This window comes from Aeromonas sp. s7(2024) (genome assembly GCF_040907825.1).
Taxonomy (GTDB): domain Bacteria; phylum Pseudomonadota; class Gammaproteobacteria; order Enterobacterales; family Aeromonadaceae; genus Aeromonas; species Aeromonas veronii.
This window is the reverse complement of record NZ_JBFOCM010000027.1, coordinates 57,672-155,954: the sequence shown is the minus strand read 5'-3', so window position 1 is coordinate 155,954 and position 98,283 is coordinate 57,672. Positions and strand designations below refer to the sequence as shown.

The following is a 98,283-nucleotide window of genomic DNA, read 5'->3' as shown; positions in this document are numbered from 1 at the left end:
CCAGACATTGAAAATCAAAAATTGTTTTTGATGCTCGATGCTGTGAGTGCCCACACAGATTGCTTGATTCAAATTGTTAAAGAGCGACGCAACAGTGTGTTGCTGCGGGAGTGGAATTCTACTCAACCGCCTTCTCGAGTCAAGCCTTATTTTCAAAGGCTTTTCGAGGTTACCGACGAGGTTGTTTGCGTTGCCGCTTGCCCTGTCGATGGAGGCGCATTATAGGGAGTGAATTCTTTCTGGCAACCCCTCATCGGCAATAAAATTGCAAAAAAGGCCACTTTTTTAGTTATTCATCTCCAACCACAGCTTTTATACAAACTTATCCACAGAAACAGCCTCCAGGTTGCTAGAATGGCCGAAAACAAGGAGGCCGAGATGGACTTGCGACTGAGACCCTACAAGGGAAAACGCCCACAACTGGGCAAACGGGTGTATGTAGACCCCTGTGCAACACTGGTGGGAGATATCGAACTGGCCGACGACGTTCGAATGAAATGAGCAGACAATTCACCATTTCGCCAGGTTCAGGAACAACTCTTACTTTCTATATCTATATAGAAGAAGTCGAATAATGAGTTGAGGCAGTTGAGGCAGTTGAGGCAGTTGAGGCAGTTGAGGCACTTGAGGCAGTTGAGGCAGTTGAGGCAGTTGAGGCAGTTGAGGCAGTTGAGGCAGTTGAGGCAGTATCAGAATTCATTAAAAGAAAAGCCGGGACAAGCCCGGCTTTTTCTTTATCACTCAGCAGCTGCTTCAGCAGCGGCCGGGCGGTCTACCAGCTCAATATAAGCCATAGGGGCGTTGTCGCCTGCACGGAAACCGCATTTCAGAATGCGAGTATAACCGCCGGCGCGCTCCAGGTAGCGCGGGCCCAGTTCATTGAACAGCTTAGCCACGATCGCGTTATCGCGAGTACGGGCAAATGCCAGGCGACGATTAGCAACGCTATCAGTCTTGGCAAGGGTGATCAGCGGTTCAACTACACGACGCAGCTCTTTTGCCTTAGGCAGAGTCGTCTTGATGATCTCATGACGAACCAGGGAGCTGGCCATGTTGCGGAACATAGCCTGACGATGGCTGCTGTTCCGGTTCAGTTGACGACCACTCAAACGATGGCGCATGACCTTATCCTTCTAACTAAATCTGTGAAACCCGTAATCTGGATTACTCGTCAGCGATGCTGGCGGGCGGCCAGTTCTCAAGGCGCATGCCAAGAGACAGACCACGGGAGGCCAACACGTCCTTGATCTCAGTCAGGGACTTCTTACCGAGGTTAGGAGTCTTAAGCAACTCAACTTCGGTACGCTGTACCAGATCACCAATATAGTGGATAGCTTCTGCCTTCAGACAGTTCGCAGAACGAACTGTCAGCTCCAAATCATCGACAGGACGTAGCAGAATCGGATCAAACTCGGGTTTCTCTTCTTTCTTCTCGGGCACGCTGACATCGCGCAGATCCACGAAGGCTTCCAGTTGCTCGGCCAAGATAGTGGCAGAACGACGGATGGCTTCTTCAGGATCCAGGGTACCATTGGTCTCCATGTCGATGACCAGCTTGTCCAAGTCGGTACGCTGTTCCACACGTGCTGCCTCAACATTGTAGGCAATACGAACGATGGGGCTGAACGCGGAGTCCAGCAGCAGGCGACCAATAGGACGCTCTTCGTCATCGTTGTGAACACGAGCAGAAGCAGGCACATAACCACGACCGCGCTGAACTTTCAGGCGCATGCTGATTTCAGCATTGGCACCAGTCAGATGGCAGATTACGTGCTCCGGGTTTACGATCTCGACTTCATCACCGTGAGTGATATCACCAGCGGTAACGGGGCCTGTTCCAGACTTGGTCAGGGACAGAGTTACCTCGTCCTTGCCTTCCAGCTTCACAGCGATACCTTTCAGGTTGAGCAGGATTTCAAGAATGTCTTCCTGTACACCTTCTTTGCTGCTGTACTCATGCAGTACCCCGTCAATTTCGACTTCAGTAACTGCACAACCGGGCATAGATGACAGCAAAATACGACGCAGGGCGTTGCCCAGCGTGTGACCAAAGCCACGCTCGAGTGGCTCAAGAGTCACTTTCGCATGAGTCGGGCTAACTTGCTCGATGTCAACTAGCCGCGGTTTAAGAAAATCTGTTACAGAACCCAGCATTGTGTCCTCTCTTTAGAAGCTAGCTTTACTTGGAGTAAAGCTCGACGATCAGCTGTTCGTTAATGTCGGCAGACAGGTCGGAACGCTCTGGCAGACGCTTGAAAGCACCTTCCATTTTAGCGGCGTCAACCTCTACCCAAGTCGGCTTCTCACGCTGACCAGCAACTTCCAGGGAAGCTTTGATACGCGCTTGCTTCTTAGCCTTCTCACGAACGCAGATCACGTCCTCAGGGGAAACCTGGAAAGAAGGAATGTTCACAACGCGACCGTTAACCATGATGGCCTTGTGGCTCACCAGCTGACGAGATTCAGCACGGGTAGCGCCGAAGCCCATACGGTAAACAACGTTGTCCAAACGACCTTCCAGCAGCTGCAACAGGTTTTCACCGGTGTTACCCTTTTGACGGGCAGCGTCGCGGTAGTAGTTGCGGAACTGTTTTTCCAATACGCCGTAGATACGACGAACTTTTTGTTTCTCGCGCAGCTGAACACCGTAGTCGGACAGACGCGCTTTACGCGCACCGTGCTGACCAGGGGCGGTGTCAATCTTGCACTTAGAATCAATCGCACGAACACCTGACTTCAGGAAGAGGTCGGTGCCCTCACGACGGCTAAGCTTAAGCTTAGGACCGATATATCTTGCCATCTTCTTTCTCCAACAATCCTAGACCAAGTAGCTACAGCGTTATACGCGGCGCTTCTTGGGAGGACGACAACCGTTGTGCGGGATCGGAGTCACATCAGTAATGTTAGTGATGCGGAAACCAGCCGCGTTCAGGGCGCGGATGGAAGACTCACGACCGGGACCCGGACCTTTGACCATGACTTCCAGGTTCTTGACGCCATATTCTTTGGCCATCTCACCAGCGCGCTCGGCAGCTACCTGAGCAGCGAACGGGGTGGACTTACGAGAACCACGGAAACCGGAACCACCAGAAGTAGCCCAAGACAGAGCATTGCCCTGACGGTCAGTAATGGTCACGATTGTGTTGTTGAAAGATGCATGAACGTGCGCAATACCGTCGCTCACTTGCTTTTTAACGCGCTTGCGAGCACGAGTCGGAGTTTTAGCCATTTTCTACCTTCCCGTTACTTCTTGATAGCCTTGCGCGGACCCTTACGGGTACGAGCGTTGGTCTTGGTACGTTGACCACGAACAGGCAGGCTACGACGGTGACGCAAACCACGGTAGCAACCCAGATCCATCAATCGCTTGATGTTCATGGAAATCTGACGACGCAGGTCACCTTCAACGGTGAATTTACCTACTTGTTCACGCAGACTCTCGATCTGAGCTTCGTCCAGGTCTTTAATTTTCACATTCTCAGCGATACCGGCTGCGGCACAGATGGCCTTGGAGCGGGTACGACCGACGCCATAAATAGCAGTCAAAGCGATGACTGCATGCTTATGGTCAGGAATGTTAATGCCAGCGATACGGGCCACTATTCACTCCTACATATAGTAGATTACGACCACCACAAAGCCCGTGAGCGGATACGTGGCGGTCAACCAATACACAACAAAAGTTGGCTGGCTATATTAGCCAGCACAACTATTTGTTGCAAGTACTAACCGTAAAAAATTAGCCTTGGCGCTGTTTATGCTTTGGCTCGCTGCAAATCACACGCACCACACCGTGACGCTTGATGATTTTGCAGTTACGGCAGATTGCCTTAACGGAAGCACGAACTTTCATTGCTTAACTCCGTAACTACGCCGACCTTTAGCGGCCGTAGCCCTTCAGGTTGGCCTTCCTCAGGACGTCGCCATATTGATGAGACATCATATGGGTTTGTACCTGAGCCATGAAGTCCATGATAACTACCACGATAATCAGCAGCGAAGTGCCACCGAAGTAGAACTGTACGTTCCAGGCAGTCATCAAGAACTGGGGTACCAGACAGATAAAGGTTATATAGAGCGCACCTGCCAATGTCAGGCGAGTCATAACCTTATCGATGTAACGTGCTGTCTGCTCGCCCGGGCGAATCCCCGGGATAAAGGCTCCACTCTTCTTCAGATTATCTGCTGTCTCGCGGGGGTTGAACACCAGCGCGGTATAGAAGAAGCAGAAGAAGATAATGGCTGCTGCATACAGCATTTCGTAAAGCGGTTGACCCGGCTGCAGGACCATAGAGACCTGTTGCAGGATATCAGCTACTTTACCCTCGCCCTGACCAAACCAAGAGGTAATGGTCCCTGGGAAGAGGATGATACTGGATGCGAAAATCGCAGGAATCACACCAGCCATATTCACTTTCAACGGCAGGTGTGTGCTTTGCGCGGCAAATACCTGGCGGCCTTGTTGACGCTTGGCATAGTTAACGACGATACGACGCTGACCACGCTCCACGAACACCACAAAGTAAGTCACTGCGAAAACAATCAAGCCCAGCAACAACAACAGCAGGATGTGCAATTCCCCTTGACGTGCCTGTTCGGCCGTAGCGCCAATGGCATGCGGCAGACCAGCAACGATACCTGTGAAAATAATCAACGAGATACCATTACCAATCCCACGCTCGGTAATCTGTTCACCCAACCACATCAAAAACATGGTACCGGTGACCAGACTCACAACCGCTGTGAAATAGAAGCCTAGACCCGGATTAGTCACGAGTCCATGCATCATATTCGGCAGACCGGTTGCAATACCAATGGCCTGGAAAGTTCCCAAAACCAGCGTGCCCCAACGGGTATATTGGCTAATCTTGCGACGGCCGGATTCACCTTCTTTCTTGAGTTCAGCAAGAGCGGGGTGAACCACTGTCAGCAGCTGGATAATGATCGACGCCGAAATGTACGGCATGATCCCCAACGCAAGAATAGAAGCACGCGAGAGTGCACCACCACTGAACATGTTGAACATCTCAATGATGGTGCCCTTCTGTTGCTGGAACAACTCGGCCAGTACGGCGGCGTCAATACCAGGAATCGGCACATAAGAGCCTGCACGGAAAACGATAATCGCCCCGAGAACGAAGAGCAGACGGCTCTTCAGTTCACTCAGACCACCCTGTGCTTTAACATCCAATCCTGGTTTCTTAGCCATTGTACTGATTATTCCTCGATTTTACCGCCAGCGGCCTCGATGGCTGCGCGTGCACCTTTGGTGACGGACAGACCACGAACGGTCACAGCACGGTCAATGTTGCCTGACAGAACAACTTTAGCGAACACGATGTTCTTAGTAACAACACCGGCTTGCTTCAGAGTGCTCAGGTCGACCACATCACCTTCTACCAGGGCGATTTCGTTCAGACGCACTTCGGCAGAAACCAAAGATTTGCGAGAGAAGAAACCGAACTTCGGCAGACGGATTTTCAAAGGCATCTGGCCACCTTCGAAACCGTTGCGAACTTTGCCGCCACCGGAACGAGAGGTTTGGCCTTTAACACCACGACCACCAGTCTTGCCCAGGCCGGAGCCGATACCACGACCACGACGTTGTTTTTCAGGCTTGGAACCAGCGGCCGGAGACAGAGTGTTCAGACGCATGCTTAGCCCTCCACCTTAACCATGTAATAAACCTGGTTGATCATGCCGCGTACGCAAGGAGTATCTTCCAGCTCAACGGTGTGACCAATGCGACGCAGACCCAGACCACGCAGAGTCGCCTTGTGCTTTGGCAGACGGCCGATAGAGCTGCGAGTTTGAGTTACTTTTACAGTGTTAGCCATGTCGCATTACCCCAGAATTTCTTCAACGCGCAGACCACGCTTGGCAGCGATCTGTTCCGGTGATTGACCGTGAACCAGAGCGTCTACAGTAGCGCGAACAACGTTGATTGGGTTGGTGGAACCGTAGGTCTTGGCCAGCACGTTGTGGATACCGGCAACTTCCAGAACAGCACGCATGGCGCCGCCTGCAATGATACCAGTACCTTGGGAGGCCGGCTTCATGAACACGGTGGAGCCAGAGTGAACACCACGCACCGGGTGGTGCAGAGTGCCGTTGTTCAGCTCAACCTTGTTCAGGTTACGCTTAGCCTGTTCCATTGCTTTTTGAATAGCAGCCGGAACTTCACGGGCTTTACCGTAACCGTAACCTACACGGCCGTTACCATCACCCACCACGGTCAACGCGGTGAAGGACATGATACGACCACCTTTAACAGTTTTCGAAACACGGTTTACTGCAATGAGCTTTTCTTGCAGTTCGCCGGCTTGAGATTCGACTTTAGCCATCTTCGACTCCTAGCTTAGAACTGAAGACCAGCGTCACGTGCGGCAGCTGCCAGGGCAGCGATGCGACCGTGATACTTGAAACCGGAACGATCGAAAGATACGTTCTGAACGCCTTTGGCAATAGCACGCTCAGCGATAGCCTTACCTACAGCGGTAGCAGCATCTGCGTTACCGGTGTATTTCAGAGCTTCACTGATGGCTTTCTCTACTGTGGAAGCAGAGGCCAGAACTTCGGAACCGTTGGCTGCAATAACCTGCGCATAGATATGACGCGGGGTACGGTGAACAACCAGACGGGTAGCTCCCAGTTCCTGCATCTTTTTCCGAGCACGAGTAGCACGACGGAGACGAGCTGCTTTCTTGTCCATAGTGTTACCTTACTTCTTCTTAGCTTCTTTAGTACGCACTTGCTCGTTGGCATAGCGTACACCCTTGCCCTTGTAGGGCTCCGGAGCGCGGTAAGCACGGATATCGGCGGCGACTTGGCCAACCAGCTGCTTGTCGACGCCACGCAGAACGATTTCTGTAGCAGTCGGGCACTCAGCGGTCACACCAGCCGGCAGCGCATGCTCTACCGGGTGAGAGAAGCCCAGAGCCAGCGCAACAGCATTGCCCTTGATGGAGGCTTTATAACCTACACCAACCAGCTGCAGCTTGCGCTCGAAGCCTTGGGTAACACCGATTACCATGTTGTTGACCAATGCACGGGCAGTACCGGCCTGAGCGTCAGCACCAGCGATGCTGCCGCGCGGGGCGAACTTCAGTACATTGTCTTCTTTGGTCACTTCTACACCGGCGTGAATAGAGCGAACCAGAGAACCTTTACCACCTTTGATGGTCAGTTCCTGGCCGTTCAGAGTCACCTCTACGCCAGCAGGAATAGTGACGGGTGCCTTAGCAACACGAGACATTTCCTACCTCCTATTAAGCGACGTAGCAGATGATCTCACCGCCCATGCTTGCTTTGCGAGCAGCACGGTCAGTCATCACACCTTTAGACGTGGACACGATAGCAACACCGAGACCGCCCATAACTTTCGGCAGATCAGTAGTGCGCTTGTAAATACGCAGGCCTGGACGGCTTACGCGTTGGATCAGTTCTACAACTGGCTTGCCCTGGAAATATTTCAGTTCAATTTCCAGTTCCGGCTTCACGTCACCAGCTACGGAGTAGCCAGCGATGTAACCTTCTTCTTTCAGCACTTTGGCGATAGCCACTTTCAGCTTGGAAGAAGGCATGGAAACCGCAACTTTGCTCGCCGCCTGACCGTTACGGATGCGGGTCAGCATATCCGCGATCGGATCTTGCATGCTCATAAGTCTAACTCCCGAGATTCGTTACCAAGAAGCCTTCTTCAGGCCCGGAATTTCGCCCTTCATGGCATGCTCACGCACCTTGATGCGAGACAGGCCAAACTTGCGCAGGAAACCGTGCGGACGACCAGTAATATTGCAACGGTTACGCTGGCGGGACGGACTGGAATCACGGGGCAGCTGTTGCAGTTGCAGTACAGCATCCCAACGCGCTTCTTCAGAAGCGTTCATGTCAACGATGATAGCTTTCAGCTCGGCACGCTTGGTCGCGTACTTGGCTACCAGCTTGGCACGCTTTGCTTCGCGCGCTTTCATGGATGTTTTAGCCATAACCCTAACCTTACTTGCGGAATGGGAAGTTAAAGGCAGCCAGCAGAGCACGGCCTTCTTCATCGGTATTCGCGGAAGTGGTGATGGTGATATCCAGACCACGGACGCGATCGACTTTGTCATAGTCGATTTCCGGGAAGATGATCTGCTCACGCACGCCCATGGAGTAGTTACCACGACCGTCGAACGCTTTAGCGTTCAGGCCACGGAAGTCACGGATACGCGGTACGGAGATGCAGATCAGCCGTTCCAGGAACTCCCACATACGCTCGCCACGCAGGGTTACTTTACAACCTATCGGGTAGCCTTCACGAATCTTGAAGCCCGCAACAGATTTGCGAGCTTTGGTGATCAGCGGCTTCTGACCGGAAATGGCAGCCATATCGGCAGCAGCATTTTCCAGCAATTTCTTGTCAGAGATCGCTTCACCAACACCCATGTTCAGGGTGATTTTCTCGATCCGAGGGACTTGCATGATAGTCTTGTAACCGAACTGCTTGGACAGTTCATTTACTACATCGGATTTGTAGTAATCATGCAGTTTCGCCATCGTTAAACTCCAATTACTTCACAAGTTCGCCGGTGGATTTGAAGAAACGGACTTTTTTGCCGTCTTCAATCCGGAAACCAACGCGGTCAGCTTTGCCAGTGGCAGAGTTGAACAGCGCTACGTTTGATACATCGATGGGGGCTTCTTTGGTGACGATACCGCCAGCCTGACCCAGTGCGGGTACCGGCTTCTGGTGTTTCTTCACCTGGTTGATGCCTTCCACGATTACCTTACCTTTTGCAATCAGGACTTGAGTGACTTTGCCACGCTTGCCCTTGTCTTTGCCGGTAAGAACAATCACTTCGTCTTCGCGACGGATTTTAGCTGCCATCGTTCGACTCCTTACAGTACTTCGGGTGCCAGGGACACAATCTTCATGAACTTCTCATTACGCAGTTCACGGGTCACCGGGCCAAAAATACGAGTACCGATTGGCTGTTGGTTGTTGTTAAGCAACACAGCCGCATTGTTGTCGAAACGGATGACAGAGCCGTCCGGACGACGAACGCCTTTACGGGTGCGTACGACCACCGCGTTATACACATCACCTTTCTTCACTTTACCGCGAGGAATGGCTTCCTTGATGGAAACCTTGATGATGTCGCCGATGCCGGCGTAACGGCGGTGCGAGCCACCCAGAACCTTAATACACATTACACTGCGAGCGCCGGAGTTGTCGGCAACACCCAGCATACTTTGCATCTGGATCATCTTAGTGCTCCGCTTTGTTTACTTCTTATCCCTAATGGGATCTGGCTGCCTTCAAAAGGCGCGAAACTATAACACAGGATTTTCAGAAAAGGTAGCCTAAAAAACAAACGGCCCCTGAAAGGGGCCGCTTGGACTACAAAGTACCGATTAGGCCTTTTCTACAACGGCAACCAGGGTCCAGGACTTGGTCTTGGACAGCGGGCGGCATTCGCGGATTTCCACGAGGTCGCCAGCTTTGCACTCGTTGTTTTCGTCATGCACGTGCAGCTTGGTAGTGCGCTTGATGATCTTACCGTAGATCGGGTGCTTTACCTTGCGCTCGATAGCAACAGTGATGGACTTGTCCATCTTGTCGCTGATTACACGACCTTGCAGAGTACGGATCTTGTCAGTCATTACGCACCTGCCTTCTCAGTCAGTACAGTCTTGATACGTGCGACGTCACGACGCACTTGTTTCAGAGTGTGAGTCTGAGCCAGCTGGCCGGTGGACGCTTGCATGCGCATGTTGAATTGCTCACGCAGCAGGCCCAGCAGCTCCTGGTTCAGTTCTTCGACGCTCTTTTGACGCAGATCTTGGGCTTTCATCACATCACCGTCTTAATTACGAAAGTGGTCTGAACAGACAGCTTAGCTGCGGCCAGGGCAAACGCTTCACGCGCCAGAGCCTCAGGTACACCGTCCATCTCGTACAGAACCTTGCCAGGCTGGATCGGGCAAACCCAGTATTCCACGTTACCCTTACCTTTACCCATACGAACTTCGAGGGGCTTTTCGGTGATGGGCTTGTCCGGGAACACACGGATCCAGATCTTACCTTGACGCTTAACGTGACGGGTCATGGCACGACGGGCAGCTTCGATTTGACGAGCAGTCAGTTGACCACGGGATGTCGCCTTCAGGCCAAAGGTACCGAAGGATACTTCGTTACCAGAGGTGGCCAGACCGCGGTTACGACCCTTGTGGGTCTTGCGGAATTTAGTACGCTTAGGTTGCAACATTTACCGAATCTCCTTACTTAGCAGCGCGGCGCTTGTTGTCACGCTTGGGCTTTGCAGGAGCTTGCTCTTGAGCAGCGGCAGCGTTAACAGCAGCCAGACCGCCCAGAACTTCGCCCTTGAAGATCCAAACTTTAACGCCGATCACACCGTAAGTGGTGTGGGCTTCAGAAGTTGCGTAGTCGATGTCGGCACGCAGGGTGTGCAACGGCACACGACCTTCACGGTACCATTCGGTACGCGCGATTTCAGCGCCGCCCAGACGACCGGAAACTTCCACTTTGATGCCCTTGGCACCCAGGCGCATTGCGTTCTGTACGGCGCGCTTCATAGCACGACGGAACATTACACGACGCTCCAGCTGGGAAGTGATGCTGTCGGCAACGAGTTTGCCATCCAGCTCCGGCTTGCGGACTTCGGAAATGTTGATCTGAGCAGGCACGCCAGCAATAGTGGCTACAGCTTTGCGCAGCTTCTCAACGTCTTCGCCTTTCTTACCGATGACAACACCCGGACGAGCGGTGTGAATGGTCACACGGATGCTCTTGGCCGGACGCTCAATGGTGATCTTGGACAAGGACGCGTTTTTCAGTTCCTTGGTCAGGAACTGGCGTACTTGAAAATCGCTGTACAGGTTGTCAGCGAAGTCTTTGGTGTTCGCGAACCAGGTAGAATTCCAAGGCTTGGTAATACCCAGGCGAATGCCATTAGGATGTACTTTCTGACCCATTGCTTATCTCCCAGCCTTAGCGTCGGATACCACTACAGTGATGTGAGCGGTACGCTTGAGGATACGATCCGCACGACCTTTGGCACGCGGACGGATGCGCTTCATGGAGGGACCTTCGTCGACCATGATAGTAGCAACACGCAGCGCGTCGATATCGGCGCCTTCGTTGTGCTCAGCGTTTGCAATGGCAGATTCCAGCACTTTCTTAACCAGCACTGCAGCCTTTTTCGGGCTGAAGGTCAGGATATTCAGAGCCTTGTCTACGGACAGACCACGTACTTGATCGGCTACCAGACGAGCTTTCTGGGCAGAAGTACGGGCATAACGGTGTTTAGCGATAGCTTCCATCATTTATCCCTTAGCGCTTCTTAGCCTTCTTATCAGCAGCATGGCCGCGATAAGTACGAGTCGGTGCGAATTCACCCAGTTTGTGACCGATCATTTCTTCGGTAACGAAAACCGGAACGTGCTGACGACCATTATGGACAGCGATGGTCAAACCGATCATGTTCGGGATGATCATTGAACGACGGGACCAGGTTTTAACCGGCTTTTTATCCCCGCTTTCCACCGCTTTCTCTACCTTCTTCAGCAAGTGCAGGTCAATAAATGGACCCTTCTTGAGAGAACGTGGCATGGTGATTCCTCTATGTTAACAATTACTTGTTACGACGACGTACGATGTACTTGTCGGTACGCTTGTTCTTACGGGTCTTGAAGCCTTTAGCCTTCTGGCCCCATGGGGACACAGGCTGCATGCCCTTGTTACGACCCTCACCACCACCGTGCGGGTGGTCAACCGGGTTCATCGCCATACCGCGAACGGTCGGACGAATACCACGCCAGCGGTTTGCACCGGCTTTACCCAGTTGACGCAACATGTGCTCGGAGTTACCGACTTCACCGATGGTAGCGCGGCACTCGGCCAGAACTTTACGTACTTCGCCGGAACGCAGACGCAGAGTTACATAGTTACCTTCACGAGCCAGGATCTGGATGAAAGTACCAGCGGAACGAGCCAGCTGGGCACCTTTACCAGGCTTCATCTCTACAGCGTGAACGGTAGAACCAACCGGGATGTTGCGCATCGGCAGGGCGTTACCTACCTTGATGGCTGCATCAGCACCAGAAGCGATCGCGTCACCAGCTTTCAGGCCTTTCGGAGCCAGGATGTAACGACGCTCACCGTCTGCATACAACACCAGAGCGATGTTAGCGGTACGGTTCGGATCGTATTCCAGGCGCTCTACTTTAGCCGGGATACCGTCTTTGTCGCGCTTGAAGTCGACGATACGGTAGTGCTGCTTGTGACCACCACCGATATGACGGGTAGTGATACGGCCGTTGTTGTTACGACCACCGGACTTGCTTTTGCTGTCCAGCAGAGCGGCGAAGGGCTTGCCCTTGTACAGCTCTTGATTGACGATCTTGACGACGTGGCGGCGGCCCGGAGAAGTAGGCTTGCACTTAACGATTGCCATTTTTGAGAACTCCTCTTACTCGGCTGCGCCCATGAAGTCGATGTCCTGACCAGCTTTCAGGGTCACATAAGCCTTTTTCCAATCGGAACGACGGCCTACGCGTGCACCTGCGCGCTTGGTCTTACCCTTCATGTTCAGGGTACGGACGGTCTCAACTTCGACCTCGAACAGTTTCGCAACTGCAGCTTTGACTTCCGCCTTGGTAGCATCAACAGCAACTTTGAACACGATAGTGTTCTGCTTTTCTGCAACCATGGTGCTCTTTTCAGAGATGTGCGGAGCCTTCAGAACTTTCAGCAGACGCTCTTCACGGATCATGCCAGCATCTCCTCGATTTGCTTAACTGCGTCAGCAGTCATCAGAACCTTGTCGAAAGCGATCAGGCTGACCGGGTCGATACCGGCAACGTCACGCACGTCAACTTTGTACAGGTTGCGAGCAGCCAGGAACAGGTTCTCATCGACTTCAGCAGTCACGATCAGAACGTCAGTCAGTTCCATTTCTTTCAGCTTGGCGATCAGTTCTTTGGTCTTCGGAGCTTCGATGCCGAACTTCTCAACAACGATCAGGCGCTCTTGACGTACCAGCTCGGACAGAATGCTACGGATAGCGCCGCGGTACATCTTCTTGTTTACTTTCTGGCTGTGATCTTGCGGCTTAGCAGCAAAAGTCACACCACCGGAACGCCAGATGGGCGAACGGATGGAGCCAGCACGGGCACGACCAGTACCCTTCTGACGCCACGGCTTTTTGCCGCCACCAGACACTTCAGAGCGAGTCAGCTGCGCACGAGTACCCTGACGGGCACCAGCGGCATATGCAACGACGACCTGGTGAACCAGAGCTTCGTTGAATTCGCGCCCGAAGGTAGTCTCGGAAACTTCAAGAGCGCTCTTGGCGTCTTTCATTACCAATTCCATTACTATCTCCTCAGACGTTACGCTTTGACGGCAGGTTTGACGATCACGTTGCCGTTGGTTGCACCCGGTACTGCACCTTTGATGAGCAGCAGGTTGCGTTCAGCGTCAACACGAACCAGTTCAAGGTTCTGAGTCGTTACACGCTCAGCACCCATGTGACCAGCCATCTTTTTGCCCTTGAATACACGACCCGGAGTCTGGTTCTGACCGATAGAACCCGGAACGCGGTGAGACAAGGAGTTACCGTGGGTCATATCCTGGGTGCGGAAGTTGTGGCGCTTAACAGTACCAGCAAAGCCCTTACCTTTGGATGTGCCGGTAACGTCTACCAGCTTAACGTCAGCGAGAAGATCTACTTTCAGCTCGCTACCAACAGTGAAAGTTTCACCGTTGTTCAGGCGGAATTCCCACAGACCGCGACCGGCTTCTACACCAGCTTTGGCGAAGTGGCCAGCTTCCGGCTTGGTCACACGGCTGGCTTTCTTGGCGCCAGTGGTAACCTGAATAGCGTTGTAGCCGTCGGTTTCTACAGATTTGACCTGAGTTACACGGTTAGCTTCAACTTCGATAACAGTCACCGGGATAGAAACGCCATCTTCAGTGAAGATGCGAGTCATACCCACTTTGCGACCTACAAGACCGATTGTCATTGTTATCAACCTCTTTCCGTAATTAACCCAGGCTGATCTGGACGTCTACACCAGCTGCCAGATCCAGACGCATCAGGGCGTCTACGGTCTTGTCAGTCGGCTCAACGATGTCTACCAGACGCTTGTGAGTGCGGATCTCGTACTGATCACGCGCATCTTTGTTGACGTGCGGGGAGATCAGGACGGTGAAGCGCTCTTTGCGAGTCGGCAGCGGAATAGGACCGCGAACCTGCGCGCCAGTGCGCTTAGCAGTTTCAACGATTTCCGCAGTGGATTGATCAATCAGGCGATGATCAAAAGCCTTCAGGCGGATACGGATTCTTTGGTTCTGCATTGACAGAGCTCCAATAGATAAAAGAACATAAATCAACACCGCCCGACCGAGATTTCTCCCGCCAGAGGTGTGATTTTTCACGTTTCCCCCCATATCGGGAGGACTGTATGGCTGGCTCCTGTAAACAGGAAACTCAGCAGCAGACATATCGTCTGGCTTACCTCATGGGTAAGCGGAGGGGATTATACGGATTTTTCAAATTTGCGCAAGGGAGAGCGAACAGATTATGCGCAGTTTTATGTGACAGATGGATCTCGCCTGCGGCAACACACTCTGCTGCCAACACCAAGGTAACGACAATGTTACAAGCAGACTGGTAGACTGTGTGCTTGCCTCTGTCAGTGGAACGACATCCCATGCTCAAAGATCAAAAGAAAGCCTATCAGTATGGCCTTTGCGCCGTTGCCCTCTGGTCGACGGTCGCCACAGCCTTCAAGATCTCCCTCGCCTATTTCGAACCTGTGCAACTGTTGCTTGTGGCCGCCTTCACCTCGACTCTCACGCTGACAGCCGTCGTCGCCAAACAGGGCAAACTGCCGCTGCTGGGGAGCTACATCAAGGCCCGCCCTTTCTACTACCTGACTCTGGGCGTGCTGAACCCCTTTCTCTATTACCTGTTGCTGTTCAAAGCCTATGATCTGCTGCCTGCCCAGCAGGCACAGACCCTCAACTACACCTGGGCCATTACCCTCAGTCTGCTGGCCGTCCCCTTCCTCGGCCAGAAGCTGCGTCGGCGCGATGGCGTCGCTATCGTGCTGGGGTATTTTGGCGCGCTGGTGATCGCCACCAGAGGGGATGTATTCGGCCTCCAGTTCGACAGCCCCCTCGGCGTGACGCTGGCGCTGGTCTCGACCCTCATCTGGGCCAGCTACTGGATCCTCAACACCCGCAATCAGGGGGATCCCATCGTCAGCCTGTTGCTCGGCTTTATGATCAGCCTGCCTTTTATCGTCGTGGCGACTTGGTTGCTCTCCGATTTTGCCATGACCGCCTGGCAGGGGTGGGCTGGTGCCATCTATGTGGGACTGTTCGAAATGGGCTTCGGTTTTGTGCTCTGGCTGATGGCACTGCGCCATGCCACCAACACGGCCCCCATCAGCAACCTCATCTTCATCTCGCCGTTTGCCTCACTGGTGCTGCTCAATCTGCTGATCGGCGAAGCCATCCATCCAGCCACCCCAATCGGGTTGGCGCTCATCATTGCCGCCCTGTTGATCCAGCAGCTCAAGTACGGCAAACGCTATCGAGCATCAGTCGAAACCAAGAGCTGACCATGCAGAAGGGCGTATCCACGGATACGCCCTTCTCTCAATCCATCCACTCCTGTGGCTGATGTTTCGGCAGCCGCATCTCGACCAGCAGGCCGCCGAGATCCGAGCTTCCCAACCGGATAGTGCCGTGGTGCTGGGCGACTATCTTGGCCACGATGGCCAACCCCAGCCCACTACCGCCGACGGTCCGCGCCACATTCCCCTGAGTAAACGGCTTGAGCACCCGGGAATAGTCCTGCTCCGGAATGCCGGGGCCATCATCGGAGAGGCGCAAGCGCACCCAGTGCCCATCGTCCTTGAGCTCGGCATGCAAACGGCTCGCCCCATAGCGCTGCGAGTTGCTTGAGAGGTTGTTCAACACCCGCCGGATGCTGACCGGATTGCAGGCCACCCGCACCGCCTCTTGTGGCAGCGCCAGATCAACTTCCAGTCCCTGCTCCGAGTAGATCAGCAAGGTATCGTGCACCAGCTGGGTCAGGTCGATCGGCTCCAGATCCTGGCCTTCATCCGGACGGATGTAATCGATGAACTGATCGATGATGGCATTGGACTCATCGATATCGGCGTTGATGCTCTCCTTGAGGTACTCGTCACCAGAGGACATCATCTCGGTCGCCAGCCGGATGCGGGTCAGCGGGGTACGCAGATCGTGGGAAACCCCCGCCATCATCAGGTTACGCTCTTCGATCAGGCTCTTGATGGAGTGCGACATATGGTTGAAGGTGCGGGTCAGCCGCCGCACCTCCCTTGAGCCCAGCTCCCCCAGCGCCTCGGGGAAATGGCCCCTGGCAACAGCAACGGCACCAGCCTCGAGATCCTCGAGCGGGCGCACCAGCTGCCGGGCAAAGCGCCAGGCCGCAAACAGGGTGATCACCAGCAGCACACTCAGATAGATGATGAGGGGTTCGATATCGTCATCTTCAATCTCGGTCAGCGGGATCCGCACCCAGATTTTGCTGGCCTGCGGCGGCTGGATCCAGATGATGTAGTGATCCTGGATCTCGACCCGCACCTTGGCCGGGCCACCCAGTTCGCGGCTGATGTTCTCCTCCAGATAGGGGTACGGCTTGGCATCGTTGAAGCCATGCTGCACCGCCTCGCTCTGGGTATAGATGTCGGTACCGGTTGTCACATAGACCAGCGCCTCGGCATCTTCACTCAGCGCCAGTTGTTCTGTGTTGACCGGAAAGATCAGCTTGACCTGATTGGCCAGCAAGTGACTGATCTGCTTGACGGTTGGCGCCAGCAGATAGTTGTAGAAGGTGACGTAGGAGACTGCTTGATAGACCACCAGAACGGCAGCCAGAAACCAGAGCATGCGCGAGAACATGCTGCCGACCTTTTTCATGCACCGTCACCATCTGGCACGAACACATACCCCAGACCCCACACTGTCTGCAGGTAGCGGGGCTGGGCCGGATCCTGTTCCAGCAGACGGCGCAGGCGAGAGACCTGCACGTCGATGCTGCGCTCGGTGGCAGTGTATTCGCGGCCACGGGCCAGATTCATCAGCTTGTCGCGAGAGAGCGGCTCGCGCGGATGGCTGACCAGTACCTTGAGCACCGCAAATTCACCGCTGGTGAGCGCCATCGGCTCACCATCCCGGCTCAGCTCGCGGGTCGCCAGATTGAGCTGGAAGGCGCCGAAGTTGACCACTTTCTCTGCAGCAGAGGGTGCCCCCGGCAGCTCGACGGTATGGCGGCGCAGCACGGCACGGATCCGCGCCAGCAGTTCGCGTGGGTTGAACGGCTTGGGCAGATAATCATCGGCCCCCATCTCGAGCCCGACGATGCGATCCACTTCATCCCCCTTGGCGGTGAGCATCAGCACCGGGATCTGGTTACCCGCTTCCCGCAGACGGCGGCAGATGGAGAGCCCATCCTCCCCCGGCAGCATCAGGTCGAGCACCATCAGGCTGAAGTTTTCACGAGTCAGCAAGCGATCGGCCTGCTCGCCATTGGCCACACCGCGCACTACGAAGCCCTGCTCGGTGAGATAGCGCTCCAACAGGGAACGTAATTTCAGGTCATCGTCCACGACCAGGACCTTGTATTGCTGCTGACTCATTGCTTTGCCTCTTCATTCTTTAGCTGCCCCCAATACTAGGGGGGGATATAGCGGGAGCAAAGCACAAATATGTTACCGGTTATTACCCGTCCCGAGAGCGTGACGGCCATCAAGTCACTGCGCTGGCCAGCGACTCCCTGAATGGCGCCAGCCGAGCCATCACGATTTCCCTCGACAGCAAGAGGACAAAAGCTAATATTCCCGAGCAGTTAGCGATGAATACCCCTCTTTGACAGGTCCGCATCACCATGAAGACAAAGCTGATCACCCGCGAAGGCTACAACAAGCTGAAAGAAGAGCTCGATTTCCTCTGGCGCCAGGAGCGCCCCGAGGTCACCAAGAAGGTGGCATGGGCCGCCAGTCTGGGGGATCGCAGCGAAAATGCCGACTACCAGTACAACAAGAAGCGGCTGCGGGAGATCGATCGGCGGGTGCGTTACCTGCGCAAGTGCCTCGAAGAGCTGGGGATCGTCGACTATGCCCCCGCGCAGGAGGGCAAGGTCTTTTTCGGCGCCTGGGTCGAGGTGGAAAACGAAGAGGGCGAGACCAAGCGCTTTCGCATCGTCGGCTATGACGAAATCTTCGAGCGCAAGGATTACATCTCCATCGACTCCCCCATGGCCCGCGCCCTGCTCAAGAAAGAGGTCGGTGATGAGGCCATCGTCCGTACGCCAGTTGGTGACGTCTGCTGGTATATCAACGAGATCAGCTACCCCAAATAGCCGGACTACTGGTGAGCGGCTTGCCACAGGCACATCCTGGGTCACAGGTGCAATGGCAAGATATGCGCTCTCCCCTGCGACTTATCAGTCTGACTGGTGCAGACCCCGGCGCAGGGTGGCATCCCGCAACACGACCCCATATAGTGCTCACACTTGGCGCCTGATGGCGCGGACTCGACCACAGAGGCCCTCAACAACATCATGATGCAAACCATAGAGAGACAGATTGCCGGTGAGCTCAATGCTCGCCCCGAGCAGGTGCAGGCCGCAGTGCGCCTGCTGGATGAAGGCTCGACCGTGCCCTTTATCGCCCGTTACCGTAAAGAGGTGACCGGCGGTCTGGACGACAGCCAGCTACGTAATCTGGAGAGCCGCCTCGGCTATCTGCGTGAACTGGAAGATCGCCGTCAGGTGATCATTCGCTCCATCGAAGAGCAGGGCAAACTGACCCCCGAGCTGATGCGCGAATTGAATGGCGCCGACAGCAAGACCCGACTGGAAGACCTCTACCTCCCCTACAAGCCCAAGCGCCGCACCAAGGGGCAGATGGCGATCGAAGCCGGGTTGGAGCCGCTTGCCAACCTGCTGCTCAGCGACCCGATGCAGGATCCCGAGCAAGCTGCAGCCACCTTCCTCAATCCCGAACAGGGCATTGCCGACAGCAAGGCTGCCCTCGACGGCGCCCGCTATATCCTGATGGAGCGCTTCGCCGAGCAGGCCGACCTGCTGGAGAAGTTGCGCGACTACCTGTGGCAAAATGCCACCCTGCGCGCCCGCGTGGTGGCAGGCAAGGAGCAGGAAGGGGCCAAGTTCAAGGACTATTTCGAACACGACGAACCACTGCACAAGGCCCCCTCCCACCGGGTGCTGGCCATGCTGCGCGGCCGCAATGAGGGGATCCTCAATCTGGCGCTGGTCACCGGTGACGACGAGAGTGCCAGCCCCTGCGAAGGGATCATTGCCCACCACCTCAAGCTCAATCTGCAGAACCGCCCGGCCGACAAATGGCTGCAGGGGGTAGTGAGCTGGACCTGGAAGATCAAGTTGTCGCTTCAGATGGAGACCGAGCTGATCGGTCGCATCCGCGAGTCGGCAGAGGAGGAGGCGATCAAGGTGTTCGCCATGAACCTCAAGGATCTGCTGATGGCGGCCCCGGCCGGCATGCGCTGCACCATGGGGCTGGATCCGGGCATCCGCACCGGGGTCAAGGTTGCCGTGGTGGATGCCACCGGCAAGCTGGTCGATCACGCCACCATCTATCCGTTCGAACCGAAACGCCAGATTGATCAGAGCCTCAAGACCCTGAGCGAGCTGTGCCAGAAACACAAGGTCGAGCTCATCAGCATCGGCAACGGCACCGCCTCGCGAGAGACCGACCGGCTGGTAAGCGATCTGTTCGAGCGCTACCCCGCCGCCAAGGCGCAGAAGATAGTAGTCAGCGAAGCGGGGGCCTCGGTCTACTCCGCCTCCGAGCTCGCCTCCCAGGAATTCCCGGATCTCGATGTCTCGATCCGTGGCGCCGTCTCCATCGCCCGCCGCCTGCAAGACCCGCTGGCCGAGCTGGTCAAGATCGACCCCAAGAGTATCGGGGTGGGCCAGTATCAGCACGACGTCGGCCAGAGCCAGCTGGCCCGCCGACTGGATGCCGTGGTTGAGGATTGCGTGAACGCGGTCGGGGTCGATGTGAACACCGCCTCGGTCGCCCTGCTCAACCGGGTTTCCGGCCTCTCCCAGACGTTGGCCCAGAACATCGTCGCCTATCGGGATGAGCACGGCGCCTTCAAGAGCCGTCAGCAGTTGCTGAAAGTGAGCCGACTCGGCCCCAAAGCCTTCGAACAGTGCGCCGGCTTCCTGCGCATTCGCGGCGGCAGCAATCCCCTCGACAGCTCAGCGGTACACCCGGAGTCCTATCCGGTCGTGGAGCGGATCCTCGCCAAGCTGGAGCAGACCGTGGAGAGCCTGCTCGGCAACAGCAGCCTGCTGCGCAGCCTGAAACCGGCCGATTACACCGATGAGCAATTCGGCGTACCTACCGTCACCGACATCATCGGCGAGCTTGACAAGCCGGGCCGCGACCCGCGCCCCGAGTTCAAAACCGCGACCTTCAAGGAAGGTGTGGAGCAGATCAGCGACCTGGTGCCAGAGATGGTACTGGAAGGTGTAGTCACCAACGTCACCAACTTCGGCGCCTTCGTCGATATCGGTGTTCATCAGGACGGTCTGGTGCACATCTCCTCCCTGACCGACCGTTTCGTCAAGGATCCCCGTGAGGTGGTCAAGGCGGGCGACATTGTGCGGGTCAAGGTGCTGGAAGTGGACGCCCCGCGCAAGCGGATCAGTCTGACCATGCGCCTCGACGAAAAGGCAGGGCAACCCGCCCGCAAGCCGGCTGAAGCGCGCAACAGCAGTGCTGGCAACACCAAACCAAGAAATGAGCCGCGCCAAAGCCCCCCTATGGGTGGTGCCATGGGCAACGCCTTCGCGGCAGCGCTCTCCAAAGCGAAAAAGTAGCGAAACCTTCCAGAAGTCCTCTGAATGCAAAAAGCCCCGCAAGGGGCTTTTTTACACGCGAAGCTCAGGATCACTGCGCCAGGGCAGCAAGAATGCTCTCGGGCTCTCCATGCTGGGCCAGCACCTCCCGCAGTCGGTTGAATGCCTTGCAGGCCTCTTGCGGATACTTGCCGTAAGAGACGACGCCGGTGTGGCTCCAGCCAGCCGCCAGCATCACTTTCTTCTTGAAACTGGTTCCTTCAGTTCCCCCTCCTCCGAGCTGCATCAGAAATTGCTCCATCTGCAGGTGGGGGGGCGGTACACGGGAGAAGGTGGTGAAATCTTCCGCTTTGACTTCATCGAAATGCATGACAGCTCCTGTGAAATTGGAATGGGCCTGATCTTCAGGTTAGTTGCAAAACAGGCAAAGCAGCTGAAAGTTTGGCGAGGGTGATTCAGATATGCAGACTGAGGGACTGGGTAGAGGCCGGGCTGACAGCCTGTTGATAGTGGCCCGCGATGACGCTGTTGCGCTTGTCCATATAGGCACTCAGCACGCCGCCCGATTTTGCGCTCTGCTCGGCCATCAGCTCTTTGCGCGCCTTGGCTTCACTGGCGGCGGCGCCGCGCGCGACGGCCAGATCCTGCGCGGAAGGCTCGGCAGGCGCCAGCGCTGCAGAGCGGATCTGCTGCATCTTGGCGATGGTAGCGGCAGGGTCACCGGGTACGACACTGGTATCGATCTGGACTTCGCCACCCGTCGCATAACGCTTGCCATCCGGCCCTTGCGTAAACTGATAGGTGGGCGATCTGGCGTACTCTCCACCCGCAGACTGGTGCGCCTGCTCGTGAGTGCGCACCTCCTTGTCACGCTCGACAAGATCCTGAACCTGCTGCTCTTGCCGCTGTTGCTGCTCCTGATGTTTGGGATCTTGCTGCTTGCGCTGCCCATCCTCGCCGGTGGCCTCGACAAAGCGATTGTCTGGCAGTGTCGTCGGGGCTAATTGCCCGGTTTCACGGCTGTTCTGGGAGGTCTGATTGCTGGAGGCCTGACCGGCTTTGGATTTCTCTTTTTGGGAGCCGACTTCAGATTCGGCAACGGAGGCTTGGCCCGCCCGGGCCTGCGGGATCAGTTCTGCCCGGCGATTATCCGTCCTCGCCGCTTCCACCTGAGGTTGCAGCTGTGTCGGGATAAGGGGAGGCAGACTGACATTGATGTTCATCTCACACCCGGATGTCGATCAGGGTTCCCATCATCTCGCTGGCGGTCTGCACTACCTTGGCTGAAGCGCCAGCCTGCTGCTCGGCCACCTTGAGATTGACGAGCTCATCGGTCACTTGCACCTGATCCCCGCTGGGGGTGTTGAGGCGGGCGATCTGATTGGATGCCTTGTCGGCAATCTGCTCGGCTCGCTGAAATCCCTGTACCCCGCTGTTGAAAGCAGAATCAATACGCATGGTGTTACTCCTCTGGTCACAGCTTAATTATCCGCCAGACCAGAGGATTAATGAAGCTTGCAGGCTGTTTTTTAGCCAACAAAATCTCGAACGATTTCAATGAATTCGTCAGGATGGGAGATAAAAGGTGCGTGTGAGGCCTTATTAAGGGTCACGCTGCGGCTGGCAGGGTAGAGATCATCCAGCAGGGGAATGGCTGCCTTGGGTACCAATGAATCCAGTCGGCCATAGATCCGCAACCAGGGCAGATCCAGCTCCCGCAGCGGTTCGCGCAGGTCAATCTCGGCCAACAGCGTCAGCCCGGCCTCGAGTGCGGCAAACAGGGGCGCCGGGCGCTCGGCCAGCCAGTGGCGCAACTGACGGATATCGTCCCGGGCATGTTCGCTGCCCATGGCCTGGATCGCCAGAAAGCGCTCTATGGTCTGGCGAAAATCCCCCGCCAGCATCTGGTTGAAGCCGGTCAGCACCTTGGGGGCGATCCCCGGCCACTCGTCGCGGGCCATGAAACAGGGGGAGCTGGCCACGGTGATCAGGGAATGCAACCGCTCGGGATGCGTCAGCGCCAACTGGCTTGCCACCAGACCCCCTAGCGACCAACCAAGCAGATGGCACTTCTGTGGCAAGATAGCGGCCACCTGCTCGGCAAGCCAGGTCAGGCTGTAATCCACCTGGTCTGCCAGCGGGCTGTTGCCAAAACCAGGCAAATCTACCAGATGAACCCGATAGTGGGGCGCCAACTGTTGGGCAATACCATGCCAGACCGCACCGTTCATCCCCCAACCGTGCAACAGCACCAGATCGGGCCCCTGGCCAAACTGCTCTACCGATATGCTCATCTAGACTCAAGATCCCTGTTCATGCTCTTGGGGTCAGCATGTTAAAGCGACTGCTCGCTAAAGCAAGCCCGCTGCTCGGCAACCACGGCGACTGGCAAGGGAGTTGCCTGCTCTGTCATCAGCCTTGTGACAACGAGCCCCTGCTCTGCAGCTGGTGTCGGCAGGCGCTGCACCAGCCACAGCCGAGATGCCGCCTCTGCGCCGCGCCGCTGGCTGACTATATAGAAGAGAGCATACCGGTCTGCGGCCGCTGCCAGCGCAGACCTCCCCCCTGGGAGCGGTTGCAGGTGATCGGCGACTACCAGGCTCCCTACCCCATGCTGATCCCCCGGCTCAAATATTCCGGCCAGATCCTGCTGGCGCCGCTACTGGCACGCCTCTTGGCCGATCATCTGGATGGCCGCGAGCCGCCGGAGGCGATCATTCCAGTTCCCCTGCACTGGTGGCGACAGTGGCGGCGCGGATTCAATCAGGCGGAGGAGATCGCGCAAGCCCTTGGCGAGTTCACCGACATTCCCTGCGACAACACTTTGTTGCAGCGCATCAAGGCGACCCCGCAACAAACAACCCTGAGCGCCGGGCAACGGCGGCGCAATCTGCGCGGGGCATTCCGGATCCGCTCCCACCAATACCATCATGTCGCCCTGCTCGATGACGTTGTGACCACAGGCGCCACCGCCGGTCAGCTCAGCCGTCTGCTCCATGAGAGCGGCATCACAAAGGTGGAAGTGTGGGCGATCTGTCGTACCCTGCGGCACAGCAAGTAGCCATCGGCATGCTACCCAAGCATTAATAACCGCGTTATCATGAATACCCTAGTCGTACACTCAGGTTTATGAGGATAGTGATGATCAGCATTTCCGACGCCGCCCAGGCCCATTTCCGTAAACTGCTGGAAAAACAGCCTGATGGCACCAATATCCGGGTGTTTGTGGTCAATCCGGGAACCCAGAATGCCGAGTGTGGCGTATCGTATTGCCCACCCGATGCCGTGGACCCGGAAGATCAACACCTGCCCTTCAGCGGCTTCGACTGCATGGTTGATCCCCTGAGCGCCCCCTTCCTGGTGGATGCCACCATCGACTTCGTGACCGATCAGATGGGCTCCCAGCTCACCCTGAAAGCACCGAACGCCAAAATGCGTAAAGTGGCCGATGACGCGCCGCTGATCGAGCGCATCGAGTACGTGTTGATGTCCGAAGTGAACCCCATGCTGGCCGGTCACGGTGGCAAGGTCACCCTGGTCGAACTGACCGAAGACAAACTGGCCATCCTGCAGTTTGGCGGCGGTTGCAACGGTTGCTCCATGGTCGATTACACCCTGAAAGAGGGGATCGAAAAGCAACTGCTTGAGAAGTTCCCGGGCGAGCTCAACGGCGTGAAAGACGCCACCGAGCACCAGCGCGGCGATCACTCCTACTACTGATTTGCGGCCCTTGCGCAAAGAAAAGGCCCCGCCATCTGGCGGGGCCTTTTGCATGGGCAATCGGCAGATTACTCGTCCTTCTTGTCTCGCGACAGCAGGGCGATGGCCGCCTCTTTCGGGTTCTTACCCTCGTAGAGCACCTTGAAGATCTGCTCGCAGATGGGCATCTCGACGCCGCAGCGGGCCGCCAGCAGATGTACCTCTTTGGTGTTGCGATACCCCTCCACCACCTGACCGATCTCGGTCATGGCGGTGTTCACATCCTTGCCAGCCCCGAGGGCCAGCCCGAAGCGACGGTTGCGCGACTGGTTGTCGGTACAGGTGAGCACCAGATCCCCGAGCCCCGCCATCCCCATAAAGGTTTTGGCATCGGCACCCAGCGCCGCACCCAGACGCTGCATCTCCACCAGACCCCGGGTGATGAGCGCGGTTCTGGCATTGGCGCCAAACCCGAGCCCGTCGGAGAGACCGGCACCGATAGCGATGACGTTCTTAACCGCCCCACCCAGCTGCAGACCGACGAAATCCGGATTGGTATAGACCCGGAACGAGCGACCACAGTGCAGCAGATGGGAGAGATCGTCGGCGAACTCGTCGTGGGTCGAAGCGACCGAGATGGCGGTCGGCAGACCGGCAGCCAGCTCCTTGGCGAAGGTGGGACCGGAGATCACCGCCAGCGGTATCTCGTCACCCAGCACTTCACGGGCCACGTCCTGCAGCAGACGGCCACTGTCCGGCTCCAGACCCTTGGTGGCCCAGGCGATACGGGTATCGGGGCGCAGGAAGGGTTTGATCCGGGTCAGTACATCACCAAATACATGGCTCGGCACGACCAGCAGCAGCACGGGGGCAGCCTGTACCGCACGTTGCAAATCCGCAGTCAGCTGTAAATCAGCAGGAAAAGGGACATCAGGCAAAAATGCCTTGTTGCAGCGGTCTTGTTCCAGCTCGGCGACATGAGCGGGGTCGTGACCCCACAGCAGGGTCGGATGACCGTTGCGCGCCAGAGAAATGGCAAGGGCGGAGCCATAAGACCCCGCCCCCAAGACCGAGATAGCGATCTGGTCAGCCATTATCAGGCTTCCGCAGTCGCCTGCTGGGCCTGTGCTTGCGCCATGTGTTGGGCAAACAGGGCATCGAAGTTGACCGGTGCCAGGTTCAGCTGCGGGAAGGAACCCTTGCTCACCATGTTGGCCACGGCTTCGCGGGCATACGGGAACAGGATGTTCGGGCAGAAGGCAGCCAGGCAGTGAGCCAGTTGCGGCTCCGGCAGGTTACCGATGGTGAAGATACCAGCTTGCTGTACTTCGCACAGGAAGGCAGTTTCGGTTTCCAGTTTGCAGGTTACGGTCAGGGTCAGGACAACCTCGTACACGTTCTCAGCCAGGATGTTGGTCTTGGTATCCATATCCAGCTTGACGTCCGGCTGCCACTCTTTCTGGAAGATGTGCGGGGTGTTCGGCGCTTCGAAAGAGACATCCTTGGTGTAAACACGCTGGATGTGGAATTCCGGTTGTACTTCCTGGTTGTTGATCTCGTCAGCCATTTCGTTTGATTCCTTGTTATATGGATAAGTGGGCTCAGGCCCTGCTTAAATCAGCGTTTCTTGGTTACCGGCAGATTTTCTGCACGCCAGTGGGCCATGCCACCGCCGAGCACATAAACCTGCTTGAAGCCAGCTTTGCTCAGCTGACGGCCCGCGCCGCCCGCAGTCATTCCCGACTCGCACACCACTATGATGGGGGCATCTTTATGCTTTTCAACCGGGCCCAGATTATTGCTCTGGATCTGGGTCAGCGGCAGGTGCTGGGCACCGGCCAGATGGCCCTTGGCGTACTCTTCCTGACTGCGAATATCCACCACGGTGGCATTCTCGCGGTTGATCAGCAGGGTCGCGGTGTGGTTGTTGACGGTTTTTACCGGGGACAAACGGGCACGCACAGTGGTGTAAACCAGAGTGCCAGCCAGACCCAACCAGGCTGCGGTCAGCAGCGGGTTACGGGCCGCAAAATCCAAATACTCTTGCATCTTCTACTATCCAGGGACCAAGACAAGGGCCCGAGTATACATGGGGGTATTGATAAGATCAGCCATCTTGGCGGCAAAGCGCGAGCAGGCTCCCATCATCATTGGGCAGCGAGCATGGCAGGAAGGGCATGGCTTGCGGGGCCGCGGGAGCGCCCCTTGGCTATCAGGTGACTATTTCGGCAGATGTAGTAATATTACGCTAGTTTCATTTCCCGCATTTTTTCCAATCCGAGAGGACATAGTCTTATGTCAACAGCTAAGAAACCTTTGGTTCTGGTCATCATGGACGGTTGGGGCTACAGCACCAAGCAAGAGCACAACGCCGTCGCTGCAGCCAAGACTCCCAACCTCGATCGTCTGGCCCGTGACTACACCAGCACCCTGATCTCCGGCTCCGGTCTGGACGTCGGTCTGCCGGATGGCCAGATGGGTAACTCCGAAGTAGGCCACGTCAACATCGGTGCCGGTCGCATCGTCTATCAGGAGCTGACCCGCATCTCCAAAGACATCCAGGACGGTGAATTCTTCCAGAACGTCGAGCTGGCCAAGGCTGTTGACGCTGCCGTCACCAACGGCAAAGCCGTTCACATCATGGGCCTGATGTCCCCGGGTGGCGTACACAGCCACGAAGAGCACATCATGGGTATGATCGAAATGGCTGCCAAGCGTGGCGCCGAGAAGATCTACCTGCACGCCTTCCTGGATGGCCGCGACGTTCCGCCGCGCTCCGCCCAGTCCTCCATCGAGCTGTTCGATGCCCTGTTCGCCAAGCTGGGCAAGGGTCGTTTCGCCTCCATGATCGGCCGTTACTTCGCCATGGACCGTGACAACCGCTGGGATCGCGTGCAGCAAGCCTATGACCTGATGACCCAGGGCAAGGGCGAGTTCACCGCCGAGAGCGCCACCGAAGCACTGGCTGCCGCTTATGCTCGCGACGAGAACGACGAGTTCGTCAAAGCCACCCGCATCGGCGAAGCTGCACCGATGGAAGATGGCGATGCGCTGATTTTCATGAACTTCCGTGCCGACCGTGCCCGTGAAATCACCCGCGCCTTCGTTGACACCGACTTCACCGGCTTCGCCCGTGCAGTCGAGCCGAAGCTGAACTTCGTGATGCTGACCGAATACGCGGCCGACATCAAAACCGCCTGTGCCTACCCGCCGACCGCTCTGGTCAACACCCTGGGTGAGTGGCTGGCCAAGCAGGGCAAGACCCAGCTGCGCATCTCCGAAACCGAGAAGTATGCTCACGTTACCTTCTTCTTCAACGGTGGCGAAGAGTCCTGCTTCACCGGCGAAGATCGCGAGATCGTGGCCAGCCCGAAAGTTGCAACTTATGACCTGCAGCCGGAAATGAGCTCCGAAGAGCTGACCGACAAGCTGGTTGCGGCCATCAAGAGCGGCAAGTACGACGTCATCATCTGTAACTACCCGAATGGCGACATGGTTGGTCACACCGGTGTGTTCGATGCCGCCGTCAAAGCGTGTGAAGCCGTTGACCACTGCATCGGTCGCGTGACCGACGCGCTGGCCGAAGTGGGTGGCGAGTGCCTGATCACTGCCGACCACGGTAACGCCGAGAAGATGCTGGACGAAGAGACTGGTCAGGCCCACACCGCCCACACCAATCTGCCGGTTCCGCTCATCTATTTCGGTCGCAAAGCCGAGGTAGTTGAAGGTGGCAAACTGTCCGATCTGGCCCCCACCATGCTGACCCTGATGGGTCTGCCGGTGCCGCCGGAAATGACTGGCAAGCCCCTGATGATTCTGAAATAATCCTTCCCCATGCGGGGATGCGAAGATATTTCACAGAAAACCAGTCGCGTCGGCCTGTTGGCCGGCGCGCTGTTTTTTTGCCTGTCGTTTGGCGCCAGCAAACCGGCTTTGGCCGCCAATCAGCAGCTGGGCACCATGCAGTCCCAGATCAAAGAGCAACAGAAGACCATCAAGCTCAGCAAGCAGGAGCTTGCCAAGCTCAATACCCAGCTCAAGGCTGACGAGCAGGCCATCTCGGCCGCCGCCGCCAAACTCAACCAGACCAGGCAGCAGTTGAAGCAGAACCAGCAGACGCTGGCGACCCTGCAAAAAGACAAGCTGGCGCTGGAAGTTCAAGCCAAACATCAAAAGCAGTTGCTGGCCAAACAGGCGGAGAGCGCCTTTCAGGCGGGCAACCACGACTACCTCAAACTGCTGCTCAATCAGCAGGATCCGGCCAAACTGAGCCGCTCACTCGACTACTACGACTACCTCAACAAGGCCCGCATCGAGGCCATCGACGCCCTGCGTGCCACCCGCGACAAGCTGGCGAAAAACCAGCAAGCCACCAAAGAGACCGAGACCAGACTGCAAACCCTGCTTGCCGAACAGCAGGAGCATCACCAGACCCTGCTGGCCAGCCAGCAGAGCCGGGCCAAGGTGCGCAACCAGTTGCAGCAGTCGGTACAGGATGACGAGCAGAAGCTCACCAAGCTGGTCAAGGCGGAGAAAGCGCTGAAAGCCCGGCTGGAAGAGCTGCGCCGCAAGCGGGAAGAGCAGGAGCGCCGTGAACGGGCCGAGCGGGAACGGCTGGCCAAGCTGAAAGCGGAGCAGGAGCGTCAGCGCAAGCTGGCCGAACAACGCCGCGCCGAGCAACAACGACTCGCCGCCCAGCAGAACAAAACCGTCAAACAGGCAGAACCGGCCGAAGAGGTAGCCAGCAGCAAACCGGAGCGCGGCTCGGGCATCAGCAGTGCCGGTCACTATAGCGGCCTCAAGACCAATGGCAGCCTGCGCTGGCCGGTGCAGGGACCGATCCTCATCTCCTATGGCTCGCCCCGTACCGCCCAGCTCAAGTGGAAAGGCACCCTGATCGGCGCCAGCGAAGGAACCCAGGTCAAGGCGGTTGCACCGGGACAAGTGGTCTACGCCGACTGGCTCGACGGCTTCGGTATGCTGCTGGTGATCGACCACGGTAAAGGCTATATGAGCCTCTACGGTCATAATCAGTCGCTGCTGCGTCAGGTTGGCCAGAACGTGGAACAGGGTGAACCGGTGGCGCTGGTCGGTGACAGTGGCGGTCAGGACAGACCGGGCCTCTACTTCGAAATTCGCTATCAGGGCGAGGCGATCAACCCGACCAAATGGCTGGCCAAGGGTTGAGTCAACCCGGCCGACAAACGCATCACACGCTCAAAACAACAGCCTGCCTCACGCAGGCTTTTGTCGTTTCAGGAGTACAGCAACCCGCTGTCACCCCCATTTGATGAAAAATTACCTAATTTTTCGCTCGGCTCAGGGGAAGACAACCAGACCGATCTGCTCAAGCAAGGTCTGCTGCTGATCCTCGTTAATTTGCACCCCTTGCAGATCGACCCGGCGCAGATCCAGCCCCGGCAGATCGCACTGGCGCAGATCGCAGCCCTGCAGCTTGAAGCTGGTCCAGTCAATCTGGCCAAACTCGGAGCCGCTGAGATCGGAACCCACCAGCGAGGCACCAAACAGGTTGGCCCCCTGCCAACGGTTGCCGGTCAGCTCGCACTTCTCCAGCAGGCAGCCCTCGAAGCTGGCGTAGCTGAAGTTGTTGCCGGTCAGATGGGCCTCGCAGAAGTAGCTTTTCGCGGTGATCTGGTTGGCGAAGCTGGCATGGCTGAAGTTGATGCCGACCGCCTGACAGTCGCGCATCTCCAACCCCAGACACTGGCTGCGGCTGCAATCGGCCATGGTGAGATCACAGCGCAGAAAGCTGGCCTCGCGCAGATCGCAACCCTGCAACAGGCAGCCCCTCTCACTCTCCCGATCGTAGAAGCTGCAGTCGATGAAGCGGCTATCGCTCAGATCCAGCCAGGAGAAGTTGCAGCCGATAAAGCGGCACTCCGAGAACTGCTCCCCCTCCACATCCTGTTGCTCGAACTGGACATCCACAAACTGCTTGCCTCTGATCATCGGAAAACTCCTGCAAAAACGGCTTCATATGCTGACTTTATCCGCCAAAAACGGTAATGTTACATGTAACATCCACCCTGGACACCCCTATGAGCCCCACCCGCAAGCGCCGCCCCACCCTGCAAGATATCGCCGACCAGACCGGCGTGACCAAGATGACTGTCAGCCGCTATCTGCGCGACCCGCAGACCGTAGCGGAGGGGACCCGCGAGCGGATCGCGGCTGTGGTGGAAGAGCTGGGTTATATCCCCAACCGAGCGCCGGACATTCTCTCCAACGCGACCAGCAAGGCGATCGGCATCCTGATCCCCTCCCTCTCCAACCAGGTTTTCTCGGCGGTGATCCACGGCATCGAGTCGGTGACCCGACCGGCCGGTTACCAGACCCTGCTGGCCCACTACGGCTACAGCCCGGAGCGGGAGGAGGAGCAGGTCGCGTCCCTGCTCTCCTACCATGTGGATGGCCTCATCCTCTCCGACAGCCAGCACACAGAGCGCACCCGCAAGATGATCGCCACCGCCGGCATTCCGGTGGTGGAGACCATGGATCTGCCGCAAACCCCCATCGATATGGTGGTCGGTATGGACCATAGAGCCGCCGCCCGGGCCATGGTAACAGAGATGCTGCGCCGGGGCCGACGCAAGGTGGTCTATCTGGGGGCACGGCTCGACGTGCGCACCCAGCTGCGGATGGAGGGTTACTATCAGGCGATGACCGACTTCGGCCTCACCGGCCAGCATCTGCTGACCGAACAATCCTCCAGCTTCACTCTGGGGGGCGAGCTGCTGGATCAGGCGCTGGTACGCTATCCCGACCTCGACGGCCTGTTCTGCACCAACGATGACCTGGCGGTGGGTGCTCTGCTGCAGTGTCAGGCCAAGTGGATCCCGGTGCCCCAGCAGATCGCCATCGCCGGTTGCAACGCTCTCGACATCGGCCACGCCATGACCCCCAAACTGGCCAGTATCGCCACCCCGCGGGAAGCGATCGGTCGGGAGGCGGCCACCATGCTGCTGGCGCGTCTCAACGGCCAATCCCAACCCGACACCCGCAAGGATATCGGCTTCTCCCTCTATGTCGGGGAGAGTCTGGGGTAATCCCTTCCCGCACCCACTGAAGCCACGCTGATAGCAAACAGGCCACCCGAGGGTGGCCTGTTTGGTTTTCTGCACAACTGATGCTTAGCGTTTAACCAGTTCAACCGCTTCGCGGGAGAGGCGGGTTACCTCTTCCCAGTTGCCGCTCTTGACCGCATCAGCCGGCAGCATCCAGGAGCCGCCGACGGTGGCCACGCATTTGAGTGCCAGATAGTCGGCCACGTTTTTCGGGCCGATACCGCCGGTGGGGCAGAACTTCACCTGGGGCAGCGGGGCGGCAATGGCGGAGAGCGCCTTGGTACCGCCGTTCGCTTCGGCCGGGAAGAACTTCAGGTGGTCATAGCCCGCTTCCAGCGCCTGCATCACTTCAGACGGAGTGGCCACGCCCGGGATCAGCGGTGCGGTGCTCTTGGCCGCGTGGTCCAGCAGGGCCGGGGTCATCCCCGGGGAGATGACGAAGCGGGCACCGGCAGAGACGGCTGCGTCAAACTGCTCGCAGTTGAGCACGGTACCGGCACCAACCATGGCATCCGGCATCGCCTTGGCGATGAGGGCGATGGCATCGAGCGCCACCGGGGTGCGCAGGGTGATTTCGAAGACAGAGATGCCGCCGTCGAGCAGCGCCTTGGCCATCGGCAGGGCCTGATCCAGCTCGTTGATAACCATCACGGGTACCAGCGGGGAGGCGGCAAACACCTCGGCCGGGGTCACTTTCCAGTTCTGCATAGCTCTTCCTTAGTCAAAGATGGTAGCGCCACACTCGGCGCTCGATACCGCGCGACGCATCACGCTGAACAGTTCACGGCCCCACCCCTCTTGTTCCAGAGTGAGGTCAATCTCGGCCTGGGTACGGCCACTCAAATCGGTCAGACAGTCGAGGCTGCCGTTTACCGCGTCAACCCGCAGCAGGTCGCCGTCAGCAAGCAGGCCGATGGCCCCGCCGTGCAGCGCTTCCGGAGTGACGTGGATGGCGGCCGGGATCTTGCCGGAGGCGCCGGAGAGACGACCATCGGTGACCAGCGCCACCTTGTAACCCGCCTTCTGCAGGTTGCCGAGCACCGGCATCAGCTTGTGCAGCTCCGGCATGCCGTTGGCGGCCGGGCCATTGTGGCGCACCACGATCACGGCGTCCTGATTGAGATCGCCCGCCTTGTAGGCCGCTTCCACCGCATGCTGGGAGGAGAAGACCCGCGCCGGGGCTTCAATCACCCGATACTCGGGAGCCACGGCGGAGACCTTGACCACGGCGCGGCCCAGATTGCCCGCCAGCAGCTTGGTGCCGCCAGTGGTCTGGAACACGCTGCCGGAAGGTGACAACACGCTCGCATCGCCGCTCTCGCCCACCGGCTGCCATACCAACTGGCCATCGACCAGTGCCGGGCGGCTGAGGTAATCCTGCATCTCGCCAAAGACCGGTGTGGCATCCATGTGGATCAGCCCCTCTTGCGCCAGACGGCGCATCAGGCCGGGCACGCCGCCTGCCTGTTCGAAGGCGTTCACGTCGGCAGGGCCGTTCGGGTACATGCGAACCAAGAGCGGCACCACGTCGGAAAGATCGCTGATGTCATCCCAGGTCAGTACCAGACCGGCCGCGCGGGCCAGCGCCACCATGTGGATGCTGTGGTTGGTGCTGCCGCCGGAGGCGAGCAGGGCCACCAGACCGTTGACCAGCGAGCGCTCATCCAGCACCTCGCTCAGCGGGCGATAGGCCGGGGAGCCCGGGATCATGGCGCTGATGCGGCAGGCCGCTTCGGCGGTCAGGGCGCGGCGCAGCTCGCTATGGGGATGCACAAAAGCGGAGCCCGGCAGCATCAGGCCCATGGCCTCGAATACCAGCTGGTTGGTGTTGGCGGTGCCGTAGAAGGTACAGGTGCCTGCCGCGTGGTAGGCGCCGCACTCCATCTCCAGCAGGGCATCGCGACCCACTTCACCGGCAGCGTACTTCTGACGCACCTTCACCTTCTCGTCATTGCTGATGCCGCTCGCCATCGGGCCAGCAGGAACAAATGCAGTCGGCAGGTGAGCGTGGGAGAGGGCCCCCATGATCTGACCCGGAGCGATCTTGTCGCAGATACCGAGCAGCAGGGTGGCATCAAAGGTGTTGTGAGAGAGCGACAGTGCGGTCGCCTGGGCGATCAGGTCGCGGGAGAAGAGGGACATGTCCATCCCCGGCTGACCCTGAGTCACGCCGTCGCACATGGCGGGCACGCCGCCGGCGACCTGGGCACTGTGGCCCAGCTCGGCCAGCACCGCCTTGATCTGATCCGGATAGCCCTGATAGGGCTGATGGGCGCTCAGCATATCGTTGTAGGCGGTGACGATGCCGACGTTGGCGCGGGTCATATCGAGAATGCGACCCTTCTCGTCACTGCTGCAGGCGGCCACGGCGTGGGCCAGGTTGCCGCAGGCCAGCGCGGCGCGGGTCTTGCCCTGCTCTGCCTGACGCTGGATGCGGGCCAGAAATGCCTGACGACGGGCGACACTGCGCTCGCGGATGCGGGCGGTGACGTCGGAAATTACCTGATGAATCATTGGGCTTGCTCCAATGCTGTGACGGCGCGGTCAACCACCTGTTCGAAGGTGCCGTCTATATCAATGTGGAATACACCGGCTTCGCCATCCGGGCGCTCCAGGGTATCGAACTGACTTTGTACCATGCTTTCACGCATGAAGTGGCCCTTGCGGGCACGCATCCGCTCGAGGATCAGCGGCTGGCTGCCATCGAGGAAGATGAAGCTGACCGACTCGTTGCCTTCGCGGATCTGGTCGCGGTACTTCTTTTTGAGGGCGGAACAGACAATGATGCCGGTCTCGTTCTTCTGCTCGAGACTGTAGGCGGCGTCGCGGATCCGCTCCAGCCAGGGGGCACGATCCTCATCGTTGAGGGGGTTGCCGCCAGCCATCTTCTGGATGTTGGCCTTGGGGTGCAGGTCATCACCATCGATGAACTTGGCGCCCAGCGCTTCGGCCACTTTCAGACCCACGCTGGATTTGCCGCTACCACACACACCCATCACGATAATGCACTTACCCGCCATAATTTGACCTCTGTCCCACTTTTCAAAAAACCAGCTGTTGATGGGTTCTAATCTAACACGTTACCGGTAACATGTTACCGGTAACGATTGAAAATGTGAAGTCTGCCACAGACTGAGCAAACCCATAGTCACCTGGGCATATGATGTTGAGCCCTTGCCATAAATCTAAATAAATCATAAAGATATGGTTTGCCGACGGATCGGCAAGGTGTCACGACTGAACTTGGAAAAAGGAACGCATAACAATGTCTGACCTCTCCCTGATCATGACAGCCGCCGGCTCGATTGTGCTGCTGCTCTTCCTGGTGATGAAGGCCCGGCTCCACGCCGTGGTAGCCCTGATCCTGGTCTCCATGGTGGCGGGTCTTGCTGCTGGCATGAACCCGGCCGATATCGCCAACACCATCCAGAAAGGGATGGGTGGCACCCTCGGTTTCGTCGCGGTAGTGGTGGCGCTGGGCGCCATGTTCGGCAAGGTGATGGAAGTGACCGGTGCCCTCGACCGGGTGGCTCACACTCTGCTCGGCAAGTTTGGCGTCAAGCGCGCCAACTGGGCCATGGCCCTGACCGGCTTTGTCTGCGCCCTGCCGCTCTTCTTTGACGTGGCCGTGGTGCTGCTGATCGGCGTCGCCTTCGCCATCGTCCGTCGTGGCGGCGGCAGCGTTGTGAAGATCGGTATCGCCCTGCTGGCGGGTATCGCCACCTGTCAGGCGTTCCTTATTCCAGCGCCGGGCCCGATCCTGGTGGCTTCCCAGCTGGGTGCCGACTTCGGCTACATGATCCTGTTCGGCCTGATCGCCGCCGTACCGGCGCTGATCCTGGCGGGCCCGCTGTTCGGTGACTTCATCAGCAAGATCGTCGATGTACCGCTGCCTGCCGATGCCCAGAACAGTGTCCACGATGACAGCAAATCCCTGCCCTCCTTTGGGCTGGCCATGGGCCTCATCGGCCTGCCGCTGCTGCTGATCGGCCTCAAGACCATCGTCGGTCGTTTCGTCGAGGCGGGCTCCACCCTGCACAACTGGCTGGAGTTCATCGGTCACCCCTTCACCGCCATCATGGTCGCCTGTCTGGCCGCCTTCTATCTGCTGGGTATTCGCCGCGGCATGTCCCGTGACGAGGTGATGAGCGTCTGCAACAGCGCCATCCAGCCCGCCGGTGTCATCATCCTGGTGACCGGTGCCGGTGGCGTGTTCAAGCAGGTGCTGGTTGATTCCGGTGTGGGCGCCGCGCTTGGCAACATGCTGGCCGACTCCGGTCTGCCTATCGTCGCGCTGGCCTTCATTCTGGCCGCTGCGGTACGGGTGATTCAGGGCTCTGCCACCGTCGCCATGCTGACCGCCTGCGGTCTGGTGCTGCCGATGCTGGAACCCCTAGGTCTGAACGGCGCCCAGCTGGCGGCCGTCACCATCGCCATTGGTGGCGGTGCCATTGTGCTCTCCCACGTCAACGACTCCGGTTTCTGGCTGGCCAACCGCTACCTCGGCCTGACCGAGAAGCAGACCCTGCAGACCTGGACCGTGATGGAAACCATCATCGGCACCACTGGCGGCGTGATGGCGATGATCATCTACAGCTTCCTCTGACAAGGGCGAAATGCTGACAAAAAGGCCTCACTCGTGAGGCCTTTTTCATCTTTCTGATGATTCTTTCTTTGGCTGAGAGGGCGAGATTGCTAGAATCGCCTATTCATCGCTCCGAGTGGAACGCTTAACCCCGTGATTTCAGGTTTATCTATGCATTCATCGGCCCATTATCGACAACTGCTGGCGCGCCTGCCCCAGATCGCCGTCGCAGCGGATCAGTTTGAAGTGCTCTACAGCGCCCAGGATTTCAAACGCCGCATTCTTGCGCTTATCGCCAGTGCCACCCGGCGCATCTATCTGGTCGCGCTCTATCTGCAGGATGACGAAGCAGGCCGGGAGATCCTCGCCGCCCTCTACGCCGCCAAGCAGCGCAATCCGGCCCTCGACATCAAGCTGTTCGTCGACTTCCACCGTGCCCAGCGCGGCCTGATCGGCAAAGGCAAGCAGGGCGGCAACCACCTGATGTATCAGGCCATGGCTGCCGAACACGAGCACCAGATCGAAATCTACGGCGTGCCGGTCAAGGGGCGCGAGCTGCTCGGCGTGCTCCACCTCAAGGGCTTCATCTTTGATGATGTGGTGCTCTACTCCGGTGCCAGCCTCAACGACATCTACCTGCACCAGCAGGATCGCTACCGCTTCGATCGCTATCACCAGATCACCAGCCCGGAGCTGGCCCGCAGCATGGTCAACTATGTGGATGACCTGTTCGTGAAGAGCGACGCGGTGCAGCGACTGGATCACAGCGATATCCCCAGCGCCAAGCAGCTGAAGGGGCCGATCCGCCGCTTCAAGCAGAACCTGCGCCAGAGCCAGTACCGTTTCAGCACCATGCCGGTCAACACCCAGGAGGTGGCCGTCACCCCCATGGTGGGTCTGGGCAAGCGTAACAATCAGCTCAACCTGATGATCCGCAATCTGGTGCGCGCCACCGAGCGGGAGATCTTCATCTGCACCCCTTACTTCAACCCGCCCAAGGAGTTGAGCAAGGATATCGAGGATCTGCTGCAGCGCGGTTGCAAAGTCACCATCGTAGTGGGCGACAAGACCGCCAACGACTTCTTCATTCCGCCGGAAGAGAAGTTCTCCACCATCGGTGGCCTGCCCTATCTCTACGAGACCAACCTGCGCAAGTTTGCCGAGCGCAACCAGCGCCACATCGACGACGGTCGCCTCAACCTGATGCTCTGGTGTTGCGAGCGCAACTCCTACCATCTCAAGGGGATCTTCGTGGATGACGAGTGGGCCCTGCTCACCGGCAACAACCTCAACCCCCGCGCCTGGGCGCTGGATCTGGAGAATGGCCTGCTGGTGCACGATCGTCGCCACCTGCTGCGTCCCCAGTTCAACGCGGAGCGGGAGAACATCCTGACCAACACCAAGCGGATCAGCCACTTCGATCAGGTGGAACAGATTCAGGACTACCCGGAACAGGTGCGCAAGCTGCTGGGACGGATCCATCGGGTCAAGGCCCATTTGCTGCTCAAACGCATCATCTGACCCTGGGCGCCATGCACCCGCACCTTGCCTGTTGGCAACCACACAAAGGCCTCCCGTTTTCGGCAGGCCTTTGTCATATCCGCCGTTTCCCCCGCCTTGGCGGCCCTGCCAGCAGCAACTCGGCTTGCATCGGCCCCTCAACAACCCCTATCATCTGGACATATTTACAGTGTTTTCGGGCATCTAATTGATGAAATTGGATAAAATTCCTCTCGATAGCCTCAAGGGTGTCGGCAGCAAGATGCTGGAGAAGCTCGAGCGACTGGGGCTGGCCACGGTACAGGATCTGCTGTTCCACCTCCCCCTGCGCTACGAGGACCGCACCCAGGTATGGCCCATCGGCGATCTGCCACCCGGGCTGCACGGCGCTGTCGAGGGCGAAATCCAGGACACTCAACTGGTGATGGGGCGCCGCCGCATGATGGTCTGTCGCATCAGCGATGGCACCGGCACCCTCACCCTGCGCTTCTTCAACTTCACCGCCGCCCAGAAAAACAGTCTGGCGGCGGGCCGTCTGATCCGCTGCTTTGGCGAGGTGCGCCCCGGCAAATACGGGCTGGAGATGGCCCACCCCGAGTACAAGCTGCTCGGCGAGGAGCAGGCCGGCCAGACCGAAGAGGCGCTCACCCCCGTCTACCCGACTACCGAAGGGCTGCGCCAGCTCACCCTGCGCAACCTCACCGATCAGGCGCTGGCCCAGCTCGACCTCTATGGCGTGGAGGAGCTACTGCCCGCCGGCCTCTATCCCCATCAGATTGAACTGGCTGCCGCCCTGAAATTGCTGCACCGCCCGCCTCCCTCGGTGGCGCTGCCGCTGCTGGAAAGCGGCCAGCATCCGGCCCAGCAGCGACTGGTACTGGAGGAGCTGCTGGCTCACAACCTCTCGGTACTCAAGGTGCGCGCTCAGGCGCAAACCCAGCTGGCTCGCGCGCTCAAACCGGCGCCCGAGCTGGTTGAACAGCTGCTCGGCGCCCTGCCGTTCAAGCCCACCGGCGCCCAGAGCCGGGTAGTGACCGAGATAAGTAAGGATCTGCAACAGAGCCACCCCATGATGCGGCTGGTGCAGGGTGACGTAGGCTCCGGCAAGACCCTGGTCGCGGCGCTGGCCGCCCTGCAAGCTATCGGCAACGGCTGTCAGGTGGGCTTGATGGCGCCGACCGAGCTGCTGGCGGAACAGCACGCCATCAACTTCGCCAAGTGGCTGGAGCCGCTCGGCATCGGAGTCGGCTGGCTGGCGGGCAAACAGAAAGGCAAGGCGCGGGAAGAGTCGCTGGCCGCGATCAAAGATGGCAGCGTCAAGATGGTGGTGGGCACCCACGCCATCTTTCAGGAGCAGGTGGTGTTCCAGCGCCTCGCCTTGGTCATCATCGATGAACAGCACAGATTCGGGGTGCATCAGCGCCTCGCCCTGCGCGAGAAAGGGGAGCGGGAGGGGGTACATCCCCATCAGCTCATCATGACCGCTACCCCCATCCCCCGCACCCTGGCGATGACAGCCTATGCCGACCTCGACACCTCGATCATCGACGAACTGCCGCCGGGCCGAACCCCTATCACCACGGTGGCGCTGCCCGACAGCCGTCGCGGCGATGTGATCGAGCGGGTCAAGCTCGCCTGCACTGAGGGCAAGCAGGCCTACTGGGTCTGCACCCTGATCGAGGAGTCGGAGGTGCTGGAGTGCCAGGCCGCCGAGGATACCGCCGCCGAGCTGCAGAACCTGCTGCCCGGTCTGCATATCGGGCTGGTGCACGGCCGGATGCGGCCGGTGGAGAAACAGCGGGTGATGGAGGAGTTCAAGGCGGGCATACTGCAACTGCTGGTCGCCACCACCGTCATCGAGGTGGGGGTGGATGTGCCCAACGCCAGCCTGATGATCATCGAGAACCCGGAACGGCTCGGGCTGGCGCAGCTGCACCAGCTGCGCGGCCGGGTTGGCCGGGGCGCGGTGGCCTCTCACTGCGTGCTGCTCTATCATGCCCCCTTGTCCAAGACGGCCCAGAGCCGACTCGGGGTGCTGCGGGAGACCAACGACGGCTTCCTCATCGCCCAGCGCGATCTGGAACTGCGCGGCCCGGGGGAACTGCTCGGCACTCGCCAGACCGGTCTGGCCGATCTCAAGATCGCCGATCTGGTGCGGGATCAGCCGCTTATTCCACAGGTGCAAAAGATGGCGCGCTTCCTCATGGATAGGCACCCAAGCCATGTCGAACCCTTGATTCGCCGTTGGCTCGGTCTGCGAGACCACTACTCAAACGCCTGACAACACATCCCAAAACAGGAGGAAAGCACTTATGAATTCCTGGCTACGCGGCCTGCTCTACACCTTCGCCTTCCTGCTGCTATTTGTCTGGGTTGCCCTCGGCCTGTTCGACGCCGAGCGCGCCAAAGGCCCCATCGCCAGCTGGATCAGCCAGCAGACCGGCGTGCCGGTCACCATAGGGCGACTGGTGTTCAACCCGCTCCACCCCTACACCCTGCTGGCGGAGCAGGTGCGCTACGGCGATGCGGTCTCCCTCGACAAGATCTATCTGGAGATCGAGAGCATCGACTGGCTGAGCCGCGACGTGCGCATTGCCCATCTCGATCTCATTCGTCCCGCCATCAAGCTGCCGCTGCCCAACCAGCTGCCCAGCCTGCCGGTGCACTCCCTCACCATCAGCGACAGCACCATAGACAGGCTCAGTCTGGAGAGCAGCGAGCTGACCCTGCGCGGCCTCAATGCCACCCTGAGCAACTGGGAGCTGATCGATTCGAAACGGCAACCACAGGCCAACCTGAGCCTCAATATCGGCCAGCTGGAGACTCCGCAATTCACCTTCGCCCGTCTCAGCCTGCAAGGACGGCTGGAGGGGGAAGTGCTGCGCAGCGACAAGCTGGTGACCAACCTGTTCGACGGTCTGCTGGAGACCGGCATGGTGCTGGACTGGCCCGCCCGCACCCTGCAACTGCACGATCTCAAGGCGCGCGGCATGAGGGTGGAGCTGGGAGATCTGACACAACAAGGCTTTCCGCAGCGCTTCCCGTTGCAAAGCGTGTCGCTGGATCGCGGTCAGCTGGACGGCGTCAGCCTCAACGACATCAATCAGGAACTCTCCTTCAACAACTTCAGCGGCCAGCTCACCGCCTTCAACTGGCAGGCGGGCAGCCAGCCCACCGGCTATCTGAGCGGCACCCTGGGCGACATGGGCCGCGGCCTGTTCCAGCTGGAGGAGATCAAGGGCAAGCTCGCCTTCTCGCCCCAGCAGATCGACGGCGAACTGCAGGGCAAGGCCTATGAAGGGGCGTTCAATGTCGAGCTCTCCCTCGATACTCAACAACAAAAGCTGACTCTGAAAGACGTGGCGCTGAGCGGCATGGATATCAGCCTGCCGCAAGGGTGGTGGCAGGATTGGCAGAGCTGGCGCCCGCAGCAGGTGGATATCCGCAAGCTGGCGTTCGACAAGCTCAAGGTGCTCTCCTTCGACGATACCCTGCCCCTGTCGCTGACCGGCTGGCAGCTCTATCTGAGCGATCTCGCCCTGCGCGATAACCAACCCGGCCCGCTGCTCGGCCGTGCCCGCATCGAAAGCAAGTGGTTCGAGCTGGTGTGGGATGGCCTCAGCGCCCGCAACGGCGAGCTGGATGGGGAACTGACCCCCAGCTCGTGGCAGTTGGGCAAACTCACCAGCTCGCTGCCGGATGAGGGCACTCTCAGCCTGAGTGGCCAGTGGGGCCGCGAACCAGGCCAGAGCAGCCGCCTGCAGTTGCAGGCAACCAAGCTGGATCTGCAGCAGTGGGGCAAGATACTCCACTCCCCGGTCTCCTTCGCTGGCAAGGCGGACGTGAGCGCCGACCTGCAAGCCGAACACGGCAAGACAGCTGGCGAGTGGCGCCAGACCCTGCAAGGCAGCTTTGCCCTCGATGCCGATGAGCCGTTCTGGGACAAGGTGAAGATAGATCCGCTGCTGGATGAGTGGTTCAAGGGGGCAACCCCACCCACCCTGACGCCGGATCAGCTGTGGCAGGCGATGCAGGAGGGTGACACCCCCTTCTACCGCATCAAGCTGCAAGGCAAGATCGACAAGGGGCAACTGCAGATCGAGCAGGCTGGCGCCTCCACCATCACCCATCTGCTGGCGCTGCAAGGGGGGATCGATCTGGTCAACGAGCAGTGGCAGCTCGATCTGGGGGTGCTCAATGGTAACCGCTGCGCCGAGCTGCTCGGCCAGTGGCGCGGGCCGTTGACAGAACCCACACTGGCCTGGAGCTTCCCGCAGAAGCAGGACGCCTGCGGCTGGGAAGTGGGAGTACGCTATCCGCCGCAAGGCAACAGCGCCCCGCTCTGGCGACCGGCTCCCGCGCCGAAAGCCCAAGCCCAAGTGCAGACCCAAGCCGGACCGACAAGCGACAGCCAGCAAGGGTAAAAACAGACAAGGCCTCATGATGAGGCCTTGTTGTTTGATGGGGAAACGACGCGGTTACTGGCCCGGGCGGCGGGGCGGCTGCACCACATAGTGGCCGCAAAACTCCGCCGCCAGCTTGCTGCCGCTGAACAGCTGGATCTTGAGGCTGAAGGTGGCAGGCTCGCCCCGTTTGAGCGGCTGCAGCACGGCGGGCATCCCCTCGCGGGCCACTCGCGCCTCGGGCTCCTCATCGACCGGGCCATGATATTTGATGGTGCTCTCGGCCAGCACCGGCTCGCCCACCAGCCCCTCCTCTTTAAGCTGCAGCCAGATCAGCCCCCAGCCCGCCAGCACGCACTGGCTGTAGACACTGCCGGCAAACATGCTGCCATGCACGTTGAAGTTGGCCGCCAGATTGGCCTTGAGGTGGAAAGTCTGGCCATCGTAGTGGCTGATGTGCATCCCCATCTTCTCGCTGATGGGTACCCCGCGCGACCAGCGGGTGGTGAGATCCTGACACCACTCCGGCCGGTACTGGATAGTCTGCAACGGGCTCAGGGATTTGATCATCTGGCGATGGGGAATCCGGCCAAAGGAGACGGGGCCGCCCCCCACTTCGAGAAAGCCGCACTTGCGATAGAACTCCACCGCTTCCTGACGGGCGTTCATCACCAGCCGTTTCACCTTCTCGCTGCGGGCCAGCTCCTCGAGATCCTCCACCATTCGGGCGCCCAGCCCCTGACCGCGATATTCCGGACGCAGCGCCATAAAGCGGATCTGCGCCTCGTCACCGCCGATAAAGAGGCGCCCCACCGCGATGGGAGTGCCATCGGGGGCCAACATCAGCCGGTGAATGGCGACGGTGTCGTATTCGTCCCGCTCGGAACCGACGGGCAGATTGAAGGGCTTACGCAGAAGTTCCCAGCGCAACTGGTAGTAGGCATCCAGCTCGGCTGCCGTTTGGGGGGTGACCACCCGGTACATAGATCGATCCTTGAGTTACACTGGTCGGAAACCATCTTGCCGTGCAAATTCATGGACTTCAATCTGCAAGCGTACCAAGCCGATCACTTGTTGCACCTCAGCGTCAAACCCCAGCGCCGCCTCACCGTGCAGGAAAACAACCAGCACCGCTGGCTGGAGATAGACGGCGTGGTGCAATCCGCCATGTCGCTCGCCGACCCCGCGACCCTCTGTCTGCCCCATCAACGGGTCATCGCCTGCCTGCTGCCGGAGCGGGCTGAGCAGATCCTCGAACTGGGTCTGGGTGGCGGCGATCTCACCCGCCACCTGAGTCAGCGCTGGCCCGATGCACGCCACGAGTGCGTCGACCTCGACGAAGAGGTGCTGACCGTTTATCAGCAGTTTTTCCAGCATCAGGAGAGCGATGAACGCGCTGCTCCGGCACTCCATCAGGCCGATGCCCTCGCCTTTCTGGAGCAGAGCGAGCAGCAGTACGACCTCATCCTGCTCGATCTCTTCAGTCAGGATGGCAACCCGCTGCTGCTGTTTCAGGAGCGGCTCTACCGGGCGCTGGCTCCCCGCCTCTGCGGCACTCTGGTCATCAACCTGTTGCCGCGCACCGCACTTGAGCTAACCCACGCCCTGACACTGATAGAACAGTGGATTGGCCCGGCCACCCCCTATCCGGTCGCAGGGCTCATCAACGTGATCGTCCACGTCATACCGCGGGATCAGGCATCCTCAGACCTGTAGCCAGAAGGTAACCGGGCCGTCGTTGACCAGCGCCACCTTCATGTCGGCGGCAAAACGCCCGGTTGCGGTCGGGATGCCGCTGGCAGCAGCCTTCGCCACGAAGTAGTCATAGAGGCGTTCGGCCTCGCTCGGGTGGGCACCGCAGGAGAAGCTGGGGCGCATCCCGCTCTTGGTATCGGCCGCCAGGGTAAACTGGGAGACCACCAGCAGGCTGCCACCGATCTGGCTGACATTGAGGTTCATCTTGCCGTTCTCGTCACTGAAGACCCGATAGCCGCTCACCTTGTGCAGCAGCTTGTCGGCCTTGGCCTCATCATCCCCCTGCTCCACCCCGAGCAGCACCAACAACCCCTGACCGATGGCGCCGGTCACCTCCCCCTCGACGGTCACGCTGGCCTCGGAGACCCGCTGAATCAGTGCAATCACATCCCTCTCCTCTCAAAACAGAACGACCGCCCCGGCTCGATTGCAGGGGCGGTCGTCGATGCTACCAATAAACCGATGGCCAAGGCGATGGCTTAGACAAGCTCCTCGCTCGCCGGCTTCTCGTACTCGCCGAGGCAGGCGGTAGTCTCCGCACCAAGCAGCACCACCAGCCAACTCAAATAGACCCAGACAAACAGGATCGGGATGGTGGCCAGCGCGCCGTAGATGGCCTGATAGGAGGGGAAGCTGGTGATGTAGATGGCAAAGCCGCGCTTGGCCAGCTCGAACAGGGTCGCCGCCACCAGCGCGCCGATAAAGGCGTGTGCCAGCCGCACCTTGCAGTTCGGTACCACGGTATAGACCAGCAGGAAGGTGAGCACCGAGAAGAGGAACGGCAAGCCGCGCAGCAGCAGATAGCCGATGCCAAACAGGCTCTCGGCGCCAAACAGCCGCAGCGAGAAGATGTAGGAGGAGATGGCGATACTGGCCCCGATAAGCACGGGCCCCAGGGTCAGGATCATCCAGTACATGGCAAAGGCCTGCGCCAGCGGGCGGCCCTGGGTCGAACGCCAGATGTAGTTGAGGTTCTTGTCGATGGCGGAGATCAGCATCAGCGCCACCACCACCAGCGCCCCGATCCCCACCGCAGTGGTGTTGGTAGCATTGGCGACGAAGCCATCGATGTACTCCTTGAGCACCTCTCCCGCCGTCGGTACGAAGTTGTGGTAGACGAACTGCTCCATCGCCTGCTTGAGGCTCTGGAACACCGGGAAGGCGGACATCATGCCAAAGACCACGGCAATCATCGGCACCAGCGAAAGCAGGGTGACATAGGCCAGATAGCCGGCGGTAACCGTCAATCTGTCCTGCTGGAAACGGCCCCAGACAAACTGGGCAAAGTGGCGACCATCATGGCGCAAGAAGGAGAGGGCGTGGGCCAAACGGCCGCTGACAGGCTGCTGCATCTTGATTCTCGTTAGCGTCATAGTGGCAATATTGTGTCAGAGGAGAGCGCTGTTTGACCACCTTTGAACCCGATTTGCCCCCATCTCCCCCAACCTGTCACCCGTATGGCGTCTCTGTCTGTCGCCAGAAGCAGAGATAAAAACGGCCCCGATATGGGGCCGTTTGCAACGCCGGATTACAGCATGTAGTCCGCAGCCAGCTCGATGCGGGCGACGCCGGAGGCCACCGCCGCCAGCGCCACGGCGCGGGCTACGCGCGGCAGCAGACGGGCATCCATCGGCTTGGGAATAACGTAATCCTTGCCGAAGGCGAGCTCGCTCACCCCGGCGGCGGTCAGTACCTCGGCCGGCACCGGCTCCTTGGCCAGCGCACGGATCGCCTCGACCGCGGCAATCTTCATGGCATCGTTGATGCGGCTGGCACGGGCATCGAGGGCACCGCGGAAGATGAAGGGGAAACAGAGCACGTTGTTAATCTGGTTCGGGTAATCGGAGCGACCGGTACCCATGATGAGGTCGCTGCGCACCCCGTGGGCCAGCGCCGGCTTGATCTCCGGATCCGGGTTGGAGCAGGCGAAGATCACCGGATTGGGCGCCATCAGGGCGACCGCTTCGGCGGGCAACACGTCTGGGCCGGAAACACCGACAAACACATCCGCCCCTTCGATGACATCCATCAGGGTGCGCAGCGGGGTCTCGTTGGCGAAGCGCTGCTTGTACTTGTTGAGATCGCTGCGGCCGGTGTGGATAACACCCTGACGATCCAGCATGAAGATGTTGTGCGCTCTGGCGCCACACTTGATCAGCAGATCCATGCAGGCGGTGGCGGCAGCCCCAGCCCCCATGCACACAATGCGGCTGTCACTGATCTGCTTGCCTTGCACTTCCAGCGCGTTGAGCAGACCGGCGGCGGTGACGATGGCGGTACCGTGCTGGTCATCATGGAACACCGGAATATCGCAGCGTGCGATCAGCGCCTCTTCAATCTCGAAACACTCAGGTGCCTTGATATCTTCCAGATTGATGCCACCGAAGGTATCGGCGATGGCCGCCACCGTGTCGATGAACTGCTGGCTGGTCTCGTGCTTCACCTCGATGTCGATGGCGTCGATGCCGGCAAAGCGCTTGAACAGCAGGGCCTTGCCCTCCATCACCGGCTTGGAGGCCAGCGGCCCCAGATTACCCAGACCCAGAATGGCGGTGCCGTTGGAGATGACGGCCACCAGATTGCCCTTGCCGGTATAGCGATAGGCATCGGCCGGGTTGGCGGCGATCTCGCGCACCGGCTCGGCAACACCCGGGCTGTAGGCCAGCGCCAGATCACGGGCGGTTTCGGCAGGCTTGGTCAGGGCGATGGCAATTTTGCCCGGTACGGGCAGGGCGTGGTAATCGAGTGCTTCTTGACGCAGATCGGACATGGGGGACCCCGATGTGGTTGGTGCAAATGAGGTGCCGACAGGGGGCACACAGAAGGGCGGGGATCATAAAAGAAAGCGGTGGGCATGCCCAGCAGATCATGCTGCCGCTAGCCAGATCAGACCAGTTATTTCAGCACCTTACCCCACCCACACCTACCACTTTAGTTATAGATTCTGCCGCGTGGGATAAAAATGGAGCAAAAAGGGCGGCAAATTGGCCTTGCCGCCCTTTCTGTCAGTGCTGTAGACCTGACTCAGTTGCCCAGATAGACCGGCAACAGATTTGCCATCGACAGGAAGTGGAACAGCGCGGTCGCCAATCCGAACAGGATCAGCAGCCAGGCCATCAGCTTGCCGCCGGGGGTGACGAAGTGGGGGGTCACTTCGCCCCGCTCGGCCCGCGCCCGGGTGCGCAGCACCAGCAATGCCGGGATGATGCAGGTCCAGATGGTGGCGGCGGCACCGGCATAGCCGATGGCCAGCAGGAAGCCGAACGGGAAGAGCAGGGAGAGCACCAGCGGCGGCAGGAAGGTGACCGCCCAGGTCTTGCTGCGACCGACGCGGCTGTTGTCGAACTTGAACAGATCAGCCAGATAGTCGAACACCCCGAGCCCCACCCCGATAAAGGAGGAGAGAATGGCCGCCATGGAGAAGCCGTTGATGGCGCTGGCCACCTTCTCCGATTCGATCACCCCTGAAAGCGCGGAGAGCAGCACACTCACGTCTCCCCCTTTGGCAATCACAGGGGCAAAATCCTGACGGGGCAGGTTGCCGAAGATCCCCAGCAGCCAGAGCACGTAGAGCGCCAGCGCGATCAGGGTTCCCCCCAGAATGGCCCATCTGGCCTGCTGCTCGTTCTGGTAATAGGCACGCAGGGAGGCAACAGAGTGGTGATAGCCAAACGAGGTGAGCGCCACCGGCAGCATTGCCATGGCATAGGGGGCGTAGCGACTCTCGCTGCCCGCCAGATCGAGCAGGGTCGGCAGCTTGATACTGCCGAGCAGCCCGGCCACACCGAGGGCGAAACTGAGGATCATAAAGGCGATCAGCACCACAGAGATGCGGTCAACGGCGCGAGTCGAGTGCCACACCACCGCAGAGAAGAGCGCCACGAACAGCACGGACGCGAGCTTGCTGTCGATCCCCAGTATCCCCTGCAGGATGGCACCGGAGGAGGTGATATAGGCGTAGAGCAGAATGCCGCCAACAAAGTAGACCGAGAGGTTGTTGAGGAGATTGAGCTTCTCCCCCAGCAGCTCGCGAGTCACGGTATTGAAGGAGACCCGCATATCGTGGTGCTGGAAGGATTCCAGCAACATCCAGCCGGAGAGGGTCATCATCACCATGGTGACGGTCAGCGCCAGCACCGACCAGAGGGTCCAGGCCCCCGCCCCCGAACTCGGCAGACCGAGCATGCCGGCTCCCACGCAGACGCTGGCAATGATGCAGGCGCCCCCCAAAATTGACGGTTTTTTCTTCATAATCCCTTCTTTTTCTGACTGATTATCTATCCGCGGTAAACAAGACCGCGGCATGATGCCAGCCTTTGCCATGAGACGCCTACCACTATCTGCCATTACCGGGCATGGTCGCCGCATAAAAAATGCCCCGAACGGGGCACTCTATCAGCGGGAATGGTGTGAAGAGGGGTTAATCCATCACCGGGATACCTGCCCTCGCTTCGGCCTGACGGGCGATGGCTTCTGTCATCCCCTGAAAAATGAAGAGGTGGAACGGCAGCATGGCGAGCCAGTAGGCCAACCCCCAGGCGCCCTGCGGGTGCCAGTGAGCGGTGACCCGGATGCGGGTCAACCCGGACTCCTCCGGCAGGATGTTGAACTCCAGCCGCCCGACGCCCGGGGCCTTCATGTTGAACAAGAGATCGAGCCTGCGCCCCTCATCCACCCCGAGGATCTGCCAGGAGTCGAGCATATCCCCCTTCACGAAGCGATCGGGATTGGTGCGGCCACGGGTGCGGGCCGGGCCACCGATCAGATGATCCATCCATTCGCGCACCACCCACAGCTGGTTCATGTAGAAGTAGCGCTGCTCACCCCCCAGCTGCTGCAACACCTGCCACACCACCTCGGGAGAGGCGAGGCAGATGGCCTCGCCGCTGGCGGTACGGTCATAGAAACCATATTCGGGATGGCGCCAGCGCAGGCCGAGCGGCGTCTCCTGCCCCTGCTGCTCCGCACCCAGCTTCTGCTCCAGCGCCAGACTCTCCGCCAGCGCCTCGTCGAAGCTGAGCAGGGTCTGCGGCAGCAGGGCACGCAGCGGGCCATCGTCGGCCGGAATATCGTGCTTGAGACCGCCCACCAGCGCCTTGGCCACCGGCTGCGGCACAGAGGTGACAAACTGCAGCCACCAGGCGGAGAGGCGCGGACTCAGAAACGGGATGGGAATGATGGGGCAGCGCTTGCCGATATGGGCAGCGAACTTCTGCAACTGCTGCTGATAGCTGAGCAGCTCGGGGCCGACCGCATTGAAGATGCGCCCATCCACCTCGTCGGCTTCCACCAGCCCACCCAGATAGTGAAGCAGGTTGGACAGCGCAATCGGCGGCGTGCGCGAGCGCACCCATTTGGGCGTCACCATCATCGGCAGGTTGAACACCAGATCCCGCATCACCTCGAACGCCGCTGACCCTGGCCCGATGATGATGCCGGCGCGCAGCTCCACCGTCGGCACACCGGAGTCACGAAACAGCTCGCCGCAATGGCGGCGGGAGTTGAGATGGCGACTGTTGCACTGCTCGGGCTGGATTGCCCCGAGATAGATGATACGGCGCACCCCGGCAGCACGGGCGGCGGCAGCGAAGTTCTTTACCCCCTGCTGCTCCAATCGGTGAAAATCTGCCCCCGCCCCCATGGCATGCACCAGATAGAAGACGGTATCTATGCCCGCCAGCGCAGGCAGCAAGGAGATCGGCTTGAGGCTGTCGGCGAGGCGAAACTCGACCCCCTCAGGCAAGCGGCAGGGACGGCGCGCCCCGGCAATCACCCTGTAGCCCAGCGTTTGCAGGTGAGGCACCAGATAGGAGCCTATATAGCCCGCTGCCCCCATCACCAGACAGTTTCTCATCCTCTCTCCCCTTCCCTTGTCGTCCCGGCTACCGGGCTGGCAACCTGAATGCCCATCATCCAGCCTCACCGTCACTTTGCAACATGGAACTAACAATTCTGCCTGTTAGTCCGATTTGGTGTTAATCCCGGTTCATTTATTGGTCGATAACTGACCAGATGTATAGCCCGAGGGCGAAGATATGCGCATCGATCACTACGACCTCCAGGGGGAGGTGCAATACCGGCAGCAACAGGCACAAGCCCGCAAGGTGCGCAGACTGGGGCCGGTCGCGCCACAGGCCACTGGCGTGAGCGGAACGGCCGCCACACCGCCATCCGACGAGCAGCGAACCACCCTGATGCAGAGCAGTGCCCTGACGCTGCAAGCCAGCAGCCGGAGCAATACCCAGACTCCCCCGCAGACGGCCGCCGCGCCAACCAAGGCGGAGGGGAGCAAAAATCAGGAGGAAAACGGCGTTCCCAACGACGGGCTCGACAACCACCAGCGGCTTATCAAGCTGATGATCGAGGCGATGCTGGGCCACGAGATAGAGCTGCCGGATCCGATCAAACCGACCGACCAGAGCGCGGAGGAGGTGAACTCCCCGACGGGCGACAGCAGTCAACCCGCCGCCGAGCCGGATCAACTGGTGGAAGTAACCGACAGCCTGCTGCAAAAAGAGCAGCTCAACGTGGTGGCGGCGGCGAACTTGCAGACCCAGGATGGCCAGACCCTGCAGCTGGATCTGGGCTTTGTGCTGGACTGGCGCCAGCTCGACATCAGCCAACGTCGCACCACCCTCAATGCCCTCAAGGATCCGCTGGTGCTCAGCCTGGACGGCAAGATAGCCGGCCTGACCGACGCCCGGGTCAATTTCGACCTCGATCAGGATGGCAAGGCGGACAGCCTGCCCGGCCTGAGTGAAGGGAGCGGCTTCGTGGCGCTGGATCGCAACGGCAACGGCACCATAGATGATGGCGGTGAGCTGTTTGGCGCCCGCTCCGGCAACGGGTTTGGCGAGCTGGCGACCCTGGATGAGGATGGCAATGGTGTGCTGGACGAGCGGGACAGCCAGTTCTCGGCGCTGCAGTTCTGGCAGCCGGACCAGTCACCCATCGCCCTGGTGGAGTTGGGGATCGGCGCCATCCTGCTGCACCCCCTCGACACCCCCTTCAACCATCTGGGGGAGAGTGGCAATCAGGGGGTGCTGCGCCAGTCCGGCCTCTATGTGACCGAGCAGGGCAAGGGAGGCTGGGTGCAGCAGGTAGACCTGCGGGTCTGAGCCCTGCGCCCGCATGACAAACCCGGTCGCTGACGCTGCACGTTGGCGACCGCTTCACCGTCAGCGACCAGAATCCGACTCAGTTCAGTTCGGTGGGGTCTATGTCGAGGCTCCAGCGTACCCGCTTGGTCTCGGGCCATCCCTCCAGCTCCTTCACCGCCCAATCCAGCAGCTGGGCCAGTGGCGCCCGGTTCGGCCCCTGTACCAGCAACTGCATGCGAAACTTGCCCGCCTTGCGCTCCATGAAGCCGCTGATGGGCCCCAGCACCTGCACATGTGGGTAGCGGGCGCTGCGCAGGGTGTCGGCGAGGCGGGCGAGGAACAGCTGCACCTCGTCGCGGCCGTTGGCCTCGGCCCGAAACAGCCCCTGATAGCTGAACGGGGGCAGCCCCAGCAGGCGGCGCTCCTTCAGCGCCGTGTCGGCGAAATGGCCGTAGCCATTCTGGGTCAGGTCCTGCAGCAGGGCGTGCTCGGGATGGTGGCTCTGCAGCACTACCAGCCCCGGCTTGCTGGCGCGGCCGGCGCGGCCCGCCACCTGGGTGTAGAGCTGGGCCAGCTTCTCGGCGGCGCGAAAATCGGCGCTGAACAGGGCGCCATCCACATCCAGCAGTCCTACCAATGTCACGTCCGGGAAGTGGTGGCCCTTGGCCAGCATCTGGGTGCCGATCAGGATCTTGTACTTGCCCGCCTTGATGTCGCCGAGGTGGGTCTCCAGCTCCCCCTTGCGACGGGTGTTGTCCCGATCGATGCGCACCACCGGATATTGCGGGAACACGGTGCCGAGCAACTGCTCCAGCTGTTCGGTGCCCACCCCGGAGCCGATCAGTTCGTTGCTACCACACTCGGGGCAGTGGTGGGGCAGCGGACGCACGCTGTCGCAGTGGTGGCAGTGCAGCCGCCGTCCGGCCTGGTGCCAGGTGTACCAGGCGTCGCAGCGCTCGCAGGCGGCACTCCAGCCGCACTGGTGGCAGATCAGGGCCGGCGCATAGCCACGGCGGTTGAGAAACAGCATCACCTGGTTGCCGGCCGCCAGATGCTCTGCCATCAGCTGTTCCAGCTGGGGGGAGAGCCCCGCCTGCAGCCGCACGTTCTTGATGTCCAGGATCACCTGGCGGGCGGTCTGGGCGTTGCCAGCGCGCCGGGTCAGGCTGAGGTGGTGATACTTGCCGCTGCGGGCGTTGTGCAGCGTTTCCAGCGACGGGGTGGCTGAGCCCAGCAGGATGGGAATACCGGCGCGATGGGCCCGCATCACCGCCAGATCCCGCGCGTGGTAGCGAAAGCCATCCTGCTGCTTGAAGGAGCCGTCGTGCTCCTCGTCGATGATGATGATGCCGAGGTCGTGAAACGGGGTGAACACCGCGGAGCGGGTGCCGATCAGGATGGCGGCGCCGCCGTCGCGGCAGGCCAGCCAGGCATCGAGCCGCTCCCGATCGTTCATGGCCGAGTTCATCGCCACCACGGGCACGTTGAAGCGGCGGCGAAAGCGGTTGATGGTCTGCGGGGTGAGGCCTATCTCCGGCACCATCACCAGCGCCTGCTTGCCCGCCTTGAGCAGGGGCTCGAGGATGCTCAGGTAAACCTCGGTCTTGCCGGAGCCGGTGATGCCGTCCAGCAAAAAGGCGCCAAACTTGTCGCTCTGGCTGGTGACAGCAGAAACGGCCAGCGCCTGCTCGCCGTTGAGGCGAAGCCCCTCGCCCGGCTCGAAGCGGGCGGCCCAGTCACCCTCATGGCTTGGCTCCAGCGAGCGCTTCTCCAGCAGCCCCTTCTTCTCCAGTGCGCTGAGTGCTGCACTCTGGATCTCCTCCTGCTTGAGGGCGGAGGGGGTCTGCGGCCCCTTGCGCAGCAAGGCGAGGGCCTGCTGCTGCTTGGCCGCCCGCTTGAGCTCGTTGAGATCGACCGCCATGCCGGCCTCGGTGGCGAACCAGAACTCCAGCTCACGATAGGCGGCGGGCTCCCCCTTGCGCACCAGCACCGGCAGGGCGTGGGGCAGTACCTCCCCCAACGGGTGCTGGTAATAGCTGGCACTCCAGTTCATCAGCGCCAGAATATCTGGCCCCAGCACCGGCGCCGCATCCAACACCCGCTTGATGGGTTTGAGCTTGTTGCGCGGTACCTGGCTGTCGGCCGGGTGATCCACCACCAGTCCGACCAGGGTTTGCGGGCCGAACGGAATCTCGACCCGGCAGCCGGGGGCCGGCAAGGGCAGGGGGGAGAGATAGTCGAAATGACGGCGTAACGGTACCGGCACAGCCACACGAACCAGATCCAGGGTTTGGGAAGAATTCACCAGAGATTGCCTATTTTTTCTGCGAAGCCACTTGCCTGATCTCAGGCATTTCCTATATTATTCGCAGCCTTTGAAACTGTGTTCAACAATCGTGTGGTGTCCGACAGAAGATCGGATGGCGACACGGCCTATTACTTTGAGGTTGTCCATGAAAGCTGGTATCCACCCTGACTACGTAGCCATCACCGCCAAGTGCTCTTGCGGTAACGTCATCAACACTTTCTCTACCGTTGGTAAAGATCTGAACCTGGACGTGTGCTCCGAGTGCCACCCGTTCTACACCGGCAAGCAGAAAGAAGTTTCTAGCGGCGGCCGCGTAGACAAGTTCAACAAGCGTTTCGGTGCGATGACCACCAAGAAGTAATTTTACTTCTGAAGAATTCTGAAAAAGGCGCCCATCGGGCGCCTTTTTTACGATCCCTGTTTTTCATCCTTCATGTTCCCGCAGCCAGACGCACTCTCCCCTACTGGCCAAACCCTTTGGAACGGCGCAAATAGACATACCCCTCACCCGGGCTACCCCAGCGCGGACTCCCTGCGTTATCATAGGCGCGATCCAGCAGTCTGACGCTGTCGGGGCCAATCCAGATATGCTGCACCAGCGTCGTGGCACCACCAAAATCGGTAGAGCAGTGGCCCACCCGGGTGTGGCCGGCATATTCGCCGGAGGGAGTGCGTGTCAGCCAGATCTCGCATCCGTGGCGCAAGGAGAGCTGCTGCGGGGTCAGACTGTCGAGCAGGGCGGGATCATGCCAGGCACCGGCAAAATCGGTGGCACGGGGCATGGTCAGCTCTGCCATCAGGATCCGCCCGTCAGGGGCGGGTGAGAAGCGATAAATACGCTGGCGAAAGGGGCGGATGGAGCGCATGCTCAGATACTGCTCGGCATAGACCCAGCGATAGCCCTGATAGCCGGGCCAGATCTCCATCAGGCGCAGCTCGGCACTGGTAAAGCGGCTGTCGTAACTGGCCTGCTCCCGGCTCGTAAAGGCCCCGTTGAACCAGCTGAGTAGCGGCTCCATACCGGGCTTGAGTGGGGTAGCCTGAGGCGCCGGCCCTGCCAACACCAGACAGGAACAGAGCAGCCCGAATACGGCCACCAGCAACTTTGCCATCGAATCCTTCCGAATCATCATAGTGGCGGCGATTATATGAGCGAATTACCCCAATAACAGCCATTACGATCAAATCATTGCCACTCTGGTGCAAAAACCTCACAAGGATGCCAGTCTGCTCACTAAACCCGATATTTTGCCACCGCCTTGTTGAGCAGCTGGGCCTGCTCGTTGAGGCCCTCGCTGGATCTCGCATTTTCCTCCGCCATGATGCTCGACTCCTGGGCGATGTCGCGGATGTTGTTGACGTTGCGGTTCACCTCGTTGGCCACCAGACTCTGCTGTTCGATGGCTGCCGCAATCTGGGTGCTCATGTCCATGATGTGGGTAACATCCTGAGTGATCTGCCCCAGCAACTCCCCTGCGGTACTGGCCTGATCCGAGCTGCGGTTGCCCTGCTCGCGGCAGGTCGCCATTACCTCGACGATGCTGCCGGTCTGTTTCTGCAGCGAGCTGATGATGCCGGCAATCTCCTGGGTCGATTTCTGGGTACGGATGGCCAGATTGCGCACCTCATCGGCCACCACCGCAAAGCCGCGTCCCTGATCCCCTGCCCTGGCTGCTTCGATGGCTGCGTTGAGGGCCAGCAGGTTGGTCTGCTCGGCAATGCCGCGGATCACGTCGAGCACGGAGCCGATGGTCTCGCTCTCTTTTTGCAGCTGGCTCACCTCGCGGGATGAACTCTCCAGATTGCCCGCCAGCGAGCGGATCTGCTCGACAGTATTCTCGACCGCAGCCCGCCCCTCCATCGCCTTGTTGTTGGTCGCCTGCGCATTGTTGGCCGCCTGCTCGGTGTTGCGGGCGATCTCTTCGATGGTGGAGCCCATCTCTGTGGACGCGGTCGCCACCATGTCGGTTTCCTGCAGCTGGCGCGCGGCCCCTTCACTGGTGCGTTTGACGTTGGCCGAGAGGTGATCCGCCGCTTCGGTCAGGGTGTGCACGCTCTGCTTCACATCACCAATCAGGTTGCGAAACCCGCCCAGCATCACGTCGAGATTGCCTGCCAGCTGGGCCATTTCATCTGCCCCGCGCAGCTCTATCTTCAGGCGCAGGTCATTATCCTGACGAATGCGGTTGACGGTATCATTCACCTGAGTAATGGGACGGTCGATGCTGCGCCCCAGCAACACGCTCATGATGCCGATCAGCACCACAATCACCCCGCCACAGACCAGCATCAGGCTGTTGAGGCGAGCGCTCTGCCGCTCCAGCTCAGCGACAATGTGCTGATCGACGGCGGCAAACCCCTGTTCGGTCTGATGCACCAGATCCCGCATCTGGTTGCGCAGCCCCTCATCCTCTTTCAGCCCCAGTACCTGCATCCCCTGCACCAGCGCCACAAAGTCCTGCCGGTACTGCGTGCTGGCCTGCTCCAACCTGCCGCGATCCCCCTCCGGCAAAGTGGCAAGACTATCCTGAAAACTCTTGTGCAAGGTCTCGAAACGCTCCAGATACTGGATATCGGAGCGAAGCATGAAGTCTTTCTCCGCCCGTCTCAGCTGCAACATGGTGATGAGCAACCTCTGCTGATCCAGCTGCTTGAGCCCATTCTCCACCTCATGCACCGCCGCCCGCAGCTTGCCATAGAGCCCCTCCTCCGGCCCCAGACCAATCTTCTGCTGCTGGGCCACCAGATCGTTGAAGGCTTTGCCATAGCCGCTGATCTGCTGATCCAGTCTGGTCAGCTCCCCCTCGACAGCCGCCAGATTGTCATCGGTCACCAGCTCCCGATTGTGCTGGTGAAAATCTGACAGCCCCTGATTGAAGCGCTCGACGAAGGTCATATCCTTACGGATCAGAAAATCCTTCTCGGCCCGCCGCAGGTTGAGCATGGCGATCTCCAGCTGGTCGATATTGCGCTGGGCTTCAGTCAGGTGACGGTGCACCTGGCTGGAGTAGATAAACAGGCCGCTCAGTACCAGCATGGCAACGGCAACCAGCACGGTATTCAGGATCAACTTATGACGGATAAGCACGATGGACCTCTCGCAAACTGGCAGTGAACTGCATTGAGCTTATGCAGAAAAGCGGCGACAGGTGATCTGTGCAAGGAATATTCATTGAAATGCCACACCCACTCCTTATACTGGTTGCACCTGTTTCCAGCCGTGGATTTGACACTATGGAATACAATACTTCTGAATTGTGCGACATCTATCAGGACATGGTGGATGTGCTTGAACCCATGCTCTGCTCCTTCGGCGGCCGCGCCTCTTTCGGCGGCGTCATCACCACAGTCAAATGCTTCGAATCGAATGGTCTGATCCGTGAACTCGTCAAAGAGAACGGACTGGGACGCGTCTTGCTGATCGATGGCGGTGGCTCCATGCGCCGAGCTCTGATCGACAGCGACATCGCCACAACAGCAGCAGAGAACGATTGGGAAGGGATTGTCTGCTACGGCTGCGTCCGCGAAGTCGATATTCTGGAAGATCTGGATATCGGCATTCAGGCACTGGCAGCCATTCCGGTCGGTGCCGACAGCAAGGATGTAGGGGAGACCGATCTGCCGGTCAACTTCGGTGGGGTGACCTTCCTGCCTGACGACCACCTCTACGCCGATACCACAGGGGTGATCCTCTCCCCCGAGGCACTCGATATCGAGTAAGCCACAGACAGAGTGACGACGGGAGCCTTGGCTCCCGTTTTTTATGCCTGCAACTTGCTGAAAAATGACAAAAAAAGAGGGCCAGATAAACTGGCCCTTAACTGGAAGCAATGTGAGCAATGTCGTGCCTTCACAAGAAGTCCATCACGTTGGAACGAATGAAGTCTTTCCCGGAAAACAAGTTAACAATAATCATTCTCATTTAACTAGGCAAGCGCTATTTGCAGAAAGTGCAAAAAAATTGACCACCGCGAAGGGTGGTCAATCTGGTCAGGCTTGCCGGGTGGCCGTTTGCAGGCTGGATAATCCGGCCTCGCCCACCAGCTTGCGGCTGAGGTAGCGCAACAAGACACCGTAGAGCGGCACGAACAAACCAAGACTTATCAGCAACTTGAATACGTAATCGACGGTTGCGATCTCGACCCAGTGCTCTGCCATGAAAGGATCTGTGGTGCGCCAGAAGGCCACACTGAAGAAAGCGATGGTATCAACCAGATTACCGAACAAGGTGGAGGCCGCTGGCGCAATCCACCACTGCTTGAGCAGACGCAGGCGGTTGAACACCACCACATCCATGAACTGCCCTACCAGATAGGCCATAAAGCTGGCCAGCGCGATACGCGCCACGAACAGGTTGAATTCGGCCAGATGACCAACGCCCTGGAAGCTCCCTTCGAAGAAGAGCACGGAGAGCGCATAGGAAACCGCCAGTGCTGGCAGCATCACGGTCTGGATAATCTTGCGTGCCAGACCGGCACCGAAGATCCGCACCGTCAGGTCGGTCGCCAGGAAGATAAACGGGAAGCTGAACGCACCCCAGGTGGTATGGAAGCCAAACACGGTGATCGGCAGCTGCACCAGATAGTTGCTGCTGGCAATGATCAGGATGTGGAACAACGACAGGCGAACGAGCGCCGTTTGGTACTGCGCAGGGGTCAGATTCATCTTGTGACCTTTTTGGTTAATGGGGTTAGGGAACCCATATCGCCACCATTGGCGATAATCGAGGGGCGAGATTATACGCCCCCAAACCGATAGTTCAATCTTTATGCGATTACGCTTGTCCAGGTTGGCCAGCGGCAGAACAGGCCTTGTGGGCGATAGTCACGCCTTGTGCTGTCTGGCGAGCCAGAGCAGCGCCTCCCGATCTACCGGGCGCACCGCCTCCAGCCAGCAGCCGCTGTAGTGTTCATATTCCAGCCGAAACTGGCTCTCTTCAAACTCCAGCAACCAGCTATGGCGGTCGGCCCCCGCATCCTGCTCGAGCGGCCGTAGCTCCCACTTTCGCAACAAGACCTGCGCCAACAGCGGAAACGAATCCCAGTCGAGAGCCGGACAATCCAGCGTCACCACGCCAGCTTCGTTATCTACCTGTTTGATTTGCCAACTCATTCCCTGTCTCTCAGCTGCTGCAGGAGAGCTCACCACCGCAATACCATGCCGGAGTCGGGGTGGCGAGATCCTCATATTCGGGTTGTTCATCATAGGGGTGCTGCAAGGCGGCGAACAGCCGCTCGAAAGGTCGCATATCCCCTGCGTCGGCGGCGTCTATCACCTGCTGGGCCAGCGCATTACGCAGTACATACTTGGGATTGATGGCATCCATCTGCGCCTTACGCACGGCATCCTCGCTGCCTTCGCGCATTAGCCGCGCCCGATAGCGCTCCAGCCACGCCTGCCAACCCAGTGGTTCAGGCAACAGGGCCAGCAGAGATGCAGGCCACGCCCCCTCTTGCGTCACCCCACCGAGACGGCGAAGGAACAGGTGGTAATCCACCTTGTGGGCCGCCAGCAACCGGAACAACTCGCGAAACAGCGCCGGGTCATCCTCCTCCCACACTGCCAGCCCGAGTTTGGCCCGCATCAGTTCGGAGTAGTGCAGCATCAGCTGCTGCTCGTACTGGGCCAACGCAGCAGCCAGCTCATCACTGTCTACATGGCCAGCCAACGCCTGCGCCAGCTTTTGCAGATTCCAGTAACCGACCGCGGGCTGCTGATCCAGCGCGTAGCGGCCCGCAGGGTCCGAGTGGTTGCAGACAAAGTCCGGCACGTAGGCATCGATAAAGCCGTATGGCCCGTAATCCAGCGTCAAGCCGAGCAGCGACATGTTGTCGGTATTCATTACCCCGTGACAGAAGCCCGCCGCCTGCCATTTGGCAATCAACCGCGCGGTGCGACGCACCACTTCGGCAAACAGTTCGGCACCACTCTCCAGTTCGGGGAAGTGGTGGCGCAGCAGATAGTCGATGAGATGCGGGATCCTCTCTCCCTGCCCGCTCCAGGCGAAATACTCGATATGACCGAAGCGCAGATGGCTGGGGGCGGTGCGCAGCACAGTCGCCCCTGTCTCAACCTGCTCGCGATAAACAGGCTCCTGACTGCCCACCAATACCAGCGCTCGCGTGGTCGGGATGCCGAGAGCATGGAGCGCCTCGGAGGCAAGATATTCGCGAATGCTGGAGCGCAGCACGGCGCGACCGTCACCAAAGCGGGAGAACGGGGTTTTACCCGCCCCCTTCAGGTGCAGATCCCAGCGCTGGCCATCCGGCGCCAGCTGCTCACCCAGCAACAGCGCGCGACCATCACCAAGCCGCGGGCTATAACCCCCGAACTGATGGCCCGCATAGACCTGAGCTACCGGCTGCATACCGGGCAGCACTTTTCCCTCGCCACAACAGGCGATCCAGTCAGCCTCGCTGACGCCTCCCAATCCCAGCTCATCCAGCAAAGTCCGGTTGAGATGAAGCAACCGGGGTTGCTGCAGCGGCTGGGGGACCACCGGTTCACAGGCCCAAGGCAGCTCGGTCGCAAAAGTGTTGATCAACTTCATGGTTGTGCCATTCGTCCCTGCGTATGCTCGTGTCACTCTTTATACTGCCGTCAGCCATGCTTGTGCTCACTGGCAACCATCATTTTTCAATTCAAGGAGAAGAAGATGCAAAAATGGGTATATGCCCTGCCCTTGCTGGCACTGGCGTGGGGTCATCAGGCCAAGGCTGCAGATATCGAGGCAGGCAAGGCCAAGGCGGCGGTCTGTGCCGCCTGTCACGGCGTAGAAGGCAAGGCGATGATCCCCAACTATCCCCATCTGGCGGGTCAGAATGCCGCCTATCTGGTGAAACAGTTGAAAGCGTTCAAGGATGGCTCTCGCAAAGAGCCCTTGATGGACCCCTTCATGGCGCCGCTGACCGATGCGGATATCGACAATCTGGCGGCCTTCTACGCCAGCCTGAAATAACCTCGCGTCTGACCCCAGGTTCTTCCGAGCCGCGCTTACCGTGGTCGATTAGGCTGCCTAATCGACCCTAACGACGGCAGTAGTCGATGATCAGGTCCATAAAGGCTTCGCCAAAACGTTCCAGCTTGCGGTGACCGACACCGTTGATAGCCAGCATCTCGTCTTCGGTCATCGGCATCAGCTGAGCCATCTCAACCAGGGTCGCATCGTTGAACACCACGTAGGGCGGCACCTCTTCATCCTCGGCAATCTGCTTGCGCAGGCCGCGCAGCTCCTTGAACAACCGTTTGTCGTAGTTGGCGTTGTCGAGCAGACCGTTGCGCTTCTCCTTGCGGCTGGAGATGGGCTGCAGGCGGGGTACCGCCAGTTCCAGCTTCACATCGCCACGCAGTACCGGACGGGCCGCTTCGGTCAGCTGCAGCACCAAATTGCGGGTGATGTTCTGAGTCAGCAGCCCCTTGTGGATCAGCTGGCGGATCACGCTCATCCAGTATTCGTGGCTCTGATCCTTGCCGATGCCATAGGTCGACAGCTTGTCATGGCCGTGATCCTTGATGCGCTGGTTCAGCGACCCGCGCAGCACCTCCACCACATAACCCACCCCGAAATTCTGCCCCACCCGCCAGACGCAGGAGAGCGCCTTCTGGGCATCTTCGGTGCCGTCATAGCTCTTGGGCGGATCGAGACAGATATCGCAGTTGCCGCACGGCTTGTCGTTGTACTCGCCAAAGTAGTTGAGCAGCACCTGGCGGCGACAGGTCTGCGCCTCGGCAAAGGCTGCCATCACGTTGAGCTTGTACTGCTCCACCTGCAACTGCTGCGGGTTCTCGATGTTGTCGAGCAGGCGGCGCACTCGGCCGATGTCGGCAGGATCGTAGAGCAGCAGCGCCTCGGCGGGGGTGCCATCGCGCCCGGCGCGACCGGTCTCCTGATAATAGGATTCGATGTTCTTCGGGATGTCGTAGTGCACCACGAAGCGTACGTTGGGCTTGTCGATGCCCATACCGAACGCCACCGTCGCCACCACTATCTCGATGTCATCCTTGAGGAAGGCATCCTGAGTCTGCTGGCGCTGCTCGAGCGGTAGCCCCGCATGATAGGGCGCCGCCTTGCAGCCGTGGCGGGATAGCCGCTCAGCCACCTCCTCCACCCGGTTGCGGCTGGAGCAGTAGACGATGCCACAGTTGCCCTTCTGGCTCTGGACGTAGCGCAGTAGCTGCTCGGCCGCCTTGAACTTCTCCACCAGGCTGTAGCGGATATTGGGGCGATCGAAGCTGGCAGTGTGAATAAAGGGATCGTTGAGTTCCAACCGGTGCAGCATGTCGCTGCGGGTCGCCTCGTCGGCAGTCGCAGTTAGCGCCACCACCGGCACCTGCGGGAACCACTGTTTTAGCCGCCCCAGCGCCGCATACTCAGGCCGGAAATCGTGGCCCCACTGGGAGACGCAGTGCGCCTCGTCGATGGCGAACAGCCCGAGCGGCAGCTCGGCCAGCCGATCCATAAACTCGTGCTGCAACAGTCGCTCGGGGGAGACATAGACCAGCTTGATCTCACCGCGACGCATGGCGGCGAAGTTCTGGATCATCTCCTCCCGGCTCAGGGCCGAGTTGATGTAGACCGCCGCTACACCGTTGGCGCGCAGGCTGTCGACCTGATCCTTCATCAGCGAAATAAGGGGAGAGACCACCACACCGAGCCCGGGCCGCAGCAGTGCCGGGATCTGGTAGCAGAGCGACTTGCCGCCACCGGTGGGCTTGAGCACCAGCGCATCGCGCCCCGCCACGATCTGCTCGATGATCTCGAGCTGACCCGGCCGAAACTGCTGATAGCCGAAGACCGCCTGCAGCAGGGCAAGCGGACTCTCTGGCTGAGGATCTGGCAGGGTTTCGGCAATCGCGGTCATGGGCTCTCCTTTGGGGTCGCCATTCTAAAGCAGCCGCCGCCCACAATAAACCTGCCATTGCGACTGTTAAGGAACTGTTGCAGACTGGCTGGAGTTTTTACTCGGCTTTGATGACAAGGATTGGGATCAGAGAATGAAACAGATGCTCAAGAAGATGGCACTCAGTGGCATTGCCAACCTGTTTGCCGAGAAGATGCCCTTCAACAAGCTGATCGGCATGCAGGTGACCCACTACGACTTCGACAAGGTGGAGCTGCGCATCAAGATGGATGAGAAGCTGATCGGCAACCCTTTCCACAACATCCTGCATGGCGGCGTCACCGCCACGCTGCTGGATGTGGCGGGTGGCATGATCGTCGCCGCTTCCTGCATCGACGAGCTGGAGGAGTTCTCCCCCAGCTATCTCAAGGAGCGCTTCGCCCGCCTCGGCACCATAGATCTGCGGGTGGATTACCTGCGCCCGGGGCGCGGCAACGAGTTTATCGCCACCGCCCACATCATCCGGGCTGGCAGCAAGGTGGCCGTCGCCCGGATGGAGCTGCACAACGAAGAGGGCACCCACATCGCCTTCGGCACTGGTACCTATCTGGTGGGTTGAACCAAGTTAGTGCATAAAAACCACGCGGCTAATCCACTTTTAATCATTAGATTCCTTACCCCCTCTGGCCGAACAAGGTCCATACTGATAGTCGGGATTGTGTGCAGAGGGAGGATTGCAGGCGATGAGTGCGAAACTGGCCATCAAACCATCCAGAGCCTTGTTGACACAGCTCGAGTCCATGCTCGACGAGGTGCAGACACCCGAGTGTCGCCACTGGTTGGAACAGGAGCTTGAGGGGTATTCTCTCTCCTCACCCCTGCCTTGGTATCGCATCGTTCCCTGTCGGCAACGCGGTCACTTTCTGGATCTGAAAACGGGAAAATATTTGACCTGTCATATCAACAGTCAAACGCTATGCCAACGCGATCTGGCCCAAATTCAGTTCATTTATGCCCGTGAACCCGCCGCCCACTATTTGCTGCAACGCAATTCCGGTATTGAACCTTGGCCAGAGCAGCTGCTGGAAGATTATCAGGAGCAGTTGATCCCCGGCCATCTATGCCTGCAAGCTTGGCATGAGCCCGTGATTTCATTACGTGCACAACTGATGGAGGGAATAGAACATTTCATTAGTGAGTACCCCAAGCACGCGGCCTTGCTGCCTCAACACAGTTTCAAGGCTTTGCGGCATCAGCACTGGCATATCTGAGTAAGCGCCTGGCGCGCAAGGAGGGCACCATAGACAAGACCCATAGCGAGATTGCCACAATCTAGAGTGCCGGAGTCAGGATCAGACTCCACCGATGGGCCACCGAGCGGTGGCCCTTTTAATGTCTGTGGTCTTGCTTCGACCCTGCATACTGCAAGTGAAATCTCTCGGCCAATTGGCTGGTCGGCAGGTCGGCAGGTCGGCAGGTCGGCAGGTCGGCAGGTAAAGTGAAGCGAGAAAGCAGAAAGGCGAAATGCAAAAAGGCCGCTCTATTGAGCGGCCTTTTCAAATTTGGTCGGTGTGAGAGGATTCGAACCTCCGACCCCTTCGTCCCGAACGAAGTGCGCTACCAAGCTGCGCTACACACCGATGTCTGCGGGACGGGAATTTACCGAAAGCACCGACCTGACACAAGCCTTTTTTGCATTTTGCAGGAAAAAAAGTGCTGTTCGCTCAACTATTCAGCACTCTTTTCATCCGTTTACCGGGCTGCAGCCAGCTGGTGACATTCCGGTAACCGGCTGTCAGGCCAGGCGCAGGGATGCCGGTCCCAGCAGACGGCGCTGCCAGTCAGCCACAGTGCCATGCTCCAGCCAGTCGGCTGCATGCTGGCGCCAGTTGGGGGAAAGGGCCGGATTCTCCAGCAACATCAGCAGATCCGCTTCATTGCGCACCTGATTGAACAGGATATCCGCCGTGCGCTTCACCGTCAGTTCGGGATAGGGTCTGTCTGCCAGATCCATGGCCGTGTCAGGCGCGATCATGCCCTCCTCCAGAACCCGCAGCAGCCAGCCACAACGGCCATTCAGTTGCATCACCTGCGACATCTGGCCATAGCCAAAGCGCTGGTTGAGCTTGAAACAGGGGGATCTCGGCTGGCTGATCTGGATCAGCGCCTCGCCGAGTCGATAGACATCGCCAATGCAGGCTTGCGCCTCGGTCAGCCCGAGACCGGAGAGGTTCTCGCCAAAGGCGGCAGGTTGCCAGGGTGTACGTGGCGCAGGCAAGCCCAGCGCGGTTTGACAGGTCTGCCACCAGAGATAGTGATCGGCCGGATAGTAGTGGAGCGCCCGATCCGGGCCACCGTGGTGGCGCATGTCACACTGCTCATCCCCTTCCAGACCGGCAAAGGTACAGCGAACTGGTGCAGAGATCGGTTGCTTGTGAATGGCGCTGGTGAGGCCGGACACCAGCTCGGTGCCACGACCGCTAAAAAGGGAGATCCGCATACTCATCCTCCAGGTTGACGAGAGTAGGCGGATCTTATCATGGCGTCAGACGACGGCCTGCATCTGGGTGGTCATGGCGATCTCGGCACGACGGCGCTTCTCCGCCCTGGCCATCAGATACCAGCTGCCGAAGGTAAAGAGCGATACCGACAGCAGGATCAGGCTGGCTACCGCGTTGATCTCGGGTTTCACCCCTAGCCGCACCGCCGAGAAGACCTCCATCGGCAAGGTGGTGGAGCCCGGGCCGGAGACGAAGCTAGCCAGCACCAGATCATCCAGCGACAGGGCGAACGACATCATGCCACCTGCCGCCAGCGAGGGGGCAATCATCGGGATGGTGATCAGGAAGAACACCTTCCACGGCTTGGCGCCAAGATCCATTGCCGCCTCCTCGATGGAGAGATCCAGCTCCCGCAACCGCGCCGACACCACGATCGCCACGTAGGCGGTACAGAAGGTGGTGTGGGCGATCCAGATGGTCAACATGCCCCGCTCGGCGGGCCAGCCCACCAGCTGGGCCATCGCCACGAACAGCAGCAGCAGCGAGAGACCGGTGATCACCTCGGGCATCACCAGCGGCGCCGTCACCATGCCGCCGAACAGGGTGCGACCACGGAAGTGGGGAATTCGGGTCAGCACGAAGGCTGCCACCGTCCCCAGCGCCACAGCAGCGATCGCGGTGTAGAAGGCGATCTCCAGCGAGCGGAACACAGACCCGATCAGCTGCTTGTTGTCGAGCAGGCCGAAGTACCACTTCAGCGACCAGCCACCCCACACCGTCACCAGCTTGGAGGCGTTGAAGGAGTAGATCACCATGATGATCATGGGCAGGTAGATAAACAGCAGCCCCAGCCAGAGCATCAGTTTGGCAAAACCGAAACGTCTCATCATGCCTTGCCCTCCAGCTCTTTGGCCTGGTTACGGTTGAAGAGGATGATCGGAATGATCAGCACCGCCAGCATCACCACCGCCAGTGCAGAGGCAACCGGCCAGTCGCGGTTGTTGAAGAACTCCTGCCACAGCACCTTGCCGATCATCAGGGTCTCCGGGCCGCCCAGCATTTCCGGAATAACGAACTCCCCCACCACCGGAATGAACACCAGCATGCAGCCAGCGATAATGCCGTTTTTGGAGAGCGGCACCGTGATCTGCCAGAAACGGGTCAGGTTGCGGGCCCCCAGGTCGGAAGCAGCCTCCAGCAGGCTCTGGTCATGTTTGACCAGATTGGCGTAGAGCGGCAGCACCATGAAGGGCAGGTAGGAGTAAACAATACCGATATAGACCGCCAGGTTGGTGTTGAGGATCTGCAGCGGTTCGTCAATCAGCCCGATCCCCAGCAAGACGCTGTTGAGCAGGCCGTTGTTACTGAGGATCCCCATCCACGCATAGACCCGGATCAGAATGGCGGTCCAGGTCGGCATCATGATCAGCAGCAGCAGAACGGTCTGGGTCTCCTTGTTGGCCCGGGCGATGGAGTAGGCCATCGGATAACCAATCAGCAGGCAGAGCAAAGTGCTGACGAAGGCCATCTTGAGGGAGCCCAGATAGGCCGCGATATAGAGCTCATCCTCCTGCAGCAGCAGGTAGTTGCCCATGTTGAGCAGAATGGTGAGCTGATTGTCGGCCCAGCTCACCACGTCGGTGTAGGGCGGGATCGCCACATCCGCTTCCGCAAAACTGATCTTCACCACGATGACAAAGGGCAGCAGGAAGAAGAGGAACAGCCAGAAGAAGGGGATGCCGATCACCAGTCGGCGCCCCCCGACCCGCTTCAGTCGTTGCAAGAACTTCATGATTGCAGCACCACGCCGCTGTCATCTTCCCAGTAGAGGAACACCTGGTCATCCCAGGTTGGCCGCTTGCCGTGGCGTTCGGCATTGGCGATGAAAGCCTGAACGATTTTGCCCGAGGGCAGCTGGATGTGATAAACCGAGTGACCGCCCAGATAGGCGATGTCATAGACCTCACCCTTGGTCCAGTTGAAGTCCGGGTGCTCGATCTCCTCCGGCTTTTGCAGACTCATCAGCAGTTTTTCCGGCCGCAGGGCGTAGGTCACCTTCTTGTTTTCGGCGCGGGAGCTGATGCCGTGGCCCACATAGATGGGCTGCTCCAGATCGGCGCAGGCGATGGTGGCGTGGTCCTGTTCATCCTCCACCAGCAGGCCGTCGAACAGGTTGACGTTGCCGATAAACTCGCACACCAGCCGACTGGCCGGAGTCTCGTAGATATCCATCGGGCTGCCGATCTGCTCGATGCAGCCGAGGTGCATGATGGCGATCCGCTCCGCCATAGTCATGGCCTCTTCCTGATCGTGGGTCACCATGACGCAGGTAACCCCGACCCGCTCGATGATCTCAACCAGCTCCAGCTGCATCTTGGAACGCAGCTTCTTGTCGAGCGCCCCCATGGGTTCATCCAGCAGCAACAGTTTGGGACGCTTGGCTAGCGAGCGAGCCAGGGCCACCCGCTGGCGCTGGCCACCGGAGAGCTGATGCGGTTTGCGACGGGCATACTGGGTCATCTGCACCAGCTTGAGCATCTCCTCCACCCGGGCATCGATCTCGGCCTTGGGCAGGCCATCCTGCTTGAGGCCAAAGGCGATGTTCTGGGCCACCGTCATATGGGGGAACAGGGCGTAGGACTGGAACATCATGTTGATGGGGCGTTCATAGGGGGGCATGTCGGTGATGTCGACCCCGTCGAGGAACAGCCGCCCCTCGGTCGGGCGCTCGAAACCGGCCAGCATCCGCAGCAGGGTCGATTTGCCGGAACCGGACCCGCCGAGCAGGGCGAAAATCTCCCCCTTGTGAATATTGAGAGATACGTTATCGACCGCCAGCGTTTCGTCGAACTGCTTGCTTACCCGATCAATTTTCACCAGCACTTCTTTGCGCTGCTGACTGCCCTCGAGGGCTTTCTTGTAGGCACTGGAGGCTATCGCCATTACCAAACTCCCCAACGTGATACAGGCCTTGCGGCCGATCCATAAAAGCGATTTGGCGCCCCCAAACGGGCACCAAGGTTAGGTACCGGACTTGATCTTGGTCCAACTCCGGGTGATTAGACGCTGTACCGAGCGGGGATGTGCTTCCTGCACATAGAGTCGCTCCAGCACGGCTTGAGGGGGATATACCTCCTCATTGTTGCGCACCTCCTCATCCATAAACTCGCCCGCCCTTGAGTTGGGATTCGCGTAGCCCACATAGTCGCTGACCTTGGCGATCACTTCGGGCTGCAGGACGTAGTTGATGAGAGCGTGCGCCTCTTTGACATTGGTGGCATCGGACGGGATCGCCATCATGTCGAACCAGAGATTGCCCCCCTCTTTCGGAATGCTGTAGGCAATTTTCACCCCCTTGCCAGCTTCATCGGCGCGGGCAGCGGCTTGCAGGATGTCTCCGGAAAAACCGGCCGCTACACAGATGTCGCCATTGGCGAGATCGCCGATGTATTTGGAGGAGTGGAAGTAGGCCACATAGGGCCGCACCTTGAGCAGCAGCGCCTCGGCCTGCTTGATATCCCCCGTCGCATGACTGTTGGGATCGAGTCCGAGGTAGTTGAGGGCAGCAGGGATCATCTCGTCGGCAGAGTCGAGAAAGGCGACGCCGCAGCGAGAGAGTTTCGCCATGTTTTCCGGTTCGAAGATGGTGGCCCAGGAGTCAATCTTGTCGACCCCCAGCACCGCCTTGATTTTGTCGACGTTGTAGCCGATGCCGTTGGTCCCCCACAGATAGGGCACCGCGTACTGATGACCCGGATCCACCTTGTCGAGCTGCTTGAGCAACACTGGATCTAGGTTGGCCAGATTGGGCAGCAGGGATTTATCCAGTTTCTGGAAGGCTCCCGCCTTGATCTGCTTGGCCAGGAAATTATTGGAGGGCACCACCAAATCGTAACCGGTCCGCCCCGTCAGCAACTTGCCTTCCAGGGTCTCGTTGGAGTCAAACACGTCATAGACGGTCTTGATCCCGGTCGCCTGCTGGAAATCGCTGAGGGTAGTCTCGCCGATATAGTCAGACCAGTTGTAGAAGTGCAGCACAGGGGCAGCCTGGGCCACATTCGTCAATCCCATGGTCAGGGCTATGGTTAGCAATCTGGTTGTATTCACGGTGTCAGTTCTCCTGTTCAGTGGTTGACCGCCTGCGCATCCATTCGCGCGGCCCATCCGGATGGATGGCATCACTACCCTCCCGGCCGAACTGCGGACCGGGAGGGGCATTCGTTACTTACTTGCCGGACTTGATCTTGGTCCAGCTGCGGGTCATCAGACGCTGCACCTTGGCCGGCAGATCCGGGAAGGTGTAGATCTTCTGCAGGGTCGCCGCATCGGGGTAGATACCCGGATCGGTGCGGATCGCCTCATCCACCAGCGGGGTCGCCGCCTTGTTGCCGTTCGGGAACTGCACCACGTTGGTGATGTTGGCGATCACCTCGGGCTTCATCAGGTAGTTGATGAAGGTGTGGGCCGCCTCGACGTTCTTGGCATCCGCCGGAATGGCGATCATGTCAAAGAAGCTGCCTGCCCCCTCTTTCGGAATGGTGTAGGTGAGCGCGACGCCATTCTTGGCCTCGGCTGCCCGCGCCTTGGACTGCTGCAAGTCACCGGAGTAACCGACCGCGACGCAGAGGTTGCCGTTGGCCAGATCCGAGATGTACTTGGAGGAGTGGAAATAGGCGGTATAGGGACGGATGGAGAGGAACAGCTCCTCAGCCTTCTTCAGCTCGGCCGGTTTCTGGCTATCCGGTTTGAAGCCCAGATATTGCAGGGCGGCCGGCAGCATTTCGGTCGGTGAATCGAGGAAGGAGACGCCACACTCTTTCAACTTGGCCATGTTCTCCGGCTTGAACACCAGATCCCAGGAGTTGACCGGGGCATCGGCCCCCAGCACGGCTTTCACCTTCTCGGCGTTGTAGGCATATCCGATGGTGCCCCACAGATAGGGGATGGAGTACTGGTTGCCTGGATCGCTCGGCTCGAGCGCCTTGAGCAGGTCGACATCCATGTTTTGCCAGTTGGAGAGCTTGGACTTGTCCAGTTTCTGGAACACGCCCGCCTTGATCTGCTTGGCTAGGAAGGGGTTGGATGGCACCACGATGTCGTAGCCCGAACTACCCGCCAGCAACTTGGCTTCCAGTACCTCGTTACTGTCGAACACGTCATAGACCACCTTGATCCCCGTCTCCTTCTGGAAGTTATCTAGGGTATCCGGCGCTATGTAGTCGCTCCAGTTGTAGACGTGCAGCACCTTCTCTTCAGCCATTGCTCCGGCACTTGCCATGACCAGAGCCACAGAGGCAGCGATCACTCCTGTTTTGAAAGACATCATCCTTGTCTCCTAAGCAAATTGTATGCGCATGCCAACCTGCCCGACCCACCTCAACCCTTCAGCTTTGCGGCTGTCAGATCCAGACTGCGTCTGGCCAGATCGACCAATTCATCAACCTGTTCCTCGGTGATGACCAAGGGGGGCGATATGATCATGGTATCGCCTACCGCCCTCATCACCAAGCCATTGTTAAAGCAGAACTCCCGGCAAGTCATCCCCGCATTTGCCTGAGCCGGGAAACGCCGGTTGGTCTGCTTGTCCTCAACGATTTCCAGCGCGGCGACCAATCCTTTGCCACGGGTTTCTCCCACCAGCGGATGATCGGCCAGCTCCGCCCAGCGGCGCTGCAAATAGGGGCCGATAGTATCATGCACTCGCTTAACTATGCTCTCTTTCTGCATAAGCTGGATATTGGCCACCGCCACGGCGCAAGAGACCGGATGACCCGAGTAGGTGAAGCCGTGGTTGAACTCGCCCCCCTCCTCCACCAGCCCCTTGGCAACCCGGTCACTCACCATCACTGCGCCGAGCGGCAGATAACCGGAGGTGATCCCCTTGGCCAGACACATCAGGTCCGGCTTGATGCCAAACCCTTCGCTGGCAAACCAGTGGCCGGTACGGCCAAAGCCGCAGATCACCTCGTCGGCGATCAGCAGGATGCCGTAGTGATCGCAGATGCGCTGGATCTCCGGCCAGTAGCTGTCAGGCGGAATGATGACGCCGCCCGCCCCCTGGATCGGCTCGCCGATAAAGGCAGCCACCTTGTCCACCCCCAGCTCCAGAATCTTCTGCTCCAGCTGACGGGCCCGCTCCAGCCCGAACTCGTGGGCACTCATCCCCTGCCCCTCACCGAAGTGGTAGGGCTGATCGATGTGCACTATGCCGGGAATGGGCAAGCCGCCCTGGGCATGCATCCCCTTCATGCCACCCAGACTCGCCCCCGCCACGGTGGAGCCGTGATAGGCGTTGTGGCGGCTGATGATCACCTGTTTGTCAGGCTGACCCTTGCTGGCCCAGTAGTGGCGCACCATCCGCAGCACGGTGTCGTTGCACTCGGAGCCGGAGCCAGTAAAGAAGACGTGGTTGAGATGGGCGGGTGTCACCTCGGCCAGCAGGGTCGCCAGCTCGATCACCGGCGGGTGAGCGGTCTGGAAGAAGAGGTTGTAGTAGGGCAACTGCTGCATCTGGCGGGTAGCGGCATCCACCAGCTCCTGGCGGCCATAGCCCATATTGACGCACCACAGGCCCGCCATACCGTCGAGGATGCGTTTGCCCTCGGAGTCTTCCAGATAGACGCCGCTGGCTTTGGTAATGATGCGCGAGCCCTTCTTGTTCAGGGCCTGAAAGTCGGTAAAGGGGTGCAGGTGGTGGCTGGCATCCAGTTGTTGCCACTCACGGGTTGTCTGCTGCATTTGTTGCTCCTCGGTTCCTTCGATTTGGCAATATTCTGTCGTCAAACAGTCAGGTGGGTAGTCAGGCGGGCTTGCATGCTCGCAGCCACAACCACTCACAGGTGGCTGCCGCCACCTGACTCACGTTCCGGTCTCTTCGATACAGGGATCGGGGAGGCCGACTCCGGCCTCCCCGTTACAGGGGGATCAGACGTTCAGCAGCAGGAACTCCCGCTCCCAGCGACTGATCACCCCGAAGTAGGTTTCGTACTCTTTGCGTTTAACCGCGACGAAGGCGCGGGTGAAGCGCTCCCCCAGCATCTCCTTGATGGGCTCGCACTGTTCGAGATGGCTGAGTGCCTCCTCCAGCGAGCGGGGCAGGCTGTAGGGCAGGTCATAGGCGCTCGACTTCATCTCCGGCAGCGGCTCCAGCTTCTCCATCATGCCGAGATAGCCACAGGCCAGAGTGGCGGCCAGCGCCAGATAGGGGTTGGCATCGGCACCGGCGAAGCGGTTCTCCACCCGCCGTGCGCTCGGGTCGGAGAAGGGCACCCGCAGGCCGCAGGTGCGGTTCTCCACACCCCACTGGACGTTGCGCGGCGCGCTCTCGCCAAAAGTGAGGCGGCGGTAGGAGTTGACGTTGGGGGCCAGCAGGGCGGTCACCGCCGGGGTGTATTTCTGCAGACCGGCGATAAAGTGCATGAACTGTTCGCTGTTGCCGCCGCTCGAGGTGCCGAACAGGTTGTGGCCGTTCACATCTTCCAAACTCTGGTGGATGTGCATGGCCGACCCCGGTTCGTCGCTCATCGGCTTGGCCATGAAGGTGGCATAGATGCCGTGGCGGTGAGCGGCTTCACGCATGGTGCGCTTGAACAGGAACACCTGATCCGCCAGATCGATGGCATCACCATGCAGGAAGTTGATCTCCATCTGGGCGGCGCCCGACTCGTGGATCAGGGTGTCCACCTCCAGCTCCTGCGCCTCGCAGTAGTCATACATGTCTTCAAAAATGGGATCGAACTCGTTGACCGCATCGATACTGAACGACTGGCGGGCGGTCTCAGGGCGGCCGTTGCGACCCACCGGCGGCACCAGCGGATAGTCGGGGTCTTCGTTGCGGGTGACCAGATAGAATTCCAGCTCGGGCGCCACCACCGGCTTCCAGCCCTGCTTCTCGTAAAATGACAGAACCCGACGCAGCACGGAGCGCGGCGCGATGTCGATCAGCTTGCCGTTGACGTCGAAACAGTCGTGGATCACCTGTGCAGTGGGCTCCAGCGCCCAGGGTACAAAACGGATGGTGTTGGGGTCGGGATAGAGCTGCATGTCCCGCTCCAGCGGGTCGATCATGCTGTCGTCATCCGGATATTCGCCGGTCACCGTCTGGGTGAAAATCACCTCGGGCAGACGCATGCCCCCTTCACGCAAAAACTTGTTGGCTGGGATGATCTTGCCCCGGGCGTTGCCGGTGAAATCCGGGAACAGGCACTCCACTTCCGTGATGCGATTGCTCTCCATCCAGCCTTTGATACTGTCCATGTTAAACCCCGACTTTACGGTTGCCATTGGCAAGGGTGTCTAATATATGGAACACCCTTGTTATAAAATTGTAATCAACATCACCATAAAAGCCCGCCATCAAGGGCAATGTCAAGCGGGCGTGTTTAAAAAACTATAAATAACGGCGCATATAATGACCAAGGCGGCACCAAATACTAAACACTAAAATCCGTACGAAGCCCCCCCCCTCTCGTCGTTGCAAAGGCGATGCCAACAGAGGGTGACGCGGACGCCAGATCCCGACCAATCCCCCACAGGAACGGACCATTTTTTTGCAAGGGCGCACAATCCTTATCCTATTTGCTTTGCTTGGCTGCATTTTTTTGGTACAAGGCCCGCCCTGATTTGCACTCTCTTGCATGAAACAGGTGCAAATCGGGATACAAGGGCTTGGTCTGTAGGCAGACAGCCCCCATAAACAGGGATAATTGGGTTAGTAAACTGACTGGTAGTTAATCGTATGTGTGATTTCATGACTGAAGACCAACTGGCCTTTTACAAGGGGCAGATCGAGCGACAGATCGTCGAGCTCGAAGAGCGCCTGAACTCCCAGGCCAGCCAGGCCATCGCCACCGACACCAACGAGATGGCTGATGAAATTGACCGTGCCAGTATCGAGGAAGCCCGCCGTCTGGAGCTGAACCGCATCGAGCACGACAAGCTGCACCTGCGCAAGCTGCGGGGCGCATTGAAGCGCATCAGCGAAGGGGATTTTGGTTACTGCGAATCTTGCGGTGACGAGATCTCCCTCAAGCGGCTGCATGCCCGTCCGGAATCCCGTTTCTGCGTCGAATGCCAGAGCACCAAGGAATTTAACGATACCCACGTGTTCCGTCGCGTCGCCTGATTCTTCGAAGAACCGTCACCATTCTGGTGCAACAGACGCCAGCAAGGCAGGGCCCTGCGCTCAAACCTTGCACAACGCCTCGCAGCAAGATGGTGACAAGTTCTGTTAGACTCCGGACACCTTCCGGAATCTACAGGAGAACAGAGAGTGAAATGGCTCATCAAGCTGTGTTTGTGCCTGCCACTGCTGGCACAAGCACAGGTTCTGACGGTCAAGGTCCCCAGCCGTCCCGTCAACAATCTTGACCAGGAGTACCAGTACAAGCTGCTGGAACTGGCCCTGACCCGCTCCGGGCAACCCTTTCGCATCCAGCCTGTCGAACTCGACCTCAACCAGTTCACCCTCCAACAGCAGCTGAGCAAGGGCAAGACCATCAACGTCTTCTGGATGGGCACCTCCAGCGCACTCGAATCTTCCCTGATTGCCGTCCCCATTCCGCTGTTTCGCGGGCTGGAAGGATTGCGGCTGTCATTCATCCACGCGGATGCCCAAGAGAAGTTCAACCAGATCAATACCCTGGCCGACCTCAAACAGCTGAAGGCGGCGCAAGGGGTCGGTTGGGCCGATAACAAAATTCTGGAAAATGCGGGCATCCCGACCTTCTCCGGCCGATACAGCAGCCTGTTTCGCCTTATCAACGACGGCGACAAGATCGACTTCTTCCCGCGCGCCCTGGTGGAGATCTTCGCCGAGCGCAGCGAACTGGTGGCGCAGTATCCCAACCTCGCCATCGAGCAGCATCTGCTGATCCGCTACCCCTTCGCCCAGTTCTTCTTCGTCAGCCCCGAATACCCCAAGCTGGCCAAGGCGATTCAGACCGGGCTGGAGCGGGCCTATGCCGATGGCAGTTTTATGAAGTTCTTCAATGACAACCCCAAGATCCGCGAAGCGCTCGCCAGCGCCAACCTCGATCAGCGGGTCACCATCGCCCTGCCCAATCCGGATATGACCCCGTTGCTAAAATCCATTCCGGCCCAATATTGGGAGTATCCACCGCAGGGATAAGTATCCCGAGCCCCTGACCACGAAGGTCAGGCAGCGAGAACACAGTGCGCCAGGGAGGTGCCATGAAGGGAATCCAGGAGTGGTTTGCGCAGTACGGCCAGAGTCATCGCCATCCGGTCAACGTCGCCATCCACAAACTGGCGGTGCCGGGCATCTATCTCTGCTCGCTGGCGCTGCTCTGGTGTCTGCCACACGGGCCCTTGCCAGAGCCCCTCAACTGGGCGGCAGTGGCAGCCATTCCGGTGCTGCTGTTCTATTTGCAGCTGTCGTTTTCGCTGTTCGCGGGGATGGCCGGGCTGACCGCGCTCGGGCTGGCCTTCTGCCACCAATGGCAGGGGCCGCTGTTGTGGCCCGCCGTGGCAGCGTTCGTGCTGCTCTGGATAGCCCAGTTTGTCGGCCACAAGATCGAGGGCAAGCGCCCCTCCTTCCTCGCCGACCTGCAATTTCTGCTGATAGGCCCCGCCTGGGTGCTTGCCAGCCTCTATCGTCGCCTGGGCATTCCCTATTGAAGGGGGGCCAGGCCAACAGGAGAGACCATGACACATAACCACACGCGACATAATGCCCTGCGCCGCGCCCTGCCCCTGCTGCTGGGGGCCCTGTTTGCCGGCCCGGCACTGGCCGACAAGGCCGACCCGGTCGGTGAAGTGAGCACAGCCTTCAAGCTGTTTGGCCCCAACCACAAGATCCTGGTGGAAGCGTTCGACGACCCGCGCATCGACGGCGTCGCCTGCTATCTGGCGCGCCCAAAGACTGGTGGCGTCAAAGGCGGGCTGGGACTGGCGGAAGATCCCTCCCACGCCTCCCTGTCGTGCCACCAGATCGGCCCCATCACCCTGCCCGAAAAACTGAAGGCGGGAGAAGAGGTGTTCGATGTCAGCACTTCACTGGTGTTCAAGGAGCAGAAAGTGGTGCGTTTTTACGACAAGAAACGCAATGCACTGGTTTACCTGACCTACAGCACCAAACTGGTGGATGGTTCGTACAAGAGTGCAGTCAGCGCCGTTCCTATTATGCCATGGGGACAATAACCAGCCGGTTTGTCCGGTGATAGCTGACCCATTTTGTTGTAATTTGACGACACACACGCTGCGGAGCACATACCATGAAAGTCGCCGTATTCAGTACCAAGAGCTATGACAAAGAGCATTTCAACCAGGCCAACAGCCAGTACGGCTTCGACCTGGAGTTTTTCGATGTGCGGCTGGAGGCCAAAACGGCCCGACTGGCTCACGGCTTCCCGGTGGTGTGTCTGTTCGTCAATGATGATGCCGACCGCGAGGTATTGACCGAACTGGCTGCCAACGGCACCCAGGTGATCGCCCTGCGCTGCGCCGGTTACAACAACGTGGATCTGGCCGCTGCCAAAGAGCTGGGGCTGAAAGTGGTACGAGTGCCCGCCTACTCCCCCGAGGCGACCGCCGAGCATGCTGTCGGCATGATGATGTGCCTCAACCGCCGCATCCATAAGGCTTATCAGCGCACCCGCGACGCCAACTTCTCGCTGGAAGGGCTGGTCGGCTTCAACATGCATGGCAAGACCGTTGGCGTCATCGGTACCGGCAAGATCGGTCTGGCCGCCCTGCGTATCCTCAAGGGCTTCGGGGTTCGCCTGCTGGTGAACGACCCTTACCAGAATCCGGCAGCCATCGAGCTGGGAGCCGAGTACGTGGATCTCGATACCCTGTTCCGCCAATCCGACATCATCAGCCTGCACTGCCCGCTGTTCAAAGAGAACTACCACCTGTTGAACAAGGAGGCATTCGCCAAGATGAAGGACGGGGTGATGATCATCAACACCAGCCGTGGCGGCCTGCTCGACTCCAACGCCGCCATCGAGGCGCTCAAGACCTCCCGCATTGGCGCGCTGGGGCTGGACGTCTACGAAGAGGAAGAGGATCTCTTCTTCTCCGACAAGTCCAACGAAGTGATCACCGATGACGTGTTCCGCCGTCTGTCCGCCTGCCACAACGTGCTGTTCACCGGCCATCAGGCGTTCCTGACCCGCGAGGCGCTGCACGCCATCGCCGATACCACCCTCGGTAATATCCGCGCCATCGAGAGCCAGGGCCGCTGCGACAACGAAGTGGAATAAGGGCTAATCCCTTCATCCTGTTCTTCATTGCGGTGCGCCGGGTTGTGAGACCCGGCGCCTTCGGGTAGGCTAGCCCCCCTTTTTTATTCAGGAGTCTGGCGCCCATGTTTATCGGATTTGATTACGGCACCTCCAACTGTGCCGTGGCCGTGATGGAACAAGGTAGCCCCAGGCTGCTGAATCTTGGCGCATCCCGCTATCTCCCCTCCACCCTGCATGCGCCCCACCGGGATGCCATCGCCGGTCTGTTGGCCGAAGGGCTGGCCCCCGCCCAGCAGGCGGAGTACCTCAAGCTGCGTGGCCCCGTGGTCACCCGCGCCCAGATGGTTCGCCGCCAGATGCGCGAAGAGGGACTGATCGACGAGCTGAGCTTTGGCGGCGCTGCACTGGAGCGCTATCTGGAAGAGCCGGACGATGGCTACTACATCAAATCGCCGAAATCCTTTCTCGGCGCCTATGGCCTCAAGGCCCCCCAGATCGCCCTGTTTGAAGACATCGTCTGCGCCATGATGCTCCACGTCCGCCAGGAGGCGGAGCAGCAGCTCGGCGCCCCGATCCGCCAGGCGGTGATCGGCCGTCCGGTCAACTTCCAGGGTCTGGCGGGGGAAGAGAGCAACCAGCAAGCTATCGCCATCCTGACCGAGGCGGCCCGTCTGGCCGGTTTCGAGCAGGTGGAGTTCCTCTACGAGCCGGTGGCGGCCGGGTTTGAATTCGAGGCGCGCCTCACCGAAGACGCCGTGGTACTGGTGGTGGATATCGGCGGCGGTACCACCGACTGCTCCATGCTGCGGATGGGCCCCAGCTACCGCGATCAGCTGGATCGCAGCGGCGATCTGCTCGGCCACAGCGGCCAGCGGATCGGCGGCAACGACTTCGATATCCGCCTGACGGTGGAGGGGATGATGCCGCTGCTCGGCATGCACGAGACCCTCAAGACCGGCAAGCCGCTGCCCCACCCGCTGTTCTGGGATGCGGCCGCCATCAACGACGTCAGCGCCCAGAGCCGCTTCTACAGCCTCGACACCGCCCGCCAGCTGCAGGATCTGCAGCTCGACAGCCAGCCCGGCAGCAAGCTGGGGCGTCTGGCCAGCCTGCGGGCCCACAAGCTGAGCCACCAGCTGGTGTGGCGTGCCGAGCAGGGCAAGATCGCCCTCTCGGAGCAGGAACTCAATCGCCAGTCGCTGGCCGAGCTGGAAAAAGGGCTGGAAGCGGAGCTGACCCGCGAACAGCTGGCCAACGCCTCGGCCCTGCTGCTGGAGAAGATTGGCGAGCTGATGGACGAAGCGATTGCCGCCGCCGGTGTGCAGCCGGATCGCATCTTCGTCACCGGCGGTAGCGCCCGCTCGCCGCTGATCGCCAGCTTTATCCGCCAGAAGCTCCCGTCCATCCCGCTTGAGGGGGGGGATGACTTCGGCTCGGTGGCCGCGGGTCTCGCCCGTTATGCCGAGCGGCTGTTCGCCAACTGAGCCGTGAGATAGCGTAAATCGATGGCAACATCACCCGTGTGTTGCCATTAAGCGACAGTCATGCGGGACAAGGGGCGACAGAAGCGGTCGGTCGTCCCCTCTCCCGCCCTGCTCCCGACTGCCCAAAAAGGGTATTCTTGACGCTCCCCCAACCGGAGCCCCCTCATGCCCAGATTGCCCTTTTTGCTGATCCCCCTGTTACTGCTCGCTGGCTGCAGCTCGACCGCCTTTGTTCAGCAAGATCTGCAACACCACCACTGGGTACTGAGCAAACTGGATGGCGAACCGATCGAGGCCCCCCGCGACAATCCCCCCGATTTCGAGATCGGCGAGCACTTCACCGTCAACGGCATCGCCGGTTGCAACCGCTACTTCGGTCAGGGCCATCTGGAAGATGACAAGCTGTGGGTCACCAGTCTGGGCAGCACCGAAATGGCCTGCATGCCGCCGCTCGACACTATCGAACAGGCTGTACTGACCACCCTTACCGAGGGGGCGACCTTGAGCGGTACCAGTCAGAACCTGATCCTGCAGGGCAAACAGCACCGTTTGGAATACACCTTGCGCGACTGGGTGTTCTAGCGCTCACAAAGCCGCATCACAAACAGGAACATGTTGTCCGGCTGTGGCACAATATGAGGCAGAGTTCGCAATGGAGGCTGCCTCAGCCATGTCGATGGATCGCCTGTTTGACAAGATCAAACAACTCCCCACTATTCCCAAGCTGCTGCACGAGTTGATGCAGAGCTTCAACGACGAGAATGCCCGCATCGACGAGATTGCGGCCAAGATCGCCATGGATCAGGTGATCAGCGTCAAAGTGCTGCGGATGGCCAACTCGGCCGCCCTGCGCCGGGGCAACGAAGTGACCTCCATCGAACAGGCGGTGATCCGGCTCGGCTTCAACCGGCTGCGCTCCGTGGTGGTCGCCTCCGGCATCATCGGCACCTTCAAGGCCCCGCCCAGCTTCGACAAGAACAAGTTCTGGACCGAGACCTTCCAGGTCGCCACCATCGCCAAGACCCTGGCGCAGGAGGCCAAGGTGATGGATCCCGAGACCGCCTTCACCTGCGCTCTGATCCACAACATCGGCGAACTGCTTATCCAGAGCACCTTGCCGGAAGAGGCCGAGCTCATCAACATGGCGATCCAGAACGGCAGCAGCCGGGTCGAGGCCCAGCGGGAGATGCTGGGCTACGACTATGCCCAGCTCGGTGCCGAGCTGGCGCGGCGCTGGAACCTCTCCGAGGCCTTCGTCGATGCCATCTCCCAGCAGCTTGACCCGCTCTCCCACGATCCGGTCAGCAAGGAGGCGGTGCTGATCCGCCTCGCCGTGTTTATCTCCTTCGCCTGGAACGCGGGCGTGCCTGCCCAGGCCATCATCGCCCGCTTCCCCAAACCGCTCGCCGACCAGTTGGGACTGGATCCCAAGTCGCTGGCAGGCCAGCTCGAAACATTGCATGAACAGGGTAATGCCCTCGCCGATCTTCTGACTCAATAAGCATCATGACCCATCCGTTTCTGTTTCATCCCCAGGTGGCGCCCTGGTTCAAAGAAAGCGCCGACGCACTGCAATTGACCCTTTTTAGCGAGCTGGATGCGCCGATCCGCGAGGTGTGGCTGCGCCACGAGCCGGATAACGAGGAGTTCCTGATCCCGATGACAGCGGTCTCCACCCGCGATCGGCTACAGGTGTGGCAGGCGACCCTGCCGCTCATCAAGGGACAGGATATCCACCTCTACAGCTTCAAGTGCCTCACCGACGAGGAGCAGTGGTGGCTGCACGGGGCGGGCGTCAGCGCGTCCATGCCGCCACGGGAGCAGCATTTTCGCTTCAACAGCCTGCACCAGCCACCGGCCTGGGTGCAGGATCAGGTGTTCTATCAGATCTTCCCCGACCGTTTCTGCAACGGCGATCCGTCGCTGAGCGTCAAGCATCACGAGTACGAGTACCGTGGCAAAGCGGTGATCAGCAAGGCCTGGGGCGAGCCGGTCAGTCGTCATGAAGAGGGCCACGGCGCCTGCGAATTTTACGGCGGCGATCTGGCGGGCATCGATGCCAAGCTGCACTACCTGCAATCCCTCGGGGTGACGGCGCTCTACCTCAACCCCATCTTCGATTCGCCGAGCAACCACAAGTACGACACTCAGGACTACTTCAAGGTGGATGCCCACCTCGGCAGCAACGAGCAGTTCGCCGAGCTGACCCGCAACCTGCACCAGCGTGGCATGAAGATCATCCTCGATGCGGTGGTCAACCACACCTCTACCGAACACCCCTGGTTCTGCCCACCACTGGGCGCCCAGAGCAACCCGGATTCGCCGTGGCGCAGCTTCTACACCTTTGACAAAGAAGGGGATTACGTCAGCTGGAAGGGCATTCGCAGCCTGCCCAAGCTCGACTTCTCCTGCGAGAAGGTACAAGACGCCGTCTATCGGGCCGACGACGCCATCCTCCGTTACTGGATGCGCGCCCCCTACCAGATCGATGGCTGGCGCTTTGACGTCATCCACATGCTGGGCGAGCGCGGCACCGCCGAGGGCAATCGCAGCCATGTACGCGCCATTCGCGGGGCAGTGAAGCAGGAGAACCCGGACGCCTATGTGCTCGGCGAACACTTCTTCGAGGCGAGCCAGTGGCTGCAAGGAGATCAGGAGGACGGTGCCATGAACTACTACGGCTTCGCCCATCCGATCCGCGCCTTCCTGGCTGGCAAGGACATCGCCTACCACCCCATCAAGATCAGCGCCGAAGAGCTGGATCGCTGGCTCAAGCTGGCGCGGGCCCACATCCCGTTCAAGAACCAGCTGGCCCAGTTCAACCTGCTGGACAGCCACGATACCGCCCGCTTCCTCCACCTGCTGGGTGAAGACAAGCAGCGGATGCAGCTGGCCGCCACCCTGCTGCTCACCTATATCGGTGTGCCCTCCATCTACTACGGCGATGAAGTGGGACTCTCCGGCGGCAACGACCCGGACTGCCGCCGCTGCTTCCCGTGGGATACCACAGACTGGGATCACGTGCTGCACGACCACTATCGCCGGCTGATCCAGATCCGCCGCCAGCGCCCCTCGCTGCGCCGTGGCGATATCCAGACCCTCTATGCCGGCCCGCACAGCTATGTGTTTGCCCGCACCCTGCAGAGCGATCAAGTGGTGGTGGCCTGCAACCGCCACCCGAGCGAGCCGCGCACCATCAGCCTGCCCCTGTGGCAGACCGCCAGCCCTGCCAGCCGTTTCACCGACGCCTTCAACGGCGAGAAATTTGAAGTGGTGCAGGGCGAGGTACAGCTCACCATCCTGGCCAACTCGGCGAGAGTGCTGATCTCCAGCTGAGTGGGCAACTGACATGCTGAAAAACAAAACCGGAGCCCAAGGCTCCGGTTTTTGATTCCGCTCAATCCACCATGACGTCTGGCCTCTAACCAGCCGCCATCAGTAGTTGATGCTGACGTAGGGCACTTCCGGCACCTGCCAGTGCTGCTTGAGGTATACGGTGAGCACGAAGAAGAAGTTGGCCAGCAGGTTAGCGAAGCGATAGAGAATGGGATCGAAGGCCACCCCGCTCTCTTCCAACCGGACCAACAGCCGCACCACCTTCTTGCTGCCGCAGCGGCACAGATGGAGGGTGGGAATGGGCTGTGGCCCCTGTGGCAGCACAAAACCGGTGACGCTGCCGCGACTCGCCTCGTTGTAGTGGTCGTAACGGGCCTTGAGCCACTCAAGATCTGCGTCGAAGATCCCCAGCTTGCCGCGCACCGAGCCGTTGAGGTTATAGATAAGGCGCTGCAACGCCGCGAGATCCGCCAGCATGGGCTCGGTATCGGCATCCGGCGCAAGGTGTGACAGCACGGCCCCGACCTGACAACAGAGCTCGTCGGTGGCGATTTCAAAATCACATTTGAGCGAGGTTTCGAAGATAAAGGGGTAGCAGAGCTCGCGCTTGTCTCTTGGCTTCTTGGGGTTCATGGGGCAACCGGATTGGAGAAAAGGCCAGTTTGCCAGCCCCGGGAAGGGCTGGCAAACGGCAGGTCATTACTTGCGTTACGCGCTGTGGCTCAGGCGTTCTTACTGGCGGGCTCGGTGGAGGGCTGGAACTGGTTGATCATCCGCAGCGCCTCTAGCATCCGCTGGTTGAAGCTGGTGAAGCGATCGACCTGCGCCGGTTCCTCTTCTCCTCTCGCGGCCAGCACGGCCGGGGTCAGCGCCTGTTGCTGGGATGGTGGCAGCAGGGTATCCGCCTGTTTCTGCACCTGATCCAGCTTGGGCAGGTAGTCTGCAAACGGCTTGATCAGATCCTGCAGGGAGTGCGCCCCCTGATAGGTCTGGCTCAGCTTGACGCTCTGCTTGAGCTTGAGGGAGTAGGAGGCCAGCTGGCTGTCATCCAGTTTCAGCTCGCCCGCCTTGTCCAGCAGATCCTCGAAATTGCCGGAGAAGAAGCTCCCCGCCAGCTCGTCGATCCCCTTGACCAGCTTACCGATGGACTCCATCTCGTCGCTGCTGAGATCTCCCTCCAGCGAGAAGCTGAAGCTCTGGCTCGATTTGAGGCTGAACTGGCTGCCGCTCTCGCTGGTCTGGGACTTGGTCTGCCAGCTGTCGTTAAAGCGCAGCACCACCTTGTCGCCATCCTTGGTCTGGATCTCCAGATAACCCTGCTGGCGACTGGCCATCTCGGCCTGCCCCATGTCGGTCGGAGAGACCTTGCCGAAGAACTCCTTCTCGAACTCCTCGAGCCCTTTCTGGATCAACTTGTAGCTCTGATCGATACCGGTTTTGATATCGTCGTTGTCAGTCGCCCACTTGCCGAGTTGCTTCTTCGCCTCGTCAAAGCCCTTGTCGACCCCCTTGCGGGCCTGCTCCATCATCCCGGTCAGGTCGTCATCAGATTTGCCATCGGCCCGCGCGGCACCGAGCCGCCCGGTCACGAACTGCAGCACGTTGTCCGCCACCGACTGGAAGTCGAACAGGGTCTCCGGGGTGATCTCCTCAGGCTCTTTCACCTTCGGCGCCTGATAGCCCTGGCCGTTGATCTCCAGCGAGAACTGCAACGCCTGCTGGATCAGCACCTGCGCCCACTTGGGCGGCTTGTGCAAGGAGACCTCCTCCTCGCTCTTGACCTGTTTCTGCTCCGCCTGTTGGGGCGATTTGGGAGAAACACCCACTCCCTTGGGTTGGGCTGCGCCCACGCCTTCGATCTGCATAATGTGTCCTCCCACCATGCCTGTAGATCAGCTATCGGCCTGACTGAACACTTCTTGACCACAAAATGCTGGACAATCTGCCGCTGGCTTTTAAAATCGGGCCCCTTTGGGTGGCCTGTTGCCTTCCCCCGATTTCGACCCGGCCCGGCCGGTGTGCATGTGAGGTATTTATGACCCAGTCCCAACAGCCTTCCGCGAACGCTCCGGCGCCCAGAACCGCGGCCGACTATCAGGCCCAACTCGACGAAAAGCGCGCTCGCCTCACCGAGCTGTTTGCCGGCTTCACCCTCCCGGCGCTGGAAGTACACAGCTCGCCGGCGGAGTACTACCGGATGCGCGCCGAATTTCGCATCTGGCACGAAGGGGATGACCTCTTCCACTGCATGTATGCCCCGGCGACCAAAGAGATCATCAAGATAGATCACTTCCCCACCGCCAGCCGCCTCATCAACCAGTTGATGCCGCTGCTGCTGGAGGGGCTGCGCCCGCACCCTGTGCTACGCCGCAAGCTGTTCCAGATTGACTACCTCTCCACCCAGTCCGGCCAGATCATTGTCAGCCTGCTCTATCACCGCAAGCTGGAGGCCGAATGGCAACAAGCCGCCGAAGTGCTGCAGGCCGATCTGCGCGCCAAGGGGTTCGAGCTGCAATTGATTGGCCGCGCCCACAAGCAGAAGATCTGTCTGGGGGATGACTTCGTCATCGAACAGCTCAACGTGGCGGGTCGCCAGCTCATCTACAAGCAGGTGGAGAACAGCTTCACCCAGCCCAACGCCGCCATCAACGAGCAGATGCTGGCCTGGGCGCTGGATGTGACCAAGGGGAGCGAAGGGGACCTGCTGGAGCTCTATTGCGGCAACGGCAACTTCTCCATCGCGCTGGCGCAGAACTTCCGCAAGGTGCTGGCCACCGAGATCGCCAAGCCGAGCGTCGACTCCGCCCAGTTCAACATCGCCGCCAACGGCGTCGACAACCTGATCATCCTGCGCATGTCGGCCGAGGAGTTCACCATGGCGATGCGTGGCGAGCGGGAGTTCAACCGCCTCAAGGGGGTCGATCTCAAGAGCTACCAGTGCAACACCATCTTCGTCGACCCGCCCCGCGCCGGTCTGGACGATGCCACCGTCAAGCTGGTGCAGGAGTACGACAACATCCTCTACATCTCCTGCAACCCCGAGACACTGCAGGCCAACATGGCCGTGCTGGGCGAAACCCACGAAATCGCCCGTTTCGCCCTGTTCGACCAGTTCCCCTGGACCCATCACATGGAAGCCGGGGTCTATCTGCGCCGCAAGGCCGGTTGATTCAGGCAGACAGGAAAACAACAACAGGGCCGGATGGCCCTGTTTTGTTATTGACTGAACACCGGCCTCACTCCAGCCGGAAGTGACCCACGATCTCCCGCAGCCGGTCGTAGGTCTGCTGCATCGCCGCGGAGCTGGCGACCGTCGCTTCGCCATTGTGGGTCAGCTGGCGGATCACTTCAGCGATGGCGCTCATGTTGCGATTGATCTCTTCGGCCACCGCGCTCTGCTGCTCCGCCGCCGTGGCGATATGGCTGATGAGATCGTTGATCTCCACTACTTCCCCTGCCATCAGATCCAGCGACTCGTTGACCCTGGTAGTGTTCTCGGCCGCCCCCTGACAGCTCTGCTTGGTGTTGCCCATGGCATCCACCACCGTTTGAGTGCCCCGCTGCAAACTGGCCAGCATGGTCTGGATCTCGGCTGTGCTCTGCTGGGTACGGGCCGCGAGGGAACGCACTTCGTCTGCCACCACCGCAAAGCCACGCCCCTGTTCACCAGCGCGGGCCGCCTCGATGGCGGCGTTGAGGGCCAGCAGGTTGGTCTGTTCGGCAATGCTGCCGATCACCCCCAGCACAGAGCCAATCTGCTGCACATCCTGCTGCATCGCCTCGATGGAGCGAGCAGTGGCTTCCACTTCGTCCACCAGCGCCATCACGCTGGCCATGGCCTGATCCACTACCTGACGGGACTGGCTCGCCAGCTGCTGGCTCTGGCCGGTGAGCTGAGCGGTGCTGGCCGCACTCTCGGAGACGGAGACCGCGGTGCGGCTCATCTCGTTGATGGCAGTCACCACCTGCTCGGTCTCGCGCACGTGGTCCGCCAGCAGGGACTCGGCGGCGCCGGTCTGGCTGGCCAGCCCTTCTATACCACTGTTGAGCTGGCCGCTCGCCTGCCGCACCTCCCCCATCATCTCCTGCAGCCGCTCGATAAAGCGATTTATCCCGGCCGAGATCTGGCCCAGATCATCCTTGCTAGTCACCGCCAGCCGGCGGGTGAGATCGCCACTGCCGCGGGAGAGCTCCAGCACCAGATCCCGCAGCGAGAGGATGGGGCGATAGGCCACGTTGAGCGCCAGCATCGCCAGCACCATCACCACGATCGCCACGCCGCACAGCGCCATGATGATCTGGCCGTTGAGGGCCCGGGTCATGGCCCGGATGTAATCGAGGTCGATGTAGCCGGTCAGCGTCCAGCTGCTGCCGCGAATATCCAGCTGGTTGGGGCGCGATTCGCTCTCCCCCTGCGGCTTGCTGTCATAGAGGCTGTTGCCCTGACTGTCGGCCAGCGTGAAGTAGCGGCCATCGCCACTCATCTTCTCCAGCAGGCTTTTGAACTCGCTCATGTCGAGGTAGTAGAGATAGGCGGAATCGGCACCGCGCGGCACCAGAATGGTGATGACCGGCTTGCCATCCACCTGTTGCAGCGGGCTGACGGTGATCTGGTTGTTGGCGGCGGGGATCAGCTTGCGCAGGGCATCGACTTTGGCGCTGTCGTTGATGACCCCGTTCACGTCGAAGGCCATGTCGCCGATCACCTTGACGATGTTGTGAAAGCCGGTCTCTTGCAGGGTCTTCTTGACGTTGGTCACCCCGAAGTTGAGGTTGGCGGCCAACAGGATTTTCTGATTGATGTCGCTGGCCAGCTTCTCTTTGACCAGAGTGATCTGCTCGTTGATGTTGTGGGTGGCCTGAGTGCGAATGTAGCCACTGATGAAGTGATTCACACTGAGTCCGGCGGTGCCGATGGTGACCAGAATGGCCAGGAGCAGCAAGAGGTAAATCTTGACCTTGAATGGCATGGGTTCCCTCCAGAAGAGAGGGCTGGCAACGCCAACCCTCCCTGCCAATCATTATTTCTTCTTGGCGTACTTCATGGAGTCCAACGCCACCGCCAGAATGATGATGCCGCCCTTGATGATGAACTGCCAGTAAGGGCTGACGCCGATATAGGTCAAACCATAGTTGATCAGGGTGAAGATAAGTACGCCGGTGATCACACCTGCGACAGTTCCCACCCCGCCGGCAAACGACACCCCGCCCACCACGCAGGCCGCGATGGCGTCGAGCTCGTACATGAAACCGAGGTTGTTGGTGGCACTGCCGATCCGGCCCGCTTCCAGCATGCCGCCGAAGGCGTAGAAGACCCCCGCCAGCGCATAGATCATCACCAGATTGACCGCCACGTTGACACCGGAAACCTTGGCCGCTTCCGGGTTGCCGCCGATGGCGAAGATGTTCTTGCCAAAGCGGGTCTTGTTCCACAGCACCCAGACAAAGACGCTGGCGATGGCCGCGTAGAAGGTGAGGTACGAGAGCTTGAAGCCGCCGATCCGGATAAACCCCTGGGCGAAGCTGGAGAAGCGGGGGTCAAACCCAGCCACTGGCGAAGCCCCGACCGAGTCGAAGTAGAGGGAGTTGATACCGTAGACGATGATCATGGTGCCCAGGGTGGTAATGAACGGGGTAACGTTCAGGTAGGCCACGATCAGACCGTTGACCAGACCAATCAGCGCCCCCACCACACACACCAGCAGGATCACCGCAGGAATGGGCACCTCCCCCAGCGTCGGGAACACCTTGTTGACGTTGGTCAGCGCCTGCAACATGGTTGCCGCGATGAGTGCCGCCAGACCGACCTGACGACCGGCCGAGAGATCCGTCCCCTGAGTGATAATGATGCCCGCCACCCCCAGTGCGATGATGACCCGCACCGAGGACTGGGTCAGGATGTTGCTGAAGTTGGTGAGGCTCAGGAAGGAGGGCTCCTGGATCACGATGACCATGAGCAGCACCAGCAGCACCAGATAGATGGCGTTTTCCTTGAGCGCCTGCATCAGATTGAAATTTTTAGCCGACTCCATAAATGTCTTCCTGTCTCTAGAGGTACAGAGATGCCAGGCGCAGTATCTCGCTCTGGTCAGTTTCTTTGGTATTGACGATCCCGGCGACCCGGCCATTGCTCATCACCATGATACGGTCGGTGATCCCCAGCAATTCCGGCATCTCTGACGAGATGATGATGATCCCTTTGTCCTTCTTCGCCAGCTCCAGGATGAGCTGGTAGATCTCGAACTTGGCCCCGACGTCGATGCCGCGGGTGGGCTCGTCGAGCATCAGGATCTCCGGCTGGGTCAGCAGCCAGCGGCCGATGATCACCTTCTGCTGGTTGCCCCCGGAGAGGGAACCGATCTGGGTCTGCTGGGTCGGCGTCTTGACCCGCATGGAGTCGATCACCCACTGGGTATCGCTCTTCATCTTGTTGTCGCTGAGCAGCCCCATGGAGCCCTTGTAGCTGTCCATGTTGGCGATCAGGGAGTTGAAGGCGATATCGAGCCGGGAGTAGATACCGGTGGAGCGGCGCTCTTCCGTCACCAGCGCAAAGCCGTTGCGGATCGCTTCGTGAGCGTTGTGGTTGGCCACCTCTTTGCCGTGCAGCTTGATGCTGCCTTGGCTGCGATCGCGAATACCGAACAGGGTCTCGACGATATCGGTGCGCTTGGCCCCCACCAGTCCGGCGATGCCGAGGATCTCCCCCTTGTGCAGGTTGAAGGTCACATCCTGAATGGAGGGCTGGTTCTTCGCCGTCAGGTGTTCGATCTCGAGGATCACCTCTTTCGGCTGGTTGGTTTTTTCCGGGAAGCGCTGGGTCAGTTCACGGCCGACCATCATCCCGATGATCTGATCCATGGTCATGCCCTTGAGCGGCTGGGTTGCCACCCACTGGCCATCCCGCAATATGGTGATCTCGTCACAGAGCTGGAAGATCTCCTCCATCTTGTGAGAGATGTAGACGATGCCGCACCCCTTCTCCTTCAACTTGTTGATGATCTTGAAGAGGTGGTTCACCTCTTTCTCGGTCAGGGAGGAGGTGGGTTCGTCCATGATGACGATCTTGGCATCGTAGGAGAACGCCTTGGCGATCTCGATCATCTGCATCTGGGAGACCGACAGGGTCGCGACCTTCACCTTGGGGTCGATGTCGATATCCAGCTCATCGAAGATGCGCTTGGTGTCGTCATACATCTTGCCGTGGTCGATAAACCACCCCTTGGTGGGGTAGCGGCCGAGCCACATGTTGTCCATCACGGTACGCTGCAGCACCAGGTTGAGCTCCTGATGCACCATGGAGACGCCATTTTCCAGCGCCTCTTTGGAGGAGGTGAAGTTGATCTCCTGCCCCTTGAAGAAGATCTTGCCCTGATCCTTCTCGTAAATGCCGAACAGGCACTTGAGCAGTGTGGATTTTCCCGCTCCGTTCTCGCCCATCAACGCATGCACAGAATGAGGACGGACCCGTAAATTGACATTATCGAGTGCCTTGACGCCGGGAAAGCTCTTACTGACGTCAATCATCTCCAACAGCCATTCTGATTGTTGCTGTGTTGTCATATCAGCCATCACATCTGGTTGAAAAAAGGGCAAGGGGATCTCCCTTGCCCTGGAGGAGGGAATTACTCGAATTGGGACAGGTTGTCTTTATCCACACCGACGTAGGCAACACGCACTACCTTGTCGACGATATTCCACTTGGTGCCTTCACCGGCCGGTTTGCCTTCAGCCAGGTTCTTGGTCAGCTCGAAGGTGGCCTTGGCCTGGTTGGCCGCATCGTTCAGCACGGTACCCGCCATGGCACCGCTCTTGACCATGGCCAGCGCTTCCGGCAGCGCATCGACGCCGAATACCGGAATGGCAGTCTTGCCCTGGGCTTTCAGTGACTCGACTGCACCCATTGCCATGCCGTCGTTGTTGGCGATGACCACTTCGATCTTGTTGGCGTTGGGGCCGGAGATCCAGGCGTCCATCTTGTCTTTCGCCATAGCGGTATCCCACATACCGGTATCCATGTGCAGTTGCTCGGTCTTGACGCCGCCATCGTTCAGGGTCTTGACCACGTAGGAGGTGCGCGCTTCGGCATCCGGGTGGCCCGGCTCCCCTTTCAGCAACACGAACTGGATCACGCCATCCTTGTTCAGATCCCACTCCGGATGGGCTTTCCAGTGTTTGGCAATCAGCTGACCCTGGATGATCCCTGACTCCTTGGAGTCGGTCCCCACGTAGTAGGCCTTGTCGTAGCTGGCCAGGTCGGTAGCGCTCGGCTCCTTGTTGTAGAAGACCACCGGGATATCTTCGCCACGGGCTTTCTCAATCACCACCGGGGCCGCAGCGGGGTCAACTAGGTTGATGGCCAGCGCCTTCACCCCTTTGGCCAGCAGCACATCGATCTGGTCGTTCTGCTTGGACTGGTCGTTCTGGGAGTCGTTCATCAGCAGTTCCACCCCCGGAGTGGCTGCCGCCTCCTTCTCGATGGCCTTACGCACGACCGCCATGAAGTTGTCGTCGTATTTGTAGACGGTTACCCCGATACGGGTGTCAGCCTGGGCATTGGCTCCAGCCATCATGCCCATCAGCAGGGCGGCAACAGTGGTCAGTTTTTTCATTATGTGTGCTCCGATGTGTCTATCTGTGTTGTAGGGTGGCGAGCAATTGAGCAAACGCCAATCAATGTAATCAGTTTGTTGTCATTTCTTCTGTGATCATGACGACAAAATGAAAACGTTTACACTCTGTTACATTGAAACTTTATATTTATTTTTCAAATACATATAAATAAAAATCAGATTTGAGACTCAATCTTTCCCACAGCATTGAGGCTAGTCGTTACTGGTCTGTTGTCAAAATGGCGCACTGGCTCGACAGTCGCCTCCATAGCTGGCTTAACGGAGAGTGCAGCCCCAACGGTAACGACGCTCGAGCAGTTGATACTCGGGACGCACGCTCTGGCTCCAGGAGTCATCCCCGCCCACCCCCATATGGGCGCCATCGAGGCAGACCCACAGCCCCTCTTCGGCCACCAGATCGCTCTGGTGACGAGCAGCGGCCAGCTGTTGCTGACTGAAGCGGCTAGCACTGAAATGGAAGGTGCCGCTCACCGTCGTGCTGCCCAGCTGCAACTGGCGGGTATCGCAGCGCAAGCCGTTGTCACTCGGGAAAACATAAGGGGTGTGCATGGCCTCCAGCGGCAAACTCCAGCGCCCCAGATCGGCGCCCAGCAGGCGATCCGGATAGTTTTCGTGCGGCCCACGCCCCAGCCATTCGGCTCGCGCTGGCACCTCGGCCAGATGAAGCAGCAGGCCAATCCGCGGCAGCGCCTGCGCCAGCTCGGTCTCTATCTCGAGGCTCATGGCGCCATCGTCGGTAAAGCTGTGATGCCAGTGACTCACCAGCAGCAGCTCATCGTGGTGGAAGTAGCCATGACTGACCCGGATATCCCCTCCGGCGACCGCGATCCCCAGACAGCGGTGCTGCCACTGACCGAGACCACACGCCTGCCAGCGGGCAATCCAGGAGTTGGGGTCGGCGTGATCCGCTTCGCTGGTGCCGATGTCGTTGTCGAGCGGCGCCCGGTAGAAGTGATCCATGATCGGCGCCAGCAGCTGCTCCTGCCCCGATTTTTGCCAACTGGTGATACGGCCGCTCTGCTTGTCGAGCCACCACTGGCTGCTTGCGGCGGTGATCCGCCAGCCATCCGGCTGCTCGCTCAGGGTGGCGGCCGCGACCGGCGCAGGCAAAGCAAGGGGGGTCGGCAGGGTGAACTGCTGACGGGCGACCTTGTGATCCGCCTGCGACCAGAGGGTGGCCTGTGGCTGAACGATGGCAAGATCGAGCCAGGCCAGTGAGCCTGCCGCAAAGGGGGGCAACGCCTCGCTCAGGGTCAACTCGACCACCCCCTGTGGCGCCAGCTCAAGGGAGAACTCCCCCTGCTGCTGCACATGGCCGTTCTCGCACAGCTGCCAGCAAAGCCGCTCGTTGTCGGTTTCCCGAAACAGGTATTCGCTCTCGATCCGTACCCGCAGCGGGGTGTGCTCGAGCAGGGTGAAGCGGAACGGCTGCTGGGCACGTTTTGCCTCGAACAGGGTGGGATGGGGGGTGCGATCCGGGAACAGCAGACCGTTGCAGCAGAACTGGCGATCGTTTTGCACATCACCGAAGTCGCCACCATAGCCCCAGTAGTGGCGGCCATCAGCGGTGTATTTGTCGAGCCCCTGATCGACCCAATCCCAGACAAAGCCGCCTTGCAGACGTGGATGATCGCGAAACGCCTGCCAGTAGTGGGCGTAGCCCCCCAGACTGTTGCCCATGGCGTGGGCGTACTCGCAGAGGATCAGCGGTCGGCTCTCGCCGGGCAGGCCGATCCACTTGGCCAGCGCCCACTTGGGCACCGCCGGGAAGGGTTGATCCTGATGGGTTCTGGCATACATGGGGCAGATGATGTCGGTGGCCGGGGTATCGGCCCCGCCCCCCTCATACTGCACCGGACGGCTCGGGTCGCTGCGCTTAATCCAGCCATACATGGCATCGTGGGCAGGGCCGTAACCCGACTCGTTGCCGAGCGACCAGATGATGATGGAGGGGTGGTTGAAATCCCGTGCCACCATGCGGGTCGCCCGCTCCAGAAAGGCGTTGCTCCAGGCGGGATCCTGCGCCAGCCGCCCCATGGGGGTCATGCCGTGGGTCTCCAGATTCGCTTCATCCACCACATAGAGACCGAGTCGATCGCACAGGCGATAGAAGTCGGGGTGGTTGGGATAGTGGGAGCAGCGCACCGCATTGAAGTTGTGCCGCTTCATCAGCAGCAGATCCCGATCCATGGTGGCGCGATCGATGGCATAACCCTTGGCGGGATGGTGTTCATGACGGTTGGCACCACGAATAAGCAGCGGCTGACCGTTGACCCGCAGCAGGCCACCACGGATCTCCACCACCCTAAAGCCCACATCGCACGCTTCGCTCTCGATGGCCTGGCCCTGCTCGTCCAGCAAGGTCAGGGTCAGACGATAGAGATGGGGCGTCTCGGCGCTCCACTTGCGCGGCGCAGCCACATCGATCCACAGCTCGGCGCGATCGTCATACGCCCCTTTTTCATCAATGGCTTGGGTGCCGATCGGCTGGCGCAGGGTCGCGACCCGCTCGCCACCGTCATATAGATTGGCCTCCACCGACAGACCGGCCCCATTGGCCACTTGCAGGGCAATCTTGAGACGGCCATCCCGATAGCAGGCATCCAGTTCAGGCGTCACCCGCATATCCATCAGATGGCGGGTCGGTTTGTGCAGCAAGGTGACGGAGCGGAAGATCCCCGACAGCCACCACATATCCTGATCTTCCAGATAGGAGCCGTCGGACCAGCGCAGCACCAGCACCGCCAGCCGGTTGCGACCGCTCTGCAGATATGGGGTCAGATCGAATTCGGCGGGCAGGCGGCTGTCCTGAGAGTAACCGACCCAGCGGCCGTTGCAGAAGAGGTGGAAGGCGCTACTCACCCCGTCGAAGATGATTCGGCTCTGACCGCTGGCCAGCCAGTCGGCGGACAGTTCGAACTCGCGTGAGTAGCAACCGGTGGGGTTCTCTGCTGGCACTCGCGGCGGATCGCAAGGAAAGGGGTACTTGATATTGGTGTAGATGGGGCCATCGGTGAGCGGCCGCGCAGCCGGATAGGTGGCATCCAGCTGCCAGTTGCCCGGCACTGTAATGGGGCAGGCATCCACCAGATCCTTCGCCAGCCAGCTCTCGGGCACCAATTCGGGAGCGGCAAAGAAGGAGAAGCGCCACTCGCCATCGAGCAAGAGACGGGAGGAAGAGGCCAGATCACCCCTGGCATCCGTTTCGCTGCGCCAGCTGAACATGGGGGTATGGGCTGCCAGCCGGTTTACCGACGTAATGGCCTGAGTCTGCCAATCCTGACGCGCCACTATCTCCCTGAGCATTCACTCTCTCCCTGCTGATTGGAAAACGTATTCAGTCTAGAGAAGTATGACGCAGGGAACGGCGATCTCGCTCACACAGATGTAAACGATTACACCAATTTTGTTAAGTAAAGCGGAGTAAAAATGATTAAAAATAGGTAAAACAATAACTGTGCAAGAAACGGCCCTGAACAGGGCCGCAAAAGGGGGCTATCCGGCCCGAACCGGTGCCACCGAGTGGCGATTGATCAGGGTGGGGGTATAGATCCTGCTCTGGGTCGCGTCACTCTCCCCCGCCGCCAGCTGAATGGCCAGCTTGGCCGCCTGGGCCGCCATCAGCTCGATGGGATAGCGCATGGTGGAGAGCTTGGGCCTCAGGTATCTGGCATAGATGATGTCATCGAAGCCCACTACCGAGACCTCCTCCGGCACTCGCAGGCCGTTGTCCGCCAGCACTGAGATGGCGCCCGCCGCCATGGCATCGTTATAGGCCACCACGGCGGTCACCTTGAGCCCCTTGGCCAGCAGGTTGAGCATGGCACGCTCCCCCCCCTCCTCGTTCGGGGTGCCACTCTCGATAAGCTCGGGATCGGCTGCCAGACCGGCTTCCATCAATCCATCCTGATAGCCTTGCAGACGCAAGGTGGCATCCTCGATGGCGTGATCCGAGCTGATAAAGGCGATATGGCGGTGACCCAGTTCGATCAGGTGGCGAGTCGCCGTAGCCGCACCCAGCCGGTTGTTGAGGGCGATGCAGCGCCCCTTGAGGGCCGGAATATCGCGGTTGATCAGCACCATGCCGGGCACCCGCATGGCGTAATCGTAAAGCTCTTCGTCGCTCAGCGCCTTGCTGTGCACCACCAGCGCCTCGCAACGCTTGCCGATCAGCAGCTCGATCGCTTCACGCTCCTGACGCGCCTTGTGAAAACCGTTACCCATCAGCAGGTGAAGGTTCTGCTCGACGGCGATGCCGGAGACCCCCTTCACCAGTGCACCGAAGAAGGGATCCGCCACGTCACCGACCACGACGCCCATGGTGTCACAGGTCTGGCTGACCAGAGCCCGCGCGTTGGCGTTGGGGGTGTAGCCCAGTTCGGCCATGGCCTTCTGCACCACTTCGCGAGACGCGGCGCTGGCCTTGGGGGAGTTGTTCATCACCCGTGAAACCGTTGCCACCGACACATTGGCCAAACGGGCGACATCCTTGATGGTGCTCATGCTGTTTTCACTTCTTTCACTGTGCAATAGAGCGCCATTATACCCAGCAAACCCATTGAAAACAGGGGTGAAATAAATATCTGCTGTCAGGATAATCACAAAAACAGTGTAATCGTTTACACCATTTTGCAAGCAAGCTCACAGTTTGGTCGCCACACCCTCGGCTAGACTCCTTCCAGACACTTTTCAGTGGAGAGCAAGATGAACGTTCTGGTCACCGGCGGCTGCGGATATATTGGCAGCCACACCTGTCTGGCCCTGCAAGCGGCAGGTATGAATCCCGTGGTGGTCGACAACCTCTGCAACAGCAAGCGCAGCGTATTGACTCGAGTCGCGGCTATCAGCGGCCAGCAACCCCTGTTCTATCAAGGGGATATTCGTGATGCAGCCCTGCTGGAGCGGATCTTTGCCGAACAGCAGATCGATGCTGTGATCCACTTTGCCGCCCTGAAAGCGGTCGGTGAATCGACCCGCATTCCACTGGATTACTACGAGAATAACCTCGGCGGCACCCTCACCCTGCTGCAGGCGATGAAACGGGCTGGCGTGCACAATCTGGTGTTCAGCTCCTCGGCCACCGTCTATGGCGATCCCGCCAGCCTGCCGATCCGCGAGGATTTCCCCCGCAGCGCCACCAACCCCTACGGGCGCTCCAAGCTGATCATCGAGGAGATCCTCGAGGATCTGCAGCTGGCCGAGCCCCACTGGAGCATGACCCTGCTGCGCTACTTCAATCCGGTCGGCGCCCACGAATCGGGCACCATGGGTGAAGACCCGCAAGGGATCCCCAACAACCTGATGCCCTATATCACCCAAGTGGCCATCGGCCGTCGCGACTGCCTGTCAGTCTTTGGAAACGATTACCCCACCCCGGACGGCACCGGCGTGCGCGACTACATCCATGTAATGGATCTCGCCGAAGGGCACGTCAAGGCGCTGCAACACTGCGCCGGCAAGGGTGGCGTGCACACCTACAACCTGGGCACCGGCCAGGGCCAGAGCGTGTTGCAGCTGGTCGCCGCTTTCTCTGCTGCCTGTGGCAAGCCGCTGCCATTTCGCATCGAGCCGCGTCGCCCGGGCGATATCGCCGCCTGCTGGGCCGATCCGGCCAAGGCGCAGCGTGAACTGGGCTGGCAGGCGACCCGCAACATCGACGCCATGTGCGCCGACAGCTGGCGCTGGCAATCCGCCAATCCGAACGGTTACGAGGAGTAGGCCTGCCTGCTCCCTGTTAATAGACGACCCTATTTTTCAATACCTTATTCAGGAGAGATGATGTTCAACCCCGTCGATCATCCCCATCGCCGCTTCAACCCGCTGACCGGCCAGTATGTGCTGGTCTCCCCCCATCGGGCCAAACGCCCCTGGCAGGGACAGGTGGAGAAGGTGAGTCAGGCCCCCAAACAGGCCCACGATCCCGACTGTTTCCTCTGCGCGGGCAACACCCGGGTCACCGGCGACATCAACCCCGACTACAAGGGCACCTTCGTTTTTACCAACGACTTCGCCGCCCTGATGCAGGATACCCCGGCCGCCAATAGCGCCAGCGATCCCCTGCTGAAGCTGGAAGCCGCCCGCGGCACCAGCCGGGTGATCTGCTTCTCGCCGGATCACGGCAAGACCCTGCCCGAGCTGCCGTTGCTCGCCATCGAAGGGGTGATCACCACCTGGAGGGATCAGGTCGCCGAGTTGTCGGCCCAGTGGGAGTGGGTGCAGGTATTTGAAAACAAAGGGGCCGTTATGGGCTGCTCCAACCCGCACCCCCACGGCCAGATCTGGGGCAGCGATTTCCTGCCCAACGAGATCGCCCGCGAAGAGCAGCACCAGCGTGACTGGCTGGCCGAGCATGGCCGCCCCATGCTGCTGGAGTATGTGGAGCGGGAGCTGGCGGATCGCTCGCGCATCGTGGTAGATACCGAACACTGGCTTGCCGTGGTCCCCTTCTGGGCCGCCTGGCCGTTCGAAACCCTGCTGCTGCCCAAGGCGCACGTCCCCTCCATGCTCAATATGACCCAGGCCCAGCAACAGGATCTGGCGGTAGCGCTCAAGGAGCTCACCAGCCGTTACGACAACCTGTTCGAGTGCAGCTTCCCCTACTCCATGGGCTGGCACTTTGCCCCGCCCAAATCGGATTGCCCCGAGGCGTGGCAACTGCACGCCCACTTCTATCCGCCACTGCTGCGCTCCGCCACCGTGCGCAAATTTATGGTGGGCTTCGAGATGCTGGCCGAAACCCAGCGTGACCTTACCCCCGAGCAGGCTGCCGAGCGGCTGCGTGCCCTGAGCCCCGTTCACTACACCCAAACCACCCACACCAATGAGGAGGCCCAATGACCCCCAGCCAACGCGTCAGCACCGTTTTTGCCGAGCAATTTGCCAAAGCGCCCGATCTGCTGGTGCGCGCCCCCGGCCGCGTCAACCTCATCGGTGAACATACCGACTACAACGACGGCTTCGTGCTGCCCTGCGCCATCGACTACGAGACCTGCGTCGCCATCGGCCTGCGCGATGACCGACAAGTGCAGGTGATCGCCGCCGACTACGACAACCAGCGCGACCAGTTCGACCTCGACCAGCCCATCGAGCACCACCCCAGCCAACGCTGGAGCGACTACATCCGCGGCGTGGTGAAGTATCTGCAGGAGCGCGGCCATGCTCTGCGCGGCCTCGATCTGGTGGTCTCCGGCAACGTGCCGCAGGGGGCGGGGCTCTCCTCCTCCGCCTCGCTGGAAGTAGCCATCGGTCAGGCATTCAAAGAGGCGCTGAGGCTCGACATCAGCCAGGCCGAGATCGCCCTCAACGGCCAGCAGGCGGAGAACAAGTTCGTCGGCTGCAACTGCGGCATCATGGATCAGATGATCTCCGCCAGCGGCAAAACGGATCATGCCCTGCTGCTCGACTGCCGCTCGCTGGAGACCCGCCTCATCCCCATGCCGGCGGATCTGGCGGTGCTGATCGTCAACTCCAATGTGCGCCGCGGTCTGGTGGACAGCGAATACAACACCCGTCGCCAGCAGTGCGAAGCGGCCGCCCGTCACTACGGAGTCAAGGCGCTGCGCGACCTTGATCTGGCCGGACTGGAAGCGCGCAAGGCCGGGCTGGATGATGCTTGCTATCGTCGTGCCCGCCACATCGTTGGGGAAAATGCCCGCACTCTGGCGGCCGCCGATGCACTGGCGAGCCACGATCTGACCCGTCTCGGCGAGCTGATGGCCCAGTCGCACGCCGCCATGCGCGATGACTTCGAGATCACAGTGCCCGCCATCGACGGTCTGGTGGAGATCATCAAGGCCAGGATCGGCACAGATGGTGGCGTGCGGATGACCGGTGGCGGCTTCGGCGGCTGCGTGGTCGCCCTGCTGCGCCCGGAGAAAGTGGCCGAGGTGATTGCCGCCGTCGAGGCGGAGTATCCGGCCATCTCGGGCCTCAAGGCCAAC

General features: G+C 59.7%; 103 protein-coding genes, 1 tRNA gene and 1 pseudogene (1 of these 105 cut by a window edge). 34 read left to right on the top strand and 71 right to left on the bottom strand.

Annotated elements, in window-relative coordinates; translation table 11 throughout:
* Both AB5Y73_RS13305 and AB5Y73_RS13300 read left to right on the top strand, forming a co-directional pair.
* Positions 1-225 (top strand): hypothetical protein (locus AB5Y73_RS13305; RefSeq protein ID WP_368147777.1); only part of this gene is annotated, 225 nt, incomplete at its 5' end.
* A gap of 153 nt (positions 226-378) precedes the next feature.
* A pseudogene (locus AB5Y73_RS13300) lies at positions 379-486 on the top strand (gamma carbonic anhydrase family protein); the annotation flags it as partial.
* A 251-nt stretch (positions 487-737) separates the two neighbouring features.
* Here the strand turns inward: AB5Y73_RS13300 and rplQ are convergent.
* The 28 genes from rplQ to rpsJ all read right to left on the bottom strand — a co-directional run bounded on the left by rplQ (position 738) and on the right by rpsJ (position 14,361).
* On the bottom strand, positions 738-1,121 hold the full coding sequence (rplQ, locus tag AB5Y73_RS13295) for a 50S ribosomal protein L17 (protein ID WP_005307999.1): 384 nt from the start codon (positions 1,119-1,121) through the stop codon (positions 738-740).
* A gap of 43 nt (positions 1,122-1,164) precedes the next feature.
* Complete coding sequence (rpoA, locus tag AB5Y73_RS13290) at positions 1,165-2,154, bottom strand: DNA-directed RNA polymerase subunit alpha (RefSeq protein WP_005307997.1); 990 nt, start codon at positions 2,152-2,154, stop codon at positions 1,165-1,167.
* A 25-nt stretch (positions 2,155-2,179) separates the two neighbouring features.
* The gene (gene rpsD, locus AB5Y73_RS13285; RefSeq protein ID WP_005340600.1) at positions 2,180-2,800 is read right to left on the bottom strand and encodes a 30S ribosomal protein S4; all 621 of its coding nucleotides are present in this window, start codon (positions 2,798-2,800) and stop codon (positions 2,180-2,182) included.
* 39 nt (positions 2,801-2,839) lie between these two features.
* Complete coding sequence (gene rpsK, locus AB5Y73_RS13280; protein ID WP_005307993.1) at positions 2,840-3,229, bottom strand: 30S ribosomal protein S11; 390 nt, start codon at positions 3,227-3,229, stop codon at positions 2,840-2,842.
* A gap of 14 nt (positions 3,230-3,243) precedes the next feature.
* Complete coding sequence (gene rpsM, locus AB5Y73_RS13275) at positions 3,244-3,600, bottom strand: 30S ribosomal protein S13 (protein WP_005307991.1); 357 nt, start codon at positions 3,598-3,600, stop codon at positions 3,244-3,246.
* Positions 3,601-3,739: 139 nt separating this feature from the next.
* Positions 3,740-3,853 (bottom strand): 50S ribosomal protein L36, encoded by a 114-nt coding sequence (gene rpmJ / locus AB5Y73_RS13270; protein WP_005319705.1) that lies wholly within the window; start codon positions 3,851-3,853, stop codon positions 3,740-3,742.
* Between the two features lie 27 nt (positions 3,854-3,880).
* Positions 3,881-5,209, bottom strand: a complete 1,329-nt coding sequence (secY, locus tag AB5Y73_RS13265; protein WP_005340602.1) for a preprotein translocase subunit SecY — start codon at positions 5,207-5,209, stop codon at positions 3,881-3,883.
* Positions 5,210-5,217: 8 nt separating this feature from the next.
* Positions 5,218-5,655: a 50S ribosomal protein L15 gene (rplO, locus tag AB5Y73_RS13260; protein WP_005340604.1), complete on the bottom strand. Its 438-nt coding sequence runs from the start codon at positions 5,653-5,655 to the stop codon at positions 5,218-5,220.
* Positions 5,656-5,657: 2 nt separating this feature from the next.
* Positions 5,658-5,837 carry a 50S ribosomal protein L30 gene (rpmD, locus tag AB5Y73_RS13255; RefSeq protein ID WP_005307985.1) on the bottom strand — a complete coding sequence of 60 codons (180 nt, stop codon included), beginning with the start codon at positions 5,835-5,837 and terminating at the stop codon, positions 5,658-5,660.
* A 6-nt stretch (positions 5,838-5,843) separates the two neighbouring features.
* Complete coding sequence (gene rpsE, locus AB5Y73_RS13250; RefSeq protein WP_005340605.1) at positions 5,844-6,344, bottom strand: 30S ribosomal protein S5; 501 nt, start codon at positions 6,342-6,344, stop codon at positions 5,844-5,846.
* A gap of 14 nt (positions 6,345-6,358) precedes the next feature.
* Positions 6,359-6,712: a 50S ribosomal protein L18 gene (gene rplR, locus AB5Y73_RS13245; protein ID WP_005340606.1), complete on the bottom strand. Its 354-nt coding sequence runs from the start codon at positions 6,710-6,712 to the stop codon at positions 6,359-6,361.
* Positions 6,713-6,721: 9 nt separating this feature from the next.
* A complete protein-coding gene (gene rplF, locus AB5Y73_RS13240) occupies positions 6,722-7,255 on the bottom strand; it encodes a 50S ribosomal protein L6 (protein WP_005340607.1) in 534 nt (177 codons plus the stop codon).
* 13 nt (positions 7,256-7,268) lie between these two features.
* Complete coding sequence (rpsH, locus tag AB5Y73_RS13235; protein WP_005307980.1) at positions 7,269-7,661, bottom strand: 30S ribosomal protein S8; 393 nt, start codon at positions 7,659-7,661, stop codon at positions 7,269-7,271.
* A 21-nt stretch (positions 7,662-7,682) separates the two neighbouring features.
* Positions 7,683-7,988, bottom strand: a complete 306-nt coding sequence (rpsN, locus tag AB5Y73_RS13230) for a 30S ribosomal protein S14 (protein ID WP_005340609.1) — start codon at positions 7,986-7,988, stop codon at positions 7,683-7,685.
* Positions 7,989-7,998: 10 nt separating this feature from the next.
* A complete protein-coding gene (gene rplE, locus AB5Y73_RS13225) occupies positions 7,999-8,538 on the bottom strand; it encodes a 50S ribosomal protein L5 (RefSeq protein ID WP_005331162.1) in 540 nt (179 codons plus the stop codon).
* Positions 8,539-8,551: 13 nt separating this feature from the next.
* Positions 8,552-8,869: a 50S ribosomal protein L24 gene (rplX, locus tag AB5Y73_RS13220; RefSeq protein ID WP_005307977.1), complete on the bottom strand. Its 318-nt coding sequence runs from the start codon at positions 8,867-8,869 to the stop codon at positions 8,552-8,554.
* Positions 8,870-8,880: 11 nt separating this feature from the next.
* Entirely contained in the window at positions 8,881-9,249 is a 369-nt protein-coding gene (gene rplN / locus AB5Y73_RS13215; protein ID WP_005307975.1) for a 50S ribosomal protein L14, read from the bottom strand.
* 147 nt (positions 9,250-9,396) lie between these two features.
* Entirely contained in the window at positions 9,397-9,645 is a 249-nt protein-coding gene (rpsQ, locus tag AB5Y73_RS13210; RefSeq protein WP_005307966.1) for a 30S ribosomal protein S17, read from the bottom strand.
* Positions 9,645-9,836, bottom strand: coding sequence for a 50S ribosomal protein L29 (gene rpmC / locus AB5Y73_RS13205; RefSeq protein ID WP_005307965.1), 192 nt, complete (start codon positions 9,834-9,836; stop codon positions 9,645-9,647). The genes rpsQ and rpmC overlap by 1 nt, the downstream gene beginning before the upstream one ends.
* On the bottom strand, positions 9,836-10,249 hold the full coding sequence (gene rplP / locus AB5Y73_RS13200) for a 50S ribosomal protein L16 (RefSeq protein ID WP_005340612.1): 414 nt from the start codon (positions 10,247-10,249) through the stop codon (positions 9,836-9,838). The genes rpmC and rplP overlap by 1 nt, the downstream gene beginning before the upstream one ends.
* A 13-nt stretch (positions 10,250-10,262) precedes the next feature.
* Positions 10,263-10,976, bottom strand: coding sequence for a 30S ribosomal protein S3 (rpsC, locus tag AB5Y73_RS13195; RefSeq protein WP_005307962.1), 714 nt, complete (start codon positions 10,974-10,976; stop codon positions 10,263-10,265).
* 3 nt (positions 10,977-10,979) lie between these two features.
* A complete protein-coding gene (gene rplV, locus AB5Y73_RS13190; protein WP_005319741.1) occupies positions 10,980-11,324 on the bottom strand; it encodes a 50S ribosomal protein L22 in 345 nt (114 codons plus the stop codon).
* 10 nt (positions 11,325-11,334) lie between these two features.
* On the bottom strand, positions 11,335-11,613 hold the full coding sequence (rpsS, locus tag AB5Y73_RS13185; RefSeq protein ID WP_005307960.1) for a 30S ribosomal protein S19: 279 nt from the start codon (positions 11,611-11,613) through the stop codon (positions 11,335-11,337).
* 22 nt (positions 11,614-11,635) lie between these two features.
* Positions 11,636-12,457, bottom strand: a complete 822-nt coding sequence (rplB, locus tag AB5Y73_RS13180; RefSeq protein ID WP_005340614.1) for a 50S ribosomal protein L2 — start codon at positions 12,455-12,457, stop codon at positions 11,636-11,638.
* A 15-nt stretch (positions 12,458-12,472) separates the two neighbouring features.
* Positions 12,473-12,772 carry a 50S ribosomal protein L23 gene (rplW, locus tag AB5Y73_RS13175; RefSeq protein WP_342690021.1) on the bottom strand — a complete coding sequence of 100 codons (300 nt, stop codon included), beginning with the start codon at positions 12,770-12,772 and terminating at the stop codon, positions 12,473-12,475.
* Positions 12,772-13,377 (bottom strand): 50S ribosomal protein L4, encoded by a 606-nt coding sequence (gene rplD, locus AB5Y73_RS13170; protein ID WP_005340616.1) that lies wholly within the window; start codon positions 13,375-13,377, stop codon positions 12,772-12,774. Before rplD ends, rplW begins: the two co-directional genes overlap by 1 nt.
* A 17-nt stretch (positions 13,378-13,394) precedes the next feature.
* A complete protein-coding gene (gene rplC / locus AB5Y73_RS13165) occupies positions 13,395-14,027 on the bottom strand; it encodes a 50S ribosomal protein L3 (protein WP_005340620.1) in 633 nt (210 codons plus the stop codon).
* A gap of 22 nt (positions 14,028-14,049) precedes the next feature.
* The gene (gene rpsJ / locus AB5Y73_RS13160) at positions 14,050-14,361 is read right to left on the bottom strand and encodes a 30S ribosomal protein S10 (RefSeq protein ID WP_005307944.1); all 312 of its coding nucleotides are present in this window, start codon (positions 14,359-14,361) and stop codon (positions 14,050-14,052) included.
* Between the two features lie 356 nt (positions 14,362-14,717).
* Here rpsJ and AB5Y73_RS13155 point away from each other — a divergent pair, with 356 nt between their 5' ends.
* The gene (locus AB5Y73_RS13155; RefSeq protein WP_107683337.1) at positions 14,718-15,632 is read left to right on the top strand and encodes a DMT family transporter; all 915 of its coding nucleotides are present in this window, start codon (positions 14,718-14,720) and stop codon (positions 15,630-15,632) included.
* 37 nt (positions 15,633-15,669) lie between these two features.
* Here the strand turns inward: AB5Y73_RS13155 and envZ are convergent, their stop codons facing one another.
* Together envZ and ompR are read right to left on the bottom strand one after the other, a co-directional pair.
* Positions 15,670-16,980 (bottom strand): two-component system sensor histidine kinase EnvZ, encoded by a 1,311-nt coding sequence (gene envZ, locus AB5Y73_RS13150; RefSeq protein WP_005340624.1) that lies wholly within the window; start codon positions 16,978-16,980, stop codon positions 15,670-15,672.
* On the bottom strand, positions 16,977-17,699 hold the full coding sequence (gene ompR, locus AB5Y73_RS13145; RefSeq protein WP_005340625.1) for a two-component system response regulator OmpR: 723 nt from the start codon (positions 17,697-17,699) through the stop codon (positions 16,977-16,979). The genes envZ and ompR overlap by 4 nt, the downstream gene beginning before the upstream one ends.
* Positions 17,700-17,947: 248 nt before the next feature.
* Between ompR and greB the strand changes: the two genes are divergently transcribed.
* On the top strand, positions 17,948-18,421 hold the full coding sequence (greB, locus tag AB5Y73_RS13140) for a transcription elongation factor GreB (protein WP_005342682.1): 474 nt from the start codon (positions 17,948-17,950) through the stop codon (positions 18,419-18,421).
* Between the two features lie 201 nt (positions 18,422-18,622).
* Positions 18,623-20,932, top strand: coding sequence for a Tex family protein (locus AB5Y73_RS13135; RefSeq protein WP_107683340.1), 2,310 nt, complete (start codon positions 18,623-18,625; stop codon positions 20,930-20,932).
* Between the two features lie 70 nt (positions 20,933-21,002).
* On the opposite strand, the gene AB5Y73_RS13130 is transcribed toward AB5Y73_RS13135, so the two are convergent.
* From AB5Y73_RS13130 to bioH, 4 genes are all read right to left on the bottom strand, one after another.
* A complete protein-coding gene (locus tag AB5Y73_RS13130; protein WP_005340630.1) occupies positions 21,003-21,281 on the bottom strand; it encodes a hypothetical protein in 279 nt (92 codons plus the stop codon).
* Between the two features lie 85 nt (positions 21,282-21,366).
* Positions 21,367-22,134, bottom strand: coding sequence for a putative metalloprotease CJM1_0395 family protein (locus tag AB5Y73_RS13125; protein ID WP_107683336.1), 768 nt, complete (start codon positions 22,132-22,134; stop codon positions 21,367-21,369).
* 1 nt (position 22,135) lies between these two features.
* Positions 22,136-22,369 carry a flagellar basal body rod C-terminal domain-containing protein gene (locus tag AB5Y73_RS13120; RefSeq protein WP_005342675.1) on the bottom strand — a complete coding sequence of 78 codons (234 nt, stop codon included), beginning with the start codon at positions 22,367-22,369 and terminating at the stop codon, positions 22,136-22,138.
* A gap of 71 nt (positions 22,370-22,440) precedes the next feature.
* A complete protein-coding gene (gene bioH, locus AB5Y73_RS13115) occupies positions 22,441-23,205 on the bottom strand; it encodes a pimeloyl-ACP methyl ester esterase BioH (RefSeq protein WP_107683335.1) in 765 nt (254 codons plus the stop codon).
* Between the two features lie 38 nt (positions 23,206-23,243).
* Here bioH and AB5Y73_RS13110 point away from each other — a divergent pair, with 38 nt between their 5' ends.
* Positions 23,244-23,972 carry an amidophosphoribosyltransferase gene (locus AB5Y73_RS13110; RefSeq protein WP_107683334.1) on the top strand — a complete coding sequence of 243 codons (729 nt, stop codon included), beginning with the start codon at positions 23,244-23,246 and terminating at the stop codon, positions 23,970-23,972.
* An 80-nt stretch (positions 23,973-24,052) separates the two neighbouring features.
* Positions 24,053-24,631 (top strand): Fe-S biogenesis protein NfuA, encoded by a 579-nt coding sequence (nfuA, locus tag AB5Y73_RS13105; protein ID WP_005340636.1) that lies wholly within the window; start codon positions 24,053-24,055, stop codon positions 24,629-24,631.
* A 68-nt stretch (positions 24,632-24,699) separates the two neighbouring features.
* Here the strand turns inward: nfuA and gpsA are convergent, their stop codons facing one another.
* From gpsA to AB5Y73_RS13090, 3 genes are read right to left on the bottom strand one after another with little or no spacing between them, the layout of a single operon-like run.
* Positions 24,700-25,704 carry an NAD(P)H-dependent glycerol-3-phosphate dehydrogenase gene (gene gpsA, locus AB5Y73_RS13100; protein ID WP_005356865.1) on the bottom strand — a complete coding sequence of 335 codons (1,005 nt, stop codon included), beginning with the start codon at positions 25,702-25,704 and terminating at the stop codon, positions 24,700-24,702.
* A gap of 2 nt (positions 25,705-25,706) precedes the next feature.
* A complete protein-coding gene (secB, locus tag AB5Y73_RS13095) occupies positions 25,707-26,177 on the bottom strand; it encodes a protein-export chaperone SecB (protein ID WP_005340639.1) in 471 nt (156 codons plus the stop codon).
* A 50-nt stretch (positions 26,178-26,227) separates the two neighbouring features.
* Entirely contained in the window at positions 26,228-26,659 is a 432-nt protein-coding gene (locus tag AB5Y73_RS13090; protein WP_107683332.1) for a rhodanese-like domain-containing protein, read from the bottom strand.
* Positions 26,660-26,905: 246 nt separating this feature from the next.
* Between AB5Y73_RS13090 and gpmM the strand changes: the two genes are divergently transcribed.
* Complete coding sequence (gene gpmM, locus AB5Y73_RS13085) at positions 26,906-28,435, top strand: 2,3-bisphosphoglycerate-independent phosphoglycerate mutase (protein WP_005356867.1); 1,530 nt, start codon at positions 26,906-26,908, stop codon at positions 28,433-28,435.
* A 9-nt stretch (positions 28,436-28,444) separates the two neighbouring features.
* Complete coding sequence (gene envC, locus AB5Y73_RS13080; protein ID WP_181497004.1) at positions 28,445-29,797, top strand: murein hydrolase activator EnvC; 1,353 nt, start codon at positions 28,445-28,447, stop codon at positions 29,795-29,797.
* 132 nt (positions 29,798-29,929) lie between these two features.
* Here the strand turns inward: envC and AB5Y73_RS13075 are convergent, their stop codons facing one another.
* Positions 29,930-30,580: a Qnr family pentapeptide repeat protein gene (locus tag AB5Y73_RS13075; RefSeq protein WP_181497003.1), complete on the bottom strand. Its 651-nt coding sequence runs from the start codon at positions 30,578-30,580 to the stop codon at positions 29,930-29,932.
* Between the two features lie 89 nt (positions 30,581-30,669).
* On the opposite strand from AB5Y73_RS13075, the gene AB5Y73_RS13070 reads away from it, so the two are divergent.
* The gene (locus AB5Y73_RS13070) at positions 30,670-31,677 is read left to right on the top strand and encodes a substrate-binding domain-containing protein (protein ID WP_076493932.1); all 1,008 of its coding nucleotides are present in this window, start codon (positions 30,670-30,672) and stop codon (positions 31,675-31,677) included.
* Between the two features lie 84 nt (positions 31,678-31,761).
* Here the strand turns inward: AB5Y73_RS13070 and AB5Y73_RS13065 are convergent, their stop codons facing one another.
* Genes AB5Y73_RS13065 through AB5Y73_RS13055 form a run of 3 tightly spaced genes read right to left on the bottom strand, consistent with a single transcriptional unit; the run spans position 31,762 to position 34,715 of the window.
* The gene (locus tag AB5Y73_RS13065) at positions 31,762-32,403 is read right to left on the bottom strand and encodes a bifunctional 4-hydroxy-2-oxoglutarate aldolase/2-dehydro-3-deoxy-phosphogluconate aldolase (RefSeq protein ID WP_181497002.1); all 642 of its coding nucleotides are present in this window, start codon (positions 32,401-32,403) and stop codon (positions 31,762-31,764) included.
* A gap of 9 nt (positions 32,404-32,412) precedes the next feature.
* The gene (gene edd / locus AB5Y73_RS13060) at positions 32,413-34,209 is read right to left on the bottom strand and encodes a phosphogluconate dehydratase (protein WP_181497001.1); all 1,797 of its coding nucleotides are present in this window, start codon (positions 34,207-34,209) and stop codon (positions 32,413-32,415) included.
* The gene (locus AB5Y73_RS13055; protein WP_005340649.1) at positions 34,206-34,715 is read right to left on the bottom strand and encodes a gluconokinase; all 510 of its coding nucleotides are present in this window, start codon (positions 34,713-34,715) and stop codon (positions 34,206-34,208) included. The genes edd and AB5Y73_RS13055 overlap by 4 nt, the downstream gene beginning before the upstream one ends.
* A gap of 245 nt (positions 34,716-34,960) precedes the next feature.
* Here AB5Y73_RS13055 and gntU point away from each other — a divergent pair, with 245 nt between their 5' ends.
* The 4 genes from gntU (at position 34,961) to AB5Y73_RS13035 (ending at position 42,204) form a co-directional block, all read left to right on the top strand.
* Entirely contained in the window at positions 34,961-36,301 is a 1,341-nt protein-coding gene (gene gntU / locus AB5Y73_RS13050; RefSeq protein ID WP_005355418.1) for a gluconate transporter, read from the top strand.
* Positions 36,302-36,451: 150 nt separating this feature from the next.
* On the top strand, positions 36,452-37,801 hold the full coding sequence (gene pssA / locus AB5Y73_RS13045) for a CDP-diacylglycerol--serine O-phosphatidyltransferase (RefSeq protein WP_162518267.1): 1,350 nt from the start codon (positions 36,452-36,454) through the stop codon (positions 37,799-37,801).
* A gap of 190 nt (positions 37,802-37,991) precedes the next feature.
* Positions 37,992-40,061, top strand: a complete 2,070-nt coding sequence (gene recG, locus AB5Y73_RS13040; RefSeq protein WP_279499379.1) for an ATP-dependent DNA helicase RecG — start codon at positions 37,992-37,994, stop codon at positions 40,059-40,061.
* Positions 40,062-40,092: 31 nt separating this feature from the next.
* Positions 40,093-42,204 carry an AsmA family protein gene (locus AB5Y73_RS13035; RefSeq protein ID WP_368147753.1) on the top strand — a complete coding sequence of 704 codons (2,112 nt, stop codon included), beginning with the start codon at positions 40,093-40,095 and terminating at the stop codon, positions 42,202-42,204.
* Positions 42,205-42,258: 54 nt separating this feature from the next.
* Here the strand turns inward: AB5Y73_RS13035 and AB5Y73_RS13030 are convergent, their stop codons facing one another.
* Positions 42,259-43,167, bottom strand: coding sequence for a bifunctional GNAT family N-acetyltransferase/hotdog fold thioesterase (locus tag AB5Y73_RS13030; RefSeq protein WP_255911660.1), 909 nt, complete (start codon positions 43,165-43,167; stop codon positions 42,259-42,261).
* A 51-nt stretch (positions 43,168-43,218) separates the two neighbouring features.
* Between AB5Y73_RS13030 and AB5Y73_RS13025 the strand changes: the two genes are divergently transcribed.
* Positions 43,219-43,899 (top strand): spermidine synthase, encoded by a 681-nt coding sequence (locus AB5Y73_RS13025; RefSeq protein ID WP_279499663.1) that lies wholly within the window; start codon positions 43,219-43,221, stop codon positions 43,897-43,899.
* Here AB5Y73_RS13025 and dtd read toward each other — a convergent pair.
* From dtd to AB5Y73_RS13000, 5 genes are all read right to left on the bottom strand, one after another.
* Positions 43,888-44,325 (bottom strand): D-aminoacyl-tRNA deacylase, encoded by a 438-nt coding sequence (gene dtd, locus AB5Y73_RS13020; protein WP_033138812.1) that lies wholly within the window; start codon positions 44,323-44,325, stop codon positions 43,888-43,890. The two genes, AB5Y73_RS13025 and dtd, sit on opposite strands and share 12 nt — an antisense overlap.
* A gap of 92 nt (positions 44,326-44,417) precedes the next feature.
* Complete coding sequence (locus AB5Y73_RS13015; RefSeq protein WP_159162703.1) at positions 44,418-45,290, bottom strand: virulence factor BrkB family protein; 873 nt, start codon at positions 45,288-45,290, stop codon at positions 44,418-44,420.
* A gap of 176 nt (positions 45,291-45,466) precedes the next feature.
* Complete coding sequence (locus AB5Y73_RS13010; protein WP_111900460.1) at positions 45,467-46,708, bottom strand: malic enzyme-like NAD(P)-binding protein; 1,242 nt, start codon at positions 46,706-46,708, stop codon at positions 45,467-45,469.
* Between the two features lie 254 nt (positions 46,709-46,962).
* Positions 46,963-48,189, bottom strand: coding sequence for an aromatic amino acid transporter (locus AB5Y73_RS13005; protein ID WP_139442314.1), 1,227 nt, complete (start codon positions 48,187-48,189; stop codon positions 46,963-46,965).
* Between the two features lie 169 nt (positions 48,190-48,358).
* Positions 48,359-49,792, bottom strand: a complete 1,434-nt coding sequence (locus AB5Y73_RS13000) for a DUF2867 domain-containing protein (protein ID WP_181496997.1) — start codon at positions 49,790-49,792, stop codon at positions 48,359-48,361.
* Positions 49,793-49,973: 181 nt separating this feature from the next.
* On the opposite strand from AB5Y73_RS13000, the gene AB5Y73_RS12995 reads away from it, so the two are divergent.
* The gene (locus AB5Y73_RS12995) at positions 49,974-51,056 is read left to right on the top strand and encodes a hypothetical protein (protein WP_368147747.1); all 1,083 of its coding nucleotides are present in this window, start codon (positions 49,974-49,976) and stop codon (positions 51,054-51,056) included.
* 79 nt (positions 51,057-51,135) lie between these two features.
* On the opposite strand, the gene priA is transcribed toward AB5Y73_RS12995, so the two are convergent.
* Complete coding sequence (priA, locus tag AB5Y73_RS12990) at positions 51,136-53,343, bottom strand: primosomal protein N' (RefSeq protein WP_279973348.1); 2,208 nt, start codon at positions 53,341-53,343, stop codon at positions 51,136-51,138.
* A 148-nt stretch (positions 53,344-53,491) separates the two neighbouring features.
* On the opposite strand from priA, the gene rpmE reads away from it, so the two are divergent.
* Positions 53,492-53,707, top strand: a complete 216-nt coding sequence (gene rpmE, locus AB5Y73_RS12985; RefSeq protein ID WP_005306787.1) for a 50S ribosomal protein L31 — start codon at positions 53,492-53,494, stop codon at positions 53,705-53,707.
* A gap of 100 nt (positions 53,708-53,807) precedes the next feature.
* Here the strand turns inward: rpmE and AB5Y73_RS12980 are convergent, their stop codons facing one another.
* Together AB5Y73_RS12980 and AB5Y73_RS12975 are read right to left on the bottom strand one after the other, a co-directional pair.
* Entirely contained in the window at positions 53,808-54,458 is a 651-nt protein-coding gene (locus tag AB5Y73_RS12980) for a chromophore lyase CpcT/CpeT (protein ID WP_064339158.1), read from the bottom strand.
* A 122-nt stretch (positions 54,459-54,580) separates the two neighbouring features.
* The gene (locus AB5Y73_RS12975) at positions 54,581-56,434 is read right to left on the bottom strand and encodes a methyl-accepting chemotaxis protein (RefSeq protein WP_107683320.1); all 1,854 of its coding nucleotides are present in this window, start codon (positions 56,432-56,434) and stop codon (positions 54,581-54,583) included.
* 146 nt (positions 56,435-56,580) lie between these two features.
* Here AB5Y73_RS12975 and rraA point away from each other — a divergent pair, with 146 nt between their 5' ends.
* Positions 56,581-57,066, top strand: coding sequence for a ribonuclease E activity regulator RraA (gene rraA, locus AB5Y73_RS12970; protein ID WP_005340678.1), 486 nt, complete (start codon positions 56,581-56,583; stop codon positions 57,064-57,066).
* Between the two features lie 270 nt (positions 57,067-57,336).
* Here rraA and AB5Y73_RS12965 read toward each other — a convergent pair whose 3' ends face one another.
* The 3 genes from AB5Y73_RS12965 to AB5Y73_RS12955 form a co-directional block, all read right to left on the bottom strand.
* Entirely contained in the window at positions 57,337-58,011 is a 675-nt protein-coding gene (locus AB5Y73_RS12965) for a 7-cyano-7-deazaguanine/7-aminomethyl-7-deazaguanine transporter (RefSeq protein WP_005340680.1), read from the bottom strand.
* A 159-nt stretch (positions 58,012-58,170) separates the two neighbouring features.
* Positions 58,171-58,458 (bottom strand): DUF3630 family protein, encoded by a 288-nt coding sequence (locus AB5Y73_RS12960; RefSeq protein ID WP_107683319.1) that lies wholly within the window; start codon positions 58,456-58,458, stop codon positions 58,171-58,173.
* Positions 58,459-58,468: 10 nt separating this feature from the next.
* Positions 58,469-59,896 (bottom strand): YdiU family protein, encoded by a 1,428-nt coding sequence (locus tag AB5Y73_RS12955; protein WP_107683318.1) that lies wholly within the window; start codon positions 59,894-59,896, stop codon positions 58,469-58,471.
* Positions 59,897-60,001: 105 nt separating this feature from the next.
* Here AB5Y73_RS12955 and AB5Y73_RS12950 point away from each other — a divergent pair, with 105 nt between their 5' ends.
* Positions 60,002-60,304 (top strand): cytochrome c, encoded by a 303-nt coding sequence (locus tag AB5Y73_RS12950; protein ID WP_076493969.1) that lies wholly within the window; start codon positions 60,002-60,004, stop codon positions 60,302-60,304.
* Between the two features lie 67 nt (positions 60,305-60,371).
* Here AB5Y73_RS12950 and recQ read toward each other — a convergent pair whose 3' ends face one another.
* Positions 60,372-62,207: an ATP-dependent DNA helicase RecQ gene (gene recQ / locus AB5Y73_RS12945; RefSeq protein WP_005355462.1), complete on the bottom strand. Its 1,836-nt coding sequence runs from the start codon at positions 62,205-62,207 to the stop codon at positions 60,372-60,374.
* A gap of 133 nt (positions 62,208-62,340) precedes the next feature.
* Here recQ and AB5Y73_RS12940 point away from each other — a divergent pair, with 133 nt between their 5' ends.
* Together AB5Y73_RS12940 and AB5Y73_RS12935 are read left to right on the top strand one after the other, a co-directional pair.
* On the top strand, positions 62,341-62,805 hold the full coding sequence (locus AB5Y73_RS12940) for a thioesterase family protein (protein WP_005355465.1): 465 nt from the start codon (positions 62,341-62,343) through the stop codon (positions 62,803-62,805).
* A 124-nt stretch (positions 62,806-62,929) separates the two neighbouring features.
* Positions 62,930-63,457: a hypothetical protein gene (locus AB5Y73_RS12935; RefSeq protein WP_005356927.1), complete on the top strand. Its 528-nt coding sequence runs from the start codon at positions 62,930-62,932 to the stop codon at positions 63,455-63,457.
* Between the two features lie 292 nt (positions 63,458-63,749).
* Here AB5Y73_RS12935 and AB5Y73_RS12930 read toward each other — a convergent pair.
* From AB5Y73_RS12930 to AB5Y73_RS12890, 9 genes are all read right to left on the bottom strand, one after another.
* Positions 63,750-63,826: transfer RNA gene (locus AB5Y73_RS12930), tRNA-Pro, on the bottom strand.
* Between the two features lie 155 nt (positions 63,827-63,981).
* Entirely contained in the window at positions 63,982-64,686 is a 705-nt protein-coding gene (locus AB5Y73_RS12925) for an MOSC domain-containing protein (RefSeq protein ID WP_181496994.1), read from the bottom strand.
* 45 nt (positions 64,687-64,731) lie between these two features.
* Positions 64,732-65,574: an ABC transporter permease subunit gene (locus tag AB5Y73_RS12920; protein ID WP_031227712.1), complete on the bottom strand. Its 843-nt coding sequence runs from the start codon at positions 65,572-65,574 to the stop codon at positions 64,732-64,734.
* Positions 65,574-66,479, bottom strand: coding sequence for an ABC transporter permease subunit (locus AB5Y73_RS12915; protein ID WP_181496993.1), 906 nt, complete (start codon positions 66,477-66,479; stop codon positions 65,574-65,576). Before AB5Y73_RS12915 ends, AB5Y73_RS12920 begins: the two co-directional genes overlap by 1 nt.
* Complete coding sequence (gene potA, locus AB5Y73_RS12910; protein WP_005340704.1) at positions 66,476-67,630, bottom strand: polyamine ABC transporter ATP-binding protein; 1,155 nt, start codon at positions 67,628-67,630, stop codon at positions 66,476-66,478. Before potA ends, AB5Y73_RS12915 begins: the two co-directional genes overlap by 4 nt.
* A gap of 78 nt (positions 67,631-67,708) precedes the next feature.
* Positions 67,709-68,794 carry a polyamine ABC transporter substrate-binding protein gene (locus tag AB5Y73_RS12905; RefSeq protein ID WP_279499377.1) on the bottom strand — a complete coding sequence of 362 codons (1,086 nt, stop codon included), beginning with the start codon at positions 68,792-68,794 and terminating at the stop codon, positions 67,709-67,711.
* A 118-nt stretch (positions 68,795-68,912) separates the two neighbouring features.
* Positions 68,913-70,010 carry an extracellular solute-binding protein gene (locus AB5Y73_RS12900; RefSeq protein WP_005340709.1) on the bottom strand — a complete coding sequence of 366 codons (1,098 nt, stop codon included), beginning with the start codon at positions 70,008-70,010 and terminating at the stop codon, positions 68,913-68,915.
* Between the two features lie 53 nt (positions 70,011-70,063).
* Positions 70,064-71,425, bottom strand: coding sequence for an aspartate aminotransferase family protein (locus tag AB5Y73_RS12895; protein WP_058056392.1), 1,362 nt, complete (start codon positions 71,423-71,425; stop codon positions 70,064-70,066).
* 186 nt (positions 71,426-71,611) lie between these two features.
* Positions 71,612-72,943 (bottom strand): glutamine synthetase family protein, encoded by a 1,332-nt coding sequence (locus tag AB5Y73_RS12890; protein ID WP_021230755.1) that lies wholly within the window; start codon positions 72,941-72,943, stop codon positions 71,612-71,614.
* 481 nt (positions 72,944-73,424) lie between these two features.
* Between AB5Y73_RS12890 and AB5Y73_RS12885 the strand changes: the two genes are divergently transcribed.
* The 9 genes from AB5Y73_RS12885 to malZ all read left to right on the top strand — a co-directional run bounded on the left by AB5Y73_RS12885 (position 73,425) and on the right by malZ (position 81,713).
* Positions 73,425-73,811, top strand: coding sequence for a TraR/DksA C4-type zinc finger protein (locus tag AB5Y73_RS12885; protein ID WP_005356952.1), 387 nt, complete (start codon positions 73,425-73,427; stop codon positions 73,809-73,811).
* Between the two features lie 147 nt (positions 73,812-73,958).
* On the top strand, positions 73,959-74,816 hold the full coding sequence (locus tag AB5Y73_RS12880; RefSeq protein WP_042081792.1) for a hypothetical protein: 858 nt from the start codon (positions 73,959-73,961) through the stop codon (positions 74,814-74,816).
* A 62-nt stretch (positions 74,817-74,878) separates the two neighbouring features.
* Positions 74,879-75,325, top strand: coding sequence for a DUF962 domain-containing protein (locus AB5Y73_RS12875; protein WP_107683311.1), 447 nt, complete (start codon positions 74,879-74,881; stop codon positions 75,323-75,325).
* A gap of 27 nt (positions 75,326-75,352) precedes the next feature.
* Complete coding sequence (locus tag AB5Y73_RS12870) at positions 75,353-75,847, top strand: CreA family protein (protein ID WP_005355485.1); 495 nt, start codon at positions 75,353-75,355, stop codon at positions 75,845-75,847.
* 74 nt (positions 75,848-75,921) lie between these two features.
* A complete protein-coding gene (locus AB5Y73_RS12865; protein WP_005340720.1) occupies positions 75,922-76,911 on the top strand; it encodes a 2-hydroxyacid dehydrogenase in 990 nt (329 codons plus the stop codon).
* Between the two features lie 104 nt (positions 76,912-77,015).
* Entirely contained in the window at positions 77,016-78,377 is a 1,362-nt protein-coding gene (gene yegD / locus AB5Y73_RS12860; RefSeq protein WP_279499376.1) for a molecular chaperone, read from the top strand.
* A gap of 165 nt (positions 78,378-78,542) precedes the next feature.
* A complete protein-coding gene (locus AB5Y73_RS12855; protein WP_107683310.1) occupies positions 78,543-78,959 on the top strand; it encodes an META domain-containing protein in 417 nt (138 codons plus the stop codon).
* Positions 78,960-79,029: 70 nt separating this feature from the next.
* Entirely contained in the window at positions 79,030-79,878 is an 849-nt protein-coding gene (locus AB5Y73_RS12850) for an HDOD domain-containing protein (RefSeq protein WP_064341032.1), read from the top strand.
* A gap of 5 nt (positions 79,879-79,883) precedes the next feature.
* Positions 79,884-81,713 (top strand): maltodextrin glucosidase, encoded by a 1,830-nt coding sequence (malZ, locus tag AB5Y73_RS12845; protein WP_118854445.1) that lies wholly within the window; start codon positions 79,884-79,886, stop codon positions 81,711-81,713.
* 99 nt (positions 81,714-81,812) lie between these two features.
* Here the strand turns inward: malZ and AB5Y73_RS12840 are convergent, their stop codons facing one another.
* Together AB5Y73_RS12840 and AB5Y73_RS12835 are read right to left on the bottom strand one after the other, a co-directional pair.
* The gene (locus tag AB5Y73_RS12840) at positions 81,813-82,346 is read right to left on the bottom strand and encodes an ATP--cob(I)alamin adenosyltransferase (protein ID WP_107683308.1); all 534 of its coding nucleotides are present in this window, start codon (positions 82,344-82,346) and stop codon (positions 81,813-81,815) included.
* 89 nt (positions 82,347-82,435) lie between these two features.
* On the bottom strand, positions 82,436-83,578 hold the full coding sequence (locus AB5Y73_RS12835) for a DUF5610 domain-containing protein (RefSeq protein WP_107683307.1): 1,143 nt from the start codon (positions 83,576-83,578) through the stop codon (positions 82,436-82,438).
* A gap of 170 nt (positions 83,579-83,748) precedes the next feature.
* Between AB5Y73_RS12835 and trmA the strand changes: the two genes are divergently transcribed.
* Entirely contained in the window at positions 83,749-84,882 is a 1,134-nt protein-coding gene (trmA, locus tag AB5Y73_RS12830) for a tRNA (uridine(54)-C5)-methyltransferase TrmA (protein WP_042081769.1), read from the top strand.
* A gap of 67 nt (positions 84,883-84,949) precedes the next feature.
* Here trmA and AB5Y73_RS12825 read toward each other — a convergent pair whose 3' ends face one another.
* The 6 genes from AB5Y73_RS12825 to AB5Y73_RS12800 form a co-directional block, all read right to left on the bottom strand.
* Entirely contained in the window at positions 84,950-86,683 is a 1,734-nt protein-coding gene (locus AB5Y73_RS12825; RefSeq protein ID WP_118854444.1) for a methyl-accepting chemotaxis protein, read from the bottom strand.
* A 51-nt stretch (positions 86,684-86,734) separates the two neighbouring features.
* Positions 86,735-87,745 (bottom strand): galactose/methyl galactoside ABC transporter permease MglC, encoded by a 1,011-nt coding sequence (gene mglC / locus AB5Y73_RS12820; RefSeq protein ID WP_005342585.1) that lies wholly within the window; start codon positions 87,743-87,745, stop codon positions 86,735-86,737.
* Between the two features lie 16 nt (positions 87,746-87,761).
* The gene (gene mglA / locus AB5Y73_RS12815) at positions 87,762-89,282 is read right to left on the bottom strand and encodes a galactose/methyl galactoside ABC transporter ATP-binding protein MglA (RefSeq protein WP_041234376.1); all 1,521 of its coding nucleotides are present in this window, start codon (positions 89,280-89,282) and stop codon (positions 87,762-87,764) included.
* Positions 89,283-89,335: 53 nt separating this feature from the next.
* Positions 89,336-90,322 carry a galactose/glucose ABC transporter substrate-binding protein MglB gene (gene mglB / locus AB5Y73_RS12810; protein WP_005340747.1) on the bottom strand — a complete coding sequence of 329 codons (987 nt, stop codon included), beginning with the start codon at positions 90,320-90,322 and terminating at the stop codon, positions 89,336-89,338.
* A gap of 276 nt (positions 90,323-90,598) precedes the next feature.
* Positions 90,599-93,649, bottom strand: a complete 3,051-nt coding sequence (locus AB5Y73_RS12805; protein WP_107683305.1) for a beta-galactosidase — start codon at positions 93,647-93,649, stop codon at positions 90,599-90,601.
* Positions 93,650-93,838: 189 nt separating this feature from the next.
* The gene (locus AB5Y73_RS12800) at positions 93,839-94,846 is read right to left on the bottom strand and encodes a substrate-binding domain-containing protein (RefSeq protein ID WP_041915397.1); all 1,008 of its coding nucleotides are present in this window, start codon (positions 94,844-94,846) and stop codon (positions 93,839-93,841) included.
* 201 nt (positions 94,847-95,047) lie between these two features.
* On the opposite strand from AB5Y73_RS12800, the gene galE reads away from it, so the two are divergent.
* The 3 genes in view from galE to galK are tightly spaced (at most 60 nt apart) and all read left to right on the top strand, a layout consistent with a single transcriptional unit that may run on beyond the window.
* A complete protein-coding gene (gene galE / locus AB5Y73_RS12795; protein ID WP_107683304.1) occupies positions 95,048-96,061 on the top strand; it encodes a UDP-glucose 4-epimerase GalE in 1,014 nt (337 codons plus the stop codon).
* Positions 96,062-96,121: 60 nt separating this feature from the next.
* Entirely contained in the window at positions 96,122-97,180 is a 1,059-nt protein-coding gene (locus AB5Y73_RS12790) for a UDP-glucose--hexose-1-phosphate uridylyltransferase (protein WP_107683303.1), read from the top strand.
* Positions 97,177-98,283, top strand: the 5' portion of a protein-coding gene (gene galK, locus AB5Y73_RS12785) for a galactokinase (protein WP_107683302.1). 42 nt of this gene lie beyond the right edge of the window; only the first 1,107 of its 1,149 coding nucleotides appear in the window; it begins with the start codon at positions 97,177-97,179; the stop codon falls past the right edge of the window. The genes AB5Y73_RS12790 and galK overlap by 4 nt, the downstream gene beginning before the upstream one ends.

What these genes read in the sequence shown, in the direction of transcription:
- rplQ (WP_005307999.1), bottom strand. Translation starts at nt 1,121, where the DNA reads ATGCGCCATCGTTTGAGTGGTCGTCAACTGAACCGGAACAGCAGCCAT.
- rpoA (WP_005307997.1), bottom strand. Translation starts at nt 2,154, where the DNA reads ATGCTGGGTTCTGTAACAGATTTTCTTAAACCGCGGCTAGTTGACATC.
- rpsD (WP_005340600.1), bottom strand. Translation starts at nt 2,800, where the DNA reads ATGGCAAGATATATCGGTCCTAAGCTTAAGCTTAGCCGTCGTGAGGGC.
- rpsK (WP_005307993.1), bottom strand. Translation starts at nt 3,229, where the DNA reads ATGGCTAAAACTCCGACTCGTGCTCGCAAGCGCGTTAAAAAGCAAGTG.
- rpmJ (WP_005319705.1), bottom strand. Translation starts at nt 3,853, where the DNA reads ATGAAAGTTCGTGCTTCCGTTAAGGCAATCTGCCGTAACTGCAAAATC.
- secY (WP_005340602.1), bottom strand. Translation starts at nt 5,209, where the DNA reads ATGGCTAAGAAACCAGGATTGGATGTTAAAGCACAGGGTGGTCTGAGT.
- rplO (WP_005340604.1), bottom strand. Translation starts at nt 5,655, where the DNA reads ATGCGTCTGAACACTCTGTCTCCGGCCGCTGGTTCCAAGCCTGAAAAA.
- rpmD (WP_005307985.1), bottom strand. Translation starts at nt 5,837, where the DNA reads ATGGCTAACACTGTAAAAGTAACTCAAACTCGCAGCTCTATCGGCCGT.
- rpsE (WP_005340605.1), bottom strand. Translation starts at nt 6,344, where the DNA reads ATGGCTAAAGTCGAATCTCAAGCCGGCGAACTGCAAGAAAAGCTCATT.
- rplR (WP_005340606.1), bottom strand. Translation starts at nt 6,712, where the DNA reads ATGGACAAGAAAGCAGCTCGTCTCCGTCGTGCTACTCGTGCTCGGAAA.
- rplF (WP_005340607.1), bottom strand. Translation starts at nt 7,255, where the DNA reads ATGTCTCGTGTTGCTAAGGCACCCGTCACTATTCCTGCTGGCGTAGAG.
- rpsH (WP_005307980.1), bottom strand. Translation starts at nt 7,661, where the DNA reads ATGAGCATGCAAGATCCGATCGCGGATATGCTGACCCGCATCCGTAAC.
- rpsN (WP_005340609.1), bottom strand. Translation starts at nt 7,988, where the DNA reads ATGGCTAAAACATCCATGAAAGCGCGCGAAGCAAAGCGTGCCAAGCTG.
- rplE (WP_005331162.1), bottom strand. Translation starts at nt 8,538, where the DNA reads ATGGCGAAACTGCATGATTACTACAAATCCGATGTAGTAAATGAACTG.
- rplX (WP_005307977.1), bottom strand. Translation starts at nt 8,869, where the DNA reads ATGGCAGCTAAAATCCGTCGCGAAGACGAAGTGATTGTTCTTACCGGC.
- rplN (WP_005307975.1), bottom strand. Translation starts at nt 9,249, where the DNA reads ATGATCCAGATGCAAAGTATGCTGGGTGTTGCCGACAACTCCGGCGCT.
- rpsQ (WP_005307966.1), bottom strand. Translation starts at nt 9,645, where the DNA reads ATGACTGACAAGATCCGTACTCTGCAAGGTCGTGTAATCAGCGACAAG.
- rpmC (WP_005307965.1), bottom strand. Translation starts at nt 9,836, where the DNA reads ATGAAAGCCCAAGATCTGCGTCAAAAGAGCGTCGAAGAACTGAACCAG.
- rplP (WP_005340612.1), bottom strand. Translation starts at nt 10,249, where the DNA reads ATGTTGCAACCTAAGCGTACTAAATTCCGCAAGACCCACAAGGGTCGT.
- rpsC (WP_005307962.1), bottom strand. Translation starts at nt 10,976, where the DNA reads ATGGGTCAGAAAGTACATCCTAATGGCATTCGCCTGGGTATTACCAAG.
- rplV (WP_005319741.1), bottom strand. Translation starts at nt 11,324, where the DNA reads ATGGAAGCTATCGCTAAACACCGTTATGCCCGTACTTCTGCCCAGAAA.
- rpsS (WP_005307960.1), bottom strand. Translation starts at nt 11,613, where the DNA reads ATGCCACGTTCTCTCAAGAAGGGTCCATTTATTGACCTGCACTTGCTG.
- rplB (WP_005340614.1), bottom strand. Translation starts at nt 12,457, where the DNA reads ATGGCAATCGTTAAGTGCAAGCCTACTTCTCCGGGCCGCCGCCACGTC.
- rplD (WP_005340616.1), bottom strand. Translation starts at nt 13,377, where the DNA reads ATGGAATTGGTAATGAAAGACGCCAAGAGCGCTCTTGAAGTTTCCGAG.
- rplC (WP_005340620.1), bottom strand. Translation starts at nt 14,027, where the DNA reads ATGACAATCGGTCTTGTAGGTCGCAAAGTGGGTATGACTCGCATCTTC.
- rpsJ (WP_005307944.1), bottom strand. Translation starts at nt 14,361, where the DNA reads ATGCAGAACCAAAGAATCCGTATCCGCCTGAAGGCTTTTGATCATCGC.
- AB5Y73_RS13155 (WP_107683337.1), top strand. Translation starts at nt 14,718, where the DNA reads ATGCTCAAAGATCAAAAGAAAGCCTATCAGTATGGCCTTTGCGCCGTT.
- envZ (WP_005340624.1), bottom strand. Translation starts at nt 16,980, where the DNA reads ATGAAAAAGGTCGGCAGCATGTTCTCGCGCATGCTCTGGTTTCTGGCT.
- ompR (WP_005340625.1), bottom strand. Translation starts at nt 17,699, where the DNA reads ATGAGTCAGCAGCAATACAAGGTCCTGGTCGTGGACGATGACCTGAAA.
- greB (WP_005342682.1), top strand. Translation starts at nt 17,948, where the DNA reads ATGAAGACAAAGCTGATCACCCGCGAAGGCTACAACAAGCTGAAAGAA.
- AB5Y73_RS13135 (WP_107683340.1), top strand. Translation starts at nt 18,623, where the DNA reads ATGATGCAAACCATAGAGAGACAGATTGCCGGTGAGCTCAATGCTCGC.
- AB5Y73_RS13130 (WP_005340630.1), bottom strand. Translation starts at nt 21,281, where the DNA reads ATGCATTTCGATGAAGTCAAAGCGGAAGATTTCACCACCTTCTCCCGT.
- AB5Y73_RS13125 (WP_107683336.1), bottom strand. Translation starts at nt 22,134, where the DNA reads ATGAACATCAATGTCAGTCTGCCTCCCCTTATCCCGACACAGCTGCAA.
- AB5Y73_RS13120 (WP_005342675.1), bottom strand. Translation starts at nt 22,369, where the DNA reads ATGCGTATTGATTCTGCTTTCAACAGCGGGGTACAGGGATTTCAGCGA.
- bioH (WP_107683335.1), bottom strand. Translation starts at nt 23,205, where the DNA reads ATGAGCATATCGGTAGAGCAGTTTGGCCAGGGGCCCGATCTGGTGCTG.
- AB5Y73_RS13110 (WP_107683334.1), top strand. Translation starts at nt 23,244, where the DNA reads ATGTTAAAGCGACTGCTCGCTAAAGCAAGCCCGCTGCTCGGCAACCAC.
- nfuA (WP_005340636.1), top strand. Translation starts at nt 24,053, where the DNA reads ATGATCAGCATTTCCGACGCCGCCCAGGCCCATTTCCGTAAACTGCTG.
- gpsA (WP_005356865.1), bottom strand. Translation starts at nt 25,704, where the DNA reads ATGGCTGACCAGATCGCTATCTCGGTCTTGGGGGCGGGGTCTTATGGC.
- secB (WP_005340639.1), bottom strand. Translation starts at nt 26,177, where the DNA reads ATGGCTGACGAGATCAACAACCAGGAAGTACAACCGGAATTCCACATC.
- AB5Y73_RS13090 (WP_107683332.1), bottom strand. Translation starts at nt 26,659, where the DNA reads ATGCAAGAGTATTTGGATTTTGCGGCCCGTAACCCGCTGCTGACCGCA.
- gpmM (WP_005356867.1), top strand. Translation starts at nt 26,906, where the DNA reads ATGTCAACAGCTAAGAAACCTTTGGTTCTGGTCATCATGGACGGTTGG.
- envC (WP_181497004.1), top strand. Translation starts at nt 28,445, where the DNA reads ATGCGGGGATGCGAAGATATTTCACAGAAAACCAGTCGCGTCGGCCTG.
- AB5Y73_RS13075 (WP_181497003.1), bottom strand. Translation starts at nt 30,580, where the DNA reads ATGATCAGAGGCAAGCAGTTTGTGGATGTCCAGTTCGAGCAACAGGAT.
- AB5Y73_RS13070 (WP_076493932.1), top strand. Translation starts at nt 30,670, where the DNA reads ATGAGCCCCACCCGCAAGCGCCGCCCCACCCTGCAAGATATCGCCGAC.
- AB5Y73_RS13065 (WP_181497002.1), bottom strand. Translation starts at nt 32,403, where the DNA reads ATGCAGAACTGGAAAGTGACCCCGGCCGAGGTGTTTGCCGCCTCCCCG.
- edd (WP_181497001.1), bottom strand. Translation starts at nt 34,209, where the DNA reads ATGATTCATCAGGTAATTTCCGACGTCACCGCCCGCATCCGCGAGCGC.
- AB5Y73_RS13055 (WP_005340649.1), bottom strand. Translation starts at nt 34,715, where the DNA reads ATGGCGGGTAAGTGCATTATCGTGATGGGTGTGTGTGGTAGCGGCAAA.
- gntU (WP_005355418.1), top strand. Translation starts at nt 34,961, where the DNA reads ATGTCTGACCTCTCCCTGATCATGACAGCCGCCGGCTCGATTGTGCTG.
- pssA (WP_162518267.1), top strand. Translation starts at nt 36,452, where the DNA reads ATGCATTCATCGGCCCATTATCGACAACTGCTGGCGCGCCTGCCCCAG.
- recG (WP_279499379.1), top strand. Translation starts at nt 37,992, where the DNA reads ATGAAATTGGATAAAATTCCTCTCGATAGCCTCAAGGGTGTCGGCAGC.
- AB5Y73_RS13035 (WP_368147753.1), top strand. Translation starts at nt 40,093, where the DNA reads ATGAATTCCTGGCTACGCGGCCTGCTCTACACCTTCGCCTTCCTGCTG.
- AB5Y73_RS13030 (WP_255911660.1), bottom strand. Translation starts at nt 43,167, where the DNA reads ATGTACCGGGTGGTCACCCCCCAAACGGCAGCCGAGCTGGATGCCTAC.
- AB5Y73_RS13025 (WP_279499663.1), top strand. Translation starts at nt 43,219, where the DNA reads ATGGACTTCAATCTGCAAGCGTACCAAGCCGATCACTTGTTGCACCTC.
- AB5Y73_RS13015 (WP_159162703.1), bottom strand. Translation starts at nt 45,290, where the DNA reads ATGCAGCAGCCTGTCAGCGGCCGTTTGGCCCACGCCCTCTCCTTCTTG.
- AB5Y73_RS13010 (WP_111900460.1), bottom strand. Translation starts at nt 46,708, where the DNA reads ATGTCCGATCTGCGTCAAGAAGCACTCGATTACCACGCCCTGCCCGTA.
- AB5Y73_RS13005 (WP_139442314.1), bottom strand. Translation starts at nt 48,189, where the DNA reads ATGAAGAAAAAACCGTCAATTTTGGGGGGCGCCTGCATCATTGCCAGC.
- AB5Y73_RS13000 (WP_181496997.1), bottom strand. Translation starts at nt 49,792, where the DNA reads ATGAGAAACTGTCTGGTGATGGGGGCAGCGGGCTATATAGGCTCCTAT.
- AB5Y73_RS12995 (WP_368147747.1), top strand. Translation starts at nt 49,974, where the DNA reads ATGCGCATCGATCACTACGACCTCCAGGGGGAGGTGCAATACCGGCAG.
- rpmE (WP_005306787.1), top strand. Translation starts at nt 53,492, where the DNA reads ATGAAAGCTGGTATCCACCCTGACTACGTAGCCATCACCGCCAAGTGC.
- AB5Y73_RS12980 (WP_064339158.1), bottom strand. Translation starts at nt 54,458, where the DNA reads ATGGCAAAGTTGCTGGTGGCCGTATTCGGGCTGCTCTGTTCCTGTCTG.
- rraA (WP_005340678.1), top strand. Translation starts at nt 56,581, where the DNA reads ATGGAATACAATACTTCTGAATTGTGCGACATCTATCAGGACATGGTG.
- AB5Y73_RS12965 (WP_005340680.1), bottom strand. Translation starts at nt 58,011, where the DNA reads ATGAATCTGACCCCTGCGCAGTACCAAACGGCGCTCGTTCGCCTGTCG.
- AB5Y73_RS12960 (WP_107683319.1), bottom strand. Translation starts at nt 58,458, where the DNA reads ATGAGTTGGCAAATCAAACAGGTAGATAACGAAGCTGGCGTGGTGACG.
- AB5Y73_RS12955 (WP_107683318.1), bottom strand. Translation starts at nt 59,896, where the DNA reads ATGAAGTTGATCAACACTTTTGCGACCGAGCTGCCTTGGGCCTGTGAA.
- AB5Y73_RS12950 (WP_076493969.1), top strand. Translation starts at nt 60,002, where the DNA reads ATGCAAAAATGGGTATATGCCCTGCCCTTGCTGGCACTGGCGTGGGGT.
- recQ (WP_005355462.1), bottom strand. Translation starts at nt 62,207, where the DNA reads ATGACCGCGATTGCCGAAACCCTGCCAGATCCTCAGCCAGAGAGTCCG.
- AB5Y73_RS12940 (WP_005355465.1), top strand. Translation starts at nt 62,341, where the DNA reads ATGAAACAGATGCTCAAGAAGATGGCACTCAGTGGCATTGCCAACCTG.
- AB5Y73_RS12935 (WP_005356927.1), top strand. Translation starts at nt 62,930, where the DNA reads ATGAGTGCGAAACTGGCCATCAAACCATCCAGAGCCTTGTTGACACAG.
- AB5Y73_RS12925 (WP_181496994.1), bottom strand. Translation starts at nt 64,686, where the DNA reads ATGCGGATCTCCCTTTTTAGCGGTCGTGGCACCGAGCTGGTGTCCGGC.
- AB5Y73_RS12920 (WP_031227712.1), bottom strand. Translation starts at nt 65,574, where the DNA reads ATGAGACGTTTCGGTTTTGCCAAACTGATGCTCTGGCTGGGGCTGCTG.
- AB5Y73_RS12915 (WP_181496993.1), bottom strand. Translation starts at nt 66,479, where the DNA reads ATGAAGTTCTTGCAACGACTGAAGCGGGTCGGGGGGCGCCGACTGGTG.
- potA (WP_005340704.1), bottom strand. Translation starts at nt 67,630, where the DNA reads ATGGCGATAGCCTCCAGTGCCTACAAGAAAGCCCTCGAGGGCAGTCAG.
- AB5Y73_RS12900 (WP_005340709.1), bottom strand. Translation starts at nt 70,010, where the DNA reads ATGTCTTTCAAAACAGGAGTGATCGCTGCCTCTGTGGCTCTGGTCATG.
- AB5Y73_RS12895 (WP_058056392.1), bottom strand. Translation starts at nt 71,425, where the DNA reads ATGCAGCAGACAACCCGTGAGTGGCAACAACTGGATGCCAGCCACCAC.
- AB5Y73_RS12890 (WP_021230755.1), bottom strand. Translation starts at nt 72,943, where the DNA reads ATGGACAGTATCAAAGGCTGGATGGAGAGCAATCGCATCACGGAAGTG.
- AB5Y73_RS12885 (WP_005356952.1), top strand. Translation starts at nt 73,425, where the DNA reads ATGTGTGATTTCATGACTGAAGACCAACTGGCCTTTTACAAGGGGCAG.
- AB5Y73_RS12875 (WP_107683311.1), top strand. Translation starts at nt 74,879, where the DNA reads ATGAAGGGAATCCAGGAGTGGTTTGCGCAGTACGGCCAGAGTCATCGC.
- AB5Y73_RS12870 (WP_005355485.1), top strand. Translation starts at nt 75,353, where the DNA reads ATGACACATAACCACACGCGACATAATGCCCTGCGCCGCGCCCTGCCC.
- AB5Y73_RS12865 (WP_005340720.1), top strand. Translation starts at nt 75,922, where the DNA reads ATGAAAGTCGCCGTATTCAGTACCAAGAGCTATGACAAAGAGCATTTC.
- yegD (WP_279499376.1), top strand. Translation starts at nt 77,016, where the DNA reads ATGTTTATCGGATTTGATTACGGCACCTCCAACTGTGCCGTGGCCGTG.
- AB5Y73_RS12855 (WP_107683310.1), top strand. Translation starts at nt 78,543, where the DNA reads ATGCCCAGATTGCCCTTTTTGCTGATCCCCCTGTTACTGCTCGCTGGC.
- AB5Y73_RS12850 (WP_064341032.1), top strand. Translation starts at nt 79,030, where the DNA reads ATGGAGGCTGCCTCAGCCATGTCGATGGATCGCCTGTTTGACAAGATC.
- malZ (WP_118854445.1), top strand. Translation starts at nt 79,884, where the DNA reads ATGACCCATCCGTTTCTGTTTCATCCCCAGGTGGCGCCCTGGTTCAAA.
- AB5Y73_RS12840 (WP_107683308.1), bottom strand. Translation starts at nt 82,346, where the DNA reads ATGAACCCCAAGAAGCCAAGAGACAAGCGCGAGCTCTGCTACCCCTTT.
- AB5Y73_RS12835 (WP_107683307.1), bottom strand. Translation starts at nt 83,578, where the DNA reads ATGCAGATCGAAGGCGTGGGCGCAGCCCAACCCAAGGGAGTGGGTGTT.
- trmA (WP_042081769.1), top strand. Translation starts at nt 83,749, where the DNA reads ATGACCCAGTCCCAACAGCCTTCCGCGAACGCTCCGGCGCCCAGAACC.
- AB5Y73_RS12825 (WP_118854444.1), bottom strand. Translation starts at nt 86,683, where the DNA reads ATGCCATTCAAGGTCAAGATTTACCTCTTGCTGCTCCTGGCCATTCTG.
- mglC (WP_005342585.1), bottom strand. Translation starts at nt 87,745, where the DNA reads ATGGAGTCGGCTAAAAATTTCAATCTGATGCAGGCGCTCAAGGAAAAC.
- mglA (WP_041234376.1), bottom strand. Translation starts at nt 89,282, where the DNA reads ATGGCTGATATGACAACACAGCAACAATCAGAATGGCTGTTGGAGATG.
- mglB (WP_005340747.1), bottom strand. Translation starts at nt 90,322, where the DNA reads ATGAAAAAACTGACCACTGTTGCCGCCCTGCTGATGGGCATGATGGCT.
- AB5Y73_RS12805 (WP_107683305.1), bottom strand. Translation starts at nt 93,649, where the DNA reads ATGCTCAGGGAGATAGTGGCGCGTCAGGATTGGCAGACTCAGGCCATT.
- AB5Y73_RS12800 (WP_041915397.1), bottom strand. Translation starts at nt 94,846, where the DNA reads ATGAGCACCATCAAGGATGTCGCCCGTTTGGCCAATGTGTCGGTGGCA.
- galE (WP_107683304.1), top strand. Translation starts at nt 95,048, where the DNA reads ATGAACGTTCTGGTCACCGGCGGCTGCGGATATATTGGCAGCCACACC.
- AB5Y73_RS12790 (WP_107683303.1), top strand. Translation starts at nt 96,122, where the DNA reads ATGTTCAACCCCGTCGATCATCCCCATCGCCGCTTCAACCCGCTGACC.